Here is a 115343-nt window from a genome sequence, read left to right on the forward strand (position 1 = left end):
TGGCGGGCGCCCCATAGGATACGTCCGTACAGAGCGGACACCTGGCGGGCTGCGCCCTGGTTTTCGGACAGTCTCCCCTAAGAGACAGCTTAAGCTGTCTCTTTTTTCCGCTGTGGATCATACTAAACCTGTATACAGTCAAGTACATCGCTCTCACGTGTGGATATTACAGTTCCCGTCACTTTCCCACAGCCTTCCTCCACCAGTTTTTTTGCCGAAACAGCAGGTTAATACCGGCGTAGATTCCGAACCCGATCATTCCGCCCACGGTATTCATAATTACATCATCGATATCCGCAGAGCGCCCGGTGAAATACTGGACGATCTCGATCAGAACCGTTATTCCCAGAGCGCACAGGGACATCCGCCAAAAGGATCTAAGCTTCGGGAAAGCGATGGGAATCAAAAAACCCAGGGGAACGAACATCAGGATGTTGGAGACCAACTGCTGGATCATTCTTGCAAATCCCATCTCATAGGTGTGTGTCAGCCAGACGAAGGGCTGCAAATTCAGCAGACGGTAATCCGGAAAGAACGAAATGCCGCCGACCAGCAAAGTGACATAGATGATAAGGGCTGACATTACCGTCAGTGCGTAGCAGGCCAGATGCCGGGCCCCGGGCATTTTATATTTTCTTCCCCGCAGGAAAAATGGCAGATACAGAATCACTGATGCCAGGGCGCTGAGCGGCAGTCCGATGATGAGCAAACCTATAATCATAGTAAATTCCTCCGAATCACAGTTTCATTTTTCTACTATAAGGTTAGTATAGCTCAATCTCCGGCTGTATTCTTTTAAGATTTCTTTAAAATTAGCGGCATCTATTCATAGGGCCTGCTGTCATATTTATACTCGCTGACATACCAGACTTCCAAATCCTTGTTGTAGGAGGTATCCAGCAGTTTTCTGCGCACTTTCACCCAAAGTGTCCCGTCGGCCCCTGCTCCGGTAAGATCCAGGATCGACACCTCGTATTCACTGTTGCTCTCCCCGATCCGCCGGCTGCAGCCCGGCAGGCTGGGATTCAGTTCAGCCAGGAAGCTGAGCAGGACATCAGTCTCATCGAAATCTTTGGTGCGCTGTCCGTTCTCCAGCTCTTCCAGGTAATCCGCCGTAAATTTATCCACCTCGTCGGTTGCAATCCATTCTCCGTCCGCATAACCAGAAGTGTCGAAAACGTTGGAATCAGAAGCAGGCGCATCCCCGCCGGACCGTGCTTCCTCATAATAGACAGGATAATTCCGGGATGACACAGAACCGATGCCGGTCTGCATGACTACCTTTAACTGCCCTGTCAGGGATATATCTGAACTGTTCAGAGGAATCAGCACGTATCCTCTCTCTTCGATATCGCTGATCACGATGCCTTCCTCCTCCGTTCCGGCACCGCTCCCTGCCATACAAACCGACACGGTATCCGGAGCTTCCCCACGGTACACAGCGATCAATACATCCGAGTCCGACAATGGATATCCGTTTTCTTCCTCCAGTACTTCGTTTCCCTTATTATCATAAAAATAAACGCCCGTGATCTCAGCAGGCGGCTGCTGAGGCGTATGTATCTGGTCCGCAGCAGGCTCTGCCAGTCTTAAGAGATACCGGTATCCGGCAAAACAGCCGACGGCCGCCAATATCAGCCAGCCAGTTATGGCCGCGGCTTTCCAGCCCCTCCCTGTCCTCTCCTGGGGCACCCGCGGCTGTTTCTTATTCTTCACCTGAACTTTTCCGTGCTGCGCTTCCCGGCACGGATCATCCCCGGGTTCCTTTTCTTTGCTCTCCTCCACGTAGTCCCACAGATCCGCGATGGAATCCGGATCGGCAATGGAATGCGGGTCGGCGTCCTTTTTTCCTGTTTTATCGAACTGCGCGTCCAGTGTCTGCGAAAGCCGCCGCAGATTCTCCGCTGTGGGTACTGACACGCCGGACTCCCATTTCGATACCGCCTGTCTGCTGATGTCCAGTTTTTCCGCCAGCTCTTCCTGAGTCAGACACAGCTCTTCACGCCGTGCCCTGATCTGTTCTCCGATTCTCATAAGTATCCCCCTTTTTTAGTTATTCTAGCTGGTTGCGCGGTTGCTTTCCACCAACTTACACGCAACTTTTCGGCTGTGCCGCAACGGGACGGAACTCCCTAAGATCCCGGGGTAAGGATCTGTCGGTTTGCATCGGTTCCGCCGTTTCCCGGAACAGTCACAGGAAACCGCGGCAAAAGCACAAATTACACCTCCGGCATCACCTTATACTTTGTCAGATACGGCGATGTCTCGTCCAAAAATACGATACCAATGATTCCCGTCCCTGTATGTGCGCCGATCGCACACCCCACATAGCTTTCCATGAATCTGGTGCAGCCACATTTTATTTCCAGCATCTTTTTTACCTTTTCCAGGCTCTCGTAATCGTCGCCATGACAGATTCCCACGATCTGATTCTTCAGATCCGGATTCTTTTCGGCCGCACGTTCCACGCATCTGGTCAGCGAATGGTTCCTGCCCCTCACTTTTTCCACTGCTTTTAAAGAACCCTCTTCTGTTACTTCCAGGATGGGACGGATATTCAGGATATCCCCCGCCATCTTTCCGGTCCGGCTTAAGCGTCCCCCCTTATATAGGTATTCCAGAGTGGCGACCGTGAAAATATGCTTCATATGGCTCTTGTGATATTCTACCGCCTGAATGATCTCCTCCTGGCCTGCACCGCATTCCTGCATGCGCAGGGCATAGTAGACCAGCAGGCCAAAGCCCAGAGCCGCACACTTGGAATCAAGAATCGTCAGGTCAAATTCGGGGAATTCCTCCAGCAGCTGTTTTCTGGCCAGCAGAGCAGCATTCATCGTGCCTGCCAGGCCGGTAGAAAAACAGATATAGATAACCTGGTCTCCTTCCTTTGCAAATGGCCGGAAATGTTCCTCGAACATATGGCTGTTAATATGATACGTGGAGATGTCGGCTCCTGCCCTCTGCTTTTCATAAAATTCCTTCGGGAAAACCGTCTCCCCGTCGAAATAATCAGTCCCGTTGATCGTGACCGGTGTCGGTATGACATGCAGATGATATTTCTCTTTCACCGAATCCGGCAGGTCTGCCGCAGAATCCGTGATAATTTTCAATGCCATAAACTATACTCCTTTTCTTTTCGCTTAGAATACTCCCTTATACTCTCTTCACTGCGTTTAACCCCTTTATTATTTATGTCCAAATCATCCTGGCCGCGATCCGGCCCCGCCTTAAAAGCTGCGGATGGGATCATCGTCATCCGCCGTTTTATCTATGGATTTTATGACGATATAATATCCATAATCTTCACTCACCTTCACCAGCACCCGCTCCCCTGCTTTACGTCCCAGGATGGCTTTCCCGATGGGGGATTCGGTGCTGACCATTTTCTTAAGGGAATTACCGCGGATCGTAGTGACCAGTTTATAGACCTCCGACTGCTCATCCTCCTCAAAATAAAGCTCCACCAGATTATTCAGTCCAACCTCATCGGCCTTTGAATCCTCCGATATGATCCGCGCGGTCTTAATCATGCGCTCCAAATAGCGTATTCTGCTCTCATTCTTGTTCTTGTCCTTTTTGGCCGCATAATATTCAAAATTTTCACTGAGATCACCGTGAGATCTGGCTTCCTTCACCGCTTCGATTGCCTGCTTACGGACCACCAGCTTCCGGTATTCGATCTCTTCCTGTATCTTTTTTATGTCACTCTGAGTCAATTGATCATTCATAACCGGCACTCCTTCACTCCATTACCGCGTAAACGTTTCTTATCTATCTTATCATAGCGGAAAGAATCCTACAACTAAAGAAATAATACCTTATGGAGCAGCTATGCTGCGACCTGCCCGGAGGGCATGCATTAAGGGATGCGGTATAGTATACCTTAATCTTTATAACTGATTGAAGATGAGATGAAATGCCTTTCCTATTAACCGGATATTAACACAAATCACTTATAATTTTTACACAGGGTAGTTACACTAAGAAAGTACTTTATAGAAACGAAAGAAAGTCAGGTAGATGAATGAGTCAAAATAAAGAGAGACCCAAAAACAAGGAAATCACATATGGACAGATTAAAGAAAACGCGGAAATTAAAACTTTTATCCAGTCGGGAAATGAAGTCCTGGGTATATTAGGTTATACGGATCATTCCAGAGTCCATGCGGTTAAGGTGGCCGAGACAGCGGGAAAGATCCTGAAGGAACTGGGATATTCCGGAAAGGAAATTGAGCTGGCAAAAATCGCAGGTTATATGCATGATATCGGTAATTCAGTCAACCGGCACGATCACGCACATACCGGGGCAATTATGGCTTTTCAGATCCTGCGGGAACTGGGTATGGACGATAAGGATACCGCGGTCATCGTATCAGCCATCGGTAATCATGATGAGAAAACCGGGACCGCGGTCACCCCTGTGTCCGCCGCCGTGATCCTGGCCGACAAGACCGATGTCAGACGAAACCGGGTCCGCAATAAGGATCTGGCGAATTTCGATTCCCATGATCGGGTCAATTATGCCGCCATTGAGTCACGGGTCACAATTAATAAGGAAAAAGGAACGGTTCATCTGGATATTAACCTGGATGAAAATATAAGCTCGATTCTGGATTATTTTGAGATCTTTTTACAGCGGATGCTGATGTGCAGAAGGGCATGTGAACTGCTGAACGCCAAGTTCAAGTTTACTGCCAACGGCAACAAAATGGCATAACACGCTTACCAGTCCAGCGCCCTGTGCCTGTGGGCTCTTCTGACCGCTGCGCGTCCCCTCTGAAGCAGTTCATATATCTCATCCCAACCGCCCAGCGACGCGTTCTGGGACAATTTTTCTTCCTGCAGATGGGATTGGATCACCAGTTCATAATAGAGCTGTGGATCCACGTCCTCCTCAAAGCATACCTTCGCAAGCATGCCTGTGGTAGCCGCATATTTTTCCAACAGTTGTTTTGTAGCCATACTCCGGCGATAGGGAAAGATCAGACAGTTAGCGGCCAGCGCGATCAACGCTCCGATCCCGATATAGGTAAGGCGGATCATGAACATCTGTCCCACATCCCCCACTCCAAAAGCCCCCATAAATACCGCTCCCCCCAATGCTCCGATGGTAGAACAGGCGTAGGTACCGGTATAATCGGAAAAATAAAAGGAAAGGTATCCCGACAGCATCATAACCGCCGTCCTTCCCGCAGGGTTGGATATCAGCCCGAATACAGCCACCGACACCATTCCGCCGGCAATGGTTGCCACGATCCTTTTACGCGTCTTGACTCCCACGTCGTCCGCATAAGGCAGGGACAGGGACGCCAGCGTAAACAGCAGCCATTTCCCGTGTTCCAGATGGAATACCTGTACAAGAAGCGTAAACAGCGCCAGCAGAACAGAGACGCGCAGCGCATAAATTACCCGCACCGGGCTGACATCCAGGGCGGCCTTTAAACGCAGCGACAGGGAAAGGGCCGTCCGGTGGTATTTCGTCCGTTTCTGGGGGTCCGTCATATGGATCAGGTGATCACAGATATAAACCAGTGAATGATAAAACTCCTCCTGCACAACATCCTCTGCATCCTGTATCATCTGCAGCCGGTCAGGCTCCCCAATCCGGTCCGTCTGCCGGTTCAAAAAGCGCCGGTACTCTTCCAGCTGTCCGGCAACCCGTTTCAGAAGTTCCTTCCTCTTTATTGTCATATTCCCTTCCAACTCATGCAGCAGCAGAATAATATGTTCCATCCCCCGTCCGGCATCGATCATAGAGAAGCTGGCGTCCGATACACACAGTACCTTCCTGCGCCTTTCATACACGGTCCTGCTGAGTCTGCAGAGTGTATTGCGCACATCCGCCGGATCAGCCATCTCTCCTTCCCCATTGAGCAGATACCGGATCCCCGCCTCAGCCTCCCCGATCATAGATGTCAGGACATCCTGCGCCGTCTCCACCACACGCTTACGCCCATTGAAGAGTTGATAAACGATAATCGAAACCGCCCCCGCCAACAGCCCCAGCAGTCTTTTGGGCAATTGCGTAAAACCGACCGGTGAAATAAACACCAGAAACAGATAGGAAAGAATATACGGGAAATACATATGACTCGAATATTCATACGTAAACGCATACAAAATACAGAACACCGTAACCAGATTAACCAGAAGTGCGGCATAGGGATTCAGTGTATTCACCAGGTACGAGGCCACCCCCATCCACACAAGCACCCCTGCCTGCACCACCAGATGCTTCATCGGAGTCGCCGTCATATCTCTGACCATGGAAGCCGACATCATAATCGTAAAGATCACCCCCACGATAGTATTCTCCGCCCCGAATACTGCCTGAAACACATTGATAAAAATAATGATAAAAACAAAGTTCAAAGTTGCATGAACAAAATTTTTTTGAAAACTTTCTTTCATTTTTTCCAACACATGACATCCTCCACCAAAAACAAACCAGCAGTCTTCCAAAAGACGCCTCGCAATTTCCTGTATTACAGTTAACATACTTTCAATGGTAAATAGGTTCGATAAAGTCGTACCGGCTCACTGCCGCCCAACCCTGTAGAAACTTGCATTAATTTGAATCATGAAAATCTCAGAAGCTGAATCTAAGATCTAACCCCAAATAACTGTAATTAATCATACTGCTAAATGGAAAATTTTACAACCCCGAATTTCCGTCATCCCCCCCGAGACTGTCCGAAAACCAGGGCGCAGCCCGCCAGGTGTCCGTCCCCTCCACAAAAAACAGAACCTTTCACCAGCCCATGGTCTTGTAATCCACAGACCATAAGCTGAAAAAGGTTCTGTTCCTCACACAACTTCAACAATCACATACTAAACGATAATCTCTTCCAGGGACTTAAGCGCGCACTGCACCATAAACTGCCCCAGCTCCATACTGGTTTCCACCGAATTCAGCGCGAACCACTCCGTATTCTCCTTCGTCCTCTCCAGATCCACATGATCCGGATAAAGGGCATACATCAGGCTCGACTCAAACTTACCGGCATGGTCAAACCCGCCGATCTTATGCTGGCACTCTGCGCTCATTAGAGGGATTACTTTGATATAAGAGAAGGGATCATCACCTGAACCCAGATTCTCATAATAATCGGCGTAATCATTACTGCCCCACCAGCCCTTACCTCTGGTCTCCTCCATAAACTCCATCGTAACCTTCTTCGCCGCCTTATGGCAGGCCAGAGTCATAGGCATCAGCCCGGCTTCCTCCGTCTGGTGGTGTGCTACGCAATAAATATTTTTCACGCCGCCATAAATCAGCGACTTCAGAATGCAATAGATATAATTCTCATAAGCATCCACATCCACATGGATCGTGCCTGTCTCGGGTCCGCCGACCGCATAGCTGGCCACGCCGTACCAAATCGGCGGGCACACCACAATCTCTTTTGTTTTCTCCAGCTCTCTTAACACTCCGTTAATCACCATCGTATCCGTGCCGCAGCTGGCATGAAGCGCATGATACTCAATCGTCCCGATCGGGATAATAAACGGCACCTTCCGTTTCTTCGCGTCCTCCAGTTCCTTAAAAAACATATCAACCATTTGCATCTATGATCAACTCCTTTCAAGCTCTCTCAGGCCCCCTTCGGGAGCGGCCTAGAATTCCAGTTCGTACAGTTTCCCGATTTCCGGTGAGAGTACGTCGCATCCGCTCTCGGTAACTGCGATTCCTTTTTCCCAGCGGACCCCAAAGGTCTTGGTGGAGATAAATGTGTCGATCTGGAACGTCATATTGGGCTGCAGCGCATAGTTGGAGATCGTCTCCACCCAGGGCGCTTCCACTTCGATCATACCGGTACCATGCATCGGTCCGTAGACAAAGTTATCCTGGTAATTATTTTCCACATAGTACTGATAGAAATTCTTCGCGATATCAGCGGCGATCACGCCGGCCTTGATCTGTTTCTGTGTCCAGTTGTGGGCTTCCAGTCCGAACATGACCACATCTCTTCTGTTCCCTTCCAGTTTACCCAGAACGATGGGATAACCGATGGAAGCGGAATAGCCGTCGATTTTCGCGGACAGGTTCAACTGTACGATATCGCCCTTTTCGAATTTCCGGTAGGAAGAACGGGAGATCGCATGGCGGGTGGACGCTTCGGAGAATACATACATCGGAAGTCCTTCGTATTCCGCTCCGTTTTCATATACCACTCTCTCAGCTACACCGACCATCTGCAGCTCAGTCATTCCGGGACGAATTTCTTTGATCACCTGCTGGGTTGCCAGCTCCGCGATCCGGTAGCCTTCCTTCAGGCAGTTGATTTCATTCACGGATTTGATGGAACGAAGCTCTACCATCACCTGATCGGCCCGCACGATCTCAGCTTCCGGGAAGGCGGCTTTGATGCCTTCCATGATGACGACGGAGGTATCCAGATAGCTGGCCACACCGATGCGCAGTTTGGAGCCCGTGATCCCTAATGCTTTGAATACATCGTGATAGGTATCGGCCTGGAGTTCGGGATAAGCAGGATCTGCGCCTTCCCGGTATTCTTTTAAGACGAAGATTTTGTCGATTCTGGAGCGGTCCGCGGCGAATTCACGGCTCTCCGGCCCTACCATCAGCGCAGCCTCCCCTGCCGGATTGATCGCTACGCCGCAGCGTTCAAACAGCGGCCAGAATCCGGAAAAATAACGCGCGTTGGCGTAATCCGATTCGTTGGAATTTACAATCAGGGCATCCAGCCCTTCCCTTTGCAGGATCTGTCCCGCTTTCTTTGCTCTCTCTTTGTATTCCTCAGCCGGAATACAGATACTTCCATGTTCTGCCATAGTTTTATCCTCCAATTTTTTTCGCTGTGAGCACTTAGCGGCAGCTTTCAGCCGCTTACGTGCGATGCATCATATTTTCTATATACACTGCCCTAAAGCGTTTGATATAGCTATTTCACTCAACCACAACTATAACCGGTAGTTGTATAAAATGCCACTGTCCGCGGCTCCGCCCTGCCGTACTGTGCGACAACAGGTACATCGCTTTCCAGGAGAATCGCGTATTGTTCCCCAAAGGCTGCCGTATGCGCGCCAAAGTCTTTTTCCTCGTTAGTCCTTAGGCAGCGCACTCTCTCTGCTTCTACCGTAACCGGGATATTCCGAACCGGTTCCCGATCGGTATACAGAAGTGTAATGTTGATATGGGCATCCGCATTTCCCGTGTTTGTAATGATAATGGATTCGTGTCCCGGGATACTGTTCACGCCTACCGGCGGCAGTTCCGCATCGGGAAATACCCATACCTTCTGTCCATAACCCATGTTTCTCACCCTCATTTCTGTCTCTTAATTTGTTTATTTGACCGCAGCTTACGCCGCGCTGGTCCCAGCTTTTATTCATTAGGAAAGTGATCCTAATTGAACAAGAAATTTATCGTCCGTTATTCATAGTAAAATATCTGCTGCATGTCGTGGTAAAATTCACTGTCAGGAGAAATGGCGTATTTTATAAAACACGGTTTCGTATGCTTCCACCACTCCTGGGTGATGCGGTCCTCTTCCATCAGAGCCATATCTTTGTCATAATCGTCTCCGATATATTCATAATAGGCAAATACACTGTCACCCTGTATAAATATGGAGTAGTTCCGCAGGTTACACTTGTGGATGGTTTCCAGGACCCCGGGCCATGCGTTGGCATGAAGCTCAATATATTCCTGGATCTTATCCGGCTTTAATTTCCCGATCTGACCGAATACCTGTCTGCGCATGCAATCTCTCCTTTTACGATCAATCCTTCTTGGAGAAAGAATCGATCAAAACAACAACGACCAGAATGATACCTTTTACTACCCACTGCCAGTATGTATTGATACCCATCAGTACCATAATATTGGATATGACCTGCAGGAACAAAGCGCCAATCACGATACCGACCACGCGTCCCCGGCCTCCTGTCAAAGAGGTGCCGCCCAGCACACAGATCGTCATGACATCAAACAGCAGGTTATCACCAAGTGTTACGTTTCCGGACTGGGTCTTGGACGTAAGCCCCAGGGCTCCGATCGAAGTCAGTACTCCGCACATGACGAATGCCAGGATCGCGATGAAGTTGACATTCAGACCAGACAGTTTGGAAGCCTCCTTATTACCGCCCACTGCGAAGAAGCTGCGCCCGATGGCCGTATGTGCAGTAAACATATACAGAATAAATGCCACGACCACCATCAATATAACCGCATAAGGCACGATTCCCAGTTTTCCGAGAGCCATTTTACCGAAGCTGTCGGGCAGACCTGAGATCGGCAGGCCGTCGGAGTAGATATAGTTGATTCCTTTCAGCATATTCATGATGGTCAGCGTCGCGATGAACGACGGCATCTTGCCGTATACCACAAGGCAGCCGTTGACCACTCCTACCGCCGCGGATATGAGGACCACGATCAGGAAGGATAACCAAATCGGCAATCCGTAATTAACCGTACAGCCGGCAAAGAAGATCGAGACCAATCCGATGGTGGATGAGATGGACATATCCATCTCCCCGATCAGAATTACGAAGAATTCTCCCATGGCTATGATAGCTACGAAGGATGCCTGACGCAGCACATTCATGATATTGTTCGTGGTGCGGAAGTTACTGTTGAAACAGCACAAGATAAACAGTGCGATAAATAGAAATAAAATCATCCAGTCGGTCAGCAGAGCTTTGGCGCCGCCGCTGTATTTTTTTGATTTTGTCTTATAATCATTCATTTATGCGTTCACTCCTAACAAATTATTGATGATGACTTCCTGTGTCTTTCTTTCACCTTCCACAACATCCATAATTGCGCCTTCGTACATGATGTAGATCCGGTTGCACAGCCCGATCAGTTCTTCCATTTCCGGGGATACCAGAATTACCGCTTTCTTCTGTTTCGTCAGCTCGTGAATCAGCTGGTATATCTCAAATTTTGCGCCGATATCGATACCACGGGTCGGTTCATCCAGCAAAAAAATCTCCGCATCCCGCAGCAGCCATTTGGCAATGACGATTTTCTGCTGATTGCCGCCGGACAATTTCTTTACGTTCTGCCACAGGGAATAGTAGGCCAGATTCATCTTCTCATTGATATCAAAAGCGGCCTTTGACTCCGCCTCGTGATCCTGGAAAATTCCCATCTTCCGGAACAGTTTCATGGACGGCAGGGTCGTATTGTCTTTGATATCGAATTTCATATTTAGTCCCAGCGTCCGGCGCTCATCGGGCACCAGCCCCATGCCAAGACGGATCGCCTGGAACGGCTTGCGGCATCGGGCCGGTTTTCCTTTGACCAGAACTTCCCCTTTGACGATCTTATGGTTTCCGAAGATCGCCTGGACCAGCTCGGTTTTACCTGCTCCCAAGAGGCCTGCGAGGCCAACCACTTCCCCCTGCCGTACCTGCAGGCTGATGTCCCGGAACGCCTTCGGCGCCGTTAAGTTTTTCACTTCCAGCAGCACTTCTCCCAGATCCTCATTGATCGGGGGATAGACATTGGCCAGTTCCCGGCCGATGATCATCTTCACCAGCTGTCCGTTGTCGATATCCTTCACTTTGCCGGAATTGATATAGCGGCCATCGCACAAAACCGTGTAGGAGTCACAGCATTCGAACACCTCGTTGAGCCGGTGGGATATGTAGACGATACCGATCCCCTTTTGCTTCAGCAGGCCGATGATTCGGAAAATATTTTCAATATCCTTTTCCTGCAGCACCGCCGTAAGCTCATCAAATATGATAATCGCGGGGTCATCCAACAGTGCTTTGGCCAGCTGGATGATCTGCCTCTCCGCCGTCCTTAAATGCTTGACCGGGATATGCAGATTGATATCGCACTGAAGGAAATCCAGCATCTCCTGCGCGCGTCGGTCCAGCGCTTTCCAATCGATCAGCCCATGTTTCTTCTCGTAACGTCCTACAAATATATTTTCTACGCCGCTCATGTCGCTCATCAGTGTAAACTCCTGGTGAACGATAGCGATTCCTCTGCTTTGAGATTCTCTTACACTGTAGGATGGTATTTTGATCTGCTCGCCTTTGACGAACAGTTCACCCTTGGTCATCCTGTTTTCACCGGTAATACACTTGGAAAGTGTGGATTTTCCGGCTCCGTTTTCTCCGACCAGGGCGTGGCATTCTCCCGGCATCAGCGTGAAATTCACTTCCGACAGCGCTTTCACGCCCGGGAACTCCATCGTACAGTTCCTGATCTCAATCAAGGGTGTTACATCCGTTTTCTTTTCGCCCATTTTGATAACTCCTTCCAAATTACAGCCATAACCACCCAAGGGCTTCCACGCCAGAACAGATGATTGCGTCATCCGGTGCCTCGGGATGTCTGATATTGTAAATCAGCCGTTTCAGTTCATGATAGGGGAACATACAGCTGTTCACACCCGTCTCGTTTACCGGGTTGATATCAAAGAACATCTCTTTTACGATGTCGAAATCTTTTTCATTCAGATACAGGATTTCATCCAATAATTGTTCTTTCTTCTCCGGATCCTGCTCTTTTTCATAGGCCAGCGCCGCCAGCACCATGTCATAGATCACGGCGTTTCTTCGCTGCGCATTTTCCCATCGGTCGAAATGGGTCAGCCAGGGATAGAGTTTTTCATTCCTGCCGGCTTCCTGCTGCAGCATATGAATCTTCGCCATCAGATTTTCATGGTTTGCCTTGGCCGCGAGGATAGCGGGAATGTCCTCCTGCGTCATCTTGTTCTTCTGGAACGGGAACGCTGTCGTGTACAGGGGGATCTGGCTCTCGTGAATGGTGATTATATTTTTCATCACATACAGGATGGTTTCTCCCAATGCGCCAAAGTTCAGTTCACAGGCTCTTTGATAGAACTCTTCCTCCTCCATCATGGAACCCCAGCCGTAATTGCCGTGGGCGAACAGGTGCATGAACAGACCGTACCATTCAAACATAAATCCATTGATGCCGTGTACTCCCATTTTCACACTGCCCTTATGCTGACGGATATCTGTCTCGATGACCTGTTCGTTGGTTTCATCCTCATAGCGGATCATATTGGACTGAAAGGTCCGGTACAGACGTCCCATGGTGGACGTGATGGAATTGGATTCTGTGTCTCTCGCCCAGATCCTGTCCCTGCCAAATGCTTCACACCACTTCGGGAATTCGGTTTCCGGCACATACAGGCCCGGCGCCCAGAACAGCATGATATCCTTCGGCATGGAGTCCACACACTCTTTTAAGAATGACGGATCTTTTTCAAGTGGCGGCTGACGGAAAGCCCGGATTCCGATCACAGCCTGCGGATTGATCTCCCTCACCGCGTCGTAGATTTTCTGCAGCAGCCACATGTTTGCCTTGTGCTTCGCCTCACCGGGTGAGCTGCTGATGGCGTGCCAGCGTTTCTTACACTCGTCACATTCGCAGTACCAGAAGCCTTCCTCACTCTCTTCCAGTGTATAGCCGTCAAAGCCGAGTCTGGCGATCTGGCGCATGGATTCGATGATATAATCCACGGTTCCCGGATAACTTAAACACAGCGAGTCAAAATCATTCAGGAAACCGCTGGATTTGGGTGCTTTCATCCTGGCTTCGGGATGTTTGATGGAAAATGCGCCGTTATAGGAGTTCAGGCCCACATAGGCAAATATTTTGACCTCCAGCTTATGCGCCAGCCGGATGAATTTATCCATATAGGGTTCTTCCAGGTTCGGGTGGGTGTACCGTACGGTCAGCCATCTGCGGTTCTCCGCATTCCATATCTTGATCGGAACATCCCGGAACACGGTTTCCGGATGGTCGGGCATATCGAATGGCCAGTATCCGTACATCACGAGATTAAACTGATTGATTTTATTGTCCAGGCAGATATTCAGATACTGTACCCAGTCCTCATATCCCCACAGCTGGCTGTCGAATCCGAATCTGCCGTATCCCGCGTACCAGGAAAAGGTCTGGGCAATGGCCCGCACCGGCAGGGACGGATAATCGGTAATCTGGCACAGCGGCAGCCGGTAAGCGCCGCCGCTTTCCTGGAACAGCATTTTCAAAGAAGTCACCGCGTTAATAAAGCCGGCTCTGTTTTCATATTTTATGACAATCCCATCTTCCCGGATGTTCAGATCATAACCCTGGGCCGCCAGCAGTTCCGGGTTCTCCGCGTCCAGGCCGTCCAGCGATAAAATAATATGTACCGGCATCTCGCCGTCATTGCCGCCTTCTCCAACAGCAGTTTTGATTTCTTTATAATTCCACAGACGAAGTTCTGTTATTTCCAGTAATTCATTCAGATCGAGATTCTTTTCCTCAGAGTTCAGACAGATTTTGGTAAATGGTTTTGTCAAGCCCTGTTGTTCGATCAGCCGTTTCGGCTCAGGTAACAAATTGATCATTCATCGAACCCCCTGTTTTATTTTTAGTATGTTTGTTTTCGCTTATAAAAGCCGGCGGGCAATATAGTCCCGCCGTCTTTTATTTTTTCAAACCGATATCCGTTTACAGATACTTTCTGCCGCTTAGATCAGCCAAGCCAACCCCAGTTCTTCCAGTCATAATCTGTGATGTTGGAAGGTGTGATCGCTTCCGGTTCCGGGAGGTCATAATTTTCCGGAAGGTCTTCTTTTAATACTAAAGTTTTATACATAGCATCCGTAGCCTGATAACCCAGGACTACCGGATCCTGCAGGACTTCTGCCAGCCATTTGTCATTGTTTTCGGAGATCCAGGTCAATACGTCGATATCACCGGCGATACCGATGAATTTCGTTTCGTCTCTGCCCTGTGCCACTGCCGCATAGTAAGCGCCAACCACTTCCGCGTCATTATGTCCGCATACAACGTCAATTACAGATTCTCTTTGCAGAACGTTTTCCATCAAGGTCTGGGCAGAATCCCGGTTACCTGCGCCGGTATCGCCTTCCTCAATAATCTTGGCATTCGGATATTTTTCAAGAACTGCCGTCTTAAATCCGTCAAAACGGTCCTGAGACACCTGACCGGAGGTAGGACGGGAGATGAACAGGCATACCGGATCATCTTTTCCTAAAGTATCCAGATATTTGATCGCCTCTTCTCCTGCTTTCTTACCGAGCGCTTTCATGTCATGGCCTACGAAGGTCGACCATACCACGTCACTGTCCGAGCTGGGCTCCTGGGCATAATCACCGATTACGAACGGGATTCCCTGGCCTACCAGTTCTTTCATGGTCGGGATCGCGGAGGACGCGTCGGCCGGGAACAGGATAATGCCATCGCTGCCTGCGCTTGCCATATTCTCCACATTGGTCAGCATCGTCTGGACATCAGATCTGGAATCCTCAAACGAAAATTCGAAGTTTACTCCGTACTCATCGCCATGATCCGCCATCCACTGGTTGCAGCCATCGATCACACCCTGATACCAGGTATACGCGGTCAGCTCCATGATGGAGACACCGATCTTATAGGTCTGCTTTTCCCCTGTGCTGTCTGCTGCCGGAGCCTGTGATTCTGCCGGTTTCGCGGTATCCGCAGGTGCTGCAGGTGCCGCGCTCTCTGCCGGAGCGTCCGCAGGTTTCTCTGAAGATCCACATGCTACCAGTCCCAGTGACATCGCTGCCACCATGAGTAATGCCAGTGCTTTTTTCATAAAATAAAACCCTCCTTTAAAATTTTATGATAAAATGAGCAACCTCATTTATCATTCCCACTACCCTAAATACTGTTCTCTATGTAACCCTCTGTTCTATATTCTAGTTGCTTTACGCGGTTCAGTCAATATTTTCACTTCATTTTTACTTTAATTTAATTTAAACGTTTCACTTTACATTTAAATATAGATATGCTATAGTGTATAAAAGAGTTTCGCTGACGGGACTTCTAATTTCTTACTTGAATAACAAAAATTTTGCCGGCGGAACTTTCTGTTAGAATAAGAAATAAGGCCTGAAAGTTAAAGGGGAGGATGTCCATGGCTACGATAAAAGACGTGGCAAAACTAGCAGATGTTTCCATTGCCACCGTATCGAATTATCTGAATCATACCAAGCCGGTTAGCAGAGAGGTTTCGCAGAGGATCAAGGAAGCTGTGGACGCCCTGCAATATTCCCAAAATCTCTCGGCCAAAAGCCTGAAATCCAATTTTTATAACGATATCGGAGTAATTCTGCCGAATCTGAATGATTCGTATTATGTACAGATGTTTCAGGGAATTGAGAATACTTTTCAGAATACAGGCTATTATGTCAATCTGGCATTTTCCTATGATATCCCGGATTACGAACAGAATATCGTCCGCAACTTTCTTAAGAAACAGATCTGCGGCCTGATCCTGGTCTCCTGCCAGCCTGACAACTGGAAATTTTACTATGATTATTTTACTTCCGACCAAAGACCGCTGGTCCTGATCGACCGCAGCATCCACAGTCTGGACGCGAACTTTGTCTCTTTTGACAATTTCTCAATCATAAAATATATGACTACCTATCTGTTAGATTACGGGTACCGGAATATTTATCTGATGAGCGGCCCGCCCAAATTTGACTGCGAAGCCGACTGTATCAGCGGATTTCAGGAAGCGCTCAGCCAGAACGGTCCCAAGCCAGACCCAGCCTATCTGCTGAAAACCAATCTGAGCAAAGAGGACGCCTTTCGGAAAACAATACAGTTGTTAAAAAAGCGTAAGCCCGACGCCATCATCGCCACATCGGAATCCATCGCCACCGGGATCATTGAGGCGTTTACGATCCTTGGATACCGCACGGAAGACATCCCTGTGATTACGCTGGGGGAGGAACACTGGAATCTTTATACCCATTCCATGACAAATGCTTCCGCCGCCAGGCCTGCCATCAAGCTGGGGCTGACTGCGTCCAACCTGCTGCTGGAGCAGCTCAAATCTCCTTCCACCAAAGAAAATGAAAAGATTATCCTTCGGGACACGTCTCTAAATAAACCCATGTCTCTTGTCAGAACGGTTACCGTTACGGACAAATCGGACAAAAAAAGCGAACCGCAGAAAACAGTCCGCATTCTTATGATGGATACTCCCCAGGTCCACTCGCTTCAGGGGTTAGTCCGCAACTTTGAAAACAGGACGAATATCCACGCGGACATCACGATCCTGCCCCATCATTATATGTATGATAAGATATTGGAAAATCACAGCCATGCAGCCGCAGAGGAAGACCCTTACGATGTGTTTATGTATGATATTCCCTGGCTGTCGGCTCTGGCCTCCGGCCATATTCTGGAAGATATCACCCAGCAGCTCAAATCGATCGACCTGAATATCTTCCTGCCAGGCTGTCTGAAGTATTACAGTAATTATAAACAGCACTATTACGGGATTCCGTTTATGTACGCGCCGCAGATCTTTTATTATAGAAAAGATCTGTTCGAAGATCCCGATTTAAAGGCCGCCTATGAAAAGCAGAATAATATCACACTCCGTCCGCCGCTTACTTTGAAGGAGTTTAACACCATCGCCGATTTCTTTACCAATAAATCAGACCGCATAGATTACGGAATCTCCGTACCCGCTGCTTATGATGAATGCCTTGCCCCTGAGATCTATATGCGGCTGCGTGCCTATAACGGGAAGCTTTTTGATTCGGAAGGTGAGGTGACGCTGGATTCCGCCCAGACTTTGAAAGCTTACATCCATTTTATGCGATCCGTTAAGGCTGCCAAGCCCAATTACCGGGAGGCCACCGACGACAGCATCGTACAGGAATTTCTTCAGGGCGAGACGGCCATGCTGATCACCTACCCATCTTTTCTGACAGACATCGTAGATCTGCGCCGAAGCAGTCTGGTCGGTTCCATCGGCTATCACCATATTCCCGGTCACTGTCCGCTCCTGGGCGGCTGGAGCATGGGAATCAGTGCAGTCTCCCGGCACAAGCAGGAAGCCTTCGAGTTTTTGAAGTGGACCTGTGATGAACAGGTGGCCAACTACCTGACCCTGTTAGGAGGCCAATCGGCGATCACCTCCACTTATACGAATGATGAACTGGTCAAGCTCTATCCCTGGCTTCCTCTCTATCACTCTACCTACACCTACTGCAAACCGCCGATCCCGCCCCGCCTGAAAAACAGGCAGATCGTATCCCAGAACGAGATCGATGCCATTGTCTGCAAATGGATCTATGAACTGCTGGATGACAAGCTGGAAGTCCAGGACGCGATCACGAATACACACCGGGAGCTGGAGGAGCTATGTAAAAGACTGTAGATCCCGGCAATAAAGCAAAACCGCGAGGCGCCAAAAAACTGACACTGCCGGCAATCAGCTGCATGTATTGTTCATGCACTGATGCCGGCGGTACTCTGGTTCATATTCTTCCTAATCAGCATCCTGGCCGCTGTGGTCCATCTCAAAAGTTTTTCTCCCCAGCCGCACTTCTTCCATGATTTCCGTCATATCCTCCGGGAGATATTCAAACAGGTAGTTCCTGCCGCCCTTATATTTATTATGAATGACGCTACGGATCTGCTCGTTGATCAACCCGATCTCTTCCTTTAACCCCCGGGCCGAAAGTCTTCTCGCTCCCTGTCCCAGAATAATAACCTGCTCCGTGGCATCGGATGTGGCAACCGTCACTTTATACCTGCGTCCGATCCGGTGAACCGTTTTCTCGATATACTGATCCGCGGTTTCCGCTTCCTTTGTATATACCACATAGATGTTGTGATATCTGGAAATCTCTCCCTGACCGCCTTCCACCTTATAGGCATCAAACACCAGAATCAGCGTGTTTTTCAGAAATCCCTGATAATTGCACAGAATATCCATCAGTTTATTCCTGGCACTCTCAATGTTAACCTTTGCCAGTTCCTTCAGATCATCCCAGGCAAATATAATATTGTAACCGTCTACCAGCAGGTATTCATCCTCCGGCCGGTTTTGCTTTATGCTCCTGCCACGGCTGCTGTCACTGCCGCTGCCCGCCCGGCCCCCATGCTCTGTATCACTGCCTGGCCGTTCTCCATGCTCTGTACTTCTGCCCTTTTGAGTCCTTCCCGGGGTTCTGACCCAGCCGGGTGATTCTCTCTTTACCGTTCCATAAGTCCGGGCAAAGATTTCCTCCAGCTCTTTTTCGTCCACCTGCGGAGAAGCTTCGCTCCAGCCGGTATTTACAGATGTGTCCGGTTCTATGCCCTTCGCCTCCCTGCAGGAATCAAATCCGCTCTCCACATGCATAAAGTCCCGCACCCGGTCCCAGCTGACCACAAAGCCAGCGCCACGGGAACAGAACACAGAACCCGTAGGATTATCCAGATCCTTCTCAGAATCATATCCGACGGAGCCGATCACCTCCCCGGCGTTATGGCAAGGCTCATACCCCTTTAACGTACAGGAGAGCCTTCCCCTACCGCCGGTATACGTTGTAACCTCGGTCTGGTAATCCCTCATGGTAACCACCGGACAGCTTCCGGTCAGAATGGACATGTCCCCATCCGTCTCCGGGCCCGAAAAAGTTCCACACATCTTCGGGATATCGGACAAGGCCCTCCCCACCTTTTCAGCAGGAATCTCCAGACGATACTCGTAGACCGGCTCCAACAGCACACAATCGCCCGTTTTTAATCCCTGGCGCACTGCCCGGTAGGTCGCCTGCCGGAAGTCGCCTCCCTCGGTATGCTTCTGATGGGCCCGGCCCGCGGTAAGTGTTATCTTCATATCTGTAATCGGAGAACCGGTCAGGACACCGATATGCTCCTTTTCCTCCAGATGCGTCAGTACCAGCCGCTGCCAGTTTCTATCCAGTACATCCTCACTGCAGGCCGTATCAAAGGCAAGGCCGCTTCCCGGTTCCCCCGGCTCCAGCAGAAGGTGTACCTCCGCGTAATGGCGCAGCGGTTCGAAATGCCCCACCCCTTCCACCGGACTTTGGATCGTCTCCTTGTAAACGATACTCCCGGACCCGAATTCCACATCCACGCCGAACCGTTCCCGGATCAGGCTCTTTAAAATCTCAATCTGCACCTCGCCCATCACCTGGGCATGGATCTCGCCTGCGGACTCCACCCACACCATATGCAGCTCCGGTATCTCCTCCTCCAGCATCCTGAGCTTTAGAAACACCGTATGCAGATCGCAATCCGGCGGCAGCTGGATCTGATAGGTCAACACCGGCTCCAGTACCGGGATCTCCGCCTCCGTCTCTATTCCCAGTCCATCCCCGGAAAAAGTCTTTGTAAGGCCAGTGACCGCACACACGGTCCCGGCCGTAACCTCCTGTACCGCCCGGTACTGCGGGCCGGAATAGATGCGGATCTGATCCACTTTCTCTTCCCAGATCCTGTCCTTCTGCCCAGAGGCCGCCATATCTGCCTGTTCCTTTTCGCTCGACCTTCCAGCGTCATGCCGGTTCGTCAGTAATGCTTTCACCTTAAGGCTTCCGCCGGTTATCTTCATATAAGTCAGCCGGTTTCCCTGCTGATCCCTGGCAATCTTGTAAATTCTGGCGCCGAACCCCTCCGGATACTGCGGACAACAGCTATAGTGTGCCAACCCTTCCAGGAACTCTTCCACCCCCTCCATTCTCAGTGCCGATCCATAATAGCAGGGAAAAACCTTCCTATTCCGTATCAGGCTTCTGATATCTTCCGTCCCTATCCCGCCGGTCTCCAGATAGTTTTCAAGTAATTCCTCATCACACATGGCCAGATTTTCCAGAAACACATCGGAATCCTGGTCTTTTCCAAAATACAGGCACCTCTCATCCAGCCTATTTTTCAGCTCCCGCTGTAACTTCTGCCGGTCAGTCCCCGGCTGATCCATTTTATTGATCCAGAAAAATACCGGTATCTGGTAGCGTTTCAACAGCCGCCACAGAGTAATCACATGCCCCTGCACACCGTCTGTCCCGCTGATCACCAGTACCGCGTAATCAAGCACCTGCAGTGTCCGCTCCATCTCTGCGGAAAAATCCACATGTCCCGGCGTGTCCAAAAGCGTGACACAGGTGTCATCCAGCATGAATTCTGCCTGTTTGGAAAAGATCGTAATTCCTCTGGCCCGTTCCAGCGCAAAGGTATCCAGAAACGCGTCCTGGTGATCCACCCTGCCAAACTTGCGGATGCTGCCGGTCAGATACAGAATACTCTCAGCCAGCGTGGTCTTACCTGCGTCCACGTGGGCCAGCAGCCCGGCACATATATGTTTTTCAGCTTTATTCCCGGTTGTGTTATCCATCGAAAATGCCCCTTTCTTTGGCCAGTCTTTTAATATTGTACTATGAAGCCCGGGGCTGATGAATCAGAGCCGTTCCCAGCCAAAGGAGCATCCGGATTATATTTGCGCAGTGCTTCTTCCGAGAGGAATTGACTTGCATTATCCTTTGTAATCTTAGCATAGGGGAGATAAATATATTTATCGTTCTCAAATTCGATCTCTTCCATTCCTTCCCCCAAAACCAGAGCAGCCGCCAGCTTTGCCATTGCCGCCGCCTGTCCCTCTTTATCGTTATATACAGTTCCGGATAACTTTGAATCAAGAACTGCTTCCAGTCCCACCTCCGTGCCGTCGATTCCAAAAAACACAGGATAGGCAGACTCCGTTAAATTCGTTTTCTCATAGGCATCAATGGCCCCAAGAGCCATATCATCATTATTCGCCAGGACAAGTTCTATCTTATTCTGAAACTGGCCCAGCATTTGTTCCATTCTGTTCTGTGCCTGTGCCCGATTCCAATTTGCAATCCCGTAACCTAATTTTTCCAGTACGATCCCACTATTTTTTAAGGTTTCCACCGCATTTTCCGTACGGATAATAGCATCCTGATGACCAGGTTCCCCTTCGAGTACCACATATTGGATCTTCCCGTCCCTGTTACGGTCGATCTGATTGTTTGAAATTATCGCGTCGGCCGCCAGTTCACCCTGCATGACGCCGGATTGTTTTGCGTCGGCTCCCACATAATAAAGCCCGTCCCACTGCATCATATCCTCTTTGACCGGCTCCCTGTTAAAAAATATAATCGGTACATCGTGATTCCTGGCAATATCAATAATATCCGACGGATCTGCCCGTTCTACCAGATTCACACAGAGGACATTACAGCCCGCGTCGATCAGTTCCTTTACCTGATCATTCTGAGTCCGCTGTGACCCGGCCGCATCCCGGATAGTCACCGGTGTCATGGGTTTATCACTTCCGGAAGTATTGAGCTGCTCTTTAAAGCAGGTAAGCAATTCATTGAGGAATGTATCACTTTGATTGTAGTATGTCACTCCCACATGAATCTGATCAGGCGGAGCCGTCTGCTGCCTTGCGCAGGCGCATAAAGAACATATACTGATACAAAAGATGGTACCTGTAATCCAAAATTTTATAGATTTCATTCCATACCTCTGCTTTTCCTCCCATTCATCAAAATAGCTGCTATTGACTCATGGTAAATATGATTTCCTGATTTTCTTTTGAAAACAGCGTCTCCCTTCGCAGCACCTTATGGGAAACTGTTTCGCCCTGCACTTTATGAAAATGACGCTTGAGGCTTTCTGCCGTCTTAGTCAGGCTTTGATAACCCACATTAAATTCATCGGGCACCACCAGACACTTCACATGATCCGTGTCCAGATAATAGACCGCTTCCGTGGAACGGCCGATTCCATACACGACCGCTCCATGCAGATTATTGGCCGCAGATTCTTCCCCGGCTGCTGTCAGGCTGTCATCATCCAGCGCAACCACAAAATTGACCTCGGGCTGGGCTGCCAGGGAATTCTCTTTTGCTTCCCCGGAATGACCGGAAACGGTCCAGGTAATCTCAGCTTGGGTATCTGCGAGTCTGTCCCGGAATCCCTTCTCCCGGTTATTCGCTGCCTCCGAATCATTGGTTTCTGAGAAAATCCCTATGGTTTTTCCATCTACCTTACCGTTATAGTCTGCCAGCAATTCCTCCGCCAGCACAGTGCCCATGGCATAATTGTCCGGTTCCGTGACAGGAAGCTTAGTGAGCGTCCTGTCTTTTGACGCCGTGGATCCCACAAGCATAACCGGGACCCTTTTTTCGAATTTTTTTAACATTTCCTCCGCCCCGGTCTCCGGTACAGGCTGCACGATCACCGCATCCGCCCCATTGTCTATCTCCCATTCGATGAGGTTCTTTTCTTCCTCAACGGTCAGCGTCGACCCGCCTGTATTGGCAATAAACACTTCGATTCCCTGATCTTCCGCCGCCATTTTTAAACCATATTTAAATGCAGCCCACTGCGCATCATCCGAATTCTGGACAATCACAGACACCTTAACCAGGTCTTGTCCGTTTTTCCCCTGCAGCATCAAGAGAAGCGCCGCAAGAACCATTAACGCTAAAAATGCTTCCAGCAGAATTACTACTTTTTTTCCAGTCTCCATCTTCTATTTACCCTGTATTTTCTTGTCAATCATTTCTTCTCTGTTAAACATATTGCCCTTTTCAAGTATCTTTCTGTTTTCTTCCGTATAGGGAACTGCCGGGATGCAGACCGAAACCGTGGTTCCTCTATCCGGCTCGCTTTCCACTATCAGGCCATACTCTTTGCCAAAGACAATCCGGATACGATTATTGACATTCACGAGACCGACTCCTGAGCCGTGTTTATGAACCCGGTTACTGTCCGTCAGCAGGAGGCTTACTTCTTCCTTGGACATTCCCATTCCATTATCCGTCACCGATAAGATAATCTTATCCTCTTCCTGCCGGCCAGTCACCGTTATCTCTGCGCAATCATCCGTGCTGTTTACCCCATAATTTATCGCATTTTCCAGAATAGGCTGTAATATCAGTTTTACAGTGCAATACGAACAGATCGCTGGATCCACTTGAAATACAACGGAAAAAGCATTTTTATACCGAATCTTCTGTATGTTCATATAGCTTTGTGCATGCTGCAGCTCATCGCTCACACTGATTATAGTGCGGCCCTTGGAAAGGCTGATCCGAAAAAGCTTCGCCAGCTGGGAGATCATAAATACGGCATCGTCGTTTCGTTCTCCCTCCACCATCCATGTAATCGATTCCAGGGCGTTATACAAAAAGTGGGGATTAATCTGGCTCTGCAGCGCATCCAGTTCACTTTTTCTTCTTTCATTCTGTTCCAGAATGATTTCCCTCATAAGAGTATCGATCTGCTCATAGGATCTTTGTATGGATTGGGCCAGATGTCTGATTTCCTGCGAACCACCGATATAAATCTCCGGCTTTTCTCCCGCTTCGTATTCCATAACGGAATGGTTCAATTTCAAAATAGGATCGGAAATCTTGACGGACACAAGGCGGTTGATAATCACAAGCATCAGCGCCATAAAAAACATGAGCCCGGCGATAAAATACCGGACATTGACCATTCCGTGGGTAAATGCGGAATAGGGAATCACTCCAACCAGCTTCCACCCGGTATAGCTGATCGTATTGACAATCACCTTACGATGCTCTCCCTCAAAGACCTCATCATAGATGCCATCCTTGTATTTAGCTGCGGCCTTACTGTTTTCACTGCTTATACCATCACTGATCTGGATCTGACGCATGTGATAAATGATTTGTCCGTTGCTGTCACACAGATAGTAGTACTGTCCGTTGTTCGATGTATTGATCTGTTTCATCATCCGTGAAATATTGGAATAATCCATATCCACAAGGAGAACTCCCAACTGAGAATCCCCGTTATTCGTCAACTCGACAACACGGCTTAAGGAGATCACCCAGTAATACCGGAACGAGGCATCATGAAACAGATTTTGTATATGCGGTGTGGAAAAATGCATATTTTCCATTTCGGCCCGGGCCTGTATATACCAGTCCTGGCTGGTGACATTAGGATCCTCTTTCTGTGATGCGACCGGTTCTGCCGCCAGCAGGCTTCCATAGTTATTGTAGATGGCAATGCTCCTCAGATTATCTCTGTTCGCTTCATACAGGAGATTCATCCCGCGTTGGATATCATTATCTTTGTTGGAAATATCATTTTCCTTGATTACGTTATAATACACCGCATCCGATATCTGCCGCATACTGAGCAGATAATCTTCCAGGTTTTCCCCGGCCTGCTCCATCAGCTTCTGGCTGCTCTGTATGATTTCCTGCCGGGATGAGGCGGAGAACCGGATGTACATTGCAATTCCCACAATCAGCATGGTTGAAATGGCAATCATGGAAAACGCAAACATAATCGTTGACTGTATTCCTCTGGGATTTACCCTTTTCAAATGCCTGAAATACTTATTTTTCACTCTTTTGTATGCTCCGTCCTGTATTTTGAAGGTGATACGCCAAACCGCCTTTTAAATACATAGCTGAAATAATTTGGATCCGAATAGCCCACGTTCCTTGCTATAATATAACTTTTTTCATTCGTCCCGATCAGCATACGGGATGCCTGATCCGTACGGTAATCCGTCAGATAGCCGATAAACGAATTCCCTGTTTCCTTTTTAAAAATAGTCGAAAAGTAAGAATTTGATACGCCCAAAACCTCACAGATGCTGTCCAGAGAAAGATCTTCATCCGAATAGTTATTGCGGACATATTCCTTCGCCTTAGACACAAAAGATTTTGTCGATCTGCTTCGGGCGCTGATTAATTTTTCATGGAAAGTAAGACCAATATCGATAAGCCATTTTCGCAGCGCATTCGGTTCCAGATCAAGAAGGCTGTTATACAGCTTTCTCATATCTTCGGTAAATTCTTCGATCACAATATCATTATTTATGCAGAACTTATACAATTCGCTGATTAATTCCATAATGGCAATATGATGCTGCTGCAAAGACTTTGAAGAAAAAAATATATGGTCCAGGTACTTATTCACTGCTTTAATAATATCCGGCGCAGGATTCAGACGAATGGTTTTAAACAAATTTGATAAATCGGTATCATTGCTTAACCCTGATTTACTGATCTCCTGCGGCGCTATCTCTTTGATATTGATCGCCCTGGAGGTACCATAGATCGCCCGATAGGAGACAGCCTCTCTTGCATCCGTATAAGATTGTGGCAATTCAAGGATATCTTCACAGACCTGACCTATTCCCACAGTAACAACAGCTCCAATGATGCGATAGGCATATTTGCAAAATCGGTCGCATTCATCGGTCAATTCCGAGATTTCCGTTTCATTTTTAAGCTGTACAATCAAAACGGTATTCCCCAGATAGGAAAAAGATTTTGCCTGCCACTTTTCCCCCAGACGTTCCTCCGCCTGTTTCTGTACAGACATCGATAAGAGCAGAGGATTCATCTCCTTTGGAATCTGGCTCGGTGACGCATAGATAACAAGGCAGCAGAAGAAAGGTCCCGTAAAAGAAATCTGGTAATTGGAGAGATAATTGGAAACTTCATCCTCATGGATTCTTCCTTCGATCAGAGTGGAATAGAAGTTAGCCCGCAGGAGCGGCAGGGAATCCATATAATACTTTTGCAGTATCTCCACATTTCGTTTTTCACTTATTTCCTGATCCAGCTTTATCTTCACCTGTGCAAACACATTCATCAGTTCCACAGCATTAACCGGTTTCAAAATATATTCTTCGATTTCCAGGTGAATCGCTTCTTTAGCATATTCAAACTCATCAAACCCGGTAAATATCAAAATCTTGGTGGTCGGATAGTCCGTCTTGATATGATTGGATAACTCCAAACCATCCATATATGGCATTTTAATATCCGTCATCACCACATCCGGCTGAAATTCCTCCACCATCTCCAGTGCCTTCACGCCATTGTTGGCATATCCCACCACGGAAAAACCCAGCCCTTCCCAATTGATTTTCTTCATGATGACCTGTATTACTTCTTCCTCATCATCCACCAAAAGTACCGTATAAGCAGCCATATCTTCCCCCCCATTGTTTCCGGCCTGTTGTAAATTATTATAACAAATGCCCAAATAAATGTAAATGCAGGCACTCTTTTTAACGAGTCTTGTTCTCCGTCGCTGCTAAATGGGGGGTGATTTTTTTAGGTCCGGGGTGAGCGGGATGGGGGCGGTCTTTCGGAACCGGGCAGCATATCCCGCAGAGCCAAATCACTTCGGCCGGACCTAAGAACGGGTAACTCCGAAGGCGGGAGAACCTCTTATTGGCAGGGCCTGGAACAAACTCGCCAAAATACGGCTCGGACAGTGTTCCAGGCCCTGCGAGGTTCTCCCGCCTTCTGCGTAACCCGTTCTAAGGCCCGCTCTCAAGTGATTTGGCTCTGCGGGATATGCTGCCCGGTTCCGAAAGACCGCCCCCATCCCGCTCACCCCTGCTTTAAAAAAAGCGATTTGTATTCAGACTGGCCTGTGTTATTTCGTGACTGTTTTGTTGCTTGTATGATACGGAATCGTTAAGTTTGGACTTATGTAACGGTTTGTCGTGGGTGAGTCCGCCCCTTAAGGCTGGGGACAGTGGGCGGTATCCGGGGACGCTCCCGACGGCCGGGTTCTTTTGTGTCTCCTGGGGAGCGCATTGGGCGGCTGAGCGTCCGCTTAGTGAAATAGGAAAGCCGGGTTCAGGATGACCGGCGGACTTCACGTCCGACGGGCAAGAGCCTCTGAACCGGGAACACATCCTGTGTTCCTGGTGAATAGGCTCGGCTCCTGAACCCGGCTTTTCGATTTCACTTAGCGGAGGCCAGCGCAAGCCCTCAGCGCTCTCCAGGAGACACAAAAGAACCCGGCCGCCGGGAGCGTCCCCGGATACCGCCTACTGTCCCCAGCCTTAAGGGGCGGACTCACCCAAACCCGTGAAAAAGCCGTCCCGGGAGCTGTAAGGTTTTCACCCATCTGGCGTACCCCATTCTAAGCCCCAGACACAAGCAAGGGGCATTATTTTTTCTGAACATATTTTAAACAGTCAAGTGTTACTGCTACTATGATGATGATTCCTTCGAAGACAAACTGCAGGTTCGTGTCGATACCGAGGATGGTAAGGGAATAGGTGAGGGCGGTGAAAATCAGCACACCGACTACCACACCGGATATCTTGCCGATACCTCCGGTGAAGGATACGCCGCCTACTACGCAGGCTGCGATCGCGTCCATCTCCCAGCCCTGCCCGTAGGCGGCGGACCCGGAGCCGACCATTCTGGCGCATTCCAGCCAGGCACCGAACCCGTAGAGGATACCTGCCAGAATGAATGCTCCCACTGTTACACGGAATACCGAGATACCGGAAACGGCTGCCGCCTCCGGGTTGCCTCCAACCGCATACAGGTTTTTACCAAAGGTTGTTTTATTCCAAATGAACCATATAATGATAATTGCTGCTACTGCCCATAGGATAATCGTCGGGAAATTGTTTAGTTTCGGAATAATCATGCTGGGAATGGCTGGTTCTATCGCTCCGAATGACACGCCTTTTGTGGCGTAGGTAACCAGACCGAAGATCACCAGCATATTTGCCATGGTAGATATGAAGGGGTGCATCTTAAATTTCGCAGTAAAGAAACCCGCGATAGCGGTAAAGCAGGTACATAAAAGGGTACACATGATCAGAGCGAATACCACTCTTACTCCGATGGGTAACCCTGTAAAATCAAAAATATGTCCGAAAACTCCGCCTGTATTGATGCCCTGATGCATGACAATTGTTGCTGTCGTCATACCCATACCGATCATACGGCCTATGGAAAGGTCCGTACCGGTCAGGAGTATCAGGCCCGCGACACCCAGCGCCAGAAACATCCGCGGCGAAGCCTGCTGAAGAATATTCAGAACGTTATTATAAGTGAGCAGGGGTGAATTTTTCACCGCCGGGGTAATAATACACAGCATGATAAAAATCAGAACGATCGCAATATACAAACCATTCTGCAGGAGAAAGGTCCTGCGGTTGAAGACATATTTGTAATTTTCCCATTTCTGCGCTCTTGACTCCAGGAAGGTGAATTTTGACATCCGCAGCAGATCAATCAGATGAAATTTGTAGTTAAAAGCCGCATGTCTTCTGTCTTTTATTTGCTGAAGATCCTTCTCCAGTTTCATTTTCGCGTCAAACAGCCGGTTTTTATAGACGTACTTTTCATCTTTTAATTCTTTATGGTCGGATATCTTGGATACGATTTCCTGATGCTCTTTTTGTAGTTCCTCAATGTTCTTGCGGTATTGCTCCTTTACCCTTGCTTTTTCCAGCTTGCAGCTTTCTTTTACCGGCCGGTAATATTCCTGGATAAAATGTGCCTTGAGATACGCTTCCGCGTCCGCAATTAATTTTGCAATCTCATCTTTATTTTTTTCTCTTATCTCTTTTGCCTTGTTCAGATCCTCCTGAACCCCTGCAATCCTGGCTTCCCGTTCCGCCTTGGAAAGGTTACGGTCCCTCTTTATCCCGTCAATTTGATTTTGACAGGAGAGAACCTTGTCTATGCCATCCACTCTGAGGCTGTCAATCTTTTCCTGAATCGCGCCGACATAAGCCTCAATTGGCTGACGCAGCTGCATTTCCTGGTCTGCCGTTAGAATTTTACTGTTTTCTTTCGCCATATCTATCGCTCCCCCATATTATTATAGGTATTTTGCACTGAGCCTAAGAAGCTCCTCCTGATCTGTCTCTTTGGTATTCACAATTCCGGAAAGGCGTCCATTTGACATTACGCCAATACGATTCGTAATTCCCAGAATTTCCGGCATCTCAGATGAAACAACGATAATCGTCTTTCCCTGCTTCGCCATATTAATAATCAAATCATATATTTCGTATTTGGCGCCAACATCGATTCCTCTTGTCGGTTCGTCCATCATAAAAATCTGGGGGGCCCGCTCCAGCCATTTTCCAAAAATAACTTTCTGCTGATTGCCTCCCGAAAGGCTTGACATCATATCTTCCGGACCCATACATTTCGTATGCATGGTCTTTATTTCTTTTCCGGCTGCCTTTACCATCTTTGCATCGGAAAGCGCGAATCCGGACTTGTACTGTTCCAGATTTGCGATCGTGGTATTAAATGTAATATTGCCCTTCAAAAAAAGTCCGTTGGCCTTGCGCTCCTCGGTAATCATGGCAAACCCGTGTTCCATCGCTTCCTTTGCATTGCTAAAGTTCATCAGACGTTTATTCAGATAGACACGTCCCGCCGCTCTGGTGCGGACACCAAAGATCGTCTCCAGAAGCTCTGTACGTCCTGCTCCAACCAGTCCATACAGCCCGAATATTTCCCCTTCCCTCACATCAAAGGAAATATCCTGCAAATGAGGCTCAAACTTAGTGGACAGATTCTGCACAGAGAAGATCACATCTTTTGGTGTATTATCAACCGGTGGAAAGCGGTTTTCAAGGGACCGTCCAACCATGGCCGCGATCAGCTCGTTCATGTCCGTATCCCCGGTATTCTTTGTCATGACGAGATTCCCATCCCGGAGCACCGAAATCTCATCACAAATTTCAAATACTTCATCCATTTTATGAGAAATATAGATCAGGGAGATCCCCTGTTCTTTTAGCATTCTCATCATCTCAAAGAGTTTATCAACCTCCTGTACGGTCAGAGAGGAGGTCGGCTCATCCAGAACAATTACCTTGGAATTATATGAAATCGCTTTAGCGATTTCACACATCTGTCTCTGCGATACAGACATGTTCCGCATGGGCTGGGTGACATTAACGGTCATGCCCAGTTTTCGAAACAGTTCAGAGGCTTCCTTTTTCATTCTGCCTTCATCCACTACACCCATGGAATTCACCGGATAACGTCCGAGGAACAGATTGTCAATTACATTTCTTTCCAGACACTGATTCAATTCCTGATGAACCATCGCAATACCGTTTTCAAGGGCATCTTTTGGCCCGGAAAAACTTACTTCCTTTCCCTCAAGGAAGATTTTGCCCTCATCCTTTTGATAGGTACCAAAAAGACACTTCATCATTGTCGACTTACCGGCACCATTTTCCCCCATAAGTCCCATGACGGTTCCGCGCTTCACATCCAGACTGATATGATCCAGGACTCTATTCCGGCCAAAGGACTTACTCATGCCGCTGATCGATAAGACAATATCAGCTTTCTTATCTTCCATAATTTTACTTGTATGATGTTTTTCAACGCAAAACATCATACTCCTTTCTTTAATAATATCGTGGTTATTATGTATCCTGCTGTCAGCAGAGTTTTGATATTTCCTGTAAAAATGGTTTGAAAAAAACACCTATATGAGCTTAAAGGATTTAAAATAAGGTGTTAGGGAGAATACTATTCTCCCTAACAGCCCACCCATTCTGTTTTAACAGCTATTATTGACTAAGCAAAGATGTATAAGAAGCCGCATTATCTGTTTTAACCATATTTATGGCAAATGCATCATACTGGCCTGGATTCCCAAGACGGTTTGTGATATTGGACTCTGTCTGTCCATCTCCGCCGATGTAATCAACCTCAAGATTCAGCAGATCGTCATAGTTCTGAAGAAGCGGCTGATATGTGGAACTTAAGAAGTTATCCGCGGCATTGTAAATATCCAGCCATATTTTCTTTACAGGATGTCCGCTTGCGTCAAGCTGTTTGGATACAGGCTCATATACCTTTGTGGAATCTGAAAATTCCTGGTAATTATCGCTGGTAACCGCGACATTTAATGCATAGTAGGAACGTTCAGCCTCCTTGTACACATATACGTCCGAAGACAGAACATTGCCCGCCTCGTCTGCTGTACCGATACCGGTATCAATATCAACGCCGTCAAGAGCGTTCCGAAGAACACGAAGAGTCAAATATGCCTGTACATCGGCATGCTGACTGATTGTTCCGCCGTAGCCTTCTGCGATCGCAGCCACCGCATCGTTGTTGGCATCATAACCAAAGGTAGGAACCTTGTTATCCTTTGACCATGCATTGAACATGGACATTCCCATACCATCGTTATTGGAAACAACAACATCAATCTGATCGCCAAAAGAAGAGGACCATGTACCAATCGTATTACCTGCTGTAGCCGCATCCCAGGTTGCACCCGCAGAGTTTTTCATTTCCTGGGAAGCAAGCTCACGGACAACATAGGTCTTCCCGCCTACCTCAATGCTTCCGTCCTGTACTGCAACTGCTGAACCGTCTGTGTTTGTACCGATCGGTTCACTATTGACATTGCCGTCTTTGTCCAAACCTGTGCCAAGGGCTTTACGGACACCTCTTGTACGTGCGATGGAATCATTATGGCCGATATCACCGATTGCCAGAACATATCCAATGGTTCCATCTCCATTGCGGTCAATCTTGTCGATATTTTTCTCAATATAATCCTTAACCATGGTTCCCTGAAGTTCAGCGCCCTGATTTGCATCAAAGCCCACATAATATGTATTGTCATTGAAGGTCAAAGCTGCCATATCGAGTTCTCCGGTAGAGCTGTTGGAGGGCTGACGGTTAAACCATACCAGGGGTTTGTCCTTGTTTGTCACCTCTGTCCCGGAGTCTGCCGGTTTCGACTGATCCGTCTGATCTGACTGCTCGGCCTGTTCCGGCTGTTTGGATGTGTCCGCCTCATCTGGCGAAGAATTGTCGGAACCGCACGCGGTCATTGAAAAGGTAAGCAGTGCCGCCATCATCATTAAAAACACTTTTTTCTTCATAAACTTTTTCTCCCTTTCTACACTCTTTGTTCATGTGTTTTGTTGATGTTTCCAGTATATTCAATTCAGAATAAAGAAAACATAGAATATTTTTCGCTTTCCATTGAAATTTTTAAGATGCTATAGGTTATATATAGCAAAATCAAAAGTGATTTCTCACATTTTTGCGTCTACTTATCCAAACCCACAGCCCCAGCCAATTGCGTTCGTTCCATATGTATTTCTGCATAAAAACAGATGCCGCCGGATTTGGATTTATGAATCCATACCCTGCAGCATCTAAACATTTGGTATTTACCGGACATTTCTCCTGTACAAAACGCAGCGGCCAGACGGGCCGCTGCGTTTAAATGAATACAATGATTCTATTTATATGCCGAACTCTTCAAACAGAATTTGCTGATATTGCTTGTCATTGGAGGCACGAATAATATCATCGGTTCTTCCCGCCTCCGCAAGCTTTACATTCAGTGTATTCACCCTATCCTGCCCTTGTTTTACCCCTTTCTCTATTCCTTTTTCAATTCCTTTCTCTATCCCTTTCTCTATCCCTTTCTCTATCCCATCATCTATCAGCATCTGTCCTAATCTTGTCATAGCCATAACCTCCTTTATTTCCTGTAAATCCATATCATCCAGCAATTTATTAGCCAGAGCATACAGGACTGCCTGCATTTTTATCAGCTCTTCCCTGTCCACTTCTGCTCCGGACTTGTTCAAGATAACGATACTTTCCCTGATTCTTTCCTTATTCGGCATAATCCCTCCCATCAGCGGGCTCAACAGCATCGGCAGCAAATCATCCTTCGTAAGCGCCTTCCTTTTTTCAATCTTTTCATAAAGCCCATCAAAAATCACATCCGCATCTTTCTCTTTTAGGTGGACTGTCTTCACCCGGTATGTATTCAGACCTTCCGTGAGTTCTGAACGGATATGCCTGACCCTTGCCGTACAGATCACGCAGGTTATCACCGGAACCTGATATGTCCTGCTGGTCGCCGCCTCATACTCCCGGAATCTCTTTAAATCTGCCACCTGAATTGGGTCGCTCTCAAACTCCAGATGAAGCCACGTCCCGTCCTCCAGTTCATAGTTAAAATCCTGGAACATCTTCCTGGCCTCCAAATGGACGCTTTCCGTCGGGACGATGGCAATCACCTTCTGTTCCACCCCTAAATAATGCAGCAATTCCTCTCCAAAATACTGAGCTGCCGTTTTCATCGCCAGATCTTCCAGATGAAAATAATCTTCAGACGGCTCTTGTCTTTGGTTTTCTTTCATATAGCCTGCCTTTCCAAAGCCATATGAGAATCTGTCTCTAATTTATTACTATAATTTTATTATAGTATGAAACCATATATGGTACAACAGTTAAGCTTTCTTTTGTTCTTATAATTAGGTGTATATCTTATTGTTATCCTGGAATCTTTTGCCTGAAACGGCTGATACTTATTACAGTAAATAGAATAATTCTTCATAATTAGAGGTTGTTCCCATATCTCACTGATAACCATACATAGAAATATCAGACAGTACAATAACTCAACTCATATCCGATATTATTTCATTAGCATATCACAAGAACCCTCATCCTTCAAGTTAAACATATATGCATTTTCATGTATCTGTTCATGCATTTTACCATTCTATCTTCCAGACATCTATGTTGTTTCCCACGTCCATCCGCTATACCGATTTCCTTATCCCATACCCCCTTACCCAGGCAGTATCTCTCCTATAAAATCCCATAAAACAGCATGAGGAAGCCCGCCAGCCTGCATGGCTGACGGGCAAGAACAACAAAGCGCTATCTCTTTCCTGGTACTTTCTCTATCATCTTTCACCATTTTACGCTGCCCGCGTCCCATGCACAAAATGTTTACGCAAATGGCTCCTTCGTCACCCGATGCACTTCAATCTCATCGATCACCGCGTTGGTATGCCGGTGTTCGAGATAAAAGATTACAATTTCCGCCATATCCTCCGGCAGAATCATGCCTTCCGGGCTCAAGTCCGGCCGTACCGACGCGATCATATCCGTAAAGACACTTCCCGGACTAATTACATGTACCCGGATATTTTCTTTAAACACCTCGTTCGCCAGAGACTTGGAAAAGCCCAGCAGCGCATGCTTACTGGCCGCATAGACACTTTGCAGCGGGTATCCTTTATGTGATACGACAGAACCGATATTGATAATCGTAGCGAAGTTGGATTTTCTAAGATAAGGAACCGCCTTCTGACACAGGAAATACGGCGCCTGCACATTCACCTTCATAATACTTTCAAACAGCTCCGGCGTCATCTCCTCCACAGGGCATCTATGAGAAAGTCCGGCATTATTAATCAGCACATCCACTCCCCCAAAAGCTGCCTGTGTCCGTTCAAGCAGCTCCTCCAAAAAGTTCATATCCGACAGGTCGCCCGCACAGACGCAGGCCCTCCCTCCCATCTGTTCCACTTTTTCAGCCACTGCCTCCAGTGCCTCTTTCCGGCGTCCTGTCAGCACGATATTCATTCCGCACTCCGCAAGCTTCTCACTCAGGACCTCACCGATACCACCAGCCGCACCCGTTATGATAACTGTTTTACCCTGTAACCTGTTATCCATAATTTCCTCCATTCTTGCGTTTTCCCGCACATATAGGTATGGATGAACATTTTGATCGGCCATCCAACTATACGATCCTAATTATCCTAATCTTCCAATCCATTTTCAATTATAATCCAAAATCCAACTTTTGCGAACTCATTTTTTCACACGAACAGGACGGGGACCATAACCCCTTCTCTTAGAACCGCTGCTCAGTCCTCGCAATAATATCATCCTGCGTCTGTGGAGACAGCACATGAAAGAAAGCGGAATACCCGGCCACCCGTACGATCAGATCCGGATACTGATCCGGATGCTTCTGCGCGTCCAGCAGTGTCTCCCGGGATACCACATTATACTGGACATGCCAGCCCTTTAACACATCGAAAAAGGTCCGGATCAGCAGCCCCAGCTTCTGTCTGTCCTCCGCCCGCTCAAGGATCGCAGGTGTAACCTTCTGGTTTAACAGCACTCCGCCGAAGATCTGGGAAGTCTTAAGCTTAGACACTGATTTAAATACACTGGTCGGCCCGCTTAAGTCCACCGCGTGAGACGGCGAACAGCCCTCCGCCAGGGGTTCTCCGAAATGACGGCCGTCCGGCGTAGCACAAGTACCCGCCCCCTGCGGAACATTGGCTGCCACCGAGGAAGTCCCGGCATAATAGGTACCGCCGATAGGCCCTCTCCCATATCGGGTATTCTTATACTTTTTGATCTCATCCAGATAGGTATCATAGCCTCTCTTGACCAGATCATCCACATAGTCGTTATCATTTCCATATTTGGGTGCCAGCATCAGGATCCTGCGGATTCTCTTACCCTCCTCGTCTGCGAAATCATTCATCAGGGCATCCCACAAATCCTTCCGGGATACCTGCTCCTCCTCGTAGACACACTTTTTCAGCGCGGCCAGGGAATCTCCCAGATTCGCCACGCCCACCTGCAGCTGGCTGACGATATCGTAGTGAGCGCCGCCCTCTTTCAGATGTTTTCCCCGCTCGATACAATCATCCACCAATGCCGAACAAAGGATATCCGGGACTTCCTGCTCTACCACCATATCCGCACAGTTGTCCAGAATCACCCCCGTATGAATCAGCTGTCTGGCCGTATAATCCCAGGCTTTCATTACGTCTTCAAAGCTCTCCATATTCAGAAAATGTCCCAGGCCCTTGCAGATCTTCTTTCCCGTATTTACATCCACACCATCGTTCAGCGCGGTCATCAAGGTTTTGGGGAAATTCAGATAACTCATACCGGTACAGCGGTAGCCCCATCGCCCGGGAACCCCCACCTCCACGCAGCCGATCGCGCTGTAGTTGTAAGCATCCTCTTTACTGACCCCCTTATCCATCAGGGCTTCGATGACGATTTCATCGTTGTTGAAGGCGGGCATGCCGAAGCCCAGCCGTATGCATTCGATACAGGCATTCATAAACTCCTGACTCATATTGCTGAAATAACGGACCGTCATGTTCGGCTGAGGCAGGTGGGTGCGCGCCACGCTTCGCAGTACCGCCCAGGTCAGCGGATTTACCGCATCCTTACCGTCCACGGTCTGCCCCCCGATCGTGATATTCTGGTACATGGGGCTGCCGGCTGCGAAGCGGGTATGGCCCCAGCTGCGGATCTTGTTGATTGTAAATGATTTTAACCAGAGATTCTCCAGTAGTTCTTCCGCTTCCTCCGGCTTCATTCCGTCCCGGATACTTTTTTCATAATAGGGAAAACAGTACTGGTCAAAACGGCCGAAGGAGAGCGAATGGCCGTTGGATTCGATCTGAAGGATCAGATGGATAAACCAGACGCTCTGCAGAGCTTCCTGGAAAGTCTGCGCTGGTTCCATCGGCACTCTTTCACAGATCCGTGCGATCTGCTCCAGTTCCTGTTTTCTCTGGTTCCCTGCTGTTTTAGCCTGTTCCGCAGCCAGCCGGGCGTAACGGCGGGCAAATGCTTCCACTGCATCGATCACGATCAGGATAGCCCGGTAGAAATAGCTGGCTTTCATATTTTCAAACTCCGCATAATCCAGAGCATCTAATTTCTCACGGGTGCGCAGCCGGTAATAGCCCAGCCCTTTCTGCAAAACGGTCTGATAGTCCACGGCCAGATGGGCGTCTCCGGACGTGATATTTCCCTCATTTCGTATAATTCCCAGGTCATAGATTACCTTTGCCTCATCCGGAAAGGCTGCATAGCCCTTATCCTGCAGGGTCCTCCCTTTCCAGTAGGGATAAATATCCCGCAGGATTTTTTTATTTACTTCCGAAATGAGAAAACGGTCTCCGTTTCTCTTATCGAATTCATCCAGCTCCTCAATAACCCAGTCCATCGCATATTCCGGGAAAATAGGAGCAGAGCGGTTTTCTTTTGCCTGGTTACCGACGATCAGAGTCTCCGGTTCGATAAAAATGCTCATATTCTCCAGAATTTCCTTGACCATATAGGCGCGCTTTAACACCACCTGGTCCATCTCGTGTTCCTGATAGGCTTTGGTCGTCAGAACCGCCCGCTCAGTGCAGACAGCCGGTGTAATTGCCAGAAGTTTTTCCCGGAAATTCTTTATCCTCTGGGTAGATGTTCCAAAATTTGATTCCATAATATTATGTCTCTCCTTCTATGCCCCGATTTGGGCTTTGATGTGATATTTTTCAAAGATACCGCGGTATGCTTCCAGATCCTCAGGATGCAGCTGTGGTTTCCCTTGGTATGTATACTCCCGGCCCAGCAGCTCATATTTGCGTTCTCCCATCTGATGGAAAGGAAGAAGCTGAACCTCCGGCACGCCCAGCTTGTTCAGAACCTGGGCAAATCCTTTTGCATCCTTGGCCGAGTCGTTGAAACCTGGTATCACCGGAATGCGTATCCGAAAGGGCTTATTGCTGTCCTGCAGCCCTTCGATATTCTGCAGCACCTGTTCGTTTCCAACTCCGGTTCCTTCCCTGTGCTTCACGCTGTCGTAATGCTTCATGTCCACAAACAGATAATCCACTTCCCTTAACAGTTCCTGAAACTGCTCCGAAGGAACCGCAGCAGCCGTCTCCACAGCCACATGTATGCCTTGCTCATGAAGTTTCCTGCACAGGCTGATCGTGAATTCCCGCTGCATCAGCACTTCTCCTCCGGATAAGGTTACCCCGCCGCCGGAATGGTCATAGAACGGTTTATCCTTTTTTGCTTCCGCCGCCACCTCGCCGGCGGTGACCAGCCGCCCTTCGTGGCCGATCGCCTGCTGCGGGCAATGCTGCTCACAGGCCAGGCACATGGTACAGACGGCCGGATCGACGGCCGGATACTCCTGAGGCCCTATAACCGTACGGGCTCTCTGACCGCAATTTTCCACACAGCGTCCGCAGCGGACACACTTTAACCGATCCAGTGTAAATTCCGGCCGGCAAATCTGGGACTCCGGATTTGCGCACCATCTGCACCGCAGGTTACAGCCTTTTAGAAATACGGTAGTACGGATACCCGGCCCGTCGTGAATACTGAATTTCTGTATCTGTAGGATGATTCCTTTCCCGTCAGTATCCATGATCTGTTCTTACCTGTCCTCTCCGATTTATACTGCATACTCACAATTGTTCCTATAAAATATGTATCTCTCAATTTCTTGACTTTTTGCCTTGCTCATTGTATGATTCCTTTAAGATTTTGTCAATATCCTGCGTTTCATTCGTTTATTTAACATTTTCGAACAAATATGGAGAGTATTATGGACAATTACGAACAATCTGATCTGACTCCCAGCCAGCGGAGGAATCTGATCTTAGATATGATGAAAAAGAAGAAGTCCGTTTCGGTGCATCAGCTTTCCAAAGAGCTCTACCTTCACGAAGCAACGGTCCGCAGGGATCTGAACTATCTGGCGGACAGCGGAGCCATCTCCAGAGTACATGGCGGAGCCGTCCTGCGGGAGGGCATGGATGCGGAAATTCCTCTGTTTATCCGGGAGACTTCTTTTAAAGAGATCAAAAAGGAACTGGCCAGAACCGCCGCAGAGACTGTTAAGGATGGAGAATCCATATTTTTGGACTCCTCTTCCACTACCGGTTTTATGATTCCTTTTCTAACTGACCGCAAGCAATTAAAGATCGTTACCAATGGAGCACAGGCGGTTCTGTATCTTACCAAGCTGCGCGATGCCAGGATCTTCTGTACCGGGGGCCGTTTACGTGAGAACAGCCTGTCTTATATCGGCCACTCCGCATTGGAGGCCATTTCCCACTATCACTTTGACCGCGCCTTTTTCTCCTGCCGCGGGGTCAGTTTGGAAAATGGACTGTCCGATACCAGTGAAGAGGAAGCCGTGTTAAGGCAGGCCGTAATCCGCCGTTCAGAGCAGTCCGTTCTGCTGGCCGATCACAGCAAACTGGGACAGATGTCTTTCTATTCGATCTGTCCGCTGGCTGATATCCAGATGATGATCACAGATGCAAAGCTATCATCGGAATGGCAGCTGGAAGGGCTGACTTTAGCTGGAAGGGCTGATTTAACCGGAAGGGCTGGCTCATTGTTTTAACCTGATACCCCGGTATTTTAATTTATGGCGCAGTATCTGCGCCCCTGGAGGAAAATATGGACAATGTTTATACGGCTGCTTTTCCCGACGGTTTTCCTTTTGAAATGAACAACGCGAAAGGAAACATGGTACTGCCGCCGGTCCTGCACCGGCATGACTGCCTGGAGTTAAACTATGTGATCTGCGGAAGCGGAACCAATTATATCGAAGATAAAAAGTATGAGATGAAAGCCGGCGAGCTCTATCTCATCAATAATCTGGAACATCATATCGCCGTGTCCGGAGGCGATCTGAAAATGAAAATCATCTTATTTGACCCCGGCCTGCTGTTCCAGAATACCGCGGAAAACCTGGATCTGCTGGCACCCTTTTACAGCAAAAATGCTTATTTCAGCAATAAACTGGAACTGGGGGAAGTGGGAATGGAGAAGATCCACCGGATTTTTGAGGATCTGGAAGAGGAATGGACCCATAAGGAACCTGGCTACCATCTCCTGATCAAAGCAAAACTGATGGAGTTAACCGGTATCCTTTACCGCTATTTAAAAAGAGAGGATACTTTAAAAAGCACCCTCTCCTACCAAAACCAATATGAAAAAATTCGTCCATCCATCCAATATATCAATGAGAATTATGAACAGGAACTGACACTGGAGGTGTTAGCTGAGCTTTCCTTTATGAGCAAGTCCTATTTCAGCACCTATTTCAAAAAGGTTACCAACATGACGCTCTGGGAATATATCGAATTGATCCGAATCCACCAGGCTCAGCTCATGTTGGCCACAGAGAACCAGTCGGTTACGGACATCTCCTTCTCCTGCGGTTTTCATTCCGTCTCCTCCTTTAATACCTCATTTAAGAAAATAACGGGGCTCACCCCTTCTATGTACCGCAAGAGCCTGCTATCTCCCTGACCGCTTCTACAAGGGCATTGATCTCCTCCCACTTGGTCAGGAAGGAGATGCTGATTCTCACTGTCCCCTCTCCTGCCGTCCCCAGATCTTCATGGATCAAAGGGGCGCAGTGCAGGCCGGTCCTCACGATGATCCCGTAGCCGTTTTCCAGAATATAGCCTATGTCGGATACGGACAGGCCCCGTATTCTCATGGACAGAACCGGTCCCTTGGGTTTTGAGGTATCTCCGTACAGCGTTATCGGTTTCAAATTTCTTAACTGATCCGCCATATAGCGCATCATTTCCTCCTCCTGGCGCTGTATTACTTCCGGTGTTATCCGAAGCAATACCTGAAGTGACGCGTCCAAAGCGGCGATCGCAGGCTCATTTTGTGTACCCACTTCAAAAGCAGCCCCGTGTCCATCCGGGAACTTTAGGATATGGCTGTCTTTTCCGGTTCCTCCGAATTTGACCGGCCGCAGAAGGCCTGTTTTTCTCATATAGAATCCGCCCAGCCCCTGTATGCCCAGAAGGCTTTTGTGCGCTGTGAAGATCAGTCCGTCGGCCCGCCACTGATCCATATCGATGGGAATGCAGCCTGCCGACTGGGATATATCCACGAATACCAGTGTGCAGTATTTTTCCGCCAACGCGCACACTGCCCCGATATCTGTAAGCATTCCGGTGACATTGGAGCAGTGATTCACAAATAATGCATAGGCGCCTTTTCTCAACTCTTCCTCTAAGAGATCCAAATCCAGTTCACCGGATGCATGAAGCGGTATCTTTTTCAGGACCGGATGCTTATCACTGTTATAGAGCGGACGCAGGATACAGTTATGGGCATCGGCGGCGGTCAGGACCGTTTTGCCCTCCAGTGGAAGCCCGTTTATGATCAGATTGGCCGCTTCCGTAGCTCCCGATGTAAATAGTATCCGCTCATAATCCTTTATATGGAATAATCTTCCAAGCTTTTCCCGGCAGGCCGGTGCCAAAGAAACATCCCCGGCGGCATTGCTCCGGTATTCGGACGAAGGAAGCCGGTCCATACAATTCAGAACCGCTTCCTTCACCTCCGGCAGCCTGGGATAGGATGTTGCGGCATGATTCAGATAAATCATGGCCCTCCTCCTTTTTTAACTGCTCTCTTCTATGGCTGTGAATCTCCCTTTGACTGTAAATCTCCCTTTGACAGCTAATTTCCCTCTACGACTTCAAAATCCAACAGCCAGGCCAGTTCTTTCAGCTTCTTTTTATAATCCCCGAAAATCAATACCTGATGGTGGCCAAAATTCATGATGCTATGTATAAATTTCCTGGAATCCCCCACCTGCAGGAAGTAATAAGGGCTACAGTAGGTGTCCGTATACTTCGAGGACAGGACATCTCCTACCGTCACCAGAAGCTTTTCCCCGGACGGGTCAAAACGTCCCAGCGTTACTTTTTTGTCCTCATTCTGTGAGAAATCGATCTGAAGTTTTCCGCCGAATCCCTGGCCGGTAAAATGATAAATGCTGTAATTAAGCTTCGGTTTGTCAAATCCGTTCATCTGCAGGCACGGAACGGAATGATGCAGGGAAATGATCTCCTCCGACTCGAACAGCGGATTCCCCATAAACGCGGGTTTTTCCGCGGTATACATCATCATGATCATGGCCAGCAGCGCGTTCAGATCCTCCTCACAGCCGCTGGGTATCCCTCTGTCCTTGAACAGGGAATGCGCGATACAGGGAACGAATTTCTTCTCCTGCGGAATCCTGGAACGGCACAGTTCCACACAGGCGGTGGAGAATGCGTTACAGTCGTACAGCTCCAGCATCCGCTCTGCCGCCATGTAATATTTCACATCATTGATCAGATACTGATAGGCCACTTTATTCTCTTTGGCATTCTCCATCAGCTCCTTTGTCTTCGCCTCCGCCTCATCATCGTTTATCTTTTCCATGATGGCGAAGATATCGGTAAATGGCTTCTTCACCACTTCAAAGCCATATTTAGCCCGCAGCTTCTCCAGATCCCGGATATTGCTCTGCAGCCCCCAGGTCGGCGCTTCTCCAGCGGTGAGGATCAATGCCCTTGTATTTTTCACCGCTTTTCTTACCCATAACATATGCAGCAGGTCGTTTAACTCCGGCAGATCAATCGCGTAATAGGCTTCCCGGCCGATACTGCGCAGATAGGCGGACACATCCGCTCCGCTGACAGCGTGGGTATAAGAAATGACCGGTTTCCCGAAACGCTCGATCTTCGGGATCCGCTGATTCAGGATCATGATACAGTCTGTTTCATTGATCTCTTTATTGACTTCTTTCACGATCTCTTCCTCCTGCAGGAAGGATTCCGTATAGGGGAAGAATACCGGCTCCAGTACCCTGACCTGAGGGATCAGATGTTCCAGTACTTCCTTGCATTTCTCAAATTTTTCCCGGGCAGTCCGCCGTTCCGCATCAGGCATCATCTCTTCCCTGATTCCCGCACGGCACGGGCCTTCCCAGAAATCCGTATGGACTAAGATGCCCATCAAAGGTTTTACATTCAAAGTAACATCCATGGCTCTTCTTATCATAGCTTCTCCTCTTTTCTACTGGCCGCCTTTTCCGGTCTCCAGTTCGGGAAAGGCGCTGTTTGATGTTTTGGTATAATTTGATTATAAGAGATCCCTTTCCATAATTCTTTCGGGATCTTTGGAAAAACTATCGGGATAATTCGAAACATTTATCAAAAGGAAACCGACTTCTTCAAAAAGAGGGTGCCGGTCCCTGGAAGCCGGCTGGAATAGATATTCTCTACTGCCGGCATCCTGGGACAGGCACCTTTCTCTTTTCGTTTTCCGCTATCTGACGTTACTGCCGAAAGGAGCCAGTCCCCTCTCTTCCGGCGATCTGTTCAAAGAGTGGCCGGTAACCGGAGGCCTTCCGGTAGAATACGGGGATCTCCCCCATCTTTGCAGCCACCTTTATTTTCCCTTTCCGGTATTCTTTCCCGGACCACAGATGAATCCATTCATCCTCCGGCAGATATACCTCCCACTCATCCTTCGCGGATAAATACACCGGCGCCACCAGCAGATCTTCTCCCAGCAAATATTCTGTCTGTATCTGATAGGTCTTTGGATCATTTTCATAATGGAAGAACAATGGACGCTGTACCGGAATTCCCCTGGCCGCATTTTCTTCCACCAGGTTCTTCAGATATGGAGCCAATGCCACATGGATTCTCGTCAGTCTGGCGAATTCCCTCATCGCATCCTCATCGTCATAATACTGAAAGTTGGTGTCCGGCCGGTTTCCCTCATGGGTCCGCATCACCGGTGTGAAGGCGGCCATCTCCGCCCAGCGCAGGAATACTTCCTTCGTCCTGACATTCTCATAGAGGGATGTATACCCCCCGATATCGCAGTGGTGCAGCCCATTCCCTATGACCGCCGCGCTAAGAGCCGCGCAGATCACGGAGGCCAGCCCGTCGTGGATGGAAAAGTCCACACACTGATCCCCTGCCCACAACAGCGGACAGTACCTCTGGCTGCCCGTACCTCCCGCCCGCATGAAGTACACCAGTTCCGATAATTTCCCCGTTTCTTCAAGGGCCTCATAATTGCATTTCGCCCAGAGGACAGGCCAATGGTTATGTTCCACCATGGCAGATTCTCCATTAAACAGGCATACATCGGTGGGCAGGTATTCTCCGAAATCAGCCATCCACCCGGACAATCCGAATCCAATGAGGTTTTTCTTAATAATCCCTTTAAACCACTCATAAGCGTCCGGATTCGTAAAATCTACTACACCACAGTCAAATTCTCCGAAATCAACTAAATAATCACCGCCCTGACTGTCCACCGCAAAATAGCCGTTCTCTTTCCCCTCCCGGTAAAGCGGTGTGTCCTTTACCAGATATGGGTTGATATATCCCAGAAAACGGATACCCTTCTTCCCATATTCCTCTATCTTCTCCGGCAGGCATGGATACAGCTTTTCATCCCATCTCCATTCCCACTGCAGACGTTTCCCAAAGGTGGTTTCTCTTTTCCCCTCCCAGTCCTGGCACCAGATACCGGCAACCGGTATTCCCCTGTCCAGAGATTTTTCCGCCAGGTCAAACACCCGTTTCGTTCCTCCCTGCAGGCCCAGTATGGCCCCATCGTAGACCCATTCCGGAAGCCTGGGCTGCCTTCCGAAATAAGCCGTCACCTTTTCCATCAGCGACAGGAAATCATCTGCCTCTTGGATCCGGATCTGTCCCGGTATCCCCCAGAAAGACAGCTCATGATATTCTTCATGCCGGAAATCGAAGTCGGCATAGACCGTCGTATCGGCATGCAGAAAATACCTGCGGCTGGATAGATAGGTGGGCTGCGGATAATTTGTATTAAAATAATCACCGCCGGACTTGTTATCCACGTCGCACCGCCAGGTCATATAGGTATTTTTATCCCGTCCGACGCCGGGTTCCGATGACCACAGCGGAAAATGCCGACCCCGCAGATTAAAATAAGACATCTGTTCCCCACAGCCGTATACCGATTCCTCCTTCTCCCCGTTCACGCGGATCCAGAGCCGGTTCCCCGCATCCATGATTCCGGAAATATTCAAAGTAACCGTATCCAGGCCGACCTCTATTTCCACCAGAAGCCGGTCCTGAAGACGATAGCGGCACACGCCCTGTTTTGCAGTTTCTTCCCGCACGGCCTCACGAAGGGGAATCCTCTCTGTCAGATAATCTTCCATTTGAAAATTCCCCCGGTACATCTCCACAGTTTCTTCCCCTCGTCCCACATAGAAACAAGGATTTTGGGGCGATTGGGTAAGCAGAATCCGATTCCCCTGCCACACCTCAAACCCGTCTTTCTTCTCTATCAACTGCATACGAATCTCCAATCTGCTGCCCGGCGGCAGCCCAAACAGTAATGAAAGTGTACGTTCCTTTATGCCAATTCTCTTCGGCGGCACCCATGCGGCAGCCGGATGTCAGGAAAGCTTCTTCAATACCTCCTGTAAAATCTGTGTATCATTGTTTTCCACCCCGATCCGCAGATGGTTATTCCCTTTCACTCCCTTGATCAGGAATCCCGGACCCTGAACCCGGAAAAACGGGGCCTTCAGCTGGTCCATGTACAGCAGCTCTCCAAGGGGAGCCAGTGCCCGGATGAATTCTTCCCCTATCTGATTATCAAAAAAAACGTTATAACCATACCATCCTGCTTCTGCACACAATTCAAACGATTTCTCCACGTTCATGATCTTCAACTTTGTACTTCCTTCCGTCTGGTTTCCCGTCATAGGAAATTCCGTACCGTTCTTCCATCTCCTGAATCGTCACGATCCGCTGCTCCTGTGCCGATGTCTCCGCCGCCAGTGCAAGCAGTGCGCTTTTCAGTCCCGTGCTGACATCCGTAAGCGGCTGCCGTTTCTCCCGGATGCACCGGGCCAGTTCCCTTAAGGAAGGAAGGATATCCTCGCTGTGCGCTTCAAAATTATCGCGAAGATAAGTATAATGCTCCTCCCGCTTGGCTTCCCGGTCCCACACATAGAGATCATCATCCCGGATTTCCAGCCGTCCCTGATCACCCATGACCCCGATTTCCAGCGCATGCATATGTTTCTGCCCTTTTAACTCCGGACTGAACATACACAGGGACAGATTTGCCCGCATTCCGTTTTCATAATCCACTGTGACAAACGCGTGATCCAGTACATCCGTGTCCCGGTACTCCACCGAGTTATCCCCGGTAGCATAGACCCGCAGAGGTTTCGCATCTGCGATCATATTAAACAGGTCAAAGTGATGGCAGTTCTTTTCCAGCAGGGTCCCTCCGGAATAGGCTTTTTTCCGGATCCAGTCCGGGATCAGTCCCTCTTTTTTTAAGAAGGGATGACGGAACTCATGGCACCAGATCATTTTCGGACTGCCGATCTGGGGAAGGCTGTTTTTCATCTTCACAATGACATCGGCATAGCGCAGCTCATAGCCAATCTGCACGATACACTCCGGGTGTTCCCGGCAGGCCTCCAGCACATTCTTAAGCCCTTCCATCGTGGTGGCCATGGGCTTTTCCAGACGGATATGTTTTCCTGCCCGAAGACAGGCTGCCGCGATCTCTTCATGCAGATAATCCGGCGTGACGATTACAGCCAGGGAAAAATCTTCTTTTTCCAGCAGTTCCCGGTAGTCCCGATAAACCGGAACCGCTTTGCCCTTTCCCTCAAAATAATCGGCTATTCTTCTGATATTCGGTTCATAAACCTCACAGACGGCTGTGATATCATAATCCGTAAGCGGCTCCAGACAATTCCTGATCTGGGAATATCCCATCATCCCGACACCGATTACGGCTGTTTTTATCGCTTCCATAATAATATCCCCTCCTGCCGTGGTCACGGCTTATCCTATAATCTTTAACGCAGCTGTCCCACCGGCGGTTCCGCTACATAAGAAGTGATCGTAAGCCTGGCATCCGGGTGGTTCTGGAACAGGGAAGCCGGTACGCAGGAAGTCACTTTCCCGTGCAGGATCTTCCTGACTATCCCTTTCTGCCACATACGGTTCATATAAAAACGGATCTCCCTGGCCGACAGGATCTCCTTCATCCCCACGGTGATGCAGCGCGGCGGTATATAATCAATATATCCGTTGGCCGCGGTGATGGCGTTCACCGTCCGGGTTTCCCTGGTGAGGCTTAACACCCGTGTCTTATATTCCCGGAATACCTCATAAGGCACCTCCTCTTCCGGAGGTTCATTAAACGCGATATGACCGTTGATCCCAATCCCGCCGTAGGCCACATCCACGCCGCCGGCTTCCTGCATCAGCCTGAAGATCTCGTCCTCCCTCCCTGGTTTCGGAAAAATGCGCTGTTCGGCCGGAATATTTAATTCCTCCTCCATCACATCGTAAAATTCCCGGTTCATAAATCCCTCGAAGCTTAAGGGATGGGTGGGCGGAATCGGCTGGTCCTGATCATCCAGATACTCATCCATATTGAAAAACCAGACATTTTTTAAGTTCACCCTGTTTTTATTACAGAGCCACGCAAGCTTTTTATACTGTCCCACCGGACCCACCGGTACGATAAAAACGGTGTTCTTACCCGCCTGATTATTTGCTGTGATATGTTCAAACATGTCAAGCGCCATATGATAATAGATATCTTCCTCCGTATCCACGATCTTAAGCGCGATGGGGCTGCCGATCCCTAACTCCTCTTTTGTAATCTCTTCAAATGGCTTCAAATCTTTCTCCTCCCTTCTCTGTTTGAGACTGTCTTCTTTTTCCATTTTTTACTTAAATAGTTATATCTCTTCTATAAAGTTATATCTCTTCTTTTATGGTTCTGCGCAGGCGCCCTTCCCGATCCAGTATGTTAAAATGAGCTGCGCAGCCTTCCCGGATATGCCCCCGGTCTCTTAGGCCAAGCAGTTCCGCCGGCGCAGAGGAAGCCATATAGCATGCCTGCCCGATCGGGACAGCCCCAGATGCCGTCAGCTGCTCCACCATCCGGCTGATCGGCGTCACGCTCCCGGCATATACATTCTCACTCTTTAATAAGGCGATCCCATCTGTTACAGTAACCGGAACCCCATGTTCCCCGCTGCCCAGCATGAATTCCCCTTCCCCCAGGCCTGCCGCCCGGATTTCATCGGAGACGAGGCATATTTTCCGGTAACCTTTACATTTATAGATCAGCCGGAATAAAGCCGCAGGTATATGATGCCCGTCCGCTACCACCTCCGCATATAACTGGTCGTCCTCCAGGCCGATTTCCGTAAGACCGATGTGCTTCACGGCATCCTGCCTTCTGGAAATGGTGGAACTGCAGCAGTACAGATGCGTCACGCTTTTCATGCCGCCTTCCACAGCCCGGTAGATTTCTTCATCAATGGCCCCGTCATGACCGCCCGAGACCGTAATCCCATTCACTCTGCAATATTCCAGTAATAATCCGATATGGGGCACATCCGGCGATACTGTAATCAGCCGGATCCATGGTTTCATCTCATCCAGTATCCTGAAATGCTCCTCCTGTGGTCTCAGGAGATACTGCCCTGGCTGTGCTCCCTTGTTTCTTTCCGAAAGAAACGGCCCTTCCATATGGATGCCCAGTATGTCCGCGTCTGTCTTAAGCCCGCCCTCCAGCAGGTCCGCCAGTTTTTTAACCTGTTTAAGCGGAGCGGTCATCGTCGTCGCCAGAAAGGAGGTCACCCCGTTCTGGAAATGAAAACCGGCGATCCCGGCCAGCGCTTCCGCTGTCCCATCCATCGCGTCGAATCCAACTGCACCGTGATTATGTATATCTATAAAACCGGGACACAGGAATTGATGTTCCCCGTCAAGGACTTCTTCCTGAATCCTTCGGTAATGTTCCATGGTATCAATATCCTGAATCAACCCATTCCTTGTCCTGATAAAGAAATTCTCCAGAATTTCCCCATCTTCCAGTATGTTTACATGAATAATCTCCATGGTACCTAACCTTTCACCGCTCCGCTGGTCAGGCCTGATATAATCTGTTCCTGGAACAGCATGTACCCGATAATACTCGGTATAATAGCGATCACGATCGCCGCATACATCGAAACATAGTCTGTTGTGAACTGATTGGTAAAATAACGGATTCCGATCTGGATCGTCTTGGTGGCCGGCGAGGAAGTCAGCAGGTTGGCATAGACGAATTCATTCCAGCAGGTCAGGAACTGGAAGGTAGCGGCAGTCACAAGCCCTGTCTTGGTCAGCGGCAGCACGATACGCAGGAACCTCCCATAGAATCCGCAGCCATCCACATAAGCAGCCTCCTCAATCTCCTTCGGAAATGAATCCATAAACCCACGGACGATAAAGACCGACATCGGCAGCCCTATGGCCGCATACAGAATCCGAAGGGAATTCAGGGAATCCAGTAAACCCGCTCTGCTGAAAATAGTAAAATATGGTACCATCAGCGCGTTCAGCGGCACCATAACACCGGCGGAAAACATCGCGAAGATCGCTTCCTTTCCCTTGAACTGAAAACGGGAAATGGCGTAGGATGCCATGGCCGCCGCCATGATATTGATAAAAGTGGCAATCACGGAAACCGTGATGGAGTTGATAATCATCCTCCCCAGATTGGCCTGGGAAAACGCATTCACGTAATTCTGAAACTGGATCACTGCCGGCAGCGAAAACGGATTATCAAAGTATTCCGCATTTGTCTTCAGTGACGTGACAAAGAGCCAGACCAGAGGAAACAGGGTATAAATCCCGAAAAACAAGATCATAAACCATTTTACAATTTTCAGAACCGCTGTTTTCGGTGTCAGCTGCTCATGTATTTTATTTTTCTTTGCTGTTTTTACCATCTGATCCCCCTCCTACTCATCCCGGGATGAGAACATTTTCCGTATGCATACGATGACTAGAGCGCCGGTTAAGATCAGCATAACGCTGGACGCGTTGGCTCCGCCGTAATTGTTGTTGCGCATCTGGTTATACAAATAGAGCACCAGGACGGAAGTCCGGTTTGCCGGGCCGCCGTTTGTGAGCAGGTAAACCTGTTCAAACGTACGCAGGCCGAATACCGCGGCCAGGGTCACGCAGGTGGACAGCGAATATTTGATCAGTGGTATGGTGATATGGATATCCGTCTGGAACACATTGGCCCCGTCGATCCGGGCCGCTTCATAATAGGTCTGATCGATTCCCGTGATACCGGCCATCATAATCACCATGTAATACCCTATGTAAAACAATCCGTAGATCAGGACGCAGATGAATGCGGTACTTGGATTGCCCAGCCAGTTTTTCGCCTGATCCCCCAGCCCCACCGCTCTTAAGATTCCGTTCAGCAGACCGAATTCACTGTTGTAGACCGCTGACCAGAGTGTGGCGATGGCGATACCGGAGATTACCTGGGGCAGAAAGTAGACCGTTCGGAAGAACTTCCAGAACTTCGGCTTCTTCGAAAGAATCAAAGCCATCAACAATGCCAGAGGCACCTGGATAAAGCAGGCGGATAACGCCCAGATGACATTGTTCCGAAGGCTCCGCCAGAATACCTTATCGCTGAATATTTTCGCATAGTTTTGCAACCCGGCAAATCCGGCGTCTGTAATTCCATTCCAGTCAAATAAGCTCATGACGCCGACAAACAGAATTGGAAAAACAAAAAAGACGATAAACAGAAACAGCGCCGGAAGTAAAAAAAGAATAATACCCACCGTGTTTTGTCTCTTATGCTTCATAATTGACCCCCTTTATATAACCCGCCTGCAAGGCGGCACGCGGCCACCGGCAGGCGGGAAATGATGATACATCTGTTTTTCTCTTATTGGGCGCTCTTTAACAGATCGACGAAGCCCTGTTCATCCACATCACCCAATACCAGGGATTCCAAAGCGCTTGGGAATGCGTTGGCTACCGCTGTCGGCATAGCTGCGTTGAAATAGGGGATCATAAACGGTGCCGCTTTGCTCTGCTCCATAATCTCCGACTGTAACGGGTCGGTAATCTTCGTGGCATCATAGCTGATGGCAAACATGGCTCCTGAGGAATTGGACAGCTCCAGAACCCGGTCGGGATCGGTTATGTACTCTAAGAATGCTTCGGCAGCCGCCTGCTTGTTCGGATCCTCCTGTTTTCCCAGTACGATGTAAGCCAATACCGAGTTTACATATGCCCCGCCGTTTTTCCCATCTATGGATAATCCCGGGCTGATCGACAGGTTATCATAGAGCCCTTCTGCGCCTTCTGTTTTGATACGGCCGAGAATCCAGCTTCCGTTTGTATAAATGGCAGCCCTCTCATTGAAGAAATGACCGTTTACCACGCTGGCGTCCGCTCCCACAGCATCGGAGGAGGTGTAGTCAAACATTTTCTTGAGAATTTCCGCTGCCTTCACAAATGCTTCATCATCCAGTCCTTTTTCATAGACATCCGCCCCGCCGCAGGCTGCAAGCGCGTAGGAATACCAAAGCATAGAAGTCCAGGCATTATCATTGGTCATCTGCGTGACAGGGAATACGCCGCTTTCTTTTAATTTTTCACAATCCGCGAAGAAATCTTCAAAAGAAGCGGGTAATTCCGTAATCCCAGCCGCATCCATAAGTTTCTGATTATACATGAATGGAACCACGGCCATCTCGTAAGGTACGCCATAACATACGCCGCCTATTTTCGCATTGTCAATCGCACTCTCCACAAACCGGTCGGCCAGATTCCCCTCCACATAGGAAGTGGTATCCATTATTTTGCCGGATTCTGCAAACAGCGTCAGATCCGCCATACTGTCAACCGTAAAAATATCCGGTGCGGCGCCGGTGGATATCAGCGTACGGATCTTATCCCGGTAAGCGTCATAATCGGTCTGCTCCTCCACCTTCACCTCATACTGTCCTTTATACTGCTCATTAAAGCCGGCAATCATCTTGCCAAATACTTCCGCCTTGCTGTCCGTGCCCACCCAGATATTCGGAAAGTTCAAAGTGACCATTTCCCCGGAGCCGGTTCCTTCTGTCTGGGCCGGAGTTTCTTTCGTCTCTGTACCGGCTTCACTCTTCGCACCACTGTCCGCCGGTTCTTCTTTTCCCCCGCATCCTGTCAGCGAGCTAATCCCCAATACAACCGTCAACGCCAATGCCAGAAATCTTTTCTTCATAAAGCAATACCTTCCTTTCTCACCGTTTCCTTTTTCTTGATTTTCCTTTTTAATTAAATGTTTTAATTTAATAGGTAAAATTTTAGGAAAGCCATATAACATTGAACAATTCATCCCTATTTTCTCTGACAGTGCTGTACAATTCGTTATACGTTTTCCCTTACAAGCATGATTATATAGTATTTATAGACAATTGTAAATAGACATTTTCATTTTTTGTTAAATATTTTAATCAATATTCAATTCCCATGATAATTTCTCATTTTCAATTGCAAATATAGCTTGAATTTGTTATGATGAACTTAATGTTTTATCTATTGTAGATTCAATTTACCCATGTCATTTAAAATACTTAATTATTTAAAGAAAGGATCCGATGATTATGCGCTTTGAACAATTAAAAGAAAAAAATCCGGGTATTTCTTTCTATCCGGTTACGGACGCTGCATTTGAACCATACGGCCGTATCATCACAGACTATCCATTGGAAGAAGTCCTTGCGGTCATGGAAAATAAGGCGGTTCCGGAAAACGGAAATACCTATATCGCATCCGATCCCGACCTGATGAACACAGATTTCGCATCGCTTATGACCTCCCATTTTTACGCGGGAATTCCAGCCCAGATTGGCTACTGCAACGGTACGACCGACCGTTTGAACGCATTGGAATACCACAAATGCTCCGAGCTTGATATCGCAGCCACGGACCTCGTCCTGCTTTTATGCGACGCGCGTCAGATCCGGGGCAATCATCTTTCAGCCGATCAGGTCACAGCTTTTTACGTACCATGCGGTACAGCGGTGGAGCTCTACGCCACCACCCTTCACTTTGCCCCCTGCCGGGTAAATCAGGAAGGGTTTAAAAGTATCATTGTCCTGACAGCCGGAACCAACGAGCCGCTTCCTTCTCTGCCCGAAGCGCGCACGCCGGAGGACCAACTAATCTGGATGAAAAACAAATGGCTCATTGCCCATCCGGACAGCGTCCCTGCCTCCAAAGGCGCTTATGTCGGTATCGACGGGGAAAATCTGCAGATCAAATTATAATGAAAAAGAGTTTCGCTTGCGAAACTCTCCGCCTGCGGCGGGCCGCGCAAGCGGCATCTTCTTTTCCACCGCAGTGCGATCCCCGCGGAGCGTTTTTTATTTCATAGGAGCACTTTCCTATGAAATAAAATAAAGTTTCGCTTGCGAAACTCTTATAAATAAATACATTTCTATGAAGAGGGTATGTACTATGGCGGAAACAAATGGAATTAATATGCTGGATGTCAAGAAAAAGAACCGAGGTTCGATTCTCCGGCTGATTTATCAAAATGGCAGTATTTCCAGAAAGGAGATCGCCACCGCATTGGGACTTACTCCGGCAGCTATCACACTGATAACCAACGACCTGATCGAGGAAGGGCTTTTGGAAGAAAGCAGCTATGAATCCTCTAATGTCGGACGTAAAGGGCGAAAAGAAATCCTATTAGAAATACGCGGCAGAAAATTCGCGGCAATCGGCGTTTATATCAGCAAACACAAATTCCGCATTATGTGTATGGATCTGAAAAACACGATCCTGTTTGAAGACACTGTGCTAACGGCAGACTGTTATTACGATTCTGCCAAGATACTCGCAAAGCTCTGCCAAAGTGTCACCAGCCTGTTAGCGGATGATAAGATCTTAGGCGGAAGGACTCTACTGGGGATTGGTGTTTGCGTAAACGGTATCGTAAAATCCCGTCAGGGGATCAGTGTGAAATCCTACGGAATCTGGGAAGAAAATGTACCGGTGACCGGTTATCTGGAAGAAGCCCTGCAAATACCGATTGTACTCACCAACAACATCTGTGCGCTGGCCCATGGCGAAGCATTTTTATCCCGGCGGGAATATCTGGATAATATGCTCTTTGTAAAATACGGCCCCGGCGTCGGCGCGGCCAGACTGAATTACCGGCACACCACCCATGATTTCGACTATAAATCCATGGAGCTGGGCCATCTGATCGTGGAACCCGATGGTCTCGCCTGCATCTGCGGAAATCACGGCTGTCTGGAAACCATAGCCAGCTATACCTCCATAGAGCGTTCTATCTCAGAAGTCTTTTCCAAAGAAAACACCCCGATCCTCTATGAACTTCTGGATGGGAATCCCGAGAAATTCACAGTCGAAGCGCTTGTGGAAGCTTACGAGCAGAATGACCCTCCCGTTGTCAAAACCATGGAGAAGGTGATTTATTATCTGTCCCTGGCCATCAAGAACTCGATCTGTATTCTGGATCCCTCCTCCGTCATTTTATACGGTGAGCTTTTCGAGAGCGCCCGATTCCGCGAAGTGCTGAACCAGAATCTGAAGTCCTTTTCCGTCAATGAACGCGTCTCGTTCAGCCACTTTAACCTGGAGCTGGAGACGATCGGACCAGCTTATACGATCATTAACCGCTTTTTTGAGTCGGGCGGACATTTGCTTTAACTTTTGTTGAATATGCAAGGATGGGTACTTAAGGCTGGGGTTACTATGGGCTGAGTTTACTTTGGGCCGGGAGGAGAGGGAAAGGGCGTATCCGATGGGAAGCCGGCGGCAAATCTCGTGGGGCCAAATCACTTCGGCCGGACCTAAGAACGGCTAACTCCGAAGGCAGGAGAACCTCTTATTGGCAGGGCCCGGAACAAACTCGCCAAAGGGCGGCTCGGACAGTGTTCCAGGCCCTGCGAGGTTCTCCTGCCCTCTGCGTAAGCTGTTCTAAGGCCCGGCCTCAAGTGATTTGGCCCCACGAGATTTGCCGCCGGCTTCCCACCGGATACGCCCTTTCTCTCTCCTCCCTGCTTTTCGATAAGCTTTTTTTCATGTTCTTATAGGGTGTGTGATGCTGTATAGGTATGTTCTTATAGGGTGTGGTGCTGTATAGGTAGGGAGTCAGGCTGTCTGTTGGAATAATTTAATAGAATCCTATTTATTAATCGCTGGAAATAGTGATTTTATATTTCTTTTATAAAATTTTAATCTTTATTCTATTGCAATTTATTAAGAAATCTTTCATTATTGATAGATATAAAAGTTTATTTCCTATATTTATTTATTTTCTTATGAGGCAATTCTGCCGAGTGTTTTCCCTGTTTGAGTTGGAGAATTTTAATTTTAAAGATGCCGAAAAGGAGGTTTTTGTCTATGTCTGATTATGCGGAACCTGTTAAGGCCTATAAGGACCGTATGTTTATCCATCTGTTTTCTGAACGTAATCGGCTGCTCCAGCTGTATAATGCTGTTTGCGGAACTGATTATGACAACTCGGAAGAGCTTCAGGTAAATACCCTGGAGAATGTGCTGTACATGAATATGAAAAATGATGTGTCATTTTTGATGTGTCAGGAAGAACTGTCGCTGTATGAGCATCAGAGCACCTATAATCCGAATATGCCCCTGCGGGGTCTTCTGTACATAGCCAGGTTGTATGAAAAGCTAACGAAAGGCACAGGATTATATGCGACCAAACAAATACGCCTGCCTAATCCTCAGTATGTAATATTTTATAATGGCCTGGCAAAAATGCCGCGGGAGTCTGTTTTGAAATTATCGGATGCGTATATAAAGAAGGCAGGGGAACCGGAACTGGAATTAAGGGTACGGATGATTAATATTAATTATAATGAGAATCCGGAATTTCTGCAAAAGTGTCCGGCACTTTTGGATTATAGTTATTTCGTGGAGTTGGTTCGGTCTTATCAGCAGAGTTTTCCATTGCAGGAAGCGATCCGCCGGGCTATAATTAAAAGTAAAGAGGAGAACGTGCTGAAGGATTATCTGGAGGAACATGGTTCGGAGGTGGAAAATATGCTGATGACGGAATACAGCCGGGAACTGGATATCGAAGTGAACCGGAGTGAGGCGAAAGAGGAAGGGAAGATTGAAGGGAAAAAGGAAGGGAAAAGGGAAGCCCTTTTGTTATTACTGGAGGGGGATTCCCTGACAACTCAGCTGGCTGATAAAATCAAGGAGGAAGAGGATCCGTCTGTTTTGGACGGCTGGCTGAAGGCGGCGAAGAAAGCATCGTCACTGCGTGAATTTGTGGAGTTGGCCGGATTAAACGATCCTTGAATATAACACGTAGACAGGCTTATTAAGACAAAAGGGACTATAAACAAAACCATTCTTATAATTCATAAGGGCTATCTGGAAATAGAATTTGCATACCGGATGTTGATGGGTAACTGCAGTCATGTTCCATATTTGGTATGACTTATTTATTTCACGATGGTCCCTTTTATATAGGACTTATTCATTTCACGGTGGTTCCTTTTATATAGGAATGGGTTCTTTCCGGGAGTTGGGTATAGCCTGATAACCGGAATGCCCGCAAACTTATTTTTAAGCTGTTGCGGGCATTCCGGTTACCAGGCTTTTACCTAACTCCCGGTAAGAGCCCAGGAATGCCGATCCTGATCCGGCCTTTGGCGATAAAAAGCCCATGACTGCCAATCCCGAGCCGGCTTTGGCGAGTTTGTTTCAGGACCTGCGAATAAGAGGTTCTCCCATCTTCGGAGTTAGCCGTTTACAGGACAGGCCGCTTTCTTCTTCTGTTCCATCAGGATTCCAAAGGCGCCGGCCAGCACGACTGTGATTCCCAGAAGCTGCATGGGAGCCAGCTTTTCTTTGAAGAGTACAAAGCAGATCAGGGTGGAGACGATCGGCATCAGGAGAAGGAATACTTTTACGATCCAGACGGGGAACCGCCGCAGGTTGTAATAGTAAACGATGTAGACCAGGGTCTGCCCCAGGCCGGCCAGGAGCGCTGCCATTAATGTGGATTTGTCCTGGACCAGGATTTTGAGTTCTCCGAGACGTCCCATTAGGATGGTCGCGATGGTGAACAGGATCATGGTAACGATGTTGTTGTAGTAGGCTACCACGTTGTCGGCTATTGGATTTTTTTTGTCCAGCTGGACGCTCTTTATGACGAATGCGTTGATGGATACAAACAGGGCGCTCAGGATAAAGAAGATGTCACCGCGGCCTCCCAGGCTTAAGCTGCCAAAATCTACGTCCATGACCAGGAACACGCCAAAGAGCATCACGAAGGTGTAGGCCCAGTCGAATTTTGTGAAGCGCTCTTTGTAGATGATGACGGATATCAGGTTTACGAAGATGATATCGCATTTTAACAGGGCGGTGCCGATTCCGGCTGCTGACAGGGACAGGCCTATGAAGGCGGTCAGGTCCAGAAGAAAGCCGAGACAGCCGATCAGGATGAGCCGGACGATTACACCTTTTGTGTGTAACAGTTGTTTGAGTTCCCCTTTTTTCCACATCAGGATGGTTAATAGGATCAGGGTAATAAAGCGGATTACGATTCCTACGGAAAATACGCTCAGTCCCTGTACCGCTTTCTGGCTGGCCACATAGTAGCTTCCCCAGATGAGGGCCAGCAGCAGTAACGGCAGGGTTTGCTTTGGTTTTATCATAGCTGTCCGCGCTGTTTAAACTGCGCTTCTGCCTGGGCGGACGCTGCTGACTGGGACTGAACCGGCTCGGGGGCCGGCAGCGGGTATATCATATAGCCCCGGATCAGCCTGCACAGATCATCGTATCCGGCAATGAAGGTGTCAAGGGTCGCCTGGAATGCTCCGTAGGTCTCGAACTCACAGGGGCGCATTCCATTTTCATGGAAGGCTTTGTGGAACTCCTCCATACGGTTTAGTTCCCTTAAGTATTCTTCTTTTACCGGCTCATGGATCCGATCTTTTACTTCTACCTGGCAGGCGTTTAAACGTTTATGCCAGGAATAGTTGATCGTCTGGGCCAGATCCCCTCCGATAAATTCAGACCAGTGGTATTGGTTGCGGTTAGCCGCGGTCAGAAGACGGGTGGTGTAGCCTCTTTCCCTGAATATACGGTATGCTTCTTTCATGACAGCGACACCGGCCCATTCCAGCGCTTCCGGTTCTACAACCATTCCTGTCTTCTTTATGTATTCTTTCATCCAGTCGTCGGTCCTTCCGATCATGATGGTACAGATCGGCGCCATGTGGTCAACCGGCAGGCCTTCTGCTTTTCTGCGCTCCAGCCCGCGTTCCACGGCTTCGGCCACGCAGACTGCCTGGGCTACGGTGAAGGAAACGGTGGCATTGATACTGACACCCTGGTATGTGACTTCTTCCATTGCCGCTATTCCCGCCTCACAGGCCGGCATCTTGATCTGCATGTTCTCACCCAGGGAATTCAGGTGTAATGCCTGTTTTACCATTTTTGCGGTGTTCCGGTAGTATTTGGCATTGGTCTGGATGGACAATCGGCCTTTTTTTCCGTGGAACTTATGGAAGACGGGAAGAAGCTTTTGGCTTCTCAAGGCCCCGATTTCATCGATCAGCATCCAGGCGATCTCGTCCTCGTCCGCCTCCTGATTCTCAGCGATCAACGCGCGGATCCTGGGTTCCCATGTGGCAAGCTCATTTTTGATCACGCTGCCGACAATGATCGGATTACTGGTAGCTCCCACGATTCCCCGTTCCAGTCCGTAATTCAATTCTTCTTCCCCGCACGAATCCATCCAGATATCCGTATTCGGGAAACGTATAGCCGTTTCGTGTAATTTTCCTAAGTATTCGCTCATCTTTTACCTCGTTTCTGCATGGCTGTACCGTTTCAATTTCTCTAGTGATATTATCACCAGAGCCAGGCCGCACAGCCGCATTTTTTAATATATCTGGTCATATGAGAGGGGACTGTCCCCGGATGTTGATTCGCCTAATCACACATCCAGGGAACAGATTCTTTTTTCCTATAATAGACCGGCATCCGGGGACAGGCCCCTTTCTCTGCGCAGTTGCCTGCGGTTTCGCTTTACTGCCGAAAGATGCCAGTCCCCTCCCATAATGGCTGTTATTCCTGGACGGTGTTGTCCCAGGCATCCCGGAAGATTTCCAGCCCATAGGTAGTAAAGGGATGCTCGAAGCTTGCCTTATAGACATCCAGGCCACAGGTTACGATATCCGCTCCCATCGCCGCAAAATCTCCGATCTGCCTGCCGTTGCGCACTGCCGCGACGATGATCTCAGTTTGGAAATTGTAGTTTTTATAAACTTCTATTATATTCTGTATGTAGTCCCCACTGTCGCCGCTGTTTTCTTTCCAGCCCACGAAGGGGGATACGAACTTTGCGTTCAGTTTCCCGGCCGGTATGGCCTGAGACGTGCTGAATACCAGTGTTACATTCGTTCGGATACCGGATTCTTCCAACTTCTTCGCAGCGATCAGCCCCTGTTCGCAGCAGGGGATTTTAATCACGTAGTTAGGGGAATGGGAGGATACTTCCCTGGCTGCATTTACCATCTCTTCCCATGTTTCCAGATGGGGATTGATCTCGAAGGATACCGGGAACCGGTCTATGCCCTGAAGTCCCTTTTTTTCGATCCAGGCCGCAATATCCCGCACCACCTTCATAAAAGGCTTTCCGCTCATTTTGATATGCTTCGGGTTGGTGGTCACCCCGTCGATACAATAGTTGTCATAGGCGTATTCAATTTCCTCTAATCTGGCACTGTCTAAAAAATATTTCATAGCTGCTCCTTTCCCTCTGCTCTATGTTTGTAATCAATTCCGCTCACTTTGCTTTTGCAGTATAGATCTGTTCTTCCAGCGAGAAAACTTCCTCTCTTGCATTTCGGAGGAATTCCTGTCTCCACTCTTCCAGTCCCTGGGTAAATCCGGTGTCTAAAAATACGTCCGCCATCTCACAGCCCAGTACGTCGGCCGTCACCCAGCCCCCCATGGTCAGTACGTTGGCATCATTTACCGCACGGCACATTCTGGCCGCGTAGGTGCTTTCACAGACAGCGGCATAGACACCCCTGAATTTGTTGGCCACTACCGCCATTCCCATCCCTGTTCCGCAGATGAGGATGCCTTTCTCATATTCCTGGTCCTGTATCTTTTTTGCCAGGATGGGTGCCACCTGAAAATAGGGCATCGGCTCATCCATATTTTTTGTCCCGCAGTCTTCCACCTCATATCCTGCTTCGGCCAGATGCGCTTTGACCGCCTCTTTTAAAATAAATCCTGATTTGTCTGATCCGATCACAATCTTTTTCATTCCTGTTCCCTCCTGATTTGGATTGCCTTTCTTGCGGCGGCAACGATTTCCTTTTTTGTCAATCCGTATTTCTCCTGCAGAAATTCAGTGAATCCGACTTCCCCGAAGTGATCCTGCACGCCGACCCTGATCACCGGAACCGGGCAGGTTCCGGACAGGAATTCACTGACCGCCCCTCCCAGCGCTCCGATCACACTGTGGTTTTCTGCGGTCACGACGGCTTTTGTCTTTTTGGCGCTTTGTAACACTAATTCTTCATCCAGAGGCTTCAGTGTATGAATATTAATAATTTCCGCGTCGATCCCCTCTCTTTTCAGTTCCTTTTCCGCTTCCACTGCTTCCGCCACCATGATCCCGGTCGCCAGTATGGTGACATCGGTTCCTTCCTTGATCACAGTGCCTTTTCCCAGGGTGAACTCCTGATCCTCCTCAAAGATGGATACAGCGTTTCTGCGGAGCAGCCGGATATAGACCGGCCCATAGTGGGAGACGATCTGAGGGAATATTTTCCGAAGCTGCACGCTGTCTGCCGGCTCGTAGATCACCATTCCCGGAATGTTTCTCATGACCGCCATATCTTCCATGCTCATATGGGTACCGCCGTTCAGTTCGGCCGTGACGCCGGGGTCACTTCCCATCATTTTCACGTTCAGCCCTGCGTAGGCTATGGATAACGTCACCTGGTCGCAGGCTCTTCTGGTGGTAAACGGCGTAAAGGTATGGGTAAAGGGGATTTTTCCCATAGCGGACATTCCTGCCGCTACCGACATCATATTGGCCTCGGCGATTCCTACATTGATCGTGCGCTGTGGGAACCGTTCTTTAAAACGTATGGTACCCGCTGCCTTCATGAGATCGGCTTCCAGAATGACGATATCCGGGTTTTGCGCACCTGCCTCGATCAGTAGATCCACATAGGTCTCTCTTAACCATCGTTCTTCCTTCTTTCCTGCTGCCACCGCTTCCTTTATTCCTGTCATCGTTTCATCCCTCCCTCTCCAGTAGTGCTACGGCCTTTTTCCACATGTCTTCCGTAATATTCATATTGTGGGAAGCGACCTGGTTCTCGCAGAAATAAGCGCCTTTCCCCTTTATGGTGTTCAAAAGGATCATCGAAGGTTTTCCCTTTATTTTCTTAGCATTGTCGATTGCATACAGAATCTCTGCGATATCGTGGCCATTGATACTTTGTACATGGAAACCAAAGGCTTCCCATTTTTTGTCCAGGGGTTCCAGTCCGTTGACTTCTTCGATATAACCATCAATCTGCATTTTGTTGTAATCCGTAAACGCTATGAGGTGGTCCAGCCTCCGGCTTCCGGCCAGCATCGCTGCCTCCCAGACCTGCCCTTCCTGGCTTTCCCCGTCTCCGATGATGGAATACACATACAGTTCCTTTTGATCCAGCTGTGCCGCCAGCGCCATCCCCACAGACGCGGAAAAGCCCTGCCCCAGGGAGCCGGTGGACATATCGATTCCGTTGGTAAGGCGCATATCGCAGTGGCTGGGCAGGTGGGTGTTCGGACGGTTTAAAGTGTCCAGTTCCTCCTCCGCAAGAAATCCTCTGAGAGCCAGAGCGGCATAAAGTGCGGGCCCTCCATGACCTTTTGATAAGACGAAGCGGTCTCTGTCCGGCTTTTTGGAATCCTTTGGATCTATATTCATCACTTCAAAATAAAGCGCCGCCAGTACTTCACACAGGGAAAGCGCCCCTCCAATATGGCCGGTCCCCAGGCTACCAATGGATCGGATTGTAAGCTTTCGGATCTCATCCGCACGATTTTTGAGCATTTCTATTCTGTTCTCTGGCATTTCCTCTCCTCCTGAAATATTGTGTGTTTCAGTTGCTTTCCAAGTTCTGTCTTTCCATTCATTTTATTAAACCTTTTAAATAATTAAGTAAAAAAAGAATCAAAGAATGGATCTGAGTAATTCATATACCGTCTTTTCGTTCATGACCGCCGGCGTCAGCTGAATAATCGCCGCGGATAAACCCACCTGCGCAATATGCTCAAGGTCCTCTTCCCTGACACCGATCTGGGACAGCCTTACCGGCATTCCCATACTCTTCATCAACTCTTCCACCCCGTCTGCCAGCGCTTCCACATCCGGATAGCCGAGATAATTGCAGAGCTGCTGCATTTTTTCTCCGGCCTGTTCCCTGCTTATTCGTATAAATGCCGGAAGGGTGATCGAGCAAGCCGTGCCATGGTTGGCGCCGAACTCCGTCGTAAGGGGGAAGCTCAACGCATGGATACCGGTCGTCCTGGTCTGGCTGAAAGAAATACCGGCTATCAGGCTGGCTGTGATCATTGCCCCGCGGGCGTTCAGATCCTCCGGATGGTCATATGCGGTCTTCATATGTTCCAATATACTTTTCAGCGCTCCCATAGAAAGCATGTCACAGACCGGCAGGGATTCCTTGTTCCAATACGCCTCAATGGCATGGCAGAACGCGTCCATCCCGGTAGAAGCTGTGACACACGGCGGAAGGCTGACCGTCAGTTCCCCGTCGATCAGCGCATAATCCGGCCAGAATTCCTGATTGACCATGGGCATTTTGATTCCTGCCATTTTGTTCGTGTACACACCTACGTTGGTCACTTCACTTCCCGTGCCGGCAGTGGTAGGGATACAGATCAGCTGTGTCTTTCTTTTTTTAAGCGTTCTATTCCCGCCTCCGTAATAGTCATAGATACTGCCCTCATTATCTCCCAGGCAGGCCGCCATCTTGGATACGTCCAGGGAACTTCCCCCGCCAAGACCGATCACACAGTCCGCTTTGGCTTCCCTTATGCATTTTGCCGCTTCATCCACGCTTTCGCAGGAAGGATTCGGCTCAATTTTGCTGAAATAAACTACCTTTTTGCCTTCCATTGCCGCGCCGATCGCCTGTGCCGTTCCATTTTCAAACAGAAAAGGGTCTGAAATAATACAGACATTTTCTCCCGCTATGTAATCTTTCACCTTTTTTGCAATTCCATTTTCAAAACACACCGTTGTAGGCATGTGAAATGTGAATTTGTCAACCATAGTGCCACCTTTCCTCCCGCCATCCGGGCAAATCATCTGATTAACAGTTTTAACTTTTCTATTTTCCACTATTTTTCTCTGTATATTCACATTATATTGGAGTTTATAGGGAGTGTCAATAGTATTTTATTAAGAGTTTTAATTAATAATTGAAAATATCTTTATAAAATGGTATACTGTAGAAAAGCCACTATTATTTCTCACCGTTTCAATTATTTTAAACTCTTTAAAAAATAAAATCAGACGAGGAAGGTATTTTATATGACAAATTTCCAGGTAGCGTACATACCGATTGGGGTTCCGACTTTCCATCTGGAAAGCGCCCAAAAAGAATTTGAAAAGTCAGTGAAGGTCATCTCTTCCCTTACAACCAGCGGGGTTTATCCGGACAAAATGCTGCTATCCCTTGAGGATCTGTGTGAATATGCAGACCGGATCAATCCCCATCTTATGATCCTGCAGAATGTAACCTTTGCAAATTCTGCCTATGCCAGTGAAATTCTGAAGCGTTTCGACTGTCCGGTACTGCTGTGGACACTGCGGGAACCAATCATCGATGGAGGACGGCTTCGTTTAAATTCCCTTACCGGCGCCTATTCGGCAGCCAATGCCATGGCCGGACTGGAGCACAATAATTTCGAGTATATTTTCGGATCGCCGGATGAAGAAGAGGTCAAGCGTCAATTATCCGTCTGCATTTGTGCAGCACAAGTTCTATATTCCATGAAATCTCTGAAAATGGCTGCAATCGGCCATACGCCCCAGGGGTTTGGCTTCGGGCGCGCTCTGGATCTGGAGCTGCTTAAGGTGTTTGGCGTGACTTTGGAATCCATAGAAGCAAGAGAATTGATTGACGCTGCGAAAAGTTACGAAGAGGAAGAATGTTTTCCTTATCTGGAAGAGGCCTCCCGGCAAATGTGCGGCCTGGAAAAGACACCGGCAGAAAACAGAATGGGGTTTGCCAGACTTTATAGAGCTTATAAGGAATACGTTACCGCTCACGGGATTGGAGCGCTTGCTTCCCGCTGCTGGCCGGACTTCTTTACCAGCTACGGCACGCCGGTCTGTTCCGTTTTATCCCTGCTCAATGATGAACACATCGCCGCCAGCTGTGAGGCGGATATCTACGGCGCGCTATCCATGTACATAGGAATGAAACTTTCCGGCCAGGCGGTATTCTTCGGCGACCCGGTGTCCCTGGATGAACAGGAGAACACACTCACTTACTGGCACTGCGGTATGGCGGCCTGCTCTCTGGCCAGTGAAAATACCGGTGCCTGTGTAGGCGTACATCCCAACCGGAAGATCGGCCCCTGCCAGGATTTTGGCTGCAAAGAGTGCGGGGCGGTTACCGTGTTCCGGATCGGCCGGAAGCCGGACGGCACCTTCCGTTTCTTTCTGTTAAATGGTTCTGCCCTTTCCAAGCCAAAACAATTTACCGGAACCAGCGTGGTGGTCAAAGCGGACTCCCCCGTAAAGGAAGTTGTTACACGGAGCGTGAAAGCAGGTTTTGAACCGCATTTTGCTGTGATATACCAGGATGTCAAGGCGGAATTGACCGCTCTTGGCAATATGTTGGGAATCGAGATCTGTGAATATTAAAGAATACCAAAATGATGGTTCTGTGTTTTCTGCCGGACCAGACCCTTGGACAGAATATTTTCCAGCATACCGGCGCATGTCCGCGTCTCCTGTGGTGACGGGAGAGATTTTTCTATAGTCTGGCATCCGGCAGGCCACAGAAAGGATCAACTGGACTGATCCCTTGAAAAGGGCTTTTGCCCATCAGTTTTCCGATAACCAGCTCAATTACCGTACGAGTGGCCGTGTATGCGTTAATGTAAGTCTTTACCCGGGGGACATCCTGAAGCAGATAAGGATTTGCCAGAGATACGAAAATGCAAGTCTCCTCGTTCAGAAACCGAGGAAGATCCAAAGCATGTTTGGGGCACCAATGTATCCGTACGCCGGTTTGATTGCTGGCCTGCTCATAGTTCGTCATATAGAGAGTAAGACGGCTCTCCGCCAGATCCCCGCTTCCGTGCAGATCATCTTCCATCGGATCATAGAGTTCTACCGCGAATCCCTCCTTCTCCAAAAAGGCCTTGGTAATCTTCCGGATACTTCCTTCCGGGATCTCATCCTTTCCCAGACAGATTAACCGGACCTGAGGATATCGCTTTGCCGTGACGGGAAGAACATCCGGCTTTATATTTTTCACCAGAGTTATGGCCTTATCGGCACATTCCCTGTGCCATTTCATGGGGGCAGCCTGACAGGATTCCCACTCTCCAAGACAGAGTCTGGCTTTTAGAGCCAGTATTCTTGTCACCGCCTCATCCAGACGTTCCTGTGTCAAAAGGCCGTTTCGAATCCCCTCCAGCATATAATCGTAGTCCTCCCCGAAGCAGGTATTGAATACAAGCATATCGCTGCCGGCCATAACAGAAGCGGGTAAGGCTTTCTTCCGCTCCATTGCCATACAGTATCCGCCCATGATCGTCGCGTCGGTGGTGATCACCCCCTGGAAGCCGAATTTCTCACGCAGTACCCCGGTAAGCAGTTCCCTGCATAAGGATCCGGGAAGGCAATCCTGATAGGACAGTCCCGGATTATTTTCCATTGTCACACAGGGCTGGACGATGTGGCCTGCCATGATGCTTAGCAGCCCGTCATCAATCAGGGATTGGTAAATCTCCCCATAAGATTCATACCACTGGTCTGCAGGCAGGGAATTATAAGTGGGATGAAGGTGCTGGTCTCTGAAATCTACTCCATCCCCCGGAAAATGCTTGGCACAGGCAGCCATACCGTTTTCCTGTATGGTCCTCATAAAGATCCCGGCATATTTAAGAACCTTATCCGGATCGCTTCCGTAGGTGCGCACGTTAGTGATGGGATTCCGATAGTTATAATCAATGTCGCACACAGGTGAGAAGGTCCAGTTGATTCCTGCGGATCTGCCCTCATAAGCACAGGCCAGGGCAAATTTTCTCACTATCTCCGGTTCACAGGCGGCAGCCGTCAGCATAGGCCATCCAAATACTGTTCCGTCACTGACGGCTCCCGATCCGCCCTCCTCCAGATTTGCCGCCTTAAGAAGCGGAATGGGCGCAGCCTCATCCAGACGCATATAAGCCTCCCGTATCACCTCAGACGGCGCCGGGCGGAACAAGACGGCCCCCACTTTACCGTCCTGTACCATCTGAAGCAGCCCGGAGGGTTCATAATCTCCTCCCATGACGCAGAATAACTGTCCTGCCTTCTGTTCTGTAGTAAGCGTCTTAAGCGTCTGTCTGACCCAGTCCGCCTGAGGCTGGTTCAGATAAAATGGTTTTGCAGTGATATCAATCATAACGCTTTTCCTCCAATACCTGCAGCAGTTCTTCCAGACACTCCAGGGTATAATCGGCTTTCTCATATCCCGCGGCGTCTCCGATCCCTACGGCGGTCATTCCGCCCGCCAGTGCCGCATCGATGCCTGCGCAGGCATCCTCTACCACCGCACATTGCCGGGCAGGCAGTTTCAAATACTCCGCTGCCTTTAAAAACACCTCTGGGTCCGGCTTGGAACGGGAAATATGATTCCCGTCGGAAACTGCGTCAAAATATCTCATCAATTCCACCTTGTTAAGTATAAATCCGGCATTCTTGCTGGATGAGCCAAGCGCCAGCCGATATCCTTTTTCCCGGAGCACCTCTAACACTCTGCGGTTTTCTGCGCTAACCGCTGCCGGAGTCATATTTTCCAGAAATCCTCTGTACAAGCGGTTTTTTCCCTCTGCCATGCGCGCCTTTTGTTCTGGGTTTAGCTTTTTGCCTGTATAATTCTCCAGTATAATCTCCAGGCTGTCCATTCTGCTGACGCCCCTTAGACGGTTATTGACAGTCTCATCAAAATAAACCCCCAGCTTATCTGCGATCTGCTTCCATGCCTGATAATGATACCGGTCCGTGTTAACCAATACGCCGTCCAGATCAAAAATGATTCCCCGGATATCCTTTACCTGCTTCATGTCGTCTTCATTCCTTCCCACCTTAAATATCCCGTGTCTTCTATGCCGAATTGATCCAATATCCTGCCTGCGATATGTCTGGAACAGTCCGCCGCCTGAAGCAGCAGGTTATCGCTGTTGCCGCCCACGACTCCTGCCAGGGTTTTCATGCTGCAGGGCACATTATAAAGAAGGAATCCTTCATATTTTTGCCGATGAGATTTTTTCTACAACTGCCTTACGAAGTAAATTCCACACAAATACCACAAAAGTAACGATCAGCACTCCTGCCAGCGTGGATACCAGCCTTTGGAGCGCGAAAGGAATGCGGTCTGCTCCGCCTTTGGTAAACACCACCAGAATAAAGGTCACTGCGCCGATACGGTTGGAAAAAGCCGGTACACCGGATAATTTACAGCCCAGAAAGGTCAGTAACACTCCTGCCATTGTCAAAAGAACAACCAGCCACCTGTCTGGAAATAACTGACTAATTCCTACCACCAGAACAGCGGTCAGTCCGCCTACAAGCGTGATAATTATACGCGTAACACCCGCCTTCCAGGAGGCAGGCAAATCCCCCTGCGTACACAGCAGCACGGCGATGCAGGCCGTCATCACCTGCAGGTAAGGTATAAAATACGAAAGTATCACACAGCTGCCGATGGCAACCGCCATTTGGATATCCAAGGCCGAGACCTTAAATTTCTGTTTCTCCATTTGAATCCTCCACATCTAGTTCCAATGAATCAGAACCGGTCTTCACACAGCCATTTTTCCACAAAGTCAAAACAATTCTTTACGGTGTCACCAAATTGCCCCTTATATTCTTCCGCATCCTCCTGGGGTACAAAATTGTGCGATCCGCCTTCGATAAACATCATGGATTTATCCGTACTTGACGCATTTTCATAAATCTGCTCCGCAGCCAGGAACTCATAGCTTCCGGTCATCCCCATAATTAATAGCGGTGCGGATATGCCGATTACATTCCCGGGCGTACAGCAATAGCTGCTCTGCCAATCAATGCCGTAAATGCGGCTGTCATCATAATAGAAATCCTTCGTGCGTACCGTACAGTTAGTCAGATACGTGCGTACTGTCGAGACATTTGTCGCCATCTGATAATTTGATACGGTATTGTGCGAAAATTGCGGGCGGCGCAGGGATCGGATGACTTGTGTCGTCACCGTTTTGTCCGCATGCATCAGCTGCCATTCCTGCTGCGTATGCGAAAGCAGACGGATATCCTGCGGAAACATTTTGTTATTTGGCGCATACTGCGCGCCTCCTACTATGATAAAAGGTTCGTCATCATCAAAGCGTCCTTCCCCCTGTTCAAGCGCCTTCAACCGGCTTAACGCCTCTTCAATCAGGCGGTTGTTTCGTGCCTCCTGTGCTTTTTGATAATCCCGGATAAATGCCTGCGAATAGCTTGCTCCATCCGGACTGTATCCGTTTTCCACCGCAAAAAGATCAAACTTTGCATCCAGATTCCTGCTGCTTACCTCATTGCTGATGTCGGGTTCCAGACTCAGCAGTGTCATAACGCCATTTCCCCAATTAGAATCCAACAGCATCAGTGCATCCGCCTTCGGCAGTGTTCCAATATCCGACAGCGGTATAATTTTGTTTTCATCTTGAAATATCTTCACTCCATTTTCTGCCACATTCTGATAAGCGCTCATCAATGTGGCCCCGCCGCTGTGTCCCAGCAGCACGACATTGTGAAGGTACGGCAGCCCGCGCAGATATTCCATAGCCAGCTTGACATCCAGCAATTTCTCATCCAGAGGCTCACAGGATTTTCTCACTTTTGACGCCAATACCGTAAATCCCCGCTTTGCCAGCTCCGGCCCCGGAAGAAAACCATAATAATCGTCGTCGGAATGCATCAGCAGAATACCGGTACCGATACGCTCCTTCACCGGCACAGGCTCATATAATACTCCGCCCAATCCTCTTTCCAGCTGTATATATGTATTCTGTATGTTACATGGTCTGTCTTTCATTGTCTTTTCTCCTTTTATATCACACATAAAACGTCAGATACGCTGCTCCGGGCTGGGCCGGGCCTTTGCATGCGAGACGCAGTGTTCCGTCCCCGCCTATCTCATAGGAAGCCAGCTCTCCGCCCACCAGAGCCGCCGACAAAAGAAACTTTCCATTCGGTGAAATAGCCAGGCCTCTCGCTCTGGTCCCATACATCGGCATACTCTGAATCAGACGCAAACGTCCGCTTTCCTGATTGATTTCCATCACTCCGATGACATCTGCTGCATTCATCAGCGTATACAGATATCTGCCTTCCTGATCTATCACAAACCCCTGCTGCTCCAGCCGCGTTCCGCTTTTGACCGGCAGGCTTTGGTCCAGGGCATTTTCTACACAGATTCTCTCAACCGTTGCATCCTTCCGATAAGAAAAGGCCGTCACATAACATTTTCCATCATAAGAAGCCTCGTGATTCACAAACAGATAGGGTTTGCTCGGATGAAATACCACATATCTGGGGGAAGCCCCTTCCCGGTCCGTAAGCGTTCTGCTTAATAGAGTCAGCCGCCGTTTTCTGGCGTCAAACCGGTAGAGATACAAATAACCGTCCCCCTTATCTGCCACCGCCATCAATTTACCCGAGGGCGAAAATACCGCACAGTGCGGATGCGCCTCTCTTCCATGAGCCAGATCCGCATGGTTGACATTCTCTACCAACTGTCCCGGCAAGCCCTCCTTGTTCAGGCGATAGACCTGTATACTGGCTTCGGTATAGTTCATACGTGCTTTCGGTCTTCCCTTCTCATTACGCTCATAAGATACCACAGCCGCCGGAAAGGAGTGGTGGGCTTCAAATAAATACGTACCCGCTGCGTTCACATTCACATAGGCCGGATTCGGACAGCCCGTGATCACCCTCATGCACTCCCTGGCTTTACCCGATTTCCTGTCCAGATCGTACACAAATATCCGGCCCGACAACCGCGGCTCTCCCGAAAAATGCAGCACTTCATTATTCACATACAGCTTGTTTTTCTCCTGATTCACATAAGCGCAGTTAAAAGAATGCCGCTCGTCAATCATTTCCAGAAAGCGGATCGTACCGTCCTCCTGGTTCAGGACATATAGCCCCAGCCCCGGCGCGCCTCCATGCTCCGCCCACGAGCTGACATACATAAATACTTCATTCTCTTTCACACTTTCCTCCGCTAAATCCCGGCAGGTTCAGAACTCCATATCTCTTTTTCCTTCGATAAACCGGGTAAAGGCACGCGCCGCATCAGACAGCTTCTTGTCCTTCAGATAGCACAGGAAGACTTCCAGCTCTGTCTGCGGATATACTTCAACCGTGGTAATCTCATCCCGCATAATCGGCGTCAGCGCCTTTTCCCACAGCAAAGAAATACCGATGTTCTGCGCCACATAATTGACAATGTTATTACCCGTCGTTGCAGTAAAAACGATTTTCGGCACAAATCCCGCCTTTCTGCAAGCTCCGGTTATTAATTTACAAATGATTCCCTCCTGGGTATCAGGGAACAGGACAAACTCTTCGTTTTTCAAATCAGCCAGGTTCATCTGCTTACATTTGGCCAGGGGATGCGATTTGTGGCAGATCATGACCAGGCGGTCCCGCCTGTATGGAATAGATACCAATTCTCCCTTTTCATTCTCCAAGTTGATTCGAAAAGCCAGCTCGCATACTCCATTTTTCAAAAAGTCTACCGACTCACCATTTTCGTTGATTAAAACACTGATATGATGTTTCTTCCGAAATTCAATGGCTTCTTCAAACACTCTGTACTCCGTGCTGATGCTGAGAACATTCTGGGCATAAACCGCTTTATCCTGTAATTCCTTCTGTGCTTCGGCCTGCATCTGTACGATTTTCTCTGCATAAGGCAACAGCGCCTGGCCATAATCATTTAAGATCATCGCCTTTCTGGAACGTTCAAACAGCAAAACACCATACTCTTCTTCCATTGCATGGATATGCTTAGACAGGGATGAAGAAGTGGTAAACAAACGCTCCGCGGCTTCGCCCAGCTTCCCCTCCTGTGCCACTACCAAAAATTCCTTTAAAAAACCGATGTCCATGGTCACTCCTCCTTTATGCCATTGTAGCATTGACCCATACCCAATGACTATCCTTCCACGGAGGATACCTTTACTTTTTTCTGCGCAAACAGCCATCTCCGAATAACCGCATTCGTTACTGCGGGCTTCCAGCCATCTTCATGCGCACACTCATTCTTTATACTGTCCTTCTTATATATCGTTTGTTTTATATTTCCATCTTTAAGAAGCTGGTTCCATGCCTGGTCTTCAGCGCTTTCTCCCCTCAGACTGCCATCCCACACCGCACGGTTCACTGTGGCTCCCTCTTCCATAAGGGTATTAAGAATGCAAAGATTCTTCGCTAATACCCGGCCGTCGTCTTCGCTTCCAAACATCCAAATCTTCTGATCCGCCAGTACCTCAAGACCTTCATTCCGGCACCAGCCTGCCAGAACCAATGATGCTGTGAACAGGTCCGGATAGTGTTTCAAACATTCCAGCGCCGCCATCCCGCCCATATCATATCCGATGTTATAGATTCTTAACTCATCAATGCTCTCTCTTTTCATAATAATTTGTATCAGTTCGCATACTGCCTCAAATATCCCCGTAGGTTCCCCGTTTTCCCTTGAGATCCAGACCGTATCCGGCGGACACTTTGGCACCAGAACATAACACGGACGCTCCTTTTGTTCCTCCGGCAGTGTCCAGATGGTAGCATTTAATGAATGCAGCAGGCTTTTATCGCCATTTTCATGCATACCATGCCAATAAATCACCAGGGGATAGCGTTCATTCGCCGCCTTTCTCACCGGCACGTACAGAGAATAGTCTATTTCCTGATCCATTTTTGCGTCGTAATAGACCCAACTCTGGAATTTATCCGTCACGTCATTCCGCATTTCCGTCACACGTTTTGGCTTGGTCCACGCCGGGCAGGCCGTCCCGTCCTCATATGCCAGTTCCCTGGTTTGCCGAATCGTATACTGCGGCATCCGCCTTACCTGCTCCATCAGCGGAAAGGTTTCCGCCTCCTTCTGCCATGCGTCCAGCATCAGCACCACATAGCAGCCGTTACAGCTCTTCTTATCTGTATTTATCCCGGCCTCGTCACTGACATAAGCATCCAGAAGGCTTCTGCCTTCCACCGCAAAACAGCCTGCGTCCACATAGTCCGCGGATAATCTCTGCGGATATTCCAGTACTGCAGCTATATTGCGTTCTCCGTTTTCCGTACTTTGGTTTATCCCTATAATCTTCATGCATGTTCCTTCCCTTGCCATCCCAGATTATTATTGAATTTCTTTGACTCTGCAGCAGGATACAAAATGATTCTTCTCTACCTCCGTCAGTTTTTGCGGCTGCTTACAGCCCTCAGCTGCAAAGGGGCATCTGGTTGAAAACCGGCATCCGGGCTCCGGATTGATGGGAGAAGTGATTTCCCCCTTCAAATGCATACGCTGCATCGGATGCGCAAGATCTGTTGATGGTATGGCAGATAACAGCGCTTTGGTGTAAGGATGAAGCGTTCGGGCAAACAGCTCCTCCTTGGGTGCCTTTTCCACCAGCTGCCCCAGATACATAACACAAATATGGTTTGAGATGTGCCGGACCACCGAAAGGTCATGAGTTACAAACATATAAGCCACGCCGGTTTGTTCCTGCAGATCCATCAGCAGGTTCAGAACCTGGGCCTGTATTGATACGTCCAACGCCGAAACCGGCTCGTCGCATACGATAAATTCCGGATTCAGCGCCAATGCCCTGGCAATGCCCACCCGCTGGCGGCGGCCACCGTCGAGTTCGTGGGGAAAAGAACGCCGCAGCCGTTCATCCACACCCACCAGCTCCATCAGGCGGTTTGTTTCCTCTTTTAACGCCTCTTTGCCAGGGAAACGCCCGGAACGCTTCAGCGGCTCCATAATCGTGGATTCGATGCGCAGTCTTGGGTTTAAGCTGGAATAGGGATCCTGGAAGACAATCTGCATCCGCTCCCTCACACTCTTTAATTCTTTGCCGTGTACATGGGTTATATCCTTTCCGCCCAATAGGATCTGCCCATCGGTCGCTTCCTGCAGCCGTATCATGGTACGCCCCAGCGTACTCTTACCACAGCCCGACTCTCCGACCACTCCCAGCGTCTCTCCTCTTTCTATCGTAAAGGAAACATCATCCACTGCATGATTGGTGCCTGTTGGTACCTTAAAATATTTTTTTAGGTTTCGTACTTCCATCAGTGACATCCGTTTTCCTCCTATCCTTGCAGGCGGCAGCGGCAGAAATGCCCCTGCTCCACTTCCTGAAACTCTGTCACTCCCTGCCGGCAGCTATCCTTTGCCTGCGGACATCTCGGTGCGAATATGCAGCCCCCGGGCAGGCAGGTCGGATCCGGCGGCGAACCGGAAATGGGTGTCAGCCGTTTCTGATTACGGCTCATACTGGGCAGGGAGCCGAATAATCCGCGTGTATAGGGATGGGACGGCTTGTGAAAGACCGCTTCCTTTGAGCCATATTCAATAATCTGCCCTGCATATACCACCGCTACGTTATCGCTGGTTTCCGCCACCACGCCTAAATCATGGGTAATCAGTATCATGGACGTGCCGTGACGCTGCTTCAAATCCTTAATCAACTCCAACACTTGTGCCTGTATCGTCACATCCAGCGCCGTCGTCGGCTCATCCGCCAGCAGCAGCAGCGGATTGCACGCAAGTGCCATCGCAATCACGACCCTCTGCTTCATACCTCCGGAGAATTCAAACGGATATTCCGCGAAGCGTCCTTGTGAAATACCTACCATTTCCAGCATTTCCCCAGCCTTTTCCACGGCCTCCCCATGGCTTATATCCTGATGCAGCATCAGTCCCTCCACAATCTGCTCTCCTATCGTCATCAGAGGATTCAGGGCCGTCATCGGATCCTGAAAAATCATTGCCACCTTTTCTCCTCGGAACTTCAGCATTTTCTCCTCCGAAAGCGACGTCAGCTCCTGTCCGTCCAGCCATATTTCCCCATGCAGCAGCTTAGCGGGAGGGTTGGGCAGTATTCTCATTATCGATTTGGCAATGGTCGTCTTGCCCGCTCCAGTCTCTCCTACCAGCGCCAGCGTTTCTCCTTTATTCATCTCAAAAGAGACGCCATTGACTGCCTGCACCGTTTTTTTGCCGGAAGTATATATAACCTCCAAATCCCTAACTGATAAAAACGGGATCTTTTCTCCATTCATCATGTTCTATCCTCCTGTTATTTACGCAGCTTTGGATCCATAGCGTCGCGCAGGCCGTCTCCAATCAGATTAATTGCCAGCACCGTAAACGCGATGAACAATCCGGGAAACATAATCAGATGCGGATAATTCAAAATATGCGTGCGTGCATCCGCCAGCATGGCTCCCCACTCGGGGGTCGGAGGCTGTACCCCAAGGCCGATATAGGACAGTGCCGCAGCCATCGTAATCGTCATACCGATTCCCATCGTCGCATCCACGATAACAGGGGAAACCACATTCGGAAGCAGATGGCGGAACATAATACTGAATTTAGAACAGTTAATGGATTCTGCCGCCTCCAGATATTCCTTGGAGCGTTCCGACAGGATCTGCCCCCGGATAAGCCTTACGCCAACGGGCACATTCCCCACCGATAACGCCAGCACCGTATTGAAGAAGCCTGAGCCCAGCGCCGCGGAAATTAAAATGCACAATAATATACTGGGCAGGGAAGACCAGATGTCCATCAGACGCATAATCAAGGTCTCAGCCTTGCCGCCAAAATATCCTGCGATGCTTCCGATCACAATTCCGATCACCGAACCAAATACCGCCGCACAAAGGCCAAGCGCCAAAGAATATCGGCCGCCGTACAAAAGACGGCTGAATACGTCCCTTCCCATACCGTCCGTACCACAGATATGCCGTAAACCGGGAGTACTGTACATATTTTTTAAATCCATCTCATTCACGCCATACGGCGCAAGCACAGATGCGGATATACATGCCGTCACCATAATGAGCAGCATAATAATGCCCACCTTCGCTCCCGGATTTTTCCAGATACGCTGCATTGTTTCACCCCAAAGCGAGGTCCCTTTGGAGGCCGTCGTTTTAACATTATATTTCGTCATATCTTCCGCCTCTTTCCCGCATTGGAATACTGCGCCTTTATTCTGGGATCAACGAATGCATATACCATATCCACCAAGAGCATGGAAACCGCCGTAAATATGGCAAAGAACAACACGCAGGCACGTACTACGGGGTAATCCCGCCCATTGATCGCCGTCAGCAGATACAGTCCGACGCCCGGGATGGAGAATACGCTCTCAATGACCGCGGAACCTGCCACGATTCGGGCAAAGCCCGTTCCAATAGAGGTAATGATCGGCATCAATGCATTGGGCAGCATGTGTTTAAACACTACTTTCCGTTCCTTCTGCCCCTTCGCCCTGGCCGTCGTTATAAAGTCCTCCCGGAATACGCCGAGAATACTGGCCCGCGTCTGTCTGGCATTGACTGCGATCCCGCCCAGCGCACTGCATATGATCGGCATGATATAGTATTCCGGCCCGCCGATACCATAAGATGGCAGCCATCCAAGTTTTGCTGAGAATAACAGAATCATCAGCAGCGCTACCCAAAAATCAGGACAGGATATGAATATCATCGCAATTCCCATCGTTAAGGAATCCTGCCATTTCCCCTCATGGGTCGCTGCGAAAATTCCCATCGGCAGTCCCAGTGCCAGATTCAGAAGCATCGCGGGCAGGCCGATTATAATCGTCCGCGGAAGCCTCACCAACAGCTCCTGCAGCACCGGCTTGTTGTATATCCAGGATGTTCCCAGGTCAAACCGGATAAATGTATTGTAAAAAAAGCTTCCCATCTGCTGCAGATAGGATTTGTCCAATCCCATAATATGCCGCAGGTTCTCGATGTCGGCCGCATTAGCGCTTCCTCCGGCGATGATGACGGCAGGATCGCCCGGCGTAAAAAAGAGTATAGTAAAAATAATAAAGGATGTTCCAAGTATTATGACGATCATCCATAGAAGCCTGTTTAAAATATATTTTCCCATTGCTATTCTCCGTTTCACAAGAATGGCGGTATCCTGTTATGAAAACCCCGGTTCCGGGGAAACGGTATACCGCCAATTTGTGTGTAATCAAATTGCTGATGTCTGCCACATCAGACGACCGCAATCATATCAGACGTGCCAAGGACTAATCCAGATAATAGTCACATGCGCCGGGACGGAGGAATTCGCTCTCGCGGTAAACCAGCGTCGCAAAGCAATCGTTATAAACCGCGTTCATCTGCGGGCTGCACAGCGCATGATAATAGGCGTTTTCCACCATATACTCGTGCATCTTTGTCATGTTCTCCGGTGTATGTCCCTCTACTGATTTCACCTGAATCAAATTCTCCTGCAACGTTTCATCGTGAATGAAGGCCATGTTATACCCAGTACCAAACTCATCGTAGTTCACCGGACGATTCCATTCGCCTGCCTGGAAGCCGCCGCCGATCTGATTAATCAGCAGATCCCACTTGTCGCTGTCCAGCATATCCGTCTGCATCAGGCCCATTTCTTCAGCAACTATTTCCACATGAATTCCCACATTCAGAAGCAATGCCTGCATCATCGTCATGATGGTCTTGCCCACCTCATCACTGCTAAAGAGCAGCTTCAGGGTCTCACCGCTATAGTTCGACTGCGCCAGATATTCTTTGGCCTTTTCCACATCACAAACCGCCATATAGTTGTCCGGATTAGACTCCCACTCCGAATTATAATCACTAAAGAAGGGAGTCCCAAATGCTTTTGCCGGAATACAGGTTCCCGTTGCGGCTGCAATTGCCTCATTATCCAGCGCATAGAATATCGCCTTGCGCAGATTCACATCCGCCGTCGCCTTCCCCTCCATATTGTTAGCCATCAGCACATAGAGCGCGCTGCCCTGCGTAATATAAACATCGCAGTCCTTTGCATACTGGCCGCCCTCCTGGAAATCCGCCAGATTCTCACCCGGCACATACTCTGAATATTGGATCTGTCCGGTGCTCAGCGCGATGACGTGTTGTGACGTCTCGGCAATAATATCATATTCAACAGTCTTAACATTCGCGTCATGCTCAGGATCCCGAAGCTCATCCTTCTGCCAGTACTTTTCGTTTTCTTCCAGTTTTACATGAGCCCCTGCCACAAAGTCTGTGACCTTATAAGGCCCGGTGGCAACCGGTGCATCCTGGAAATTGCCGTTCTCATAGGCTTTCTGTGAGAAGATACAGGTCCGGCACCAGGGCCACTCCAGCGCTCCCACGGAGTCAATCGGCGCGGTCCAGGTGAATTCCACCGTGTAATCATCTATCTTTTTCACACTTTCAAAGCTTGCGTATTTAAACGCGTTTCCCGATTCTACCAGCTCGTTGAAAGAAAATACTACATCGTCGGCGGTGATATGATTCCCCTCAGAGTCATAGATATAATCATAAATCTCCACCTGCCAGTGCAAATCGTCTACCTCTTTATATCCTTTGGCTAAGATCGGCACATACTCGTTGTCCCGATAGTCAAACAATGTTTCATACACGTTATAATATATGTACAGCTTACTCGTATCGCCGTTTAAGTTCGTAGGTCCTAAGTCTTTCGGATCGCTGATCAGTCCGATGGAAACTTTGTCATACTGCTCCCCGTCCGCCGTCGTCTTACGGGATGCATCCGCTTCCGGCGCTTCCTTTTGCTCCTGTTCCTGTGTCTGCTCCTGTGTCTGCCCTGCGCTTTCCCCCTGGTCTGCTGCCGCATCACTTGCATGGGGCGAACTGCCGCAGCCTGCCAGTGATGCTGTCATCAGACAGACTGACATCAGCAATCCGAATAACCTTTTTCGTTTCTTCTCATTACTTTTCATTTAGTCCTCCTCCAATTTGTTCACTTTTGAAATAGTTTCCTATGTTTCCCACGAGCTCTCATGGCAATTTTTCCAAAAAGCGGCTAATTTCGTATCGCTTTTTGTATGTTTATTATAGATGATAGGGCTTGCGTCAGCAAATCCTTTTCAGCCTCGATTTGGTCCAAAATAGAAATATTTCCAGTAGATAATAAATATCTTCTCGATGGCATGAAGGCACCTTCTTTTGCCACTTTCGGCAACATCATCCGAAAGGAGCTTACGGATTCGATAGAACAGATTTTTTTGGGATTTCTTACGGAGGATGATGACCTGGATGACGATGAATTTGAAGAAGGATTTTATATTGATCTCTTCTAACCACCGTCTGTTTACTTTGCTCGCATTTTGCGGGCTTTTTTAATCAATAGTTCGCCATTTGGCGAACTTTCTTATTATAAAAAAGAAAGGACATTCCCCAGTATTTCTACTGAAAAATGTCCTATACATATCATTGATATGTTGCATTCCGCCTGAATTCCAGCACATCTGACAACTTTCCACAACTCCTGTAACCCTTGTAAAATGGGCATTTCCAGGTTACGTGTTCGTTACCCGTATGTTCCCATTCATACCCATATCTTCTGACCTCCATATTACGCTATTTGTTCCACCGCGAACGGAAGCCCATATAATGTATCAGGGTCAATATCCAAACATGCAGCGTTATCCCGGTTCTTAAGAATATCCCACGCAAGGGTATCATTCAATACCGTACAGGTATCCATAAAAACATCAATATCTTTTAGTGGATAAAACGCTTCTTTCTCAATCATTTGTGACATAACATAACGCACAATTTTACCATCTTCAAAGTACACATATACAGAGTAGTCTTTCATTGGTATCACTTGTACAACCTTGGGAAACATATTATCACCTCCTGCTATACTAAAGGATTAATTCTATTCAGCGGCTTCCCATCTTTTGACAATTCCCAATTCTGCATCAATTCGTCTTGATGAAGAACACACCACGCTAATATTCACTTTAATTGTCTTGAAGGCAAAGCACCTTTTATTATTCTTGCTTTCTCTATTTCTACTATTGCCTTATTCCCGTTATATTCTGCATGAAAATGTGGGGGATATGGTCATCATAATACATTGTTACCCTAATACCATAAAATAGTGATATTTCCGGCATTATATATTCCTCCTACTCATTTCAGTGTTTAATATATATTGTTGACACTAATTATCGTTCGCACTAATTATACCACAGCTTTCACTTCAAAAAAACCCACAAACATAATGTTTGTGGGTTTCCATACATTGTAATATGCAGTTCTTATCTCTTTGAAAACTGAGGTGCTCTACGAGCTGCTTTGAGACCGTATTTCTTACGCTCTTTCATTCTCGGATCTCTGGTTAAGTATCCGGCTTTTTTCAGGATCTGACGATACTCCGGATCTGCCTGAAGCAGCGCTCTTGCGATACCATGACGGATCGCTCCTGCCTGTCCTGTGAATCCGCCGCCGCGTACATTTACCAGCACGTCAAACTTATCTGCTGTCTCAGTCGCGGTCAGAGGCTGACGAACGATAACCTTTAAGGTTTCCATTCCCAGATACTCGTCGATGCTTCTTTTATTTATTGTAATATTACCGGTTCCAGGTACCAAATATACTCTGGCAATCGATTTTTTTCTTCTTCCGGTTCCATAATATCTTGCTTTCGCCACTGTAATTTACCTCCTTATCGTACCTTTCTTAAAATGTTAATACTACGGGCTTCTGAGCCTCATGTCCGTGCTCTGCGCCTGCGTATACATGAAGTTTCTTATACATTTGCCTTCCCAAAGGTCCTTTCGGAAGCATGCCTTTTACAGCCAATTCCACAACTTTTTCCGGTTTTTTGTCCATCATCTCTTTTAAGGTGGTTTCTTTCATACCGCCTACATAATCGGAATGATGATAATAGATTTTCTGATCCATTTTCTTGCCGGTAACTTTGATCTTGTCGGCATTGACTACGATTACGTAATCACCGGTATCCACGTGAGGAGTGAAGATCGGTTTATTCTTACCTCTTAAAACTTTTGCTACTTCTGATGCCAAGCGGCCTAATGTATGTCCAGTAGCGTCAACTACATACCATTTTCTTTCCACTGTTGCCGGACTAGCCATGTAACTCTTCATTGGTTTTCCTCCTTAAATCTCAGTTTCCTTCATATGGAAAATGCCTGTTACCGGGGCTTGGATGCAGACATTTACGCACTTCGTCACATTGAGTTATTATATTATACTGATCCGTGTGTGTCAAGTGCATTTTCCGATTTTTTCTAAATTTACCATCTAAACATTTACCTTCTAAGAATCTAAGTTCATAATACACTATTAACTCAGATCGCTTTCTCCCGCCATTTCCCGCGGCAGTAGAAAAACCAGGTGATGACCGCTCCCAACAGCCAGGATATCAGCAGGGAAATATATACGCATTCCTGCCTGCCGTTGGGCAGCTCAGGGGTTCTGGTGAGAAAAGCGATTCCGTAGGCAATAGGGACCCGGATGACGATGGTGGTGACGACCGATATCCACATGGGGGTCATAGTGTCGCCGGCTCCTCTCATGACACCGGAAAGGCTCTGGGTGACCGCCATGGCGATGTAGCCCACTGCCAGGATCTGCATCATACGCATGCTAAGAGTCACCAGATCAGGGGTGTTGGTGAAAATCCCCATCAGATGACGGCCAAACAGGAGGATCAAGAGGGTTATGGCTGTAGAGGTAATGACGGCCATGACGGTGCCCTGCTTGGCTCCGGTATGTACATTGTCATAGCGCCGGGCGCCCACGTTTTGTCCCGTGTAGGTGGTCATGGCTGTTCCGAAGGAGAAGTTGGGCAGCATTGCGAAGCCGTCAACCCGCATGACCATAACGTTGGCCGCGATGAACATTTCCCCGTAACTGTTGGTCAGGGACTGGACTACGATCATAGCCATGGACATGATCGCCTGCGTGATTCCGGAAGGAAGGCCCAGTCTCACGATAGCCGCGGAGTGCTTTTTATGGAGCTTCATATAACTTGGCTTCAGATCAAATACATCGGTCATTCGGGACAGCTTAATATAACACAGGACCGCAGATACCGCCTGGGCGATGATGGTAGCCAGGGCTACCCCCGAAACGCCCATATGGAAATAGATCACGAACACCAGATCCAGGATAATATTTAATATGCAGGATATGATCAGGTATAACAGGGCGGAGACGGAATCCCCAAGGCCCCGGAGAATACCGCTTAATATGTTGTAAAAGGCCAGCCCGGCAACTCCCAGAAAGAGAATTCTTAAATAGGAGGTGCACCAGTCTATAATACTGTCGGGAGTATTGAGAAGCTGTAACAAGGGCCTGGAGGCCAGCGTGGCAACGATCATAACGAAGACCGACGCCAGGGCAGTCAGCACGAGACAGTTTCCAATGGTGCTGGATAATTCTTCCCGCTTTTTCGCGCCGAAATATTGGGACACCATGATTCCGGCTCCCACGCTGATTCCGATAAAAAGCACGATTAACAGATTCAAAATGGGCCCTGCACTGCCAACGGCAGCCAGAGCGTTATCTCCCACATAATTGCCGACCACCACACTGTCTACGGTGTTGTATAGCTGCTGGGCTATATTTCCGATCAGCATGGGGACCGTAAAAAATAAAATTTTGTGCCATGGGATACCCTCCGTCATATCCACAGCTCCGAACATCTTTTTCAGATTCATAAAACCCCTCCCCGAGTTTTAAAGATATTGAATCCCCATCAGAGTCAAACCTTTGGCCGGAGCGGTGGGCCCCGCCTTGGATCTGTCACAGGCCGCTAATATATCCCGGACCTGCTCCGGCGGCAGGCTTCCCCTGCCCGCTTCCATCAGCGTCCCGGCTATGATACGGACCATATTATAGAGAAATCCATTTCCTTTCAGGCGGATCGTAATCATTCCGCTCTCTTCTGCCTGTACCGCGGCCTCATAGATCGTGCGCACCGTAGACTGAACCTGGGCGCCGGCACTGCAGAAGCTGGCAAAATCATGTTCCCCTGTCAGATATTTGGCCGCTTCCGCCATCTTAGAGGCATCCAAAGACCAATAGACATGATGGCTGTACAGCCTTACGACCGGGTTCGGAAAAGGCCGGTTGTAGATCCTGTATTCGTATGTTTTTATGGTGTTCTGATACCGGGGATGCCAGTCGGACGGCACCTGGCAGGAATGCTGTATCCGAATATCTTCCGGAAGGCGGACGTTTAAAGCGTAGGAAATCTTCTCCGCCGGTATCCTGGTGTCTGTGTCAAAAACCGCTACATTTCCCAGCGCGTGTACTCCCGCATCGGTGCGGCTGGCGCCGATTAATTCTACTTCTTCCTGCAACAGAGCGGTCAGGCATTTTTTCAGTTCCCCCTCTATCGTGGACGCGTTGTTCTGGATCTGAAATCCGCTGTAGTTCGTCCCGTCATAGGCGACGGTTAGTTTGATTCTTTTCATATACTCACCTGAAAAATGGGTATTCCCTGATTCGGGTTTCCATTAGAATAATAGCTATGCTGCTATAGTGAATGATCCTGTGTCTACCGATCCAGCTTTGTATATCTACCCGGCTTTATACAATGATCCAGAATTGCTTAGCCGCCAGAATCGCCGCCAGATAGATCAGCAGGAACACAAACGCGCCTGCATCATTTTTTCCATAATGCAGCGGTTTCATCTTCGTTCTTCCCTCCCCGCCGTGATAGCATCTGGCTTCCATCGCCATGGCCAGATCGTCGGCCCGGCGAAACGCGGAGATAAACAGCGGCACCAGAAGCGGCACCATGTTCTTTGCCTTCTGTATCAGATTCCCATTTTCAAAATCCGCGCCCCTGGCAATCTGCGCTTTCATAATTTTATCGGTTTCTTCCAGCAGAATCGGTATAAACCGGAGGGCAATGGACATCATCATGGCGATCTCATGCACGGGAATATGAATTTTCTTCAAAGGGCCCAGCACGCTCTCCAGCCCGTCTGTCAGGTCGTTGGGCGTAGTCGTCAAGGTCATAACCGAGGACCCGATCACCAGATACGTTAGCCGCACCGCCATGAAGGCGGCGGTGTAGAGGCCCTGATCCGTGATCCGGATAAACCATTTGTCAAACAGGACGTTGCCGTCCCGGATCAGCAGCACGTTGAACAGCATGGCAATGATCAGGATCAGCAGAATGGCCTTAAGTCCCCGCACCATGAATTTAAAGGGTACCTTCGAGAGCCGGATGACGGTCACCAGAAAGGCCGTAGCCACCAGGTAACCGGCGATGCTTTTAAACAGGAACAAAGAGATGATAAACGTCAGCGTGCCGATCAGCTTTGTCCTGGGGTCCAGCCGGTGAATCGGGGAATCCACCGGATAATATTGTCCTATCGTTATATCCCTAATCATACATTCTCACACCTATTCCCTGCGCTGTCATGCTTTTTCTTCCAGGCGCTTACAATCGCTTCCTTTGCCTCCTCCACCGTGGTGGCGTCAGTGTCCACATCCATTCCCCGCTCATTCAAACGGTGCATGATATAGGTCACCTGAGGCGCGGCCAGACCGACCTGCTCCAGCTCTTTGTAATGCCGGAACACTTCCTTTGGCGCTGCGTCGAACATGACGGCTCCCTGATTCATCACAATGATTCTGTCCACATACTTTGCGATATCTTCCATGCTGTGGGATACTAAAATAACCGTCAATCCGCTCTCCTGATGCAGCTTTGCGATCTGATCCAGGATATCATCCCGGCCTTTCGGATCCAGCCCGGCGGTAGGCTCATCCAGGATCAGCACTTCCGGTTTCATCGCCAGCACTCCCGCGATCGCCACCCGGCGCTTCTGTCCCCCGGAAAGTTCAAAGGGGGAGTGCCCGTAGAATTCCTCCGATACCCCTACCATCCTCAGCGCTTCCCTGGCGCGTTCCTCGGCTTCCTCACGGGTTAAACCCTGATTTTTGGGCCCGTAGCAGACATCGCTCAGCACATCGATCTCGAACAGCTGATGCTCCGGGTACTGAAAGACCAGACCAACCTGGCTGCGCAGCTCCTTCATATTATAATGCGCTCCATAGATATCCTGGCCCTGAAAATAGATATGGCCGCTGGTAGCCCGGATCAACCCGTTCAGATGCTGGATCAGCGTGGATTTTCCGGAACCGGTATGGCCGATCAGGCCCACGAACTGCCCTTTCGGAATCTCCAGGCTGACGTCTTTGAGCGCCTGGATCTCATAGGCAGTTTCCGCACCGTATATATAATTGACATGTTCTACTTTTAAGACTGACATAAAGCATTCACCAACTCATCGATTGAGAGAATTCCATCCGGCAGCGGAATCCCTTCTTTTTTCAGCTCATGTGCCAACAGGGTCACCTGCGGCACGTCCAGCCGGTACCGTTTCAATTCGTCCACCCTGCTGAAGATTTCCCTGGGCGTTCCACGCATGACGATTTTTCCCTCGTCCATCACCACTACTTTATCGGCGTATACCACTTCTTCCATATAATGGGTGATCAGCAGTACGGTCACATCCTCCACCTGATTTAACGCCCGGATCGTGCGGATCACTTCTTTTCGTCCGTTGGGGTCCAGCATGGCCGTCGGCTCGTCCAGAATAATACACTTAGGATGCATGGCCACGACTCCGGCGATAGCCACCCGCTGTTTCTGGCCGCCGGACAGCTTGTTCGGCGAGTGGTGGCGGTAGGCGGTCATGCCTACTGCTTTCAGGCTCTCATCCACCCGCTCCCAGATCTCCTTTGTGGGCACACCCATATTTTCCGGGCCAAATCCCACGTCTTCTTCCACAATGGTTCCGATGATCTGATTGTCCGGATTCTGGAACACCATACCGGCCGACTGGCGGATATCCCACAGATGCCCTTCGTCCCTGGTATCCATGTCCCCGATCCAGACCGTGCCTTCCGAGGGCACCAGAATCGCGTTGATATGCTTGGCCAGTGTGGATTTCCCGGAACCGTTATGGCCCAGGATCGCTACGAAATCCCCTTTTTCCACATCCAAATCCACGTGGTCTACGGCCCGGTCTACCTCTTCGACGTTTCCCTCTTCGTCCCGTTTAATATAATCATATACTAATTTTGCAGTCCGAATCATACCCACCTGTATCACCGTTCTTTCTTAGCTATGCTTCTTCTTTCCTTTAAAAGCCCAGAATTTATTCAGTATAAAATTAATGGGCGTTGTTACCACGACCGTTATGATCGGTCCCAGGAACTCCGGCACATGCAGCAGATCCACCCACAGGAACAGGAGTACCGCGGAGACCACATAAGAAAATGCGTAGGAGGCGTACACCTTCGCCAGCGCCTGCCACATGCTGCGCTCTTCTTCCTCTTTCTTTTCAAACACCAGCCGGTTATTCCAGAAGAAAGAATTCAGGATTCCCAGCATGTAACCGATCAGATTGCTGACCTGATAATGGATTCCCAGGGAAACCCCTATTAAAAATATGACATACGAGACAACCGTGTTGCTGAGCCCCACAATTGAGAATTTTACAAATTGCATAAATGCGTTCCACTGCCCGTCCGAGATTTCCTTGTGGAACAGCCTCAAAAACCAGGTGATGATAATACGCATCAAATGTTCCAGCCAGTGCCAGAAACGTTTTAATATTTCCATTCTTTTTGAACTCCTACATTATTATGAATAAGAGTTTCGCTCGCGAAACTCTTCGCCTGCGGCGGGCCGCGTAAGCGGTATCTACCTTGCCGCCGCTGTGCGATCCCCCGAAGGGCTTATTTATTCTATAGGCGCACTTTCCTATGGAATAAATAAAAAAATTTACCTTACCTATCATACACTATCATTTACGATTAGGCAACGGAGAAAATTTCAAACTGATTAACATTAGGCTACTCTATAACAGAGCTGTGATGCTCTGATAAAAATTTAAAGAAAATCCAAAAGAGCAAACACGTTCCAACGTATTCGCTCTTATACATGATTTATCATAGAATTCGAAGTTCTCTAAACTTATTTTTGCTAATTCAACATCTTTTTTTCTGTTCTGAGATTTTTCTATCCAACGCTTTTCTGACTTTTCTCACAATATGATCCGCATTCAATTCAAATCTCTGTTTTAAATAGTTTAATGAGCCTACCTCACCAAACTCATCCTCCACAGCCACACATTCCACCGGTACGGGCAATTCTTGTGCTAACAATTCGCATACAGCACTGTAAAGTCCACCTATGCGATTGTGATTTTCAGCTGTGATCACGGCTCCGGTCAAATCTGCGTATTTTAGAACACAATCCCGATCCAAAGGTTTTATTGTAAACATATCCACCACAGTAATCTCTATATTTTCTTTTCTTAAGAGATCAGAGGCTTCCAGAGCTTCCGCTACCATAATTCCACTCGCTATGATAACAGCGTCACCGCCGTGCCGCAGGACACTTCCCTTTCCAATTTGCAGCTTCGAATCTTCGTTATATATTTTTACCATTCTTCCGCGGCCAGCCCTTATGTATTTTACCCCCTTCATCCTGACTGCTTTTTTCATCACGAACTTCAACTCTATTGCGTCCGCTATATCGAAAACAGTAGCGGTTGGAAGAGCCCGGTACAGCGCCATATCCTCAAAAGGCATATGCGTTCCACCATTGTATTCTGCGCAAATTCCAGGATCTGATCCCAGAACCGTAATATCATTTTGGGCATATCCCGCAGACAGATACACTTGATCATAACATCTTCGGGAAGCAAAAGAGCCAAAAGTGTGGATCATTGGTTTAAATCCGGTGGCAGCAAGACCGCAGGCAATTCCAACCATGTTAGCTTCCGCAATTCCACAGTTAATCGCCCTCTTGGGATTTTGTTCCGCCCAACTTTTCGTATCGATACATGACATTAGATCTGCATCCAGATATATAGTCTCCGGATCCTCAACCAGAATCTCCAGAATTGTTTGTCCAATAACCTCTTTCATCTTCTTTACATCCATTTCTCTGCTGCTTTTCATCTTAATCCTCCTGTGTGTTCTTCTTTTTCAGTCAGGCAGGTGTTTAACTTACTCAGCTTTTCATACAGATATTTCAGCCACCTGTCACACTCATCTACTGTAACAGGTATACAGTGGTTATCTTTTTTTACTTCTATTTCGGCAATTCCTTTTCCCTTGACTGTATCGAGTATGACAGCAGTTGGATTTTGTCCTGGTTTCATCCTATTTACCAATACCTCATAGATTTCTATCACATCATTTCCATCAATACGCACAGTGTCAAAACCAAATGCGTTCATTTTTGCACCCAGATCTTCCATATCAAGGATGTCAGCGGTATAACCATCTAATTGCTTTTTATTACAATCAATTAAAACAGTCAAATTTGATAACTTTTTGGCCGCAGCAAACATAAAAGCTTCCCATACCTGGCCCTCATTCGCCTCTCCATCACCAATGATTAGAAAGGTTTTGCTATCTTTTTTTTTCAACATATCACCTAATGCCATACCAACTGCCAGCGAAGCCCCTTGACCTAACGAACCAGTAGTCATATCTACCCCTCTCGTTCTGGTTCTGTCACAATGGCTGGGCAGATTGGTGCCTGGTTCGTTTAATGTCTTTAATTCCTCATAAGGAAAATACCCTTTTAAAGCCAGAGCGGCGTATAAAGCAGGACCTGCATGACCCTTTGAACATACCAGTTTATCCCGGCATTCCCAAAGCGGATTGGATGGATCAATCCTCATAACACCTCCGTATAATGCTGCCAGTGTCTCTACTAAACTTAATGCCCCGCCAAGGTGTCCAAACCCCAGAGCTTTGAATTCCTCCAACATCGCTATTCGAATCTGCAAAGCAAATCTTTGCAGACTGATCTGTACTTTTTTATCCATATCCTAACTCCTCCGATCATGTCTTTTCACAGAAGTGCTGCACCCGATTGGCGAGCAGCAGCCGCTACCGCTGCTGCCACAGCCTTCCCGACTCTTCGGTCAAAAGCATGCGGGATAATATACTCAGCGCACAGCTCTTCTTCCTGGATCAGGGACGCCAAAGCCTCCGCAGCAGCGATTTTCATCGGTTCATTAATCTCTCTGGCCCGTACATCAAATGCGCCTCTGAAAATTCCTGGAAATGCTAATACATTATTAATTTGATTCGGGTAATCACTTCTTCCGGTAGCTACCACTGCTGCTCCGCCAGCGGTAGCTTCCTCCGGACTTATTTCCGGTATAGGATTTGCACAGGCAAATATTACCGCCCTCTCGTTCATAGATTCTACCATATCTTTTGTCAAAACATCCGGTCCGCTCACTCCAATAAATATATCCGCACCTTTTATTACCTCTTTCAGTATACCTTTTCTATTCTCACGGTTCGTCATTCCAGCAATTCTCTCTTTCACCGTATTCATATCTGATCGTCCCCGGTACAGTGCCCCTAACCGGTCACACAGAATCAGCTCCCGAAATCCGTCGTTCAGGAGAAGCTTCGCAATCGCTATTGCGGCCGCGCCTGCCCCGTTTATAATGACCTTTGCCTGCTCTTTTCTCTTATCCACCACCTTTAACGCATTTTTCAGTCCAGCCAAGGTGACAATCGCCGTACCATGCTGATCATCATGAAAAACTGGAATATCGCATTTTTCTTTCAGCTTTCTTTCAATTTCAAAACAGCGTGGGGCTGATATATCCTCCAGGTTGATGCCTCCAAAGCTTCCGGCAATCAAAGAGACGGTATTCACAATCTCATCTACATTTTTGCTTCTGATGCATATGGGGAAAGCATCCACTTCTCCAAACTCTTTAAATAAAACACATTTTCCTTCCATAACAGGCATTCCGGCTTCTGGTCCTATATCCCCCAATCCCAAAACTGCCGTACCGTCTGTTACCACTAGACATAAATTATGACGTCTTGTCAAATCATAACTTCGTGTCGTATCCTTAAAAATTTCCATACAGGGAGCCGCCACTCCAGGAGTGTAAGCCACTGCCAGCTCTTCTCTGGTCTTAACTGGCACCGTTGCCCGAATCTCTATTTTTCCTTTCCACTGTTGATGCCGTTTCAAGGACTCTGCTGCATAATCCATTCTTTTTCTCCATTCGTTCGAATTTATGGCGTAATATAAGGTAATGTAGATCCGCCATACGGCATTGCCAATACCGTGGCATCCTTACCCAGCTTTTGAAATGCATAGTCCAGCGCCTTCTGCGTTTCCCCCATTGGTGTCATAAAAATTCTCTGTACGAAAGACGGATCAAGTTCCGATACCAGACATATTTCCGCTTTTTTCAAAGTCATGGCAATCGCTGCCGCCTTATGCCCTCCCAGCTTGAATTCCCTATGTATCCTGCTGATTAGATCATCCGGTTCCTTTGCACTTATCATCCATTCTTCAAAAACCGGTTCTCCCATTCCTTCCAAGCAGCTGCCTATCAGTATAATAATTCCTCCCTGACGTACTGCTTGTACCGCGTTATCTAAAGCCTTCTGGGTCTGATACAAATTCAGATCTTTTGGCATTCCTCCCTGAGATACCAGAACAATATCCGCTTTACGGGGTATGCTGCACCGGTAAATTTGATCAATAAAAACACAGCCTGCCCTGTGGGCTTTAATAAAATCGCCGGCCACTGCTTTCAGAATATACTTATGCTCATCTAATATTACGTTCACGATAAAATCTATACCGCATATTTTTCCGGCTTCATCAATGTCCTCTCTAATAGGATTTCCTATTATTTTTCCAGCCGCTGCACATTCCTCAATCATCATCCTATGATTTGCTTGTATTGCTTCCCGAGTGGAAACTCCCGGCATAATAGCCTTTGCTCCTCCACTGTAACCGGCAAAATAGTGATATTCGATATTACCAAGGCAGATTCTTCTGTCTGCTTTTGCAACTGGCCTGAAAATATCAACCGGAGTTCCCCTGGAAGTTCTGCCCATACAAATACAGTCTTCCGGATCTGCATCTATGCAGGATATTTGGTCAAAAATCTGATCTCCAACCAGACTACGTTTCTCCTGATCGGTCTGTTTTCTATGGCTTCCAAGCGCGAAAACAACTGTAATATCCTCAGGCGCAATCCCTGCATCATACATCTGACGGATCAGCAGAGTCAGCACCAACTGTGACGGCATAGGCCGGGTTATGTCACTAGTAATCAGAACAATTTTTTCCCCTGGCTTTACAATATCGTTCAACATGGAACTGCCGATCGGATGTTCCAATGCATACCGCACTTCGTCTTCCTGGCTGCGTTCAGCCCGTATTACATTCGGTTTCAAAATTCCCAGCAAATTCCGTTCACTTATTTCTGCCTGCTGTTTTCCTCTTCCATATCCGAATTCCAGTTTCATACTTCTCCTTTTTCCAGCTCGACAGAATGTCTCAGTGCTCTTATCACCGGAAGTTCTTCTCCAGTCAGGAATCTAATCAGCGCTCCCCCTCCCGTACTGACATAGGATATCTGATCTACTACTCCTAATTTTTCCGCCGCCGCTATACTATCTCCTCCCCCAATCAGTGTAAAACCTTCTGAATCCGCTACTGCCTTCCACACACAATCTGTACCAAATTCCGATGTTTTCTTTTCGAACACTCCCATGGGACCATTCGCAAATATTGTTCTCGCCTTTTTAATTATTCGGCTATATATTTCCGCGGTCTTATGCCCGATATCAACGATAGATATATCGTCCGGTAAGCATCCAATTGCCGCTTCTAAACGCTCTCCATTCTGCTGCCATGCAACATCTGCAGGCAGCAGAATCTGTTCTTTATATCGTAAGTAGACTGGCCTGATCCGCTCTACATATTCCCAGTAATGCTGTCTTTTAATGTATTCCTCACTTCCAGACCCTATCGCATATCCTGCAGCTGCCAGCAAAATATTAGCCACAACTCCTCCAGTTATAACGAAATCCGCCTTTTTCTGTGCGAGCACTGTATCCATTATCGCAAACGCATCACCCACCTTAGCCCCGCCCAAAACATATACACATGGCCTCCTGGGCTGGTCTAGCAACTGTGTTACCGTACAATATTCTTTTTCAAAGAGCCTCCCCATCGCAGAAGGAAGCCGCTGTTCAAATCCACATAACGACGGTTGGTTTCTATGGGCGGCAGCAAACGCATCACATACATAATAGTCGGCCAGTGGAGCCAGTAAACGGATAAGAAGAGTATCTGCCTGCTGCTCATGCGTAAGACACAGCTTCGTCTCAAAAAGGGTCTGTTCTTCAGACAAATATCTTACGTTATCCAGCAGCAGAATCTCACCATTTTGGAGCGTACATATGCATTCCCTGGCTGCCGGCCCACAGACATCGTCGATAAATCTTACCGGACGTTTTAATAGTTCTGACAGTACTTTTGCATGAGGTGTAATGGAACAGAAATTCTGGTATTCAATATCACTTCCCTGATGGGCAAGCAACACCACTTTTGCCTGCTTGTCTGACAATTCAGAAATAGTCGGTAAACAAGCTTTGATGCGGTTGATGCTTTTTAAAGTGTTATTTTTGCGGTCTATCGGTTGATTTATATCCACTCGCACCAGTACAGTCTTTCCCATGAAATCAAAATCATCCAGCGTATGAATACCAAATCTCATAGCGAATCCCCTCTCTTTTCATATCTGAATTTCATGCTTGCTGTTCATGGTTTATGTGCAGATACTCGTTGGTTTTTTCAGTTCCTTCTTTGGAAGTAATCTGCATTCTACAGGAGGCTCTGATACCATCTATCGTCTCCGGAATCGTCACGCTCTCCTGCGGTATATGGATTGCGAACATAATATCATCGCCGCTTTCTACTATGCTGTCCTCCCAAAGCGCTATTTCATACATATCTCCTCTGGGATTACCCAGATCCCGGGCATATTTGAATAAAGACGCATTTCCCAGAAAACCTTCTGCGATGGATACCACTCTTATCCGCGGATGCAGGCGGAAAGATTTCAGAGCCATCTCTTTTGTTATTTTTTGCTTACCGCTAACTATTACAGAAATGATATGTCCATGGGTTACAGGAGTATGAACCAGTATACCTGTAGCTTGGATATGCGGCATAATAGTCATTAAATCAAGCGCCTGATGGGACGGCGCTTTGTCGATCTGAAGCGCATTGGTCAATCCTCTATGGTAATCACCTGGATCTGCAACTCTCCGTATAATCGTAATCGCTGTTTTATTTATCCCGTATGCACGGTCCAGACAGTCCACGGCTCGGATCAACCCGGTCGTGTTGCATGAGGTCAGCTTCAGGTAATCCATCCCCACTCCTTTTTCATAATTGGCATATCCGTGAAAAAACACATCCGCCACTGAATTCTTCTCGCCGCCCTGAAATATTGCCTTTACTCCATTCTTTTCATATAAATTCTTATTTTTGATGCCTATTCCGGCAGGAGAAGCATCCAGAATAATATCGGAAGCCTGAATCATTTCCTCGAAGCTTCCAGACACTGATATACCCAGCCTCTGAAACGCTTCCTTATCTGCTCCATCTCCCAAAAATAATCGATACGGCATTCCTTTTTCTGCCAACGCTCGCACAGCCAGTGTTGGAACCAGGTCTGCCACTCCGACTAACTCCATATCTTTCTGAAGCGCTACCCCATCCGCCAACCGCTGCCCAATCGTTCCATAACCTGCTATTCCGACTTTGATTTTTTCCATCTTATCCTCCATGCATGTACTTACCCGCAAATTTAAATATCATGAATATCCTTTGCTGTTTGAGTCATAATATCTGCTTTAAAACTACACATTTCGTCAGCATCATCTCGTCAAGCGTCATCAGCAGGCCTTCCGTCCCGATTCCACTTTGTTTATGTCCTCCAAAAGGTGTTTGAAATGTGCGGTAATCTCCACATCCGTTTACTACGGCAGTACCGCTTTCCATCTGCATCGCAAGTTTCAGGCCTTTCTGATAATCTTTTGTGATCACACCTGCTGACAGACCATACTGTGTCTGATTTGCAATAGCCACTGCCTCCTCTTCTGTATCAAACCGGATCACCGGTACAACCGGACCGAATATCTCCATATCTTTTGCTACATCCATATTTGCAGTTACCCGGTCGAGAATCGTCGGTTCAAAATAACTTTTCTGGAACCGATGCCCCCCTGACAGACACACTGCCCCTTGTTTCAACGTATGCTTTATCTGTTCTTCTACACGGCACGCTGCATTTTCTGATATCAACGGTCCCATATCACAATTTTCCTCAAAAGGATTGGTAAGTGTCATCTGTCTGAATGCCGTACAAAGCCGTTCTATATATTCATCTGCAATCTTACTGTGCACCAGCATACGTTTAGAAGCACAGCATACCTGTCCGGCATTGTACATTCTCCCCATCATCGTCTCGCTTACCGCCAAATCCAGATCTGCGTCCTTTAATATGATCAGGGGATCATTCCCTCCCAGTTCAAGAAACACTCTGCTCAGGTTCCGAATCGCATGGGATGCTGTCTCAATGCCTACTTTTGTACTTCCGGTAAGACTAACCGCGTTGATCAGCGGCGAAGAAGCAAGTATTTTCCCGACATTTTCCCCGCTTCCGGTAACTATCTGTAGCGCCTCACCGGGAACTCCCGCTTCTAGCAGCAGCTCAGTCATACGAATAGATGCCAAAGGTGTAACAGACGCGGGTTTAACAATCACCGCATTGCCGGCAGCCAATGCCGGAGCCGCCTTGAATGCATATAATCCTAACGGAAAATTAAAGGGAGTTACACATATCACTACCCCCAACGGCTCTCTTTGAACCATGACCAAATCTGACTCTTTTCCTGGAAGAATTTCGGTCATATGATGTTTCATCTTTTCTGCAAATGCCCTGAAATTCGCTCCTGCGCTTAACGCCTCATCTACGCATTGATTATACGGCCTGCCCAATTCTCTGCACAAAAGAGAGCCTAGTTCATCCTTATGTTCCTCTATATTGCGAGCTGCCTTCGTAAGAATACGAACTCGTTCCTCTACAGACGTATTTCTCCATATTTTCTTCCCAATCTGAGCAATCTCCAAAGCGTCTTCAATATCTGCCTGGGTGGCATTCGGTACCGTATCTGTGACCTCATGGGTAGCTGGATTTATAACTTCAATCTCACTGCCGTCAGAAGCTTTGACAGGTTTACCATTTATCAACATTTTCATGGGTATATTCCTCCCTGTTTTGAAATATCTTTTAAAATTATACTTTCACGTCATTTAGAGTGTATGCTTTGTCCTCTTGATCAGGCTGTCCTGGACTTCTTTTGAAAGCGAAATAAAATATGCCGACAATCCTCCCAAACGCACACGTAAGCTTTTATATTTCATAGGTTCTTTCTGAGCTTTCAGCATCATTTCCTGATTAACTCCTGTAATTGTCAGCATCAAACCATTCAGCTCCATAAAAGATTTTATCAATCCGGTAAGTCTTTTTAATCCTTGTTCACCTTTCACTTCATTCGGGTCAATCTGTAGATCCAAAGGTGCGCCAATTGCATATGGCAGAAGATTTGGGTATGTGACAGATTTAATTGCAGCGGTAGGACCTGTCATATCCATCCCGATAGAAGGCGAATAATTACTGCCCAGAGGTTCTTGTGCAAAACGTCCATCTGCCGAGGCTCCAACATCATGACCAAATTTTGCATAGAATTCAAATGTTGCAATACCACAGGCAAATATATTTCCAACAGGAGCCTTTTCTCTCAACCTGTCTATAATTGCGGCATAATCATCCAACAATTGACAGGCAATGTCATCCACATAAGCTTCATCATTTCCAAACTTAGGCACTCTGTTCAGAAGCTTCTGACGTAAAGGCTCTTGTCCTTTAAAATTAGTTTTCAATACAAAAGCAAGTTCCTCCAGACCCAAAAGCTGATCCTCATATACACATTTTTTTATAACTGCCAGTGAATCAACACAGCTGGCAAATCCTGTCAGCATAAAAGCAAAGATCTGATACACAGCTCCTGTGTCAGAGTACTCTTTTCCCCGTAAAATGCAGTCATCCATAAAAGCTGATAATAGTGGCGACGGCGCTATCTTGTATCTGGCTTTGATATTACGCATACGATTTTCCATCTCACGTACTGCCGCAATTTCCAGTTGTTTCAAAAATTCGTTGTAAAACTCTTCAAATGTATGCAGCTCTTTTAAGTTCACGCAGTTCCACTCTTTACGATTGCGTACGATACTGTAACCATCCTGCAGTATATACTCAAGCAGCTGCAGAATCTCCAACGTGCAGAATCCAAAGTTCGTTTTGCCCGGAATCAGGGTTTCCCAGCACCCGTCGTTGGAATAATCTCGGGCATCTTCCAGCGGGATTCCGATCCGTATCAGCCCCGGTATAATCGCATCGTCATTATATAAGACAGGTTCCCCTGAACCGCTTCGTAAAATATCTGCGCATAGATCGTATAGCTTCTGCGGAGTATCCTTATGAAATCGGACACTCATAACAGGCACAATGGCTTCAAGAAATGACCATTCTTCCAGTATCATATATGTCAAGGGATTTGTTGCATCTTTTCCATCCGGTGTCAGTCCGCCCAGGATCATATTGATCAGCCAATGGTTTGCCGATGTACCATAGTTATAATCTTCATCATTTGCATATCCATCTGAAGCTGCAAAGCTTTTCGGATCGGCTCCGTTAAACTGTGTATCTTTTTCGGTCATATGCATTTCCCACTGTTTGGGATCTAATTGAACACGCTCACTAAATTTTGCCAGCCAGCTTCCTAATAGTTCTCTCGCCTGATCTATCGATATTCGTTCCATCTCCAGATCTTTTTTCAGATACGGATAGAGATATTGGTCTGCCCGCGCGATCGGCAAAAATTCCATCGTACTGTGAAATAGAACAAAAACCATCCAGACGGACTGAAGTGCTTCATGAAAAGTTGTTGCGGGTAATTCCGGAACCCGGGAACAGATCCGGGACATATCCATCAACTCCTGTTTTCGTTCCTGGGAATCACATGTATTTGCTTCCTCCATTAGTAAGATGGAATATCTCTGTGCTAATTCAGCCACCGCATTAAGACTAATGATAACGGATGTATAAAAGTCAATCGCTTCCCTGTCCTGCAAGTGGTCCGCTTTCTGTATACTTGAATAAACTTCTTCCCGGATACCGGACAAACCCATTGTTAAAATTTTATTATAATTCGCCGGATGATGTCCAAATATGGATTTCTCCGTGTATGTATATCTGGCCCCTTCTTCTATCTCTTCCGGCAGGGCATATCCAGGAAAACATTTACCGAATCCAACCGATGCCATTGTTGGTATACCTACGATTAATTCGTCTGGCTTAAGTTCAATCGGCATATTTCGTGCAACATATTGAACCGCCAGAGATTTTCTTATAATCAGTGGTTTTTTCTTTACTTCCTCATCTGTCAGAATTGTAAGATTTTCTCCCCACCAGTCTTTTTTTGTCAGATAGTCCTTTTCAAATAGTCTGTGTTTAATCCTTTCAATCCGGTCCATACCATTCCTCCCGCTTGCATCCACTTTGTAATAACTGCCCGGCCCTTAACGGGCCAGGCAGTTGCATTAATAAAGACTTATTTGGAATCCGCCAAGACCTCATCCAAATTAATATAAGAATCTTTCAAAATATCATTCATGTTATCTTTGGTTATAATCTGCGCACCCATGCTAATTGTTGGTATTTTCCCATATCCATTGTCTACGGTATAATTTGGCTCCAGGTGAGGTTTTACCCCTAATTTTGCAGCCAGACAGGAATTTGCTAATTCTTGAATCATCTGGGTAATATCTTTATAGATTGTCATAGATTGTGTTCCGGCCATAACTCTTCTTAATGCAGCTCCTTCACTGTCCATTCCTGTGACAATGGCTTTTCCTGCCAGCCCCTTTTGCTCCAGTACCGCTATCACGCCTGATGCAATTCCATCATTCATACAGACAAATACATCCACTTCGTTATTCGTCAATGTGAGTGCGGACTCTGCATGTTTCATAGCTTCTTCCGCCTTCCAGTCCGTACAGTTCTGTTCCAATACAATTTTAATATCACCACTGTCAACATAAGGCTGAATTTCTGTCATCATTCCGGCATAGATCTGCGGAACATCTGTAATTTGTCTTGCATCCCCCTTGAGTATCACAAAATTTCCTGATGTGATTCCAAGAGTATGAACGATATACTCTGAATGCAGAGTACCCAAGACAGTATTATCGGTGTTACAATGATAAGCCACCGGACAGTCCACCGGCAGTCTGGTCTGACTCACCACCGGTATGCCCATATCTGCGATTTCAGTAATAACCGGACCAAGCGTAGATGCATCATGAGCTCCTACCCAGATAGCGTCCACCCCCTGTGCCGCCAAGCTCTGTAGTTGTTGTATCTGCCGGTCCGCATCATTATCTGCCACCTGAATCACAGCCTCATAACCTCTTTTTTCCGCATCTTCCTGTATTAATGTCTGTTGTATCTGCCAGATCTCTTCCTGTATCGTTGGAATAGACATGCCGATCTTATATTTTTCTCCGTTCTCTTTTAAAGGCCATTTTCCATCAGGCTGTAATATCGAATCAAATTCCGGCATATCAGCATATGGCATCGCGGAAGGATCCTCAATAGGGACCGGATCTGGCGCAGATTCCGCCGATTCCTCTTCTTTTGCCTCTGTATCAACTTCACCTACATTCTCCTGAACCGCCTGTCCTTTTTGTTCTTCACCAGTTACCGATGTGCCGTCCTGCAAAACAGATTTCTCTTGTTCTTTGCCTGCGCATCCTGTCATTATTAAAAGAAGCAGCACAGATAAAACCGCTGTTACTCGCAACATTTTTTGTTTGCCTTTCATTCCACTTCCTCCTCTTTCTAAACACTGTCTAATTTCCATAGCCACCTACATTAACCGATAGTCCCTCAGATTCAAAGATCGCCACCGCTGCCTGCAGAGTATCAAAATCCGGTTCTTTCACCATTGCGAACTCATACATTTCATCCAGTGCTGTCCATTTCGATAATCCCATTTGATGGAAGGGCAGAATATGCACCTGTTTTGCATGACATAATTTAGCATACTCTGCTGTTTTTACCAGATTTTCTTCTCCATCGTTCACTCCCGGTATAAACGGTATGCGGATAATCAATGTCTTCTTAAGCTGACCAATCTTTAACAGATTCTGTATGATCTGTTCATTTCCCATACCGGTATACTTCTTATGAATCAAACTATCTGTATGTTTCACATCATATAAAACCATATCCGTATACTCTAGAATTGATTCCATGGCTGCCCAACTGCAGGCTCCGCATGTTTCGACCGCCGTATGGATACCTTCCTCCGATACCCGGGACAACAGGTTCCTGGCAAACCCGGCCTGATAAGCAGGCTCACCTCCGCTCAGAGTTACTCCACCTTCTGAATATCGGTAAAAAGTACGATCCGATAGAATTTTCTCCAGAACGGTATCCATGTCATAATATCTTCCCGCTAATTTCCGGGCATCCGTACAGCATACTTCCGTACAAGACCCACATAAAGTACATCGTTTTCGATCTGTCAATACACCTGAAATCACTGCATGACTCTCGCAGGCCTCTTCACATGCACCGCAATTAATACACCTGTTCTGTGTCAGCAGCAGCTCGGTATAAGGTGATCGCGTCTCTGGATTTTGGCACCACTGGCATCGCAGAGGGCATCCTTTGAAAAATATCATGGTACGAATACCGGTACCATCATGTACAGAAAATCTTTGTATGTCTGTAATCATTGCCCGTTCACCTGACGTTTTAATCACCTGCCTTTCTTGTTTTGCCATGTATTATCATCATCCTTTACTGCGCTTACTGGATATATCGATACAGACAGCCAGCAGCAGTACTGCCCCCTTTACAATATACTGATAGGTAGCATCCAGATTCATCAGGCTCATACCATTATCCAGGCTGGACATCATCATAGTTCCAATAATTGCGCCTGCTACGGTACCAGCTCCTCCTAATGTACTTGTTCCTCCTACGATGCATCCGGTAATCGCACTAAACTCAAAATTCTGTCCCACCATAGCGGTAGCCTGACCTACACGGCCCAAAAATACAATACTTGCAATTGCTGTTATGAACCCCATAAAAGAGTAAATCAGTAATTCGTTTTTGGGTATGTTGATACCGGCCAGTCTTGCAGCATCACGATTGCCGCCTAACGCATAAATATTTCTGCCAAATGCTGTATTTTTAGAAATAAATGTAAAGGTTACTGCAAGCACCAACAGTAAAATAATCGCATAGGGAATTCCCCGGTACCGGATCAGAAAAGCGGATACTATGCCCATAGCAGCTACGATTAAAACAATTCTGAGAATTTCCAGCCGGATATCCAGGGTTTCTAACCCATAGGTTTTTTTAGAATGCCTGTTGTAGAATACAAATACTATAGTAAGCAAAGCAATTGTTACGGTCAAAATCATGCTAACGCCTGTCGGGAAGAAGGCTCTTCCCAGCATCGCAAAGGTATCACTTACAGGCCCCCTTGCCATACCTTCTCCCACTAATAATGTCATCCCTTTAAAAATTAATTGACCAGCCAGAGTTGCTATAAATGCCGGTATTTTCTGATACGCGATCCAATACCCGTTCCAGACTCCGATTAAAATTCCGGCCAGTAAGGTTAAAAGAATCGTCTGAACCGGCCCGACATGGAACTTTGTTTCCAAAGTGGCCGCAAAGTTTGCCAAAAAGCCTACCACTGCCCCTGCTGACAGATCAATACCTCCCGAAACCATGACCCACACCATACCGATGCCCAATATAGAGAACGTGCATCCCTGGAGCAAAAGATTGGTCATATTTAGGCTTGAAAGAAACATCCCACTGGTCAATACCTGGAATAAGATAAAGATACCAGCCATCTCGATCACCAATGCAAATTTTGTAATATTATTCTTTAACATATTTCTGGTAATGATGCCTTTATCCAACATATGTCTCCTGCCTCCCTCCCGCAGCACTGTACAGAATCCTTTCTTGCGTCGCTTCCTCCCGGTTCAGCTCTCCGTTTATTTTTCCTTCATGCATTACATAAATCCGGTCACTCATCCCTATAATTTCAGGAAGTTCCGAGGATATCATAACTATCGCTACCCCCTGGGCTACCAGCCGGTTCATAATTTGATAGATCTCATATTTTGCCCCCACATCCACCCCTCGGGTTGGTTCATCCAAAATTAAAACTTCAGGACTTGTCAGCATCCATTTTGCCAGGATCACTTTTTGCTGATTTCCACCACTTAGATTCTTTACCTTCTGCTGTATTGATGAAGCTTTTATTTTTAACTCCCTCATATACTGATGCGTTCGTGTAATTTCCAGATTACCGTTAATCACACCATAGCGGACTAGCTTTGACAAACTGGCCAACGACATATTCGTCCGTATATCTTTATCCATCACTAATCCATACCGCTTTCTATCTTCGGAAACATAACTGATCCCCCGTCTGATTGCCTGTTTCGGACTTCTGATCTGTATCTTCCGCCCTTTGAAATAAAGTTGACTGTCCTGCGTGGGTTTCAAAATTCCAAACAAACTCAGTGCCAGTTCTGTTCTTCCGGCTCCCATTAATCCGGCAATACCTAGAATTTCCCCTTTTTTTACCTGAAACTGAACATGGTCAATCAGCTTCTTGTCTGATATCACGGGATTTCTTACACTCCAGTCTTTTACTTCTAAAATAACCTCACCGGCATGATGCTCTTCATGCGGAAAACGTTGTGTCAGTTCCCGTCCCACCATATAAGATATTAAACTGCTTTCCGAGACCTCAGAAATATTCTTAGTAACAATAACTTTTCCGTCCCGCAAGACAGTAACCCGATCCGCAATATGGAATACTTCATCTAGTTTATGGGATATGTAGATACAAGTAACTCCTTCTTTTTTCAATTCCCGCAGAATATCCATCAGAATCTCGGTCTCTACCTCTGTCAGCGAAGCGGTAGGTTCATCCAGAATAATCAGCCTTGCATTTTTATTTAATGCCTTTGCGATTTCGATTAGTTGTTGTTTCCCAACTCCTAAAACACCAACCATTGTTCCCGGATTTTCTTTTAACCGGACCTTATCCAAAAGTTCCTTGGTTTGACGGTACTGTTCATTCCACTGGATCACTCCATTATTTCTTCGCTCACAGCCCAAAAAAATATTTTCACAAATGGACATGCTTTTAATCAGATTCAATTCCTGATAAATAATAGAAATCCCAGCTTTTTCCGCATCCCTTGTACCCATAAATCTTTGTTCTTTCCCCTGAACAAGTATCCTTCCTTCATACTCATTCTTTTTATAAACTCCACTGAGTATTTTCATTAATGTGGACTTTCCCGCACCATTTTCACCCACCAAAGCATGGATTTCACCTTTTTTAACCTGAAAAGTAACATCTTCTAACGCTTTTACTCCAGAGAAGCTTTTCGTAATTTGCTCCATTTGCAATATATAATTCTGCATAAGTTTCACCTCCGCCGAATTAGCCAAAATCCGGTACACAAATCGCCTTGCCTCCTGCTAAAGCGGACTGGTGTGCGCAGATGCCGACTCCTGTCCAATAAGCTCCAGCGATGTCATCCGGTATACAGGGTCTGTTTTCAATGATCGATCGTATAAACTCATGTACCAGATGTGGATGCGATCCTCCATGGCCTCCTCCTTGAGTAAAGGACAAATGTTTATTTTCATTACTGTACACTGTTTTTTGTGTAAATTTTGCTATCTCTTCAGGCAGCAAATATCCGTAATCCGGAATTTCAACTCTTTCCTCACATATTTCACTTCCTCTTCGGTAACTTTTCGGTTCATGAGCTGCTTTATAAGTTTCTACTTCTTTTAATTTCCCTGTTCTAGAATAAATTACCGGTTGTTCGGATGCCAGCTGTTGCCATTCAAAGCTCATTTCCTCACCATACACGCGGAAACATTCCGAATAACTTCTTGCCACACCGTATAGGAATCTCTCAAGCTCTATCGTGAGATCCGAATCTTCCAACTCGATTAAAGCCGTCTCAAAGGCAAACGGTGATCCGTACCGGCCAGCCAGAGATTCTCTTATTTTTCCGGAACCTCTGCCATATACTTTGACCGGTTTACGCCCCGCAAGCATCAAGCATGGAGCGACCGCATGTGTCGGATGCATCAGCGGCGGAAAACCATTCCAATATTCCGGCCAGCCCTCCATATCCTGGTAGTGAGCGCAAGACATATATTGAATTCTGCCCATGTCTCCCTTTTCATACAACTCTTTGATATAAAGGAATTCCCTTTCGTATACTGTTGTCTCCATAAACATATATTTTTTTTGGGCTTTTTTCCTGGCTTCTATTACCTGATATAACTCATCAATAGACATTCCCATCGGAATTGTGCATCCGCAATGCTTTCCGGCATTCAGCACCTCAATTGACATAGGCGCATGGGTAGCCGGAGGAGTAACAAGGTGTACCGCATCTATTTCCGGGTCCGATAAAACTTCACTTAATTCCCTTTTGCACTGCAGTTTATCCAAGCTATAACGTTCCTGTACAGCCTGTAACAGCTGTTCGTTTGAGTCCACTACATAAAGCGACTCGACATCCGGATGTTCCAAATAAATTGGTACAAATTCCATTCCAAAGCTTAGTCCAACTATTGCAACTTTTAATTTCCTCATTCTGTGCCTCCTCAATACTAATTTTTTCTTTTCCATGCATTCTGCTGTCTTTCTTTCCCCTCTGATGTCCATCATTATAGCATCTGTTTAAATCACAAAAAATGGACAATGCCCGGAACTTTTGGACTATTCCTAGAACTTATTTGTATTGGTCAATTTGTATAATATTTCAATTGCAATCTCTTCTTTTCTGTGCTATTCTTATACAAAATCCCTTTTCTGGCATCTGTACCAAATTCCCCCTGAAATAATCACCTGCTGATTTGGGAGGCGCATGATAGTATGAAACAAAAGTCTCTGAGGTACCGGCTCCTTTTATATTTCACTTTGATTGCTATTATTCCGGCATTTGTGACAACCAGTATTACCTTTTTCCACAATCAAAAAGATATCCAAAATTCCGTCATCAACGACAACCAACAGATGTTGTCACAGGTGATGGAAAGAATCTCTCATAAAATCAGTCAGGTAGACGATTTTTCCAATTGGATCTGCCAAAACCCGGGTATTCAGGATTTATTAATACTTCCGTCAGAAAATGTGAATTCTTATACCCTCGCAAAAGCGCAGACTATCCGTGAGCTGAGGCTTCAGTCCTCGTACCGGCCTATCTCCGAATATATTCTTTCTCTTTTCATAGTTGGGAATAATGGTGCGGATATCCGCGACGGCCCGGAAGCATCTCTGGTAGATATCAATATCCTGCATAAATCTATGAACCGATTTTCTGTCGGATATTGGAGCGGTATTATGGAAAATCTCACTCCACTTTCGGATAATCAGTCGGTACTTATGTACTGTCATCCCATTTTAGACCCCTTGTCCCATGCGATAACAGGGCACGTTGCTATCCTGTTCTCTGAGAACTTATTTCTAGATGAATTTAAATATTTTACACAAAGTCCCGGAAAATACGCCCTGCTTAAGACAGACCACGGCCAAATACTTTCACTTGCTGGTCCCAAGAGCCAGGAACAGGTCATCGATATCTTATCCGACTTAATGAAACAAGAGGCTTCTCCTGACTACTTCACCCTTAACGTTATCAATTCTGTGAATCGTTTAACCATTCAGGGACTGGTATCTACTGAGCCGATGAGACAGCAGATAACTACTACCACCATGTCTATGATTCTATTAGTCTGCATCTCCCTGGCCATTACTTTATTATTAGCATATTTTCTTTCCATTCATTTTAATCGTCCGATTGTACAAATGACTGCTAACGTGCGTTATATATCCAATGGCCAATTTCTCAAGGTTTCTGCTATTGAAGATCAAAGCGAACTCGGAGAATTAAACAGGCATATTATACAAATGAGTCAAGATATCGTTCAACTTATGGAGGATCAGAAAAAACGAGAAAAAGAAAAAAGATATCTGGAAATGCGAATTCTTCAGGCACAGATTAATCCCCATTTTCTCTATAATACGCTAAATTCTATTAAATTAATGGCCTCCATGCAGGGAGCTTATAATATCTGCAGTATGGTAGAAAAACTAGGGCAAATGTTAAGAGTAAATCAACAGATCCGTGAAGAATGGATTATGCTGGAAGAGGAACTTGCTCTTCTTGAATCATATATTTATATCCAAAATATTCGGTTTAAGGGAAAAATCAGGTATCAGGCTCAAATGACCGATCATAATCTTGGAAAATTGAAAATTTTAAAATTTACTCTCCAGCCGTTTGTTGAAAATTCTATTCTTCACGGATTATCGCCGAAGCAGCAGGGAGGATCCATCCAAATCCTCTGTGACCTGACTAAGGAATATCTACGTATACGTGTTTTAGATGATGGAATCGGAATAACGCAGAACAAGCTTCATGAAATCCAGACAGCATTGGATCATTCGGACAATACTGAGGAAGAAGGTGGGATAGGTATCCAAAATGTATTCCGGAGAATTAAACTTCGTTGTGGCTTGCAATATGGGATCTCTATTAACAACCGTCCAGAAGGAGGCGTTTGCGTTACGGTGCTCCTTCCAGTTACCCGCTAAACAAAGGAAATTAATAAAAGAACACCTATGTGGAGGAAATATGAATATTTGTCGAATTTTGATTGTTGACGACGACGCGACTATGAGAATTGCGTTAAAATCTCTCATAGCCTGGAAGCAACATGGTTATGAGCTAATAGGGGAAGCTGCTGATGGAAAATCTGCGCTTGATATTGCTAAGGTTGAATTTCCCCATATTATTATTACAGACATGAAAATGCCTGTAATGGATGGTTTGACACTGATCCGGAAAATTTATGAAGAAGGCCTTCATCCGGTCTTTCTTGTACTTAGCAGCTACGACGACTTTGAATTGGTTAAATCTGCCCTTAAATTAGGAGCCTTTGATTATCTACTGAAATTGGAATTAGAGTCCACCGTATTATTAAATTGTCTGAATGAAGCCCGTAATCAGATCACTGCGGACCCACATCAGGTAATTTCGCACAGGAGCCGGCTTGAAAAACAAAACCGTCTCTTAAAAGATATTCTCTGCAATATATTTTACTCGGAGTCCGAAATGAAACTGGAGATGGAAGCATGTGGAATGTGTTTTGATACTCTTCCCATTTACTGTTTTTTTATTAAAGCGGGAGATTTATACAAATTTGAAGAGAACACAGAAGAAGAATATGATACTTTTCGTTTCAGCGTGTTAAATGTTGTCACAGAAATCGTACAGGATTGTTTTGATGCTTATTGTGTAGAGGGAAAAACCGGGGAATTCTATGTACTGGCATCTTTGAAGAAATTTTTAACGGATGAATCTCCCCACTCAATCATGGTATCCACAGTAAGAAGAATACAAGAGATGCTTAGGCAGTACTTGAATCTTCCTTGTGTGATCGGAATCAGCGAGGGCGGATTGTCTCTTAAGGAATTAAAGCTATCCTGCCGTCAGGCCTCTGAAGCTGTACGCACACAGTATTATATGAGCCGTCAGGATATTATTGAATGGAAAGACTGTCATACTCCTATTCAGCAGGACTTACTCATGAACGATCGTGTCGAGGTTTTACAGGCCAAGCAACAGTTAAAAAATGCTTTATTGACTTTAAATCTAAATGATACCGTATCAAGTTTGAGACAATTTAGTTCCCTGATCTGTGCTACTGCTTTTCAGTTGAATATGATACTTTTTCTGGTTTTAGAGATATTTATCTGTGTTCAGGAAGTGTTTGATCAATTTGGTATAGAATCTAAAATCATCTTGAAAAAGAGCTGGAAAAGCTACTATTTCTTTTTATCCATTCAGGATACAAAAAAAGCACAGCTCTGGATCAACGATCTTATAACCGATTTAACAGAATATATCCATGAGGAGAACAATAAAGAATACCGTCGTATCATAGAAAGAGCTAAAAAAATCATTCATCGTTATTATTCCGAAAAGCTGTCTCTAACCTATCTGGCTAATGAAGTACACCTGAATCCCTCTTATCTCAGTACACTGATGAAAAAATATATCGGTATGAATTATTCTGAATATCTGACTTATGTCCGCATAGAAGCAGCGAAACAAATGTTGACCAACTCTGATGAAAAGATATCAGTTATAGCGTCACAGGTTGGATACGATGATCAGTTTTATTTTAACCGTCTTTTCAAACGTACGGTAGGAATATCACCAGGAGAATACCGCAAGCGCACAGGCAGACAGGAAAAAAGCGAGGGAGGTACCGCTACATGAAAAAAAGAATTTCTCTTTATATTTTTTTAACCAGTTTTCTGTTCATCATACTTTTTCTATATCTTTGGTTTAATAATGAGAATGAGAATAAAAATCCTGGTACGGTTAAAACCATTCTCCGGGTGGCTATGTGGAAAGATTCCTCCACCGACAAAAATCTGGATATTATCGAATCCTTTATGTCTATGTATCCTGACGTTCAGGTCGAAGTAGTTACCTTCCTTCCAGATACATATTCTTCAAGTTTAGATACCCTATTGAATGGACAGCAGCCTGTTGATGTCTTTTTTATTCATGAGCTTACACAGTTAACTAACCTGAGCGAAAAAGGGGTTTTAAAACCCCTTGATTTCTTGTTCTCACACAGCGACATGGACCCGGGACAATATCTATGTCTGGACTCTTTAAAAAATCCTGATGATGGGACTCTGTATGCTCTACCATATAAGATAAGTAAAAATGTCCTTTATTATAACCGGTCTCTATTTTCCTCCTCCGGTATCCGTTGTCCTGATAAGATAATAACCTGGTCCGATTTTCAGGAACTGGGACAACGCCTTACCGAACGCTTAACAACCATCGACCCGGAGATGCGCGGAATACTCCTGCTTCCACATGCCAGACAACTAATCAGTATGACTTTGAATGAACCCCTGAACCATACGGCCAACATCCCCGATTCACTAAACCAGGGACTGGAATTGATGTTAGATATACAATCACAAGGTTCAATGGTGCCTTTCTCCTATGCCTACGAAAAAAATTTTTCAGAACAGGTATTTGAGAATGGTAAATATGCGATGTTTCTATCGGACAATGACTTTATCCGGACATTGGCAAAGGATGCATCCGAAGGTAAATACTCTTTTGAGTGGGGAGTCGCCCCGCAGCCGCAATGGTCCTCAGAGGAAACGTTGGATAAATATATACAGGTTGTGCCCATTTGCATTTATCGCTACACTGATCAATCTGATGCGGCATGGAAATTTCTCTCCTTTTTATGCGGAAAACCTGGTGCCACTTTACTGGCTGAAGATCTCTTGATCCCTGCTTATACCGATTCCGGAATTCAGACTACTCTCATAGAATCAGCCAAGGAATATCGGATAGATGAAAGTTTGTTTCATAGTTTGGATAAGCAATGGATTGCCGCATATACTTACCGAGAAGCAGACATGATTCCGATCATATACGATACCTATATGAATATGCTTATGGGGCTTCTCACCCCTGAGGAAGGCTTGGAGTATATAAGACAACAGCAAAGCTTTATATCTGAGTAATGCAAGCACCACATGGATCTATATTTCTATAAGATAATAGCACCTTCGTTTACCACGCTTTAAATGGATATTGAAGGTGCTATTGCAGATTTAAGTGACACCAGATTTTATCTTGTTTGTTACAGTGCAGGTGTAAACACAGGATATCCCCGTTCATCCCACTTCATTTTCATCAGATAGGCATGGCGGTTGGGATCATACAGCGGATCTCCCACTATATCCCGGTAGGGCCTGGCATGATATACGCAGATATCGGCATTTCCCGTCTCATCCACAGTAAAGCTGTTATGTCCCGGCCCGTATATGCCTGCCTCCTCCTGTGTCAGGAAGACCGGTTGTCTTGATTTTTCCCAGTTTTCCGGGTCCAGAAGATCCTGGTCCTCCCCGATACTCAACAGACCCATGCAGTAGCAGGCTCCGGTAGCGCTGGCCGAGTAGGTGAGAAACAGCCTTTCTCCATGCCGGATCACAGCGGGACCTTCATTGACCCAGAAATCCTCCCGCTCCCATTTATAATCGGGAGAACTTAAAAGAACCTGCTGGGTCCCCAGTTTCCAGGGAGTCTCCATTTCCGCTATGTACAGATTTGAGATCTTCTTCCCGACACTCACCTTTTCCGCCCATACCGCATATAGCTTTTCCCGATGGGTGAAAACCGTCATATCCAGAGAAAAATCCTGAAAGGTAAATTCATCATATGGCTGTATCTGTCCCAATTCCTCCCAGCGTCAGGTCATCGGGTCTTCACCGGTGCATCTTATCACGTAAGGACGTATGGCCCAGATATCCTCGACCGCGCCGGCCGCAAAATAAATATACCAGGCATTATTAAGATAATGCAGCTCGGGGGCCCAGATATGGCAGCTCATAATTCCGCTCTCATGCCTGCGCCACAGGACCGCCTCTTCCGCATCCGCCAGTTCCTGCAGGCTTTTTCCTCGCCTGAGAATAATTCTGTCATACTCCGGCACCGATGCGGTAAAATAATACATGCCGTCCGTATGCCGGTAGACATAGGGATCTGCCCGTTGCATAATCCATGGCTGTACAGCGCATGGTTTTTTTGTATTCGTCTGATTTTGGTATAACATCGCTTTCCTCCTAAATGCTTCGAACTTTCCCTCTATCTTAGACTCCCCCCGATATTACAATTACTAACGCGTGCTTTCTTTTACCAGAGTCCATTTCTGGCAGTCGTAACCGGTATCTCCCCACTGTCCGGCTTCGGCTCCCAGCTCGGTGGAATTCCCGGCGATTTCCAACAGTTTCTGGCTGTTCTGGTTTTTGATGTAGAAATAACCGCCGGACACCTCTTCAAAGGACCAGATCTGCGTCGGGCTGCCGCTGTACGTGTATTGTACCGCCTTTGCTCCGTCGGCCGTGGAGGCATTCTGAATCTGGCAGTATTTACCGCTGTTCCGGTTCATCAGAGTGCTGCCGCTGCCAGACGCTTTGATTTCCCAGAGCTGGCAGGGATATACGGTCTTGGAATACTGGCCTAACACCGCGTTGTCCGCGGTTCCCATACTGGGGGTCTCCAGATACATCCCGCTGTTTTTATTTTTAATCATAAAATCACGGTTCAGATCCGTCCCTGCTTTGCCAACCATGATACAGTCCAGTTCCGCGTAAGTTCCGTTGAAGCTCAATTGGATGGTATTATTGCCGGCATTCAAGGGACAATTAAAAGAGGCCCACTGATACCGGTTCCAGTCCGCAGTCGCCGGGTAAGTTACGGTGGAACTGCTGCCGCCGTTCACCGATACTTTATGGCTGCTGTTACCTCCTGTCCCGTTATTATAGCGCACATAGACCGTATAGGTTCCGCTTTCCGGAACAACCACCTTATCAAACAGTACCTTGCTGTCGGAATAGTTAATATATCCCACTTCATATCCGCCGGAGGAATCATAACATTCGATAGTCTGTACATTGGTCAGATTTGCATTCTCCGCTTCATATAACGCGTAGGTCAGCGGCAGCGTCCCGAACCGGACATCGATTCCCGATCCGTCGGGACTTAGTATGTTGGCCGACTCATATAATACCGTGTCATCCACATTTGTCTCAATACACTGGCTGAACGCATCCAGATACTGGATTCCTTCCGCATCCCAGGTCAGCGGCTGCGGGTATCTCTCCCACGGTCCCTCTCCCAGATTATAGTTGACGAAGAAATTCTGACCACCCTCCTGGATATCGCCGTTCTTATTGATCGCCCATTTGGAGCCGACGATGACCATTCCGTTGGGGCCGCCCGCGTTTACCCATTTCACATAGGGGGAGGAGCCCAGGCACAGGCCATCCTCCGTCTCCAGTAAAGTCCCCACATCCGATGGATTCCAGGCCAGTCCGTCGTCGGAAGTTTTGTAATACACGATGGAACTGTTCTGGCTCAGGCTTGGTTTATTTACCACCTCATAGGTAGCGATATACTTTCCGTTCGGCATCTGATCTACCGTAACCATACCGGGACGGTCGTTCTGGTTCCCCACAGCCACGATATTCTTAAGTTCGCTCCAGTTCGTCCCATCAGAGGTATACCTAAGGCTCAGGGCCTGCAGGACTCCATTGGCCTTCTGACGCTCATCGGAATACGCGCAGACCAGATGTCCGTAGGCGTCCATATACAGAAACGGTTCCCAGACAGTCGTAGTGGTTGAGGTCGGAGACGGATCATAGTCAAAGGGACCTCCGGTATCCACTGTGCTCACATAGTCCCAGGAGCTTCCCTGGTTCGCGCTCTTATAGATCACGATTCTGGAGGAAGACTGATCATCCGGAACCAGGTTCCCGGCCAGCAGGACCGTTCCCTTCGGCAGATTACCGACTGCCTGCGGAAGCTCGAACAGCATAGGCTGCGCCTTTCTGTTGGTGCCGAACACGGTATCCTTCACATCCGAGACATGGGACCAGGTATTCCCATTATCCGTACTCCGGTAAATCGGCCATACCTGCTCGCCGTCTACCCAGGAATGCTGATCGCAGGTCATCAGCAGCGTTCCGTTCGCATTTCCGCTGTTCTTCAGGCACAAAATTCTGGTATAGGTAATTGCCTGTTCTTCAAAAGCTGTCTGAAAAGAGATACTCATTGCCGCTGTTCCATTGCCCGTCATCTGAGCCAATGCCGTGACTGAGCTGCCAAAGACCATAGCAGCCGTCAATAATAACGCAAGAATCTTTTTTAATCTTTTGTTCATTATTACCCCTCCTGAATTGTTTTGCGTACACGTGTCCACTAGCTATATTATAGCCTTTGCGCAACTTTCTGTCAATCTGAATGCCTTGTTTTTGGCATAGGCATATTTACCAATCTTTCCGGAGCCAAGCTCACAGATCTCACAATAGCCGGGCTTTTACGGCCCTTTTTTTCTGATACGTGTCGAAATATGTAGAAGGGTTCCTTCCGCAAATGATTTCCTACTTCTGCCATCAAGCAGAACGGTCGAAAGATCAATTACTATGATTTTCTGACCCGTATGGAGTATGAGGACTGCAATCAAGCAATCCGACGGATCGTGCCAAGGATCGATATGGAAAAAATCCGTGCATTTCTTAGGGAAGTCCCGTATATCTGCGAACTGCAAAAGGAATTTTATGGCCGGTATATCGAAGCGCGACGCGATAAAATTCTAAAGCCTGTATTTGATATGATTTCCTCATAAGAACGGGAATCCGTCGCTTTGACCATAGGAAGGATCAAAGAGAAACAGCGGCTTAGATTTCAGAGCCGCCGTTTCCTAATTATCATATACTATAATGTTTCCCCATCCACAGGGATATAATCCACGATCCTCTCGGCGGGCACCTCTTCCTCATCCATCAGCGCGAACAGAAGATCCACCGCGTTCCTGGCCACTTCTTCCACAGAATTATAAATCGTGCAAAGCTTCGGAGAAATATACCGCAAAATATCAATATTATCGAATCCCATAATACCGTAATCCCGCTGCACCTTTTTTCCCCGCTCCCGGAAATACTGCATAATCTCTAAGGCAAATATATCGGCTGTGCAGAAAAATGCGGTTCTTCCCCCCGCTTCCTCAAGCTCCTGAAACGCCTTTTTTGCATAATCCCAGCCATCAATGATCACGCTTTTTACGGCGGGATGTTTTCGCATTGCCTTTGTAAACCCGGCCGCCCTCTCCTCATGGACATATACATTTTCTCTGGCGGCATCCGCAAGCGGCGGACATACCAACACCACTTTCTCATACCCTTTTTCAATGATCTGTTCCGCGGCCTCATAAGTTGCCTTTTTCCCATTGATCCCCACAAAAGGCAGATCCTTGGCCACCTTATTATCAATCGTAACCACCGGCGTATTCAACCCTCTGAGAAATTTCCGGTAATCCGTACCTTTGCGTATGGAAGATAAGATAATTCCATCCACCCGGTAATCCACCAATCTGCAGAGCTGTTCCTTCTCAATATCCGCATTATTCTCATGGAATGTAATATTAACAGAGTACCCCTTTTTTCTCGCTTCCCGCACAATCGCGTTCAACATCTGCGAGAAATAGCGGTTGTCCGAGTCCATAATCACGACTCCGATATAAAACGTCTTCCCGGTCACAAGCCCTCTGGCCAGCAGATCCGGCCGGAAATCATACTCCTTGGCCTTTTTCAGAATCATCTCTTTCGTCTCCGGATTAATCCTCCCGGTATTATATAAAGCCCGGTGCACCGTTGTCCTGGACACCCCGCACAGTTCCGCCAGTTCTTTCGATGTGATTCCCATATCTCCTCCACACACCTTTACTCATTTTTTCTTACAACCCTGTCTCTTCATCCGCTAGCTTTCAATAGCTTCCAACATACACATGATACTTTCCCCTATTATAGTCCTTTCTTCCGGCGGTTGTCCAGAAATATTGCTTGGGGACTGGGGTGGGGTGGGGCCGGGAGGAGAGGGCGGCGGCGTGATCCGGGGCGGGACGGCAGCTCTTGCGGGGGCAAATCGCATCGGCCGCGCCTAAGAACGGGTAACTCCGAAGAGGGCGAAACCTCCGATTAGCAGAACCCGGGGCAAACTCGCCATAAAACGGCTCAGACAGTGCCCCGGGTTCTGCGAGGTTTCGTCCTCTTCTGCGTAACCCGTTCTAAGGCACGGCCTCAAGCGATTTGCCCCCGCAAGAGCTGCCGTCCCGCCCCGGATCACGCCGCCGCCCTCTCCTCCCTACTCTATTACAGGCCAGGTTCCATGATCTGTGAGATCAGGTATTGGGACTTATGATGATAGACTGAAATTCGGACTTATGATGGTAACTATAATAGTATTAGCTATGGTGCTGTGTATTTCGTGGTTTACGAGAAATACCGGCTTGCTGTTATGGAATATACCGAAAACCCGCCACAGTGGGCGGGTCAATAGATATAACGACTTAGTGTTTTACTATGATTACTTTAACATTTCCTGCATTTTCAATATCTCGTCTAAATTCTTCCCCGTTTTGAATGAAGCCCAAATCGTATATAACAAATAATTGTCGTTCATATTGTTTACTAAAAGCTGTAATATCTGCGCTTATTTCTTCAATCACTTTTGATTTTCTACCTTCCCGCAGAAATTTTTACCTCAATGCACAATCGTAATTTAGGAATAATGAAATCTGGTATGTAGTCTCTTCCAGAAATTCAAAGTTCCCCGTTTTCCTGTCATAATCGGTTCCTTTATTTAAACCTCGATTAGCAATAAAGACTCAATGGCATTTTGAACCTCTCTCTTTCTGGGGTTTCTCAAATATTACCGTACGCAACCGAGAATGCAAAAAATATTCAAGATTATCATTTTCAAGATTATCAAATTCATCATCCGCAAAACTACGCTAGCCTCTAAGCTTGAATAGAGCATTTAGCAGCGAGAACTCAACCGCTTGTGGCCGGGCTTTAGGGTCGGGGCTCCGAAGCGGACGAAACCTCGCAGAAGCCGGGACGGTTCCTCGGGGATGGGTATGTCTGCCGCTTCCGGCTGGTATCCGTGGGCGGTATCCGGGGATGCTCCCGGCCGCCGGGGTCTTTGGTGTCTCCCTGGGAGCGCATAGGGCGGCTGTGCATACGCTTAGTGGAATCGGAAAGCCGGGTTCAGGATGACCGGCGGACTTCACGTCCGACGGGCAAGAGCCTCTGAACCGGGAACACATCACGTGTTCCTGGTGAATAGGCTCGGTTCCTGAACCCGGCTTTTCGATTCCACTTAGCGTATGCCAGCGCAAGCCCTCCGCGCTCCCAGGGAGACACCAAAGACCCCGGCGGCCGGGAGCATCCCCGGATACCGCCCACGGATACCAGCCGGAAGCGGCGGACATACCCACCCCCGAGGAACCGTCCCGGCTTCCGCGAGGTTTCGTCCGCTTCGGAGCCTCTCGCCCTAAAACCCAGCCACAAGCGATAGGCTCCCTTTGCTTCTTCTCTCTCTACTCCTGAACCGCGATGCGTATCATGTTCCAGGAGAGAGGTTTTAAATCACAGGTTACCGTATGGTTCACAGGGTCCGCTATGAGGTCCTGGAGTTCACGGGGAACTACGGTGTCGTGCCGGTATTGGTTTGTGGCTTTTTTGTCCTCGGAGGTCAGCTCTATGTGCTGGACCGGTGTTCCTGCCCCGAAGTCTTCCAACCGGATGCAGAAAGGTATGGTCTCATCTTCGCTTCTGTTTACCAGGAAGACGGCGATCTCGCTCCGGTCCTGATTGTATACCGCTACACTGTCCAGGTAGGGTACCTGTTTGAACTCTTCTGCGTCGTAGGTAGGACAGTCCAGGACGGATTGAAGGGTTTGGCCTCTTCCATAGCGGGACATGTAGGAAAACGGATAGAAGATGGGCTGTACCCATACTTCGCCGCCCTGTTTGGTCATGATCGCGGCGCTGATGTTGGTCAGCAGGGACTGGCATGCGATCTTGATGCGGTCGGAGTATTTGAGGAAGTTCATCATCATACTGGCGAAAAGCAGGCTGTCCTCCAGGCTGTAGATCTGTTCGCTGATCTTTGGCGCGATCTGCCAGGGCTTTTCGTCGACCTGGGCGGCCACCTCTTTGTCTGCCATAGACCAGACTCCCCATTCGTCAAAGCTGATGAAAAGTTCTTTGTCGGACCGCTTTTTGGCTTTTACGTAATCGCAGGTGCCGATTACCGTGCGGATATAATTTTCCATATCCAGCGCCTGGGCCAGGAAATAAGGCGTGCCCCGATCCTGGCCGTCGTAGTATTGGTGCAGGGATATGTAGTCTACATAGGGATAGGTGTATTCCAGGGTCTGTGCCTCCCACTCGGGATAGGTGGACATGGACGATTTGGAACTGCCGCAGGATACCAGCTGGATATCGGTATCTACCAGTTTCATGGCTTTGGCCGTCTCCTGGGCGATACGTCCGTATTCTTGGGCTGTTTTATGGCCCACCTGCCAGTCTCCGTCCATCTCATTGCCCAGACACCAGGTTTTGATCCCGTAGGGCTTCTCCACTCCGTGCTC

The 115343-nt window shown here is 47.7% G+C and carries 92 protein-coding genes and 2 pseudogenes (1 of these 94 running past the window's edge); 12 read left to right on the top strand and 82 right to left on the bottom strand.

Annotation, left to right across the window (positions count from 1 at the left end):
* Window positions 1-178: 178 nt before the first annotated feature.
* The 4 genes from KTH90_RS16890 to KTH90_RS16905 form a co-directional block, all read right to left on the bottom strand.
* On the bottom strand, window positions 179-721 hold the full coding sequence (locus tag KTH90_RS16890; RefSeq protein ID WP_238727090.1) for a VanZ family protein: 543 nt from the start codon (window positions 719-721) through the stop codon (window positions 179-181).
* A gap of 101 nt (window positions 722-822) precedes the next feature.
* Window positions 823-2034 carry a helix-turn-helix domain-containing protein gene (locus KTH90_RS16895; RefSeq protein ID WP_158354344.1) on the bottom strand — a complete coding sequence of 404 codons (1212 nt, stop codon included), beginning with the start codon at window positions 2032-2034 and terminating at the stop codon, window positions 823-825.
* Window positions 2035-2219: 185 nt separating this feature from the next.
* Entirely contained in the window at window positions 2220-3116 is an 897-nt protein-coding gene (locus KTH90_RS16900; RefSeq protein WP_158354345.1) for a DegV family protein, read from the bottom strand.
* 111 nt (window positions 3117-3227) lie between these two features.
* The gene (locus KTH90_RS16905) at window positions 3228-3728 is read right to left on the bottom strand and encodes a GreA/GreB family elongation factor (protein ID WP_238727091.1); all 501 of its coding nucleotides are present in this window, start codon (window positions 3726-3728) and stop codon (window positions 3228-3230) included.
* Window positions 3729-4024: 296 nt separating this feature from the next.
* Here KTH90_RS16905 and KTH90_RS16910 point away from each other — a divergent pair, with 296 nt between their 5' ends.
* Window positions 4025-4717, top strand: a complete 693-nt coding sequence (locus KTH90_RS16910) for an HD domain-containing protein (protein WP_158354347.1) — start codon at window positions 4025-4027, stop codon at window positions 4715-4717.
* Between the two features lie 5 nt (window positions 4718-4722).
* Here KTH90_RS16910 and KTH90_RS16915 read toward each other — a convergent pair whose 3' ends face one another.
* From KTH90_RS16915 to KTH90_RS16955, 9 genes are all read right to left on the bottom strand, one after another.
* On the bottom strand, window positions 4723-6423 hold the full coding sequence (locus KTH90_RS16915; protein WP_330656065.1) for an FUSC family protein: 1701 nt from the start codon (window positions 6421-6423) through the stop codon (window positions 4723-4725).
* 408 nt (window positions 6424-6831) lie between these two features.
* Window positions 6832-7569: a creatininase family protein gene (locus KTH90_RS16920; protein ID WP_158354349.1), complete on the bottom strand. Its 738-nt coding sequence runs from the start codon at window positions 7567-7569 to the stop codon at window positions 6832-6834.
* Between the two features lie 48 nt (window positions 7570-7617).
* Window positions 7618-8796, bottom strand: coding sequence for a M24 family metallopeptidase (locus KTH90_RS16925; protein WP_158354350.1), 1179 nt, complete (start codon window positions 8794-8796; stop codon window positions 7618-7620).
* 119 nt (window positions 8797-8915) lie between these two features.
* On the bottom strand, window positions 8916-9293 hold the full coding sequence (locus KTH90_RS16930) for a sensory rhodopsin transducer (protein ID WP_158354352.1): 378 nt from the start codon (window positions 9291-9293) through the stop codon (window positions 8916-8918).
* Window positions 9294-9397: 104 nt separating this feature from the next.
* Window positions 9398-9727 (bottom strand): L-rhamnose mutarotase, encoded by a 330-nt coding sequence (locus KTH90_RS16935; protein WP_158354354.1) that lies wholly within the window; start codon window positions 9725-9727, stop codon window positions 9398-9400.
* A gap of 19 nt (window positions 9728-9746) precedes the next feature.
* Window positions 9747-10712, bottom strand: coding sequence for an ABC transporter permease (locus KTH90_RS16940; RefSeq protein ID WP_158354356.1), 966 nt, complete (start codon window positions 10710-10712; stop codon window positions 9747-9749).
* The gene (locus KTH90_RS16945; protein WP_238727092.1) at window positions 10713-12230 is read right to left on the bottom strand and encodes a sugar ABC transporter ATP-binding protein; all 1518 of its coding nucleotides are present in this window, start codon (window positions 12228-12230) and stop codon (window positions 10713-10715) included.
* 19 nt (window positions 12231-12249) lie between these two features.
* On the bottom strand, window positions 12250-14352 hold the full coding sequence (locus KTH90_RS16950; RefSeq protein ID WP_238727093.1) for a glycoside hydrolase family 20 zincin-like fold domain-containing protein: 2103 nt from the start codon (window positions 14350-14352) through the stop codon (window positions 12250-12252).
* A gap of 128 nt (window positions 14353-14480) precedes the next feature.
* Window positions 14481-15587 carry a sugar ABC transporter substrate-binding protein gene (locus KTH90_RS16955; protein ID WP_158354361.1) on the bottom strand — a complete coding sequence of 369 codons (1107 nt, stop codon included), beginning with the start codon at window positions 15585-15587 and terminating at the stop codon, window positions 14481-14483.
* A 321-nt stretch (window positions 15588-15908) separates the two neighbouring features.
* Between KTH90_RS16955 and KTH90_RS16960 the strand changes: the two genes are divergently transcribed.
* Window positions 15909-18173, top strand: a complete 2265-nt coding sequence (locus KTH90_RS16960; protein WP_238727094.1) for an extracellular solute-binding protein — start codon at window positions 15909-15911, stop codon at window positions 18171-18173.
* A gap of 111 nt (window positions 18174-18284) precedes the next feature.
* Here the strand turns inward: KTH90_RS16960 and KTH90_RS16965 are convergent, their stop codons facing one another.
* The 12 genes from KTH90_RS16965 to KTH90_RS17020 all read right to left on the bottom strand — a co-directional run bounded on the left by KTH90_RS16965 (window position 18285) and on the right by KTH90_RS17020 (window position 38599).
* Window positions 18285-21140, bottom strand: a complete 2856-nt coding sequence (locus KTH90_RS16965) for a translation factor GTPase family protein (protein WP_238727095.1) — start codon at window positions 21138-21140, stop codon at window positions 18285-18287.
* 29 nt (window positions 21141-21169) lie between these two features.
* The gene (locus tag KTH90_RS16970; protein WP_158354367.1) at window positions 21170-22288 is read right to left on the bottom strand and encodes a galactose ABC transporter substrate-binding protein; all 1119 of its coding nucleotides are present in this window, start codon (window positions 22286-22288) and stop codon (window positions 21170-21172) included.
* A gap of 40 nt (window positions 22289-22328) precedes the next feature.
* Window positions 22329-23306: a sugar ABC transporter substrate-binding protein gene (locus KTH90_RS16975; RefSeq protein WP_238727096.1), complete on the bottom strand. Its 978-nt coding sequence runs from the start codon at window positions 23304-23306 to the stop codon at window positions 22329-22331.
* A gap of 3 nt (window positions 23307-23309) precedes the next feature.
* A complete protein-coding gene (locus KTH90_RS16980; RefSeq protein ID WP_238727097.1) occupies window positions 23310-25163 on the bottom strand; it encodes a cache domain-containing sensor histidine kinase in 1854 nt (617 codons plus the stop codon).
* A complete protein-coding gene (locus KTH90_RS16985; protein ID WP_158354373.1) occupies window positions 25160-26764 on the bottom strand; it encodes a response regulator in 1605 nt (534 codons plus the stop codon). The genes KTH90_RS16980 and KTH90_RS16985 overlap by 4 nt, the downstream gene beginning before the upstream one ends.
* Before the next feature lie 975 nt (window positions 26765-27739).
* Window positions 27740-29395, bottom strand: coding sequence for a galactose/methyl galactoside ABC transporter permease MglC (locus tag KTH90_RS16990; RefSeq protein ID WP_238727098.1), 1656 nt, complete (start codon window positions 29393-29395; stop codon window positions 27740-27742).
* A gap of 21 nt (window positions 29396-29416) precedes the next feature.
* A complete protein-coding gene (locus tag KTH90_RS16995; RefSeq protein ID WP_158354377.1) occupies window positions 29417-30925 on the bottom strand; it encodes a sugar ABC transporter ATP-binding protein in 1509 nt (502 codons plus the stop codon).
* A gap of 214 nt (window positions 30926-31139) precedes the next feature.
* Window positions 31140-32471 (bottom strand): substrate-binding domain-containing protein, encoded by a 1332-nt coding sequence (locus KTH90_RS17000; protein ID WP_158354379.1) that lies wholly within the window; start codon window positions 32469-32471, stop codon window positions 31140-31142.
* 369 nt (window positions 32472-32840) lie between these two features.
* Entirely contained in the window at window positions 32841-33752 is a 912-nt protein-coding gene (locus KTH90_RS17005) for an RpnC/YadD family protein (protein WP_238727099.1), read from the bottom strand.
* Between the two features lie 598 nt (window positions 33753-34350).
* Entirely contained in the window at window positions 34351-35082 is a 732-nt protein-coding gene (locus KTH90_RS17010) for an SDR family NAD(P)-dependent oxidoreductase (RefSeq protein ID WP_158354383.1), read from the bottom strand.
* Between the two features lie 181 nt (window positions 35083-35263).
* A complete protein-coding gene (locus KTH90_RS17015) occupies window positions 35264-37663 on the bottom strand; it encodes a glycyl radical protein (RefSeq protein WP_158354385.1) in 2400 nt (799 codons plus the stop codon).
* 18 nt (window positions 37664-37681) lie between these two features.
* Window positions 37682-38599, bottom strand: coding sequence for a glycyl-radical enzyme activating protein (locus tag KTH90_RS17020; RefSeq protein ID WP_238727100.1), 918 nt, complete (start codon window positions 38597-38599; stop codon window positions 37682-37684).
* 180 nt (window positions 38600-38779) lie between these two features.
* Here KTH90_RS17020 and KTH90_RS17025 point away from each other — a divergent pair, with 180 nt between their 5' ends.
* On the top strand, window positions 38780-39586 hold the full coding sequence (locus KTH90_RS17025) for a DeoR/GlpR family DNA-binding transcription regulator (protein ID WP_238727101.1): 807 nt from the start codon (window positions 38780-38782) through the stop codon (window positions 39584-39586).
* 56 nt (window positions 39587-39642) lie between these two features.
* The gene (locus KTH90_RS17030) at window positions 39643-40500 is read left to right on the top strand and encodes an AraC family transcriptional regulator (protein WP_238727102.1); all 858 of its coding nucleotides are present in this window, start codon (window positions 39643-39645) and stop codon (window positions 40498-40500) included.
* Here KTH90_RS17030 and KTH90_RS17035 read toward each other — a convergent pair.
* The 10 genes from KTH90_RS17035 to KTH90_RS17080 all read right to left on the bottom strand — a co-directional run bounded on the left by KTH90_RS17035 (window position 40469) and on the right by KTH90_RS17080 (window position 52110).
* Window positions 40469-41602, bottom strand: coding sequence for an aminotransferase class V-fold PLP-dependent enzyme (locus KTH90_RS17035; protein WP_238727103.1), 1134 nt, complete (start codon window positions 41600-41602; stop codon window positions 40469-40471). The genes KTH90_RS17030 and KTH90_RS17035 overlap by 32 nt on opposite strands.
* Before the next feature lie 74 nt (window positions 41603-41676).
* Window positions 41677-43047 (bottom strand): hypothetical protein, encoded by a 1371-nt coding sequence (locus KTH90_RS17040; protein WP_158354395.1) that lies wholly within the window; start codon window positions 43045-43047, stop codon window positions 41677-41679.
* Between the two features lie 277 nt (window positions 43048-43324).
* On the bottom strand, window positions 43325-45346 hold the full coding sequence (locus KTH90_RS17045; RefSeq protein WP_238727104.1) for an alpha-glucosidase: 2022 nt from the start codon (window positions 45344-45346) through the stop codon (window positions 43325-43327).
* 102 nt (window positions 45347-45448) lie between these two features.
* Window positions 45449-45727: a hypothetical protein gene (locus KTH90_RS17050; RefSeq protein WP_238727105.1), complete on the bottom strand. Its 279-nt coding sequence runs from the start codon at window positions 45725-45727 to the stop codon at window positions 45449-45451.
* Window positions 45696-46832, bottom strand: a complete 1137-nt coding sequence (locus KTH90_RS17055; protein ID WP_238727106.1) for a Gfo/Idh/MocA family protein — start codon at window positions 46830-46832, stop codon at window positions 45696-45698. Before KTH90_RS17055 ends, KTH90_RS17050 begins: the two co-directional genes overlap by 32 nt.
* Before the next feature lie 44 nt (window positions 46833-46876).
* The gene (locus KTH90_RS17060) at window positions 46877-47710 is read right to left on the bottom strand and encodes a sugar phosphate isomerase family (RefSeq protein ID WP_158354403.1); all 834 of its coding nucleotides are present in this window, start codon (window positions 47708-47710) and stop codon (window positions 46877-46879) included.
* 79 nt (window positions 47711-47789) lie between these two features.
* Window positions 47790-48941, bottom strand: coding sequence for an N-acetylglucosamine-6-phosphate deacetylase (locus tag KTH90_RS17065; protein ID WP_238727107.1), 1152 nt, complete (start codon window positions 48939-48941; stop codon window positions 47790-47792).
* Window positions 48942-48946: 5 nt separating this feature from the next.
* The gene (locus KTH90_RS17070) at window positions 48947-49816 is read right to left on the bottom strand and encodes a carbohydrate ABC transporter permease (protein ID WP_158354407.1); all 870 of its coding nucleotides are present in this window, start codon (window positions 49814-49816) and stop codon (window positions 48947-48949) included.
* A gap of 12 nt (window positions 49817-49828) precedes the next feature.
* Complete coding sequence (locus KTH90_RS17075) at window positions 49829-50698, bottom strand: carbohydrate ABC transporter permease (RefSeq protein WP_238727108.1); 870 nt, start codon at window positions 50696-50698, stop codon at window positions 49829-49831.
* Between the two features lie 83 nt (window positions 50699-50781).
* Entirely contained in the window at window positions 50782-52110 is a 1329-nt protein-coding gene (locus tag KTH90_RS17080) for an ABC transporter substrate-binding protein (RefSeq protein ID WP_158354411.1), read from the bottom strand.
* Window positions 52111-52492: 382 nt separating this feature from the next.
* Between KTH90_RS17080 and KTH90_RS17085 the strand changes: the two genes are divergently transcribed.
* The 3 genes from KTH90_RS17085 to KTH90_RS17095 all read left to right on the top strand — a co-directional run bounded on the left by KTH90_RS17085 (window position 52493) and on the right by KTH90_RS17095 (window position 56192).
* Entirely contained in the window at window positions 52493-53158 is a 666-nt protein-coding gene (locus KTH90_RS17085; RefSeq protein ID WP_238727109.1) for a DUF4867 family protein, read from the top strand.
* A gap of 190 nt (window positions 53159-53348) precedes the next feature.
* The gene (locus KTH90_RS17090) at window positions 53349-54569 is read left to right on the top strand and encodes an ROK family transcriptional regulator (RefSeq protein ID WP_238727110.1); all 1221 of its coding nucleotides are present in this window, start codon (window positions 53349-53351) and stop codon (window positions 54567-54569) included.
* Window positions 54570-55265: 696 nt separating this feature from the next.
* Window positions 55266-56192 carry an RpnC/YadD family protein gene (locus KTH90_RS17095; RefSeq protein WP_158354417.1) on the top strand — a complete coding sequence of 309 codons (927 nt, stop codon included), beginning with the start codon at window positions 55266-55268 and terminating at the stop codon, window positions 56190-56192.
* Window positions 56193-56638: 446 nt separating this feature from the next.
* Here KTH90_RS17095 and KTH90_RS17100 read toward each other — a convergent pair whose 3' ends face one another.
* From KTH90_RS17100 to KTH90_RS17130, 7 genes are all read right to left on the bottom strand, one after another.
* Window positions 56639-57556, bottom strand: coding sequence for a DMT family transporter (locus tag KTH90_RS17100; protein WP_238727111.1), 918 nt, complete (start codon window positions 57554-57556; stop codon window positions 56639-56641).
* Entirely contained in the window at window positions 57553-58704 is a 1152-nt protein-coding gene (locus KTH90_RS17105; protein ID WP_158354418.1) for a transaldolase family protein, read from the bottom strand. The genes KTH90_RS17100 and KTH90_RS17105 overlap by 4 nt, the downstream gene beginning before the upstream one ends.
* Window positions 58705-58973: 269 nt before the next feature.
* The gene (locus KTH90_RS17110) at window positions 58974-59651 is read right to left on the bottom strand and encodes a transaldolase family protein (protein ID WP_158354421.1); all 678 of its coding nucleotides are present in this window, start codon (window positions 59649-59651) and stop codon (window positions 58974-58976) included.
* Between the two features lie 43 nt (window positions 59652-59694).
* Window positions 59695-60183, bottom strand: coding sequence for an RpiB/LacA/LacB family sugar-phosphate isomerase (locus KTH90_RS17115; protein WP_158354423.1), 489 nt, complete (start codon window positions 60181-60183; stop codon window positions 59695-59697).
* A complete protein-coding gene (locus KTH90_RS17120; protein WP_238727112.1) occupies window positions 60180-61163 on the bottom strand; it encodes a transketolase family protein in 984 nt (327 codons plus the stop codon). Before KTH90_RS17120 ends, KTH90_RS17115 begins: the two co-directional genes overlap by 4 nt.
* A 4-nt stretch (window positions 61164-61167) precedes the next feature.
* Window positions 61168-61995, bottom strand: a complete 828-nt coding sequence (locus KTH90_RS17125; protein WP_158354427.1) for a transketolase — start codon at window positions 61993-61995, stop codon at window positions 61168-61170.
* 99 nt (window positions 61996-62094) lie between these two features.
* Complete coding sequence (locus KTH90_RS17130; protein ID WP_238727113.1) at window positions 62095-63216, bottom strand: iron-containing alcohol dehydrogenase family protein; 1122 nt, start codon at window positions 63214-63216, stop codon at window positions 62095-62097.
* Between the two features lie 261 nt (window positions 63217-63477).
* Here KTH90_RS17130 and KTH90_RS17135 point away from each other — a divergent pair, with 261 nt between their 5' ends.
* Window positions 63478-64818, top strand: a complete 1341-nt coding sequence (locus tag KTH90_RS17135) for a fucose isomerase (RefSeq protein ID WP_238727114.1) — start codon at window positions 63478-63480, stop codon at window positions 64816-64818.
* A 112-nt stretch (window positions 64819-64930) separates the two neighbouring features.
* Here the strand turns inward: KTH90_RS17135 and KTH90_RS17140 are convergent, their stop codons facing one another.
* The 13 genes from KTH90_RS17140 to KTH90_RS17200 form a co-directional block, all read right to left on the bottom strand.
* Window positions 64931-66571, bottom strand: coding sequence for a glycoside hydrolase family 3 protein (locus tag KTH90_RS17140; protein ID WP_158354432.1), 1641 nt, complete (start codon window positions 66569-66571; stop codon window positions 64931-64933).
* Complete coding sequence (gene pgmB, locus KTH90_RS17145) at window positions 66564-67232, bottom strand: beta-phosphoglucomutase (protein WP_238727115.1); 669 nt, start codon at window positions 67230-67232, stop codon at window positions 66564-66566. Before pgmB ends, KTH90_RS17140 begins: the two co-directional genes overlap by 8 nt.
* Window positions 67229-67381, bottom strand: coding sequence for an HFCD family protein (locus tag KTH90_RS17150; RefSeq protein ID WP_330656071.1), 153 nt, complete (start codon window positions 67379-67381; stop codon window positions 67229-67231). Before KTH90_RS17150 ends, pgmB begins: the two co-directional genes overlap by 4 nt.
* Before the next feature lie 31 nt (window positions 67382-67412).
* Complete coding sequence (locus tag KTH90_RS17155; RefSeq protein ID WP_330656072.1) at window positions 67413-67928, bottom strand: FUSC family protein; 516 nt, start codon at window positions 67926-67928, stop codon at window positions 67413-67415.
* 29 nt (window positions 67929-67957) lie between these two features.
* Complete coding sequence (locus tag KTH90_RS17160) at window positions 67958-69220, bottom strand: alpha/beta fold hydrolase (RefSeq protein WP_158354436.1); 1263 nt, start codon at window positions 69218-69220, stop codon at window positions 67958-67960.
* 19 nt (window positions 69221-69239) lie between these two features.
* Window positions 69240-70400, bottom strand: a complete 1161-nt coding sequence (locus KTH90_RS17165; RefSeq protein WP_238727116.1) for a lactonase family protein — start codon at window positions 70398-70400, stop codon at window positions 69240-69242.
* A gap of 27 nt (window positions 70401-70427) precedes the next feature.
* On the bottom strand, window positions 70428-71300 hold the full coding sequence (locus tag KTH90_RS17170; RefSeq protein WP_238727117.1) for a LysR family transcriptional regulator: 873 nt from the start codon (window positions 71298-71300) through the stop codon (window positions 70428-70430).
* Window positions 71301-71347: 47 nt separating this feature from the next.
* Window positions 71348-72523, bottom strand: coding sequence for a hypothetical protein (locus KTH90_RS17175; protein ID WP_158354442.1), 1176 nt, complete (start codon window positions 72521-72523; stop codon window positions 71348-71350).
* Window positions 72524-72553: 30 nt separating this feature from the next.
* Window positions 72554-73504 (bottom strand): ABC transporter ATP-binding protein, encoded by a 951-nt coding sequence (locus KTH90_RS17180; RefSeq protein ID WP_158354444.1) that lies wholly within the window; start codon window positions 73502-73504, stop codon window positions 72554-72556.
* An 11-nt stretch (window positions 73505-73515) separates the two neighbouring features.
* A complete protein-coding gene (locus tag KTH90_RS17185) occupies window positions 73516-74487 on the bottom strand; it encodes an ABC transporter ATP-binding protein (RefSeq protein WP_158354469.1) in 972 nt (323 codons plus the stop codon).
* 17 nt (window positions 74488-74504) lie between these two features.
* Window positions 74505-75383, bottom strand: coding sequence for an ABC transporter permease (locus KTH90_RS17190; RefSeq protein WP_158354446.1), 879 nt, complete (start codon window positions 75381-75383; stop codon window positions 74505-74507).
* Complete coding sequence (locus KTH90_RS17195) at window positions 75380-76333, bottom strand: ABC transporter permease (RefSeq protein WP_158354449.1); 954 nt, start codon at window positions 76331-76333, stop codon at window positions 75380-75382. The genes KTH90_RS17190 and KTH90_RS17195 overlap by 4 nt, the downstream gene beginning before the upstream one ends.
* Window positions 76334-76478: 145 nt before the next feature.
* Window positions 76479-78170 carry an ABC transporter substrate-binding protein gene (locus tag KTH90_RS17200; protein WP_158354451.1) on the bottom strand — a complete coding sequence of 564 codons (1692 nt, stop codon included), beginning with the start codon at window positions 78168-78170 and terminating at the stop codon, window positions 76479-76481.
* A gap of 195 nt (window positions 78171-78365) precedes the next feature.
* Between KTH90_RS17200 and KTH90_RS25590 the strand changes: the two are divergent.
* Window positions 78366-78458: pseudogene (locus tag KTH90_RS25590) on the top strand (transposase); the annotation flags it as partial.
* 347 nt (window positions 78459-78805) lie between these two features.
* Here the strand turns inward: KTH90_RS25590 and KTH90_RS17205 are convergent.
* From KTH90_RS17205 to KTH90_RS17315, 23 genes are all read right to left on the bottom strand, one after another.
* Entirely contained in the window at window positions 78806-79081 is a 276-nt protein-coding gene (locus tag KTH90_RS17205; protein ID WP_158354453.1) for a DUF2442 domain-containing protein, read from the bottom strand.
* Between the two features lie 113 nt (window positions 79082-79194).
* Complete coding sequence (locus tag KTH90_RS25500) at window positions 79195-79257, bottom strand: hypothetical protein (protein ID WP_408626297.1); 63 nt, start codon at window positions 79255-79257, stop codon at window positions 79195-79197.
* Window positions 79258-79499: 242 nt separating this feature from the next.
* A complete protein-coding gene (gene rpsI, locus KTH90_RS17215) occupies window positions 79500-79892 on the bottom strand; it encodes a 30S ribosomal protein S9 (protein ID WP_158355569.1) in 393 nt (130 codons plus the stop codon).
* A 28-nt stretch (window positions 79893-79920) separates the two neighbouring features.
* Window positions 79921-80349 (bottom strand): 50S ribosomal protein L13, encoded by a 429-nt coding sequence (gene rplM / locus KTH90_RS17220; protein WP_238727118.1) that lies wholly within the window; start codon window positions 80347-80349, stop codon window positions 79921-79923.
* A gap of 203 nt (window positions 80350-80552) precedes the next feature.
* Window positions 80553-81926 (bottom strand): MATE family efflux transporter, encoded by a 1374-nt coding sequence (locus tag KTH90_RS17225; protein ID WP_238727119.1) that lies wholly within the window; start codon window positions 81924-81926, stop codon window positions 80553-80555.
* An 18-nt stretch (window positions 81927-81944) separates the two neighbouring features.
* The gene (gene truA, locus KTH90_RS17230) at window positions 81945-82685 is read right to left on the bottom strand and encodes a tRNA pseudouridine(38-40) synthase TruA (RefSeq protein WP_158355571.1); all 741 of its coding nucleotides are present in this window, start codon (window positions 82683-82685) and stop codon (window positions 81945-81947) included.
* Window positions 82686-82800: 115 nt separating this feature from the next.
* Window positions 82801-83613, bottom strand: a complete 813-nt coding sequence (locus tag KTH90_RS17235) for an energy-coupling factor transporter transmembrane component T family protein (RefSeq protein ID WP_158345583.1) — start codon at window positions 83611-83613, stop codon at window positions 82801-82803.
* Entirely contained in the window at window positions 83610-84497 is an 888-nt protein-coding gene (locus tag KTH90_RS17240) for an energy-coupling factor transporter ATPase (RefSeq protein WP_158355572.1), read from the bottom strand. Before KTH90_RS17240 ends, KTH90_RS17235 begins: the two co-directional genes overlap by 4 nt.
* Window positions 84485-85327: an energy-coupling factor transporter ATPase gene (locus KTH90_RS17245; protein WP_275061427.1), complete on the bottom strand. Its 843-nt coding sequence runs from the start codon at window positions 85325-85327 to the stop codon at window positions 84485-84487. Before KTH90_RS17245 ends, KTH90_RS17240 begins: the two co-directional genes overlap by 13 nt.
* Before the next feature lie 24 nt (window positions 85328-85351).
* Window positions 85352-85855, bottom strand: coding sequence for a GtrA family protein (locus tag KTH90_RS17250; protein ID WP_158345581.1), 504 nt, complete (start codon window positions 85853-85855; stop codon window positions 85352-85354).
* 368 nt (window positions 85856-86223) lie between these two features.
* Window positions 86224-87201 carry a transketolase family protein gene (locus KTH90_RS17255; RefSeq protein ID WP_238727120.1) on the bottom strand — a complete coding sequence of 326 codons (978 nt, stop codon included), beginning with the start codon at window positions 87199-87201 and terminating at the stop codon, window positions 86224-86226.
* Complete coding sequence (locus KTH90_RS17260; RefSeq protein ID WP_238727121.1) at window positions 87198-88079, bottom strand: transketolase; 882 nt, start codon at window positions 88077-88079, stop codon at window positions 87198-87200. Before KTH90_RS17260 ends, KTH90_RS17255 begins: the two co-directional genes overlap by 4 nt.
* 26 nt (window positions 88080-88105) lie before the next feature.
* Window positions 88106-89278 (bottom strand): NAD(P)-dependent malic enzyme, encoded by a 1173-nt coding sequence (locus KTH90_RS17265; RefSeq protein ID WP_238727122.1) that lies wholly within the window; start codon window positions 89276-89278, stop codon window positions 88106-88108.
* A gap of 23 nt (window positions 89279-89301) precedes the next feature.
* The gene (locus KTH90_RS17270; RefSeq protein ID WP_158345577.1) at window positions 89302-90552 is read right to left on the bottom strand and encodes a nickel-dependent lactate racemase family protein; all 1251 of its coding nucleotides are present in this window, start codon (window positions 90550-90552) and stop codon (window positions 89302-89304) included.
* Window positions 90549-91808, bottom strand: a complete 1260-nt coding sequence (locus tag KTH90_RS17275; RefSeq protein WP_238727123.1) for a phosphoglycerate kinase — start codon at window positions 91806-91808, stop codon at window positions 90549-90551. The genes KTH90_RS17270 and KTH90_RS17275 overlap by 4 nt, the downstream gene beginning before the upstream one ends.
* Window positions 91809-91839: 31 nt before the next feature.
* Window positions 91840-92874 carry a type II glyceraldehyde-3-phosphate dehydrogenase gene (locus KTH90_RS17280; RefSeq protein WP_158345575.1) on the bottom strand — a complete coding sequence of 345 codons (1035 nt, stop codon included), beginning with the start codon at window positions 92872-92874 and terminating at the stop codon, window positions 91840-91842.
* A 64-nt stretch (window positions 92875-92938) separates the two neighbouring features.
* Window positions 92939-94360, bottom strand: a complete 1422-nt coding sequence (locus tag KTH90_RS17285; RefSeq protein ID WP_158355578.1) for an aldehyde dehydrogenase family protein — start codon at window positions 94358-94360, stop codon at window positions 92939-92941.
* A gap of 54 nt (window positions 94361-94414) precedes the next feature.
* Window positions 94415-96697, bottom strand: coding sequence for a pyruvate formate lyase family protein (locus tag KTH90_RS17290; protein WP_158355579.1), 2283 nt, complete (start codon window positions 96695-96697; stop codon window positions 94415-94417).
* A 77-nt stretch (window positions 96698-96774) separates the two neighbouring features.
* On the bottom strand, window positions 96775-98085 hold the full coding sequence (locus KTH90_RS17295; RefSeq protein ID WP_238727124.1) for a sugar ABC transporter substrate-binding protein: 1311 nt from the start codon (window positions 98083-98085) through the stop codon (window positions 96775-96777).
* Window positions 98075-99013 carry a glycyl-radical enzyme activating protein gene (locus tag KTH90_RS17300; RefSeq protein ID WP_158355581.1) on the bottom strand — a complete coding sequence of 313 codons (939 nt, stop codon included), beginning with the start codon at window positions 99011-99013 and terminating at the stop codon, window positions 98075-98077. Before KTH90_RS17300 ends, KTH90_RS17295 begins: the two co-directional genes overlap by 11 nt.
* A 9-nt stretch (window positions 99014-99022) precedes the next feature.
* Entirely contained in the window at window positions 99023-100174 is a 1152-nt protein-coding gene (locus tag KTH90_RS17305) for a sugar ABC transporter permease (RefSeq protein WP_158355582.1), read from the bottom strand.
* Entirely contained in the window at window positions 100164-101699 is a 1536-nt protein-coding gene (locus tag KTH90_RS17310; RefSeq protein ID WP_158345569.1) for a xylose ABC transporter ATP-binding protein, read from the bottom strand. Before KTH90_RS17310 ends, KTH90_RS17305 begins: the two co-directional genes overlap by 11 nt.
* A gap of 19 nt (window positions 101700-101718) precedes the next feature.
* Window positions 101719-102930, bottom strand: coding sequence for a Gfo/Idh/MocA family protein (locus KTH90_RS17315; protein WP_238727125.1), 1212 nt, complete (start codon window positions 102928-102930; stop codon window positions 101719-101721).
* 246 nt (window positions 102931-103176) lie between these two features.
* On the opposite strand from KTH90_RS17315, the gene KTH90_RS17320 reads away from it, so the two are divergent.
* Genes KTH90_RS17320 through KTH90_RS17330 form a run of 3 tightly spaced genes read left to right on the top strand, consistent with a single transcriptional unit; the run spans window position 103177 to window position 107871 of the window.
* Window positions 103177-104898, top strand: coding sequence for a cache domain-containing sensor histidine kinase (locus KTH90_RS17320; protein WP_238727126.1), 1722 nt, complete (start codon window positions 103177-103179; stop codon window positions 104896-104898).
* A gap of 40 nt (window positions 104899-104938) precedes the next feature.
* The gene (locus KTH90_RS17325) at window positions 104939-106588 is read left to right on the top strand and encodes a response regulator transcription factor (protein ID WP_238727127.1); all 1650 of its coding nucleotides are present in this window, start codon (window positions 104939-104941) and stop codon (window positions 106586-106588) included.
* Window positions 106585-107871: an ABC transporter substrate-binding protein gene (locus tag KTH90_RS17330; protein ID WP_158355586.1), complete on the top strand. Its 1287-nt coding sequence runs from the start codon at window positions 106585-106587 to the stop codon at window positions 107869-107871. Before KTH90_RS17325 ends, KTH90_RS17330 begins: the two co-directional genes overlap by 4 nt.
* 119 nt (window positions 107872-107990) lie before the next feature.
* Here the strand turns inward: KTH90_RS17330 and KTH90_RS17335 are convergent.
* From KTH90_RS17335 to arfA, 4 genes and pseudogenes are all read right to left on the bottom strand, one after another.
* Window positions 107991-108962 (bottom strand): annotated as a pseudogene (locus KTH90_RS17335) (family 43 glycosylhydrolase).
* Between the two features lie 63 nt (window positions 108963-109025).
* On the bottom strand, window positions 109026-111071 hold the full coding sequence (locus KTH90_RS17340) for an RICIN domain-containing protein (protein ID WP_238722750.1): 2046 nt from the start codon (window positions 111069-111071) through the stop codon (window positions 109026-109028).
* A gap of 554 nt (window positions 111072-111625) precedes the next feature.
* Window positions 111626-112612: a LacI family DNA-binding transcriptional regulator gene (locus tag KTH90_RS17345; RefSeq protein WP_238727128.1), complete on the bottom strand. Its 987-nt coding sequence runs from the start codon at window positions 112610-112612 to the stop codon at window positions 111626-111628.
* Window positions 112613-114287: 1675 nt separating this feature from the next.
* On the bottom strand, window positions 114288-115343 hold the 3' portion of the coding sequence (arfA, locus tag KTH90_RS17350; protein ID WP_238727129.1) for an arabinosylfuranosidase ArfA. Its footprint extends 465 nt past the window's final position; only the last 1056 of its 1521 coding nucleotides appear in the window; its start codon lies beyond the right edge, outside the window; the stop codon is at window positions 114288-114290.

The sequence above is a fragment of the Diplocloster modestus genome (genome assembly GCF_019042245.1).
In the GTDB taxonomy this organism is placed as follows: Bacteria; Bacillota; Clostridia; order Lachnospirales; family Lachnospiraceae; genus Diplocloster; species Diplocloster modestus.

Bases quoted from the DNA above. Each gene is read 5' to 3' on its own strand.
- KTH90_RS16890 (WP_238727090.1), bottom strand. From the start codon at position 721: ATGATTATAGGTTTGCTCATCATCGGACTGCCGCTCAGCGCCCTGGCA.
- KTH90_RS16895 (WP_158354344.1), bottom strand. From the start codon at position 2,034: ATGAGAATCGGAGAACAGATCAGGGCACGGCGTGAAGAGCTGTGTCTG.
- KTH90_RS16900 (WP_158354345.1), bottom strand. From the start codon at position 3,116: ATGGCATTGAAAATTATCACGGATTCTGCGGCAGACCTGCCGGATTCG.
- KTH90_RS16905 (WP_238727091.1), bottom strand. From the start codon at position 3,728: ATGAATGATCAATTGACTCAGAGTGACATAAAAAAGATACAGGAAGAG.
- KTH90_RS16910 (WP_158354347.1), top strand. From the start codon at position 4,025: ATGAGTCAAAATAAAGAGAGACCCAAAAACAAGGAAATCACATATGGA.
- KTH90_RS16920 (WP_158354349.1), bottom strand. From the start codon at position 7,569: ATGCAAATGGTTGATATGTTTTTTAAGGAACTGGAGGACGCGAAGAAA.
- KTH90_RS16925 (WP_158354350.1), bottom strand. From the start codon at position 8,796: ATGGCAGAACATGGAAGTATCTGTATTCCGGCTGAGGAATACAAAGAG.
- KTH90_RS16930 (WP_158354352.1), bottom strand. From the start codon at position 9,293: ATGAGGGTGAGAAACATGGGTTATGGACAGAAGGTATGGGTATTTCCC.
- KTH90_RS16935 (WP_158354354.1), bottom strand. From the start codon at position 9,727: ATGCGCAGACAGGTATTCGGTCAGATCGGGAAATTAAAGCCGGATAAG.
- KTH90_RS16940 (WP_158354356.1), bottom strand. From the start codon at position 10,712: ATGAATGATTATAAGACAAAATCAAAAAAATACAGCGGCGGCGCCAAA.
- KTH90_RS16945 (WP_238727092.1), bottom strand. From the start codon at position 12,230: ATGGGCGAAAAGAAAACGGATGTAACACCCTTGATTGAGATCAGGAAC.
- KTH90_RS16950 (WP_238727093.1), bottom strand. From the start codon at position 14,352: ATGATCAATTTGTTACCTGAGCCGAAACGGCTGATCGAACAACAGGGC.
- KTH90_RS16955 (WP_158354361.1), bottom strand. From the start codon at position 15,587: ATGAAAAAAGCACTGGCATTACTCATGGTGGCAGCGATGTCACTGGGA.
- KTH90_RS16960 (WP_238727094.1), top strand. From the start codon at position 15,909: ATGGCTACGATAAAAGACGTGGCAAAACTAGCAGATGTTTCCATTGCC.
- KTH90_RS16965 (WP_238727095.1), bottom strand. From the start codon at position 21,140: ATGGATAACACAACCGGGAATAAAGCTGAAAAACATATATGTGCCGGG.
- KTH90_RS16970 (WP_158354367.1), bottom strand. From the start codon at position 22,288: ATGAAATCTATAAAATTTTGGATTACAGGTACCATCTTTTGTATCAGT.
- KTH90_RS16975 (WP_238727096.1), bottom strand. From the start codon at position 23,306: ATGGAGACTGGAAAAAAAGTAGTAATTCTGCTGGAAGCATTTTTAGCG.
- KTH90_RS16985 (WP_158354373.1), bottom strand. From the start codon at position 26,764: ATGGCTGCTTATACGGTACTTTTGGTGGATGATGAGGAAGAAGTAATA.
- KTH90_RS16990 (WP_238727098.1), bottom strand. From the start codon at position 29,395: ATGGCGAAAGAAAACAGTAAAATTCTAACGGCAGACCAGGAAATGCAG.
- KTH90_RS16995 (WP_158354377.1), bottom strand. From the start codon at position 30,925: ATGGAAGATAAGAAAGCTGATATTGTCTTATCGATCAGCGGCATGAGT.
- KTH90_RS17000 (WP_158354379.1), bottom strand. From the start codon at position 32,471: ATGAAGAAAAAAGTGTTTTTAATGATGATGGCGGCACTGCTTACCTTT.
- KTH90_RS17005 (WP_238727099.1), bottom strand. From the start codon at position 33,752: ATGAAAGAAAACCAAAGACAAGAGCCGTCTGAAGATTATTTTCATCTG.
- KTH90_RS17010 (WP_158354383.1), bottom strand. From the start codon at position 35,082: ATGGATAACAGGTTACAGGGTAAAACAGTTATCATAACGGGTGCGGCT.
- KTH90_RS17015 (WP_158354385.1), bottom strand. From the start codon at position 37,663: ATGGAATCAAATTTTGGAACATCTACCCAGAGGATAAAGAATTTCCGG.
- KTH90_RS17020 (WP_238727100.1), bottom strand. From the start codon at position 38,599: ATGGATACTGACGGGAAAGGAATCATCCTACAGATACAGAAATTCAGT.
- KTH90_RS17025 (WP_238727101.1), top strand. From the start codon at position 38,780: ATGGACAATTACGAACAATCTGATCTGACTCCCAGCCAGCGGAGGAAT.
- KTH90_RS17030 (WP_238727102.1), top strand. From the start codon at position 39,643: ATGGACAATGTTTATACGGCTGCTTTTCCCGACGGTTTTCCTTTTGAA.
- KTH90_RS17035 (WP_238727103.1), bottom strand. From the start codon at position 41,602: ATGATTTATCTGAATCATGCCGCAACATCCTATCCCAGGCTGCCGGAG.
- KTH90_RS17040 (WP_158354395.1), bottom strand. From the start codon at position 43,047: ATGATAAGAAGAGCCATGGATGTTACTTTGAATGTAAAACCTTTGATG.
- KTH90_RS17045 (WP_238727104.1), bottom strand. From the start codon at position 45,346: ATGCAGTTGATAGAGAAGAAAGACGGGTTTGAGGTGTGGCAGGGGAAT.
- KTH90_RS17055 (WP_238727106.1), bottom strand. From the start codon at position 46,832: ATGGAAGCGATAAAAACAGCCGTAATCGGTGTCGGGATGATGGGATAT.
- KTH90_RS17065 (WP_238727107.1), bottom strand. From the start codon at position 48,941: ATGGAGATTATTCATGTAAACATACTGGAAGATGGGGAAATTCTGGAG.
- KTH90_RS17070 (WP_158354407.1), bottom strand. From the start codon at position 49,816: ATGGTAAAAACAGCAAAGAAAAATAAAATACATGAGCAGCTGACACCG.
- KTH90_RS17075 (WP_238727108.1), bottom strand. From the start codon at position 50,698: ATGAAGCATAAGAGACAAAACACGGTGGGTATTATTCTTTTTTTACTT.
- KTH90_RS17080 (WP_158354411.1), bottom strand. From the start codon at position 52,110: ATGAAGAAAAGATTTCTGGCATTGGCGTTGACGGTTGTATTGGGGATT.
- KTH90_RS17085 (WP_238727109.1), top strand. From the start codon at position 52,493: ATGCGCTTTGAACAATTAAAAGAAAAAAATCCGGGTATTTCTTTCTAT.
- KTH90_RS17090 (WP_238727110.1), top strand. From the start codon at position 53,349: ATGGCGGAAACAAATGGAATTAATATGCTGGATGTCAAGAAAAAGAAC.
- KTH90_RS17095 (WP_158354417.1), top strand. From the start codon at position 55,266: ATGTCTGATTATGCGGAACCTGTTAAGGCCTATAAGGACCGTATGTTT.
- KTH90_RS17100 (WP_238727111.1), bottom strand. From the start codon at position 57,556: ATGATAAAACCAAAGCAAACCCTGCCGTTACTGCTGCTGGCCCTCATC.
- KTH90_RS17105 (WP_158354418.1), bottom strand. From the start codon at position 58,704: ATGAGCGAATACTTAGGAAAATTACACGAAACGGCTATACGTTTCCCG.
- KTH90_RS17110 (WP_158354421.1), bottom strand. From the start codon at position 59,651: ATGAAATATTTTTTAGACAGTGCCAGATTAGAGGAAATTGAATACGCC.
- KTH90_RS17115 (WP_158354423.1), bottom strand. From the start codon at position 60,183: ATGAAAAAGATTGTGATCGGATCAGACAAATCAGGATTTATTTTAAAA.
- KTH90_RS17120 (WP_238727112.1), bottom strand. From the start codon at position 61,163: ATGACAGGAATAAAGGAAGCGGTGGCAGCAGGAAAGAAGGAAGAACGA.
- KTH90_RS17125 (WP_158354427.1), bottom strand. From the start codon at position 61,995: ATGCCAGAGAACAGAATAGAAATGCTCAAAAATCGTGCGGATGAGATC.
- KTH90_RS17130 (WP_238727113.1), bottom strand. From the start codon at position 63,216: ATGGTTGACAAATTCACATTTCACATGCCTACAACGGTGTGTTTTGAA.
- KTH90_RS17135 (WP_238727114.1), top strand. From the start codon at position 63,478: ATGACAAATTTCCAGGTAGCGTACATACCGATTGGGGTTCCGACTTTC.
- KTH90_RS17140 (WP_158354432.1), bottom strand. From the start codon at position 66,571: ATGATTGATATCACTGCAAAACCATTTTATCTGAACCAGCCTCAGGCG.
- pgmB (WP_238727115.1), bottom strand. From the start codon at position 67,232: ATGAAGCAGGTAAAGGATATCCGGGGAATCATTTTTGATCTGGACGGC.
- KTH90_RS17150 (WP_330656071.1), bottom strand. From the start codon at position 67,381: ATGAAAACCCTGGCAGGAGTCGTGGGCGGCAACAGCGATAACCTGCTG.
- KTH90_RS17155 (WP_330656072.1), bottom strand. From the start codon at position 67,928: ATGGAGAAACAGAAATTTAAGGTCTCGGCCTTGGATATCCAAATGGCG.
- KTH90_RS17160 (WP_158354436.1), bottom strand. From the start codon at position 69,220: ATGAAAGACAGACCATGTAACATACAGAATACATATATACAGCTGGAA.
- KTH90_RS17170 (WP_238727117.1), bottom strand. From the start codon at position 71,300: ATGGACATCGGTTTTTTAAAGGAATTTTTGGTAGTGGCACAGGAGGGG.
- KTH90_RS17175 (WP_158354442.1), bottom strand. From the start codon at position 72,523: ATGAAGATTATAGGGATAAACCAAAGTACGGAAAACGGAGAACGCAAT.
- KTH90_RS17180 (WP_158354444.1), bottom strand. From the start codon at position 73,504: ATGTCACTGATGGAAGTACGAAACCTAAAAAAATATTTTAAGGTACCA.
- KTH90_RS17185 (WP_158354469.1), bottom strand. From the start codon at position 74,487: ATGAATGGAGAAAAGATCCCGTTTTTATCAGTTAGGGATTTGGAGGTT.
- KTH90_RS17190 (WP_158354446.1), bottom strand. From the start codon at position 75,383: ATGACGAAATATAATGTTAAAACGACGGCCTCCAAAGGGACCTCGCTT.
- KTH90_RS17195 (WP_158354449.1), bottom strand. From the start codon at position 76,333: ATGGGAAAATATATTTTAAACAGGCTTCTATGGATGATCGTCATAATA.
- KTH90_RS17200 (WP_158354451.1), bottom strand. From the start codon at position 78,170: ATGAAAAGTAATGAGAAGAAACGAAAAAGGTTATTCGGATTGCTGATG.
- KTH90_RS17205 (WP_158354453.1), bottom strand. From the start codon at position 79,081: ATGTTTCCCAAGGTTGTACAAGTGATACCAATGAAAGACTACTCTGTA.
- rplM (WP_238727118.1), bottom strand. From the start codon at position 80,349: ATGAAGAGTTACATGGCTAGTCCGGCAACAGTGGAAAGAAAATGGTAT.
- KTH90_RS17225 (WP_238727119.1), bottom strand. From the start codon at position 81,926: ATGAATCTGAAAAAGATGTTCGGAGCTGTGGATATGACGGAGGGTATC.
- truA (WP_158355571.1), bottom strand. From the start codon at position 82,685: ATGAAAAGAATCAAACTAACCGTCGCCTATGACGGGACGAACTACAGC.
- KTH90_RS17235 (WP_158345583.1), bottom strand. From the start codon at position 83,613: ATGATTAGGGATATAACGATAGGACAATATTATCCGGTGGATTCCCCG.
- KTH90_RS17240 (WP_158355572.1), bottom strand. From the start codon at position 84,497: ATGTCAGTCTTAAAAGTAGAACATGTCAATTATATATACGGTGCGGAA.
- KTH90_RS17245 (WP_275061427.1), bottom strand. From the start codon at position 85,327: ATGATTCGGACTGCAAAATTAGTATATGATTATATTAAACGGGACGAA.
- KTH90_RS17250 (WP_158345581.1), bottom strand. From the start codon at position 85,855: ATGGAAATATTAAAACGTTTCTGGCACTGGCTGGAACATTTGATGCGT.
- KTH90_RS17255 (WP_238727120.1), bottom strand. From the start codon at position 87,201: ATGAAAAGCAGCAGAGAAATGGATGTAAAGAAGATGAAAGAGGTTATT.
- KTH90_RS17260 (WP_238727121.1), bottom strand. From the start codon at position 88,079: ATGGATAAAAAAGTACAGATCAGTCTGCAAAGATTTGCTTTGCAGATT.
- KTH90_RS17265 (WP_238727122.1), bottom strand. From the start codon at position 89,278: ATGGATTATGCAGCAGAGTCCTTGAAACGGCATCAACAGTGGAAAGGA.
- KTH90_RS17270 (WP_158345577.1), bottom strand. From the start codon at position 90,552: ATGAAACTGGAATTCGGATATGGAAGAGGAAAACAGCAGGCAGAAATA.
- KTH90_RS17275 (WP_238727123.1), bottom strand. From the start codon at position 91,808: ATGAGATTTGGTATTCATACGCTGGATGATTTTGATTTCATGGGAAAG.
- KTH90_RS17280 (WP_158345575.1), bottom strand. From the start codon at position 92,874: ATGGAAAAAATCAAAGTCGGAATAGCAGGTTATGGAACGATTGGGCAG.
- KTH90_RS17285 (WP_158355578.1), bottom strand. From the start codon at position 94,360: ATGAAAATGTTGATAAATGGTAAACCTGTCAAAGCTTCTGACGGCAGT.
- KTH90_RS17290 (WP_158355579.1), bottom strand. From the start codon at position 96,697: ATGGACCGGATTGAAAGGATTAAACACAGACTATTTGAAAAGGACTAT.
- KTH90_RS17295 (WP_238727124.1), bottom strand. From the start codon at position 98,085: ATGGAAATTAGACAGTGTTTAGAAAGAGGAGGAAGTGGAATGAAAGGC.
- KTH90_RS17300 (WP_158355581.1), bottom strand. From the start codon at position 99,013: ATGGCAAAACAAGAAAGGCAGGTGATTAAAACGTCAGGTGAACGGGCA.
- KTH90_RS17305 (WP_158355582.1), bottom strand. From the start codon at position 100,174: ATGTTGGATAAAGGCATCATTACCAGAAATATGTTAAAGAATAATATT.
- KTH90_RS17310 (WP_158345569.1), bottom strand. From the start codon at position 101,699: ATGCAGAATTATATATTGCAAATGGAGCAAATTACGAAAAGCTTCTCT.
- KTH90_RS17315 (WP_238727125.1), bottom strand. From the start codon at position 102,930: ATGGAAAAGAAAAAATTAGTATTGAGGAGGCACAGAATGAGGAAATTA.
- KTH90_RS17320 (WP_238727126.1), top strand. From the start codon at position 103,177: ATGAAACAAAAGTCTCTGAGGTACCGGCTCCTTTTATATTTCACTTTG.
- KTH90_RS17325 (WP_238727127.1), top strand. From the start codon at position 104,939: ATGAATATTTGTCGAATTTTGATTGTTGACGACGACGCGACTATGAGA.
- KTH90_RS17330 (WP_158355586.1), top strand. From the start codon at position 106,585: ATGAAAAAAAGAATTTCTCTTTATATTTTTTTAACCAGTTTTCTGTTC.
- KTH90_RS17340 (WP_238722750.1), bottom strand. From the start codon at position 111,071: ATGAACAAAAGATTAAAAAAGATTCTTGCGTTATTATTGACGGCTGCT.
- KTH90_RS17345 (WP_238727128.1), bottom strand. From the start codon at position 112,612: ATGGGAATCACATCGAAAGAACTGGCGGAACTGTGCGGGGTGTCCAGG.